The organism is Pyramidobacter piscolens W5455 (assembly GCF_000177335.1).
Classification (GTDB): Bacteria; Synergistota; Synergistia; order Synergistales; family Dethiosulfovibrionaceae; genus Pyramidobacter; species Pyramidobacter piscolens.
Genome location: NZ_ADFP01000047.1, coordinates 1 through 113,237, shown reverse-complemented (window position 1 = coordinate 113,237; position 113,237 = coordinate 1). Strand labels below are relative to the sequence as shown.

At 58.2% G+C, this 113,237-nt stretch carries 106 protein-coding genes and 4 tRNA genes (1 of these 110 running past the window's edge); 93 read left to right on the top strand and 17 right to left on the bottom strand.

Going from position 1 to position 113,237, the window contains the following annotated elements:
• The 23 genes from HMPREF7215_RS03940 to HMPREF7215_RS03830 form a co-directional block, all read left to right on the top strand.
• Positions 1-179: the 3' end of a YlqF/YawG family GTPase gene (locus HMPREF7215_RS03940; protein ID WP_009164361.1), read on the top strand. The gene continues 688 nt to the left of window position 1, outside the view; only the last 179 of its 867 coding nucleotides appear in the window; its start codon lies beyond the left edge, outside the window; it ends in the stop codon at positions 177-179.
• Positions 176-736: a ribonuclease HII gene (locus tag HMPREF7215_RS03935; protein ID WP_009164360.1), complete on the top strand. Its 561-nt coding sequence runs from the start codon at positions 176-178 to the stop codon at positions 734-736. The genes HMPREF7215_RS03940 and HMPREF7215_RS03935 overlap by 4 nt, the downstream gene beginning before the upstream one ends.
• A gap of 40 nt (positions 737-776) precedes the next feature.
• Positions 777-1,271 (top strand): YraN family protein, encoded by a 495-nt coding sequence (locus HMPREF7215_RS03930; protein ID WP_009164359.1) that lies wholly within the window; start codon positions 777-779, stop codon positions 1,269-1,271.
• Positions 1,261-2,766 carry a YifB family Mg chelatase-like AAA ATPase gene (locus HMPREF7215_RS03925; protein WP_009164358.1) on the top strand — a complete coding sequence of 502 codons (1,506 nt, stop codon included), beginning with the start codon at positions 1,261-1,263 and terminating at the stop codon, positions 2,764-2,766. The genes HMPREF7215_RS03930 and HMPREF7215_RS03925 overlap by 11 nt, the downstream gene beginning before the upstream one ends.
• Positions 2,763-3,830 (top strand): DNA-processing protein DprA, encoded by a 1,068-nt coding sequence (gene dprA, locus HMPREF7215_RS03920; protein WP_009164357.1) that lies wholly within the window; start codon positions 2,763-2,765, stop codon positions 3,828-3,830. Before HMPREF7215_RS03925 ends, dprA begins: the two co-directional genes overlap by 4 nt.
• A gap of 18 nt (positions 3,831-3,848) precedes the next feature.
• Positions 3,849-4,730, top strand: coding sequence for a pyruvate, water dikinase regulatory protein (locus HMPREF7215_RS03915; protein ID WP_009164356.1), 882 nt, complete (start codon positions 3,849-3,851; stop codon positions 4,728-4,730).
• Between the two features lie 75 nt (positions 4,731-4,805).
• Complete coding sequence (gene ppsA, locus HMPREF7215_RS03910) at positions 4,806-7,184, top strand: phosphoenolpyruvate synthase (protein WP_009164355.1); 2,379 nt, start codon at positions 4,806-4,808, stop codon at positions 7,182-7,184.
• A 162-nt stretch (positions 7,185-7,346) separates the two neighbouring features.
• Complete coding sequence (locus tag HMPREF7215_RS13525; protein WP_198004547.1) at positions 7,347-7,616, top strand: hypothetical protein; 270 nt, start codon at positions 7,347-7,349, stop codon at positions 7,614-7,616.
• Positions 7,617-7,640: 24 nt separating this feature from the next.
• Entirely contained in the window at positions 7,641-9,944 is a 2,304-nt protein-coding gene (topA, locus tag HMPREF7215_RS03900) for a type I DNA topoisomerase (RefSeq protein ID WP_009164353.1), read from the top strand.
• A complete protein-coding gene (trmFO, locus tag HMPREF7215_RS03895; protein WP_009164352.1) occupies positions 9,945-11,282 on the top strand; it encodes a methylenetetrahydrofolate--tRNA-(uracil(54)-C(5))-methyltransferase (FADH(2)-oxidizing) TrmFO in 1,338 nt (445 codons plus the stop codon).
• 180 nt (positions 11,283-11,462) lie between these two features.
• Positions 11,463-12,350 carry a tyrosine recombinase XerC gene (locus tag HMPREF7215_RS03890; protein WP_040550367.1) on the top strand — a complete coding sequence of 296 codons (888 nt, stop codon included), beginning with the start codon at positions 11,463-11,465 and terminating at the stop codon, positions 12,348-12,350.
• A 2-nt stretch (positions 12,351-12,352) separates the two neighbouring features.
• Positions 12,353-12,895, top strand: coding sequence for an ATP-dependent protease subunit HslV (hslV, locus tag HMPREF7215_RS03885; protein ID WP_009164350.1), 543 nt, complete (start codon positions 12,353-12,355; stop codon positions 12,893-12,895).
• On the top strand, positions 12,895-14,310 hold the full coding sequence (gene hslU, locus HMPREF7215_RS03880; RefSeq protein ID WP_009164349.1) for an ATP-dependent protease ATPase subunit HslU: 1,416 nt from the start codon (positions 12,895-12,897) through the stop codon (positions 14,308-14,310). The genes hslV and hslU overlap by 1 nt, the downstream gene beginning before the upstream one ends.
• Positions 14,311-14,342: 32 nt before the next feature.
• Positions 14,343-15,233, top strand: a complete 891-nt coding sequence (gene codY, locus HMPREF7215_RS03875) for a GTP-sensing pleiotropic transcriptional regulator CodY (protein WP_009164348.1) — start codon at positions 14,343-14,345, stop codon at positions 15,231-15,233.
• A gap of 115 nt (positions 15,234-15,348) precedes the next feature.
• Positions 15,349-15,975, top strand: coding sequence for a transglycosylase SLT domain-containing protein (locus tag HMPREF7215_RS03870; RefSeq protein ID WP_050768866.1), 627 nt, complete (start codon positions 15,349-15,351; stop codon positions 15,973-15,975).
• 63 nt (positions 15,976-16,038) lie between these two features.
• Positions 16,039-16,344 (top strand): hypothetical protein, encoded by a 306-nt coding sequence (locus tag HMPREF7215_RS03865; RefSeq protein WP_009164346.1) that lies wholly within the window; start codon positions 16,039-16,041, stop codon positions 16,342-16,344.
• Between the two features lie 39 nt (positions 16,345-16,383).
• A complete protein-coding gene (locus HMPREF7215_RS03860) occupies positions 16,384-16,815 on the top strand; it encodes a S1 RNA-binding domain-containing protein (protein WP_009164345.1) in 432 nt (143 codons plus the stop codon).
• On the top strand, positions 16,816-17,400 hold the full coding sequence (locus HMPREF7215_RS03855) for a DUF501 domain-containing protein (RefSeq protein ID WP_009164344.1): 585 nt from the start codon (positions 16,816-16,818) through the stop codon (positions 17,398-17,400).
• Between the two features lie 63 nt (positions 17,401-17,463).
• Positions 17,464-17,539: transfer RNA gene (locus tag HMPREF7215_RS03850), tRNA-Lys, on the top strand.
• A gap of 7 nt (positions 17,540-17,546) precedes the next feature.
• Positions 17,547-17,622: transfer RNA gene (locus tag HMPREF7215_RS03845), tRNA-Glu, on the top strand.
• An 8-nt stretch (positions 17,623-17,630) separates the two neighbouring features.
• Positions 17,631-17,706, top strand: a tRNA-Thr gene (locus tag HMPREF7215_RS03840).
• A 337-nt stretch (positions 17,707-18,043) separates the two neighbouring features.
• A complete protein-coding gene (gene relB, locus HMPREF7215_RS03835) occupies positions 18,044-18,265 on the top strand; it encodes a type II toxin-antitoxin system RelB family antitoxin (RefSeq protein ID WP_009164342.1) in 222 nt (73 codons plus the stop codon).
• Entirely contained in the window at positions 18,262-18,531 is a 270-nt protein-coding gene (locus HMPREF7215_RS03830) for a type II toxin-antitoxin system RelE family toxin (protein ID WP_009164341.1), read from the top strand. Before relB ends, HMPREF7215_RS03830 begins: the two co-directional genes overlap by 4 nt.
• 451 nt (positions 18,532-18,982) lie before the next feature.
• Here HMPREF7215_RS03830 and HMPREF7215_RS03820 read toward each other — a convergent pair whose 3' ends face one another.
• The 7 genes from HMPREF7215_RS03820 to HMPREF7215_RS03795 all read right to left on the bottom strand — a co-directional run bounded on the left by HMPREF7215_RS03820 (position 18,983) and on the right by HMPREF7215_RS03795 (position 25,753).
• A complete protein-coding gene (locus HMPREF7215_RS03820; RefSeq protein WP_009164339.1) occupies positions 18,983-20,260 on the bottom strand; it encodes a TRAP transporter large permease in 1,278 nt (425 codons plus the stop codon).
• Positions 20,261-20,274: 14 nt separating this feature from the next.
• Positions 20,275-20,784, bottom strand: coding sequence for a TRAP transporter small permease subunit (locus HMPREF7215_RS03815; RefSeq protein WP_009164338.1), 510 nt, complete (start codon positions 20,782-20,784; stop codon positions 20,275-20,277).
• A gap of 90 nt (positions 20,785-20,874) precedes the next feature.
• Positions 20,875-21,855: a TRAP transporter substrate-binding protein gene (locus HMPREF7215_RS03810; RefSeq protein ID WP_009164337.1), complete on the bottom strand. Its 981-nt coding sequence runs from the start codon at positions 21,853-21,855 to the stop codon at positions 20,875-20,877.
• 94 nt (positions 21,856-21,949) lie between these two features.
• Positions 21,950-22,885, bottom strand: coding sequence for a hydroxymethylglutaryl-CoA lyase (locus HMPREF7215_RS03805; RefSeq protein WP_009164336.1), 936 nt, complete (start codon positions 22,883-22,885; stop codon positions 21,950-21,952).
• Positions 22,886-22,938: 53 nt separating this feature from the next.
• Entirely contained in the window at positions 22,939-24,135 is a 1,197-nt protein-coding gene (locus HMPREF7215_RS03800; RefSeq protein ID WP_009164335.1) for a CaiB/BaiF CoA transferase family protein, read from the bottom strand.
• A gap of 51 nt (positions 24,136-24,186) precedes the next feature.
• Positions 24,187-24,651 carry a transposase gene (locus HMPREF7215_RS12745; protein ID WP_009164334.1) on the bottom strand — a complete coding sequence of 155 codons (465 nt, stop codon included), beginning with the start codon at positions 24,649-24,651 and terminating at the stop codon, positions 24,187-24,189.
• A gap of 229 nt (positions 24,652-24,880) precedes the next feature.
• On the bottom strand, positions 24,881-25,753 hold the full coding sequence (locus tag HMPREF7215_RS03795; protein ID WP_009164333.1) for an isocitrate lyase/PEP mutase family protein: 873 nt from the start codon (positions 25,751-25,753) through the stop codon (positions 24,881-24,883).
• A gap of 298 nt (positions 25,754-26,051) precedes the next feature.
• Between HMPREF7215_RS03795 and HMPREF7215_RS03790 the strand changes: the two genes are divergently transcribed.
• Positions 26,052-27,092: a helix-turn-helix domain-containing protein gene (locus tag HMPREF7215_RS03790; RefSeq protein ID WP_009164331.1), complete on the top strand. Its 1,041-nt coding sequence runs from the start codon at positions 26,052-26,054 to the stop codon at positions 27,090-27,092.
• A gap of 423 nt (positions 27,093-27,515) precedes the next feature.
• Here the strand turns inward: HMPREF7215_RS03790 and HMPREF7215_RS14035 are convergent, their stop codons facing one another.
• Both HMPREF7215_RS14035 and HMPREF7215_RS03785 read right to left on the bottom strand, forming a co-directional pair.
• Positions 27,516-27,881 carry a hypothetical protein gene (locus tag HMPREF7215_RS14035; RefSeq protein ID WP_198004546.1) on the bottom strand — a complete coding sequence of 122 codons (366 nt, stop codon included), beginning with the start codon at positions 27,879-27,881 and terminating at the stop codon, positions 27,516-27,518.
• Complete coding sequence (locus HMPREF7215_RS03785; RefSeq protein WP_009164328.1) at positions 27,878-29,488, bottom strand: IS1634 family transposase; 1,611 nt, start codon at positions 29,486-29,488, stop codon at positions 27,878-27,880. Before HMPREF7215_RS03785 ends, HMPREF7215_RS14035 begins: the two co-directional genes overlap by 4 nt.
• Positions 29,489-29,947: 459 nt before the next feature.
• Here HMPREF7215_RS03785 and nifJ point away from each other — a divergent pair, with 459 nt between their 5' ends.
• Both nifJ and HMPREF7215_RS03775 read left to right on the top strand, forming a co-directional pair.
• Positions 29,948-33,505, top strand: coding sequence for a pyruvate:ferredoxin (flavodoxin) oxidoreductase (nifJ, locus tag HMPREF7215_RS03780; RefSeq protein WP_009164326.1), 3,558 nt, complete (start codon positions 29,948-29,950; stop codon positions 33,503-33,505).
• 796 nt (positions 33,506-34,301) lie between these two features.
• On the top strand, positions 34,302-35,135 hold the full coding sequence (locus HMPREF7215_RS03775; RefSeq protein WP_009164324.1) for a P-loop NTPase family protein: 834 nt from the start codon (positions 34,302-34,304) through the stop codon (positions 35,133-35,135).
• Here the strand turns inward: HMPREF7215_RS03775 and HMPREF7215_RS13520 are convergent.
• On the bottom strand, positions 35,103-35,462 hold the full coding sequence (locus HMPREF7215_RS13520) for a hypothetical protein (RefSeq protein ID WP_009164323.1): 360 nt from the start codon (positions 35,460-35,462) through the stop codon (positions 35,103-35,105). The two genes, HMPREF7215_RS03775 and HMPREF7215_RS13520, sit on opposite strands and share 33 nt — an antisense overlap.
• Between HMPREF7215_RS13520 and HMPREF7215_RS03770 the strand changes: the two genes are divergently transcribed.
• The 38 genes from HMPREF7215_RS03770 (at position 35,374) to pfkA (ending at position 73,856) form a co-directional block, all read left to right on the top strand.
• A complete protein-coding gene (locus HMPREF7215_RS03770; RefSeq protein ID WP_040550366.1) occupies positions 35,374-35,589 on the top strand; it encodes a 4Fe-4S dicluster domain-containing protein in 216 nt (71 codons plus the stop codon). The two genes, HMPREF7215_RS13520 and HMPREF7215_RS03770, sit on opposite strands and share 89 nt — an antisense overlap.
• 16 nt (positions 35,590-35,605) lie before the next feature.
• Entirely contained in the window at positions 35,606-36,658 is a 1,053-nt protein-coding gene (vorB, locus tag HMPREF7215_RS03765) for a 3-methyl-2-oxobutanoate dehydrogenase subunit VorB (RefSeq protein WP_009164322.1), read from the top strand.
• A 12-nt stretch (positions 36,659-36,670) separates the two neighbouring features.
• Positions 36,671-37,414: a thiamine pyrophosphate-dependent enzyme gene (locus HMPREF7215_RS03760; protein WP_009164321.1), complete on the top strand. Its 744-nt coding sequence runs from the start codon at positions 36,671-36,673 to the stop codon at positions 37,412-37,414.
• An 11-nt stretch (positions 37,415-37,425) separates the two neighbouring features.
• Complete coding sequence (locus HMPREF7215_RS03755) at positions 37,426-37,977, top strand: 2-oxoacid:acceptor oxidoreductase family protein (protein ID WP_009164320.1); 552 nt, start codon at positions 37,426-37,428, stop codon at positions 37,975-37,977.
• Positions 37,978-38,348: 371 nt separating this feature from the next.
• Positions 38,349-39,002, top strand: coding sequence for a histidine phosphatase family protein (locus tag HMPREF7215_RS03750; RefSeq protein WP_009164318.1), 654 nt, complete (start codon positions 38,349-38,351; stop codon positions 39,000-39,002).
• A 132-nt stretch (positions 39,003-39,134) separates the two neighbouring features.
• Positions 39,135-39,725 (top strand): sigma-70 family RNA polymerase sigma factor, encoded by a 591-nt coding sequence (locus HMPREF7215_RS03745; protein WP_009164317.1) that lies wholly within the window; start codon positions 39,135-39,137, stop codon positions 39,723-39,725.
• 25 nt (positions 39,726-39,750) lie between these two features.
• Positions 39,751-40,371 (top strand): hypothetical protein, encoded by a 621-nt coding sequence (locus HMPREF7215_RS03740; protein ID WP_040550365.1) that lies wholly within the window; start codon positions 39,751-39,753, stop codon positions 40,369-40,371.
• A 25-nt stretch (positions 40,372-40,396) separates the two neighbouring features.
• Positions 40,397-42,163, top strand: coding sequence for a BamA/OMP85 family outer membrane protein (locus HMPREF7215_RS03735; protein WP_009164315.1), 1,767 nt, complete (start codon positions 40,397-40,399; stop codon positions 42,161-42,163).
• A gap of 223 nt (positions 42,164-42,386) precedes the next feature.
• The gene (locus HMPREF7215_RS03730) at positions 42,387-43,496 is read left to right on the top strand and encodes a hypothetical protein (RefSeq protein ID WP_156797415.1); all 1,110 of its coding nucleotides are present in this window, start codon (positions 42,387-42,389) and stop codon (positions 43,494-43,496) included.
• A 25-nt stretch (positions 43,497-43,521) separates the two neighbouring features.
• Positions 43,522-44,565 (top strand): UDP-3-O-(3-hydroxymyristoyl)glucosamine N-acyltransferase, encoded by a 1,044-nt coding sequence (gene lpxD, locus HMPREF7215_RS03725; protein ID WP_009164313.1) that lies wholly within the window; start codon positions 43,522-43,524, stop codon positions 44,563-44,565.
• Complete coding sequence (lpxC, locus tag HMPREF7215_RS03720; protein ID WP_009164312.1) at positions 44,534-45,364, top strand: UDP-3-O-acyl-N-acetylglucosamine deacetylase; 831 nt, start codon at positions 44,534-44,536, stop codon at positions 45,362-45,364. The genes lpxD and lpxC overlap by 32 nt, the downstream gene beginning before the upstream one ends.
• 96 nt (positions 45,365-45,460) lie before the next feature.
• On the top strand, positions 45,461-45,904 hold the full coding sequence (gene fabZ / locus HMPREF7215_RS03715; RefSeq protein WP_009164311.1) for a 3-hydroxyacyl-ACP dehydratase FabZ: 444 nt from the start codon (positions 45,461-45,463) through the stop codon (positions 45,902-45,904).
• Between the two features lies 1 nt (position 45,905).
• Complete coding sequence (lpxA, locus tag HMPREF7215_RS03710; protein ID WP_009164310.1) at positions 45,906-46,724, top strand: acyl-ACP--UDP-N-acetylglucosamine O-acyltransferase; 819 nt, start codon at positions 45,906-45,908, stop codon at positions 46,722-46,724.
• Entirely contained in the window at positions 46,724-47,197 is a 474-nt protein-coding gene (locus tag HMPREF7215_RS03705; RefSeq protein WP_009164309.1) for a KdsC family phosphatase, read from the top strand. The genes lpxA and HMPREF7215_RS03705 overlap by 1 nt, the downstream gene beginning before the upstream one ends.
• A gap of 3 nt (positions 47,198-47,200) precedes the next feature.
• Entirely contained in the window at positions 47,201-48,307 is a 1,107-nt protein-coding gene (lptG, locus tag HMPREF7215_RS03700; RefSeq protein ID WP_009164308.1) for an LPS export ABC transporter permease LptG, read from the top strand.
• Complete coding sequence (locus tag HMPREF7215_RS03695) at positions 48,304-49,128, top strand: LpxI family protein (RefSeq protein WP_009164307.1); 825 nt, start codon at positions 48,304-48,306, stop codon at positions 49,126-49,128. Before lptG ends, HMPREF7215_RS03695 begins: the two co-directional genes overlap by 4 nt.
• Entirely contained in the window at positions 49,113-50,219 is a 1,107-nt protein-coding gene (locus tag HMPREF7215_RS03690) for a lipid-A-disaccharide synthase (RefSeq protein ID WP_009164306.1), read from the top strand. The genes HMPREF7215_RS03695 and HMPREF7215_RS03690 overlap by 16 nt, the downstream gene beginning before the upstream one ends.
• Positions 50,216-51,325 carry a glycosyltransferase family protein gene (locus HMPREF7215_RS13090; RefSeq protein ID WP_009164305.1) on the top strand — a complete coding sequence of 370 codons (1,110 nt, stop codon included), beginning with the start codon at positions 50,216-50,218 and terminating at the stop codon, positions 51,323-51,325. The genes HMPREF7215_RS03690 and HMPREF7215_RS13090 overlap by 4 nt, the downstream gene beginning before the upstream one ends.
• Positions 51,306-53,051 carry an ABC transporter ATP-binding protein gene (locus HMPREF7215_RS03680; protein ID WP_040550364.1) on the top strand — a complete coding sequence of 582 codons (1,746 nt, stop codon included), beginning with the start codon at positions 51,306-51,308 and terminating at the stop codon, positions 53,049-53,051. Before HMPREF7215_RS13090 ends, HMPREF7215_RS03680 begins: the two co-directional genes overlap by 20 nt.
• On the top strand, positions 53,048-55,285 hold the full coding sequence (gene lpxK, locus HMPREF7215_RS03675; RefSeq protein ID WP_009164303.1) for a tetraacyldisaccharide 4'-kinase: 2,238 nt from the start codon (positions 53,048-53,050) through the stop codon (positions 55,283-55,285). The genes HMPREF7215_RS03680 and lpxK overlap by 4 nt, the downstream gene beginning before the upstream one ends.
• 30 nt (positions 55,286-55,315) lie before the next feature.
• Positions 55,316-56,167, top strand: coding sequence for a 3-deoxy-8-phosphooctulonate synthase (kdsA, locus tag HMPREF7215_RS03670; RefSeq protein ID WP_009164302.1), 852 nt, complete (start codon positions 55,316-55,318; stop codon positions 56,165-56,167).
• Positions 56,164-57,186: a KpsF/GutQ family sugar-phosphate isomerase gene (locus HMPREF7215_RS03665; protein ID WP_009164301.1), complete on the top strand. Its 1,023-nt coding sequence runs from the start codon at positions 56,164-56,166 to the stop codon at positions 57,184-57,186. The genes kdsA and HMPREF7215_RS03665 overlap by 4 nt, the downstream gene beginning before the upstream one ends.
• A gap of 2 nt (positions 57,187-57,188) precedes the next feature.
• Positions 57,189-58,475, top strand: a complete 1,287-nt coding sequence (locus tag HMPREF7215_RS03660) for a 3-deoxy-D-manno-octulosonic acid transferase (RefSeq protein ID WP_009164300.1) — start codon at positions 57,189-57,191, stop codon at positions 58,473-58,475.
• On the top strand, positions 58,466-59,665 hold the full coding sequence (locus tag HMPREF7215_RS03655) for a hypothetical protein (RefSeq protein WP_009164299.1): 1,200 nt from the start codon (positions 58,466-58,468) through the stop codon (positions 59,663-59,665). Before HMPREF7215_RS03660 ends, HMPREF7215_RS03655 begins: the two co-directional genes overlap by 10 nt.
• Before the next feature lies 1 nt (position 59,666).
• A complete protein-coding gene (gene kdsB / locus HMPREF7215_RS03650) occupies positions 59,667-60,395 on the top strand; it encodes a 3-deoxy-manno-octulosonate cytidylyltransferase (protein ID WP_009164298.1) in 729 nt (242 codons plus the stop codon).
• Positions 60,396-60,489: 94 nt separating this feature from the next.
• Positions 60,490-61,650: a nickel pincer cofactor biosynthesis protein LarC2 gene (gene larC2, locus HMPREF7215_RS03645; protein WP_009164297.1), complete on the top strand. Its 1,161-nt coding sequence runs from the start codon at positions 60,490-60,492 to the stop codon at positions 61,648-61,650.
• Positions 61,651-61,652: 2 nt separating this feature from the next.
• Complete coding sequence (locus tag HMPREF7215_RS03640; protein WP_009164296.1) at positions 61,653-62,801, top strand: ELM1/GtrOC1 family putative glycosyltransferase; 1,149 nt, start codon at positions 61,653-61,655, stop codon at positions 62,799-62,801.
• Positions 62,789-63,835 carry a glycosyltransferase family 4 protein gene (locus HMPREF7215_RS03635; RefSeq protein ID WP_009164295.1) on the top strand — a complete coding sequence of 349 codons (1,047 nt, stop codon included), beginning with the start codon at positions 62,789-62,791 and terminating at the stop codon, positions 63,833-63,835. Before HMPREF7215_RS03640 ends, HMPREF7215_RS03635 begins: the two co-directional genes overlap by 13 nt.
• Positions 63,836-63,930: 95 nt before the next feature.
• Entirely contained in the window at positions 63,931-65,028 is a 1,098-nt protein-coding gene (locus HMPREF7215_RS03630; protein ID WP_009164294.1) for a glycosyltransferase, read from the top strand.
• A gap of 1 nt (position 65,029) precedes the next feature.
• Positions 65,030-66,295, top strand: a complete 1,266-nt coding sequence (locus tag HMPREF7215_RS03625; RefSeq protein WP_009164293.1) for an O-antigen ligase family protein — start codon at positions 65,030-65,032, stop codon at positions 66,293-66,295.
• A 46-nt stretch (positions 66,296-66,341) separates the two neighbouring features.
• On the top strand, positions 66,342-67,331 hold the full coding sequence (locus HMPREF7215_RS03620; RefSeq protein WP_009164292.1) for a GSU2086 family protein: 990 nt from the start codon (positions 66,342-66,344) through the stop codon (positions 67,329-67,331).
• Positions 67,321-68,343 carry a glycosyltransferase family 9 protein gene (locus HMPREF7215_RS03615; protein ID WP_009164291.1) on the top strand — a complete coding sequence of 341 codons (1,023 nt, stop codon included), beginning with the start codon at positions 67,321-67,323 and terminating at the stop codon, positions 68,341-68,343. Before HMPREF7215_RS03620 ends, HMPREF7215_RS03615 begins: the two co-directional genes overlap by 11 nt.
• A complete protein-coding gene (locus HMPREF7215_RS03610; protein WP_009164290.1) occupies positions 68,340-69,344 on the top strand; it encodes a glycosyltransferase family 9 protein in 1,005 nt (334 codons plus the stop codon). Before HMPREF7215_RS03615 ends, HMPREF7215_RS03610 begins: the two co-directional genes overlap by 4 nt.
• A gap of 7 nt (positions 69,345-69,351) precedes the next feature.
• Complete coding sequence (rfaE2, locus tag HMPREF7215_RS03605) at positions 69,352-70,842, top strand: D-glycero-beta-D-manno-heptose 1-phosphate adenylyltransferase (protein ID WP_009164289.1); 1,491 nt, start codon at positions 69,352-69,354, stop codon at positions 70,840-70,842.
• Entirely contained in the window at positions 70,835-71,380 is a 546-nt protein-coding gene (locus HMPREF7215_RS03600; RefSeq protein ID WP_040550362.1) for a D-glycero-alpha-D-manno-heptose-1,7-bisphosphate 7-phosphatase, read from the top strand. Before rfaE2 ends, HMPREF7215_RS03600 begins: the two co-directional genes overlap by 8 nt.
• Positions 71,381-71,390: 10 nt before the next feature.
• Positions 71,391-71,978 (top strand): D-sedoheptulose 7-phosphate isomerase, encoded by a 588-nt coding sequence (gene gmhA / locus HMPREF7215_RS03595; RefSeq protein WP_009164287.1) that lies wholly within the window; start codon positions 71,391-71,393, stop codon positions 71,976-71,978.
• A gap of 60 nt (positions 71,979-72,038) precedes the next feature.
• A complete protein-coding gene (locus tag HMPREF7215_RS03590; protein ID WP_009164286.1) occupies positions 72,039-72,773 on the top strand; it encodes a hypothetical protein in 735 nt (244 codons plus the stop codon).
• Between the two features lie 120 nt (positions 72,774-72,893).
• Positions 72,894-73,856 carry a 6-phosphofructokinase gene (pfkA, locus tag HMPREF7215_RS03585; protein WP_009164285.1) on the top strand — a complete coding sequence of 321 codons (963 nt, stop codon included), beginning with the start codon at positions 72,894-72,896 and terminating at the stop codon, positions 73,854-73,856.
• Here the strand turns inward: pfkA and hypF are convergent.
• Positions 73,853-76,114, bottom strand: coding sequence for a carbamoyltransferase HypF (hypF, locus tag HMPREF7215_RS03580; RefSeq protein WP_009164284.1), 2,262 nt, complete (start codon positions 76,112-76,114; stop codon positions 73,853-73,855). The genes pfkA and hypF overlap by 4 nt on opposite strands.
• A gap of 78 nt (positions 76,115-76,192) precedes the next feature.
• Here hypF and mnmA point away from each other — a divergent pair, with 78 nt between their 5' ends.
• The 4 genes from mnmA (at position 76,193) to HMPREF7215_RS03560 (ending at position 81,866) form a co-directional block, all read left to right on the top strand.
• Positions 76,193-77,233: a tRNA 2-thiouridine(34) synthase MnmA gene (mnmA, locus tag HMPREF7215_RS03575; protein WP_009164283.1), complete on the top strand. Its 1,041-nt coding sequence runs from the start codon at positions 76,193-76,195 to the stop codon at positions 77,231-77,233.
• 14 nt (positions 77,234-77,247) lie between these two features.
• Positions 77,248-79,689, top strand: coding sequence for a Lon protease family protein (locus tag HMPREF7215_RS03570; RefSeq protein WP_009164282.1), 2,442 nt, complete (start codon positions 77,248-77,250; stop codon positions 79,687-79,689).
• Positions 79,686-80,390, top strand: a complete 705-nt coding sequence (locus HMPREF7215_RS03565; protein ID WP_009164281.1) for an endonuclease III domain-containing protein — start codon at positions 79,686-79,688, stop codon at positions 80,388-80,390. The genes HMPREF7215_RS03570 and HMPREF7215_RS03565 overlap by 4 nt, the downstream gene beginning before the upstream one ends.
• A 156-nt stretch (positions 80,391-80,546) precedes the next feature.
• Entirely contained in the window at positions 80,547-81,866 is a 1,320-nt protein-coding gene (locus HMPREF7215_RS03560; protein ID WP_009164279.1) for a replication-associated recombination protein A, read from the top strand.
• A 71-nt stretch (positions 81,867-81,937) separates the two neighbouring features.
• Here the strand turns inward: HMPREF7215_RS03560 and HMPREF7215_RS03555 are convergent.
• A tRNA-Leu gene (locus tag HMPREF7215_RS03555) sits at positions 81,938-82,023 on the bottom strand.
• 231 nt (positions 82,024-82,254) lie between these two features.
• On the opposite strand from HMPREF7215_RS03555, the gene HMPREF7215_RS03550 reads away from it, so the two are divergent.
• The 5 genes from HMPREF7215_RS03550 to HMPREF7215_RS03530 all read left to right on the top strand — a co-directional run bounded on the left by HMPREF7215_RS03550 (position 82,255) and on the right by HMPREF7215_RS03530 (position 86,336).
• Complete coding sequence (locus HMPREF7215_RS03550; protein ID WP_009164278.1) at positions 82,255-82,560, top strand: YerC/YecD family TrpR-related protein; 306 nt, start codon at positions 82,255-82,257, stop codon at positions 82,558-82,560.
• A 271-nt stretch (positions 82,561-82,831) separates the two neighbouring features.
• A complete protein-coding gene (locus HMPREF7215_RS03545; protein WP_083798243.1) occupies positions 82,832-83,374 on the top strand; it encodes an FmdE family protein in 543 nt (180 codons plus the stop codon).
• A complete protein-coding gene (locus HMPREF7215_RS03540; RefSeq protein WP_009164276.1) occupies positions 83,371-84,486 on the top strand; it encodes an iron ABC transporter substrate-binding protein in 1,116 nt (371 codons plus the stop codon). Before HMPREF7215_RS03545 ends, HMPREF7215_RS03540 begins: the two co-directional genes overlap by 4 nt.
• A 3-nt stretch (positions 84,487-84,489) precedes the next feature.
• On the top strand, positions 84,490-85,560 hold the full coding sequence (locus tag HMPREF7215_RS03535) for a FecCD family ABC transporter permease (RefSeq protein ID WP_009164275.1): 1,071 nt from the start codon (positions 84,490-84,492) through the stop codon (positions 85,558-85,560).
• Positions 85,557-86,336 (top strand): ABC transporter ATP-binding protein, encoded by a 780-nt coding sequence (locus HMPREF7215_RS03530; protein WP_009164274.1) that lies wholly within the window; start codon positions 85,557-85,559, stop codon positions 86,334-86,336. The genes HMPREF7215_RS03535 and HMPREF7215_RS03530 overlap by 4 nt, the downstream gene beginning before the upstream one ends.
• A gap of 127 nt (positions 86,337-86,463) precedes the next feature.
• On the opposite strand, the gene grdD is transcribed toward HMPREF7215_RS03530, so the two are convergent.
• The 4 genes from grdD to yedE all read right to left on the bottom strand — a co-directional run bounded on the left by grdD (position 86,464) and on the right by yedE (position 90,817).
• Positions 86,464-87,618, bottom strand: a complete 1,155-nt coding sequence (gene grdD, locus HMPREF7215_RS03525; protein ID WP_009164273.1) for a glycine/sarcosine/betaine reductase complex component C subunit alpha — start codon at positions 87,616-87,618, stop codon at positions 86,464-86,466.
• A gap of 12 nt (positions 87,619-87,630) precedes the next feature.
• Positions 87,631-89,160, bottom strand: a complete 1,530-nt coding sequence (gene grdC, locus HMPREF7215_RS03520) for a glycine/sarcosine/betaine reductase complex component C subunit beta (protein ID WP_009164272.1) — start codon at positions 89,158-89,160, stop codon at positions 87,631-87,633.
• A gap of 336 nt (positions 89,161-89,496) precedes the next feature.
• The gene (locus HMPREF7215_RS03515) at positions 89,497-89,706 is read right to left on the bottom strand and encodes a sulfurtransferase TusA family protein (protein ID WP_009164270.1); all 210 of its coding nucleotides are present in this window, start codon (positions 89,704-89,706) and stop codon (positions 89,497-89,499) included.
• Between the two features lie 13 nt (positions 89,707-89,719).
• Positions 89,720-90,817 (bottom strand): YedE family putative selenium transporter, encoded by a 1,098-nt coding sequence (gene yedE, locus HMPREF7215_RS03510; RefSeq protein ID WP_009164269.1) that lies wholly within the window; start codon positions 90,815-90,817, stop codon positions 89,720-89,722.
• Positions 90,818-90,988: 171 nt separating this feature from the next.
• On the opposite strand from yedE, the gene HMPREF7215_RS03505 reads away from it, so the two are divergent.
• From HMPREF7215_RS03505 to HMPREF7215_RS03410, 20 genes are all read left to right on the top strand, one after another.
• On the top strand, positions 90,989-91,210 hold the full coding sequence (locus HMPREF7215_RS03505; protein ID WP_009164268.1) for a DUF3343 domain-containing protein: 222 nt from the start codon (positions 90,989-90,991) through the stop codon (positions 91,208-91,210).
• A gap of 113 nt (positions 91,211-91,323) precedes the next feature.
• Complete coding sequence (locus HMPREF7215_RS03500) at positions 91,324-91,515, top strand: hypothetical protein (protein ID WP_009164267.1); 192 nt, start codon at positions 91,324-91,326, stop codon at positions 91,513-91,515.
• Positions 91,508-91,897: a translation initiation factor gene (locus HMPREF7215_RS12340; RefSeq protein ID WP_009164266.1), complete on the top strand. Its 390-nt coding sequence runs from the start codon at positions 91,508-91,510 to the stop codon at positions 91,895-91,897. The genes HMPREF7215_RS03500 and HMPREF7215_RS12340 overlap by 8 nt, the downstream gene beginning before the upstream one ends.
• Before the next feature lie 76 nt (positions 91,898-91,973).
• The gene (locus tag HMPREF7215_RS03490) at positions 91,974-93,911 is read left to right on the top strand and encodes a transketolase (RefSeq protein WP_009164265.1); all 1,938 of its coding nucleotides are present in this window, start codon (positions 91,974-91,976) and stop codon (positions 93,909-93,911) included.
• Between the two features lie 9 nt (positions 93,912-93,920).
• On the top strand, positions 93,921-94,472 hold the full coding sequence (locus tag HMPREF7215_RS03485; RefSeq protein WP_009164264.1) for an epoxyqueuosine reductase QueH: 552 nt from the start codon (positions 93,921-93,923) through the stop codon (positions 94,470-94,472).
• Positions 94,473-94,487: 15 nt separating this feature from the next.
• Positions 94,488-95,603: a M24 family metallopeptidase gene (locus HMPREF7215_RS03480; RefSeq protein WP_009164263.1), complete on the top strand. Its 1,116-nt coding sequence runs from the start codon at positions 94,488-94,490 to the stop codon at positions 95,601-95,603.
• A 99-nt stretch (positions 95,604-95,702) separates the two neighbouring features.
• Positions 95,703-95,864 carry a rubredoxin gene (gene rd, locus HMPREF7215_RS03475; RefSeq protein WP_009164262.1) on the top strand — a complete coding sequence of 54 codons (162 nt, stop codon included), beginning with the start codon at positions 95,703-95,705 and terminating at the stop codon, positions 95,862-95,864.
• 192 nt (positions 95,865-96,056) lie between these two features.
• Entirely contained in the window at positions 96,057-97,364 is a 1,308-nt protein-coding gene (gene miaB / locus HMPREF7215_RS03470) for a tRNA (N6-isopentenyl adenosine(37)-C2)-methylthiotransferase MiaB (RefSeq protein WP_009164261.1), read from the top strand.
• A gap of 24 nt (positions 97,365-97,388) precedes the next feature.
• Positions 97,389-98,006, top strand: coding sequence for a helix-hairpin-helix domain-containing protein (locus tag HMPREF7215_RS03465; RefSeq protein WP_009164260.1), 618 nt, complete (start codon positions 97,389-97,391; stop codon positions 98,004-98,006).
• A gap of 6 nt (positions 98,007-98,012) precedes the next feature.
• Entirely contained in the window at positions 98,013-99,425 is a 1,413-nt protein-coding gene (locus HMPREF7215_RS03460) for a ComEC/Rec2 family competence protein (protein WP_009164259.1), read from the top strand.
• A 22-nt stretch (positions 99,426-99,447) separates the two neighbouring features.
• Positions 99,448-100,449 carry a tRNA dihydrouridine synthase gene (locus HMPREF7215_RS03455; protein ID WP_009164258.1) on the top strand — a complete coding sequence of 334 codons (1,002 nt, stop codon included), beginning with the start codon at positions 99,448-99,450 and terminating at the stop codon, positions 100,447-100,449.
• A gap of 1 nt (position 100,450) precedes the next feature.
• A complete protein-coding gene (gene lysS / locus HMPREF7215_RS03450; protein WP_009164257.1) occupies positions 100,451-102,007 on the top strand; it encodes a lysine--tRNA ligase in 1,557 nt (518 codons plus the stop codon).
• 312 nt (positions 102,008-102,319) lie between these two features.
• Positions 102,320-104,365 carry an NAD-dependent DNA ligase LigA gene (ligA, locus tag HMPREF7215_RS03445; RefSeq protein WP_009164256.1) on the top strand — a complete coding sequence of 682 codons (2,046 nt, stop codon included), beginning with the start codon at positions 102,320-102,322 and terminating at the stop codon, positions 104,363-104,365.
• Entirely contained in the window at positions 104,358-104,654 is a 297-nt protein-coding gene (gene gatC, locus HMPREF7215_RS03440) for an Asp-tRNA(Asn)/Glu-tRNA(Gln) amidotransferase subunit GatC (RefSeq protein ID WP_009164255.1), read from the top strand. Before ligA ends, gatC begins: the two co-directional genes overlap by 8 nt.
• Entirely contained in the window at positions 104,654-106,114 is a 1,461-nt protein-coding gene (gatA, locus tag HMPREF7215_RS03435) for an Asp-tRNA(Asn)/Glu-tRNA(Gln) amidotransferase subunit GatA (protein ID WP_009164254.1), read from the top strand. Before gatC ends, gatA begins: the two co-directional genes overlap by 1 nt.
• Positions 106,114-107,586, top strand: a complete 1,473-nt coding sequence (gene gatB, locus HMPREF7215_RS03430) for an Asp-tRNA(Asn)/Glu-tRNA(Gln) amidotransferase subunit GatB (RefSeq protein ID WP_009164253.1) — start codon at positions 106,114-106,116, stop codon at positions 107,584-107,586. The genes gatA and gatB overlap by 1 nt, the downstream gene beginning before the upstream one ends.
• Before the next feature lie 99 nt (positions 107,587-107,685).
• The gene (fusA, locus tag HMPREF7215_RS03425; RefSeq protein ID WP_009164252.1) at positions 107,686-109,770 is read left to right on the top strand and encodes an elongation factor G; all 2,085 of its coding nucleotides are present in this window, start codon (positions 107,686-107,688) and stop codon (positions 109,768-109,770) included.
• Positions 109,771-109,871: 101 nt separating this feature from the next.
• The gene (tpiA, locus tag HMPREF7215_RS03420) at positions 109,872-110,615 is read left to right on the top strand and encodes a triose-phosphate isomerase (protein WP_009164251.1); all 744 of its coding nucleotides are present in this window, start codon (positions 109,872-109,874) and stop codon (positions 110,613-110,615) included.
• 109 nt (positions 110,616-110,724) lie between these two features.
• Positions 110,725-111,081, top strand: a complete 357-nt coding sequence (locus HMPREF7215_RS03415; RefSeq protein WP_009164250.1) for a hypothetical protein — start codon at positions 110,725-110,727, stop codon at positions 111,079-111,081.
• Between the two features lie 89 nt (positions 111,082-111,170).
• Positions 111,171-112,154 (top strand): NAD(P)-dependent oxidoreductase, encoded by a 984-nt coding sequence (locus HMPREF7215_RS03410; protein ID WP_009164249.1) that lies wholly within the window; start codon positions 111,171-111,173, stop codon positions 112,152-112,154.
• 68 nt (positions 112,155-112,222) lie between these two features.
• Here the strand turns inward: HMPREF7215_RS03410 and mnmL are convergent, their stop codons facing one another.
• On the bottom strand, positions 112,223-113,119 hold the full coding sequence (mnmL, locus tag HMPREF7215_RS03405) for a tRNA modification radical SAM protein MnmL/YtqA (RefSeq protein ID WP_009164248.1): 897 nt from the start codon (positions 113,117-113,119) through the stop codon (positions 112,223-112,225).
• Between the last annotated feature and the right edge of the window lie 118 nt (positions 113,120-113,237).

The window sequence follows — 113,237 nt, the reverse complement described above, 5'->3', positions numbered from 1 at the left end:
CCGTCGGGCGCCGATTGGGCTGTCTTGTCAGCGGCGGAATGGTCGATTTCACGCTTGCCGGCCGGCGATTTCTCGAATCGTTTTCGGCGGGGAAGCTGGGCAGTTTTTCGCTGGAAAGTCCGACGATGCCGGCGGCCGAAAAACTTCAGGCTCCGGAAGATGGGGATGAAGATGAGTGATTCTAGTGGGAGTTGACGAAGCGGGAAGAGGCCCTCTGGCCGGCCCCGTCGTCGCGGCGGCGGTCGTGCTGACGGAAGCGCAGCGGGAAGACCTGGTCGGTTTGGGGCTTCGCGATTCGAAAAAAATGACGCCGCCGCGGCGTGAAAAAGTATTCGCGCGCATGCTCGAACTGAACGTCGTCTGGCGCGCTGCGTCGGCGCCGGCCGAACGGATCGACCGGCTGAACATCCTGCGGGCGACGTTGTGGGCGATGCGCCGGGCGGTCGAAAAGCTCCCGCTTGACGTCGACGGGGTGATCGTCGACGGCAATCAGGAGATCCCCGGTCTGAGCGTCTATCAGCAGGCGATTATCGGCGGCGACGATATCTATCCGCAGATTTCCGCGGCTTCCGTCGTCGCCAAAGTGCTTCGCGACCGCGTGATGACGGTCTACGACGGTATCTATCCCGATTATGACTTTGCCCGGCACAAAGGTTACGGGACCGAGGCGCATCGCCGCGCGATTGCCGAACTGGGGCCAACGCCGATTCATAGAAGAAGTTTTTCATGGGAGTAACCTTCCTTTGAATCCGGATTTCTTTACGAGAGGCGCTGTTATGAAACAACTCACGTTGTATTTTAAAGAGGGGATCGGTCAGCTGCTGAAGCCCGCGCGGCCTGCGAAAGATACCGAAAACGGTGTCCTGACGCAGGCCGAGCGGGCTTTTTTTCTGGCGAAGGAGCGGGCAGCCATCGGCCGGTGGGCCGAGGAACTGGCCGCCGGCTTCTTGCAGGCGCAAGGACTGAAGATTTTGGAGCGCAACGTGAGAGAGCGATTTTCCGAGCTGGATCTGGTCGCTCTCGAAGGGAAAACGCTCGTCTTTGTGGAAGTTCGCTGTCGGCGCAAAAATCCCGTCATGTCGGCGCAGGATACGATCGGTCCGCTCAAATGGAGACGCTTGCTCCGCGGCGCCGAACTCTATACGCTGCGGCGTCAGTGGCGCGGCGAATGGCGACTGGACCTGGTCAGCGTCGACGTCGGCCATGAACGGTGGCATTTGCGGTGGCTCAGATATCTGGAAATGGAAGGGGCGGAGGACCGTGGCTGCTGAAATACAGGGCATCACGCTGCGCGGCATCGAAGCGCTGCCGGTGGAAGTGGAAGCGGAGATCACCTCGGGAATGTTCTCCTTTTCGGTCGTGGGACTGCCCGATGCGGCGGTGCGCGAATCGCGCGAACGCGTGCGCGCGGCGCTGCGCGAGCTGGATATATCCATTTACGGCCGCATCGCCGTCAACCTCGCACCGGCTGATCTGCCCAAGGAGGGCAGTCTGCTCGATCTGCCGATCGCCGTGGCCTTGGCCTGCGAGAAGAAATATTGTTCCCCGCCCGGCGCCGCAGTCTATATGGGCGAGCTGGCACTGGACGGACGCGTGCGCTCCGTCAGAGGAGCGGTCCCGGCGGCGATGCTGGCGCGTTCGCTTGAGTTGCCGCTTTTTTGCCCCGAGGGCAACGCCGCGGAAGTGGCTCTGGTCGACGGCGTCGAAGCGTACAGCGTGCCGACGCTGAAAGATCTTTTGCTCTACTTGCGCCGCGAGAAAGAGTTGAACCGCGTCGTCAAAAACATGCCGCCTTCGGGATTGAACGCCGTCGAGCCGGATTTTGCGGACGTGAAGGGACAGCTGACGGCGAGAAGAGCGCTCGAAATTGCGGCCGCAGGCCATCACAACATTTTGCTTGTCGGTTCTCCGGGCAGCGGCAAGACGCTGATGGCGCGCGCCTTGCAGGGCATTTTGCCGCCGCTGTCCGACGACGAGTTTCTCGAAACGCTGCTGATACGGAGCTCCGTCGGTTTGCCAGTGCCCGTCGACCGGCGCCGTCCTTTCCGACAGGTTCACCACACGGCGAGCACCGTGTCCATTTGCGGAGGCGGCAGCGACATCCGCCCCGGCGAAGTCAGTCTCGCGCATCGCGGCGTGCTGTTCCTCGACGAATTCACGGAGTTTCGCCGGGATCTGATCGAGGCGCTGCGTCAGCCGCTGGAGGACGGTTTCATCACGGTCAACCGGGCGGCGGGCAGCGTCACGTACCCCAGCCGGGTCTTGCTCGTGCTGGCCGCCAACCCGTGCGCTTGCGGCTGGCGTGGAGATCCGGTCGAGCAGTGCCGCTGCAGCAGCCAGGAACTGGAACGTTATAAGAGAAAGTTTTCCGGCCCGATGCTGGACCGCGTGGATCTCTACGTCTCGGTGCCGCGCTTGACGCCTCAGGAACTGCTGGAATTGGGCGGCGCTGCCAGGGAAAGCAGCGCGGAAATCCGCGCCCGAGTCGTGAAAGCCCGGAAACGGCAATGGGAACGCAAAGAGCGCGTCGGCGCGGAGTGCAACGCCGAGTTGCCCGAGAAGATGCTGCGGCGTGAAATAGGTTTCAGCGCCGAGGCTCGGAAATACCTGACCGCGATGGCCGAACGCCTGCGGCTTTCCGGCCGCGGCCTGAGCCGCGTCCTGCGCGTCGCCCGTACTATCGCCGATCTTGCGGGCGAGCGGAACGTGGATGACCGTGCGGTTGCCGAAGCGCTGGCCTACAGAGATTCGGGAGTGCTGGAATGAACGGACTGGAATTGTGCGTTTGGCTGAACGGGTGCGAAGGACTTTCGGCGAACGTGCTCCAACACGTGGATCTGTCCGACGGACCGGAGAAAATCGTCGAAAAGTTGCGCCGCGACGGAATCGTCTCTCAACGCTGCGCCGATAGATTGGAAAAATTGGCCCGGGAAAACTGGCACGGAAAGGAAATCGAGCGCGCGGAAAACGCTGGTATTTTTTTAATTTCATGGTACAGTAATGAAAGATACCCGTCTCGCTTGCGCGGCATCGCCGAACCGCCGTTGATACTTTATGCGAAAGGGAATGTGCCGGATTTCGAATCGGCATATTCAATCGTGGGGACGCGCCGGTGCACGCCTTACGGGTTCAAAGTCGCCGCTCTGATCGGCAACGCGCTGTCGCGCGCGGGGATGGTCGTCGTCAGCGGCGGCGCGCGCGGCATCGACGGCGCGGCACATGGCGGCGCGCTGGAAAACGACGGGGTCACCGTGGCCGTTTTGGGCACGGGCGTGGATGTCGTTTGGCCGCCCGAACACGACGAGCTTTTCGACAATATCCTGCGCCGCGGCGCGCTGCTCAGCGAGTATCCTTTGGGCACTTGCGGACGAACGTGGCGTTTTCCCCGGCGCAACCGCATTATCGCCGGATTGTCGAAAGCGTTGATCGTTGTGGAATCGCCGCTCAAAGGCGGCGCGATGATCACGGCGCGCCTGGCCATGGAAATGGGGCGCGACGTGTGGGCGGTGCCGGGGCGGATCGACGAACGGATCTGCGAGGGCAGCAATCGCCTGATCCTCGATGGCGCTTCGCCGCTGGTCAACGTGGCGGATTTCATCGATCACGTCAGCCATTTCGGGCAACTCGATCTGTTCGCTCCGCTGGAACTCGGCGACGATGAACGGCGGGTTCTGGACTGTCTTTCCGACCAGGGAGACCTGACGCTGGATCAGATCTCGAAGCGGACCGGCATTTCTGCGGTAGAATTGATGCGTTTGATTTCCGAACTTCAGGTTCAGTCGCTTATTTATACTTCAGGGGGCGGACGCTGGAGAGCGGTTCCACATTAGAAAGCCGAGGGAAGACCGATGAGTACGGACAGCTACGAACTTTTCTCTTCTGAAGCCGAACAAAACGGCGTGAAACTGGAGATCTTCATCGTTTCCGATTTTACGGGAGAAACGGCCGAAAGCGTGACGCGCGCCGCATTGCGCCAGTTCGACGAGGCGCGGCACGTCGTGGCGCTGCACCGTTTTCGGACGGTCGACACGATCGACAAGCTGATCAACATCTGCTGGCAGGCGAAGGAAAACAAGGCGATCATCGTCTGCACTCTGGTGGCGCAGTCGGTGCGCGAGGCCCTGATGCGTTATGCAGGGGAAATGGGCCTGAAGGTCATCGACCTGATCGGCCCGACGCTGGATACGATCTCGGCGCGGCTGGGGATTCCGCCCAAAGGGACGCCGGGGTCGCAGCACAAACTCGACGAGGCCTATTTTCGCCGCGTCAAGGCTCTCGAGTTTTCGAGCACTTGCGACGACGGCGCCAATCCCAACCTCCTTCCGGAAGCTGAATTGGTCATCGTGGGCGTTTCGCGAACCTGCAAGACCCCTCTGTCGATGTACCTGGCCAACAAAGGCATCCGTACCGCCAATGTCCCGCTCGTCCCTGAACTGGCGCCGCCGGATGAGCTTTTCACTCTGCCGCACGGCCGCATCGTCGGTCTGGTCATCCAACCCGATGCCCTGCGCAAGATTCGCCGGGAGCGGCTGCAAATCATCGGCCTCGATCCCGATAAAGCTTTTTACGCCCAAGAAGGACGCGTCAAAACCGAGCTCGATTACGCGCGTCACATTATGGAGCGCCTGCAGATCAAAGCGATCGACGTGACGGGCCGCGCTCTGGAGGAGACGGCTCAGGTCGTTCTGGACTATCTTCGCGAGCAAGGCTGCCCCGCTCTGCTGGATTGATTGGCTTTGACCGAGCGGAATGCGCCCGGTTTCAAGCGATAAACATCTTAAATATATTTTTTGGAGGCTGCGCCGATGGAAAACTACAATGCGATTAAGTGGTTTGAGGAGATACGCAAAGATGATATTCCTGTTGTGGGCGGCAAAGGAGCCAACCTGGGCGAGCTGACCTCGACCGGCGCTCCCGTTCCTCCCGGATTCTGCGTCATTGCCGAAACTTATGCGCGTTTTATCAAAGAGAACGGCCTGAATACGCAGATTTCAGATCTTCTCAAAGGGCTGGATTTTGAAGACACGGCAGCGCTTCAGCAGAAGACGGAAACGATTCGGACCCTGATCCAGAAAGCGCCGATTCCCGCTTACATCGAAAAGCAGATCGTCGAAGCCTACGAAAAACTGGCGGAGAAGGTGGGGCTGAAAGAGCCCGACGTCGCCGTCAGAAGCTCCGCCACCGCGGAGGACCTGCCCGACGCCTCGTTCGCCGGACAGCAGGACACTTACCTGCATGTGATCGGAGCGCCGTCGGTCGTGGATCACGTGAGGCAGTGCTGGGCTTCGCTCTGGACGGCCCGCGCCACCTATTACCGCCAGAAGCAGGATTACGATCACTTCAGCGTTTCGCTGTGCGCCGTCGTGCAGAAAATGGTGGCCAGCGAAAAGTCCGGCGTGATGTTTACCGCCAATCCCGTTACGAGCGAGCGCGCTCAGATTATGATCAACGCCAGCTGGGGACTTGGCGAAGCGGTCGTGTCGGGTTCGGTTTCTCCCGACGAGTTCATTCTCGACAAAGAGACGCTTACCGAACTTGACGTCAGCATCGCGGACAAAAAGATCATGATCGTCGACAAAGAAAAAACAGGTGGCACGGTGACCGTCGACGTCGCCGATTATCTGGGCCCGGCGGCAGTCGGCGCCCGTTGTATGAGCGTCGAAGAAATCCGCCATCTGGCCGAGGCCGGCAAGGCCATCGAGGCGCATTACGGCGTCCCCATGGACATTGAATGGGGACAGGACAGGGACACGAAGAAACTCTACATCCTTCAGGCTCGTCCGATCACGACCCTGAAAGCGGAGCCCGCCAAAAAGGAGAACACGATCATGGATCAGAAAACTTTAACGGTGCTCGTTCGCGGTTTGGCCGCATCCCCGGGCATCGCCCACGGGCGCGTGGTGCGCATCGACTCGCTTCAGGAAATCGCGCGCGTCAAAGACGGCGACGTGCTGGTGACGGGCATGACCAATCCCGACATGGTCCCCGCCATGAAAAAAGCCTGCGCGGTCGTCACCGACGAAGGCGGACGCACCTGCCACGCGGCTATCGTTTCCCGCGAACTGGGGATCCCCTGCATCGTCGGCAGCAAGAACGGCACCGAAGTCCTTGCGGAAGGCATGGAGATCACCGTCGATGCGACTCGCGGCGTCGTCTACCGCGGCAACGTCAACCTCTCTTCGGATCAGGATATTCATTCGCCTGTCGCCGAGGGCGCTGCCGCGAAGCAGTCGGCGGCGGTCGCTGCGGAAGCCGCTCCGATCACCGGCACGAAGATTTACATGAACCTGGGCGACGCTTCGATCATCGGCAAGTACAGCCGCCTGCCGTTCGACGGCATCGGCCTGATGCGCACCGAGTTCATCTTCTCTCATATCGGCGTGCACCCCATGTATCTGCTGCGCACCGGGCGCGGCGAAGTGCTGATCAACGACATGAGCCAGGCCATCACGACCGTCGCCCAGGCCATTTATCCCCGTCCTCTGGTCGTGCGCATGAGCGACTTCCGCACCAACGAGTTCCGCGGTCTCGAGGGCGGCGAAGTGGAGCCGGAAGAGAACAATCCCATGATCGGCTGGCGCGGCGTCTCGCGTTATATTTCGCCGGCCTATGAGGAAGGTTTCCGCCTCGAGTGCAAGGCCATCAAGAAAGTCCGCGACGAGTTCGGCCTGATCAACGTCTGGGTCATGCTTCCTTTTGTGCGCACGACCTGGGAAGTGGCTCGCGTGAAGGAGATCATGGCTTCCGAAGGGCTGGTCCAGAACAAATCCTTCAAGATCTGGATCATGGCCGAGGTGCCGGCCGTCGTTTTCCAGGCGGAAGAATTCGCCGGACTGGTCGACGGTTTCAGCATCGGCAGCAACGATCTGACTCAGCTGGTCATGGGCGTCGATCGCGATTCCGGCATCCTCAACAACATGGGCTACTTCGACGAGCGCGACCCTTCCGTGAAAAATGCGATCAAAACGCTGATCCATGCGGCGCACAAACAGGGAATTACCTGCTCGATCTGCGGGCAAGGCCCGTCGCTCTATCCCGACTTCGCCGAATTTCTGGTGCACGAAGGGATCGACAGCATGAGCGTCAATCCCGATACGGTCGCGTACACGCGGCGGCTGGTCGCGGGCGTGGAGCAACGGATGATTCTCGGCGGCATGAGAAAACTGATGGGACAAGAACTTTAACGTCCCATGACAATCGAAAAGGAGCCGGAGGTTTTTGCCTTCAGCTCCTTTTTTCTATTTAAAGGCACAAATTTGACAATTGGAAATTGGACGCTAAAATGTCCGACAGTCATCGCTCGTTTTTTTCGGATTTTTAAGATCGGGGAGAAAGGATGTGCCTGCATGATGCGAGTTTTGAGTCCCGCAGAACAGTCTTGCCTGACTGTGGACGCGCAGGCTTTGATCTATCGATATCGAACTCAGAAGTGGCTTACGCAGAAGCAGTTCGAGGATCTGATCACCGAAGTCGTGACGATTTCGAGGATGCGTCAGTTTCCCGGCGACGCCGAATTGGTTGCTGCCGTGTTGCACGACCTGGGCGAGACCGACGCGTTGGAGGAAGCTCTGGAATCACTGTTTCAAAAACAGGAATCGGACCATCTGTTCAGTTAAAAACAAAATCGAAAGGAGAGCGTCATGGCTCCTACAGCAAAAAGCACAAAGAAAGCGCCCGGAAAAACGGTTTCGAAGAAAAAGACGGCGGCCGCGGCGGCGAAAAGCGCGGCGGCTCCCGGAAAGAAAACGACGGCTGGCGTTTCCGCAAAATCCGCATCGATAAGAAAAAAAGCGACACAATCCGCCGGAAAAGCGCTGGAAGAAGCGAAGAAAGCCTTGCCTGCCCGGCATGGCAAGACGCTGGTGGTCGTCGAGTCGCCGACGAAAGCGAAGACGCTGACGAAAATTTTGGGCTCCGGCTACGTCGTCAAAGCCAGCGTCGGCCACATCGTCGATCTGCCCAAAAGCCGCCTGGCAATCGACATCGAGAACGATTTCAAACCGGAATACATTTTAGTGAAAGGGAAGGCTCCCGTAAAAAAAGAGCTTCAGGCCGCCGCCGCTACGGCCCAAAAAATACTCCTCGCCGCCGACCCCGACCGCGAAGGAGAGGCGATCGCCTGGCACGTCGCCGAGCTGCTCGGCGTCGATCCAAAGGAGAACTGCCGGGTCCGCTTTCATGAGATCACGGCGGACGCCGTTAGAAACGCCGTCAAGGAACCGGCTCCGATCGATATGGACCGGGTCGACGCGCAGCAGGCGCGGCGCGTGCTTGACCGCCTGGTGGGCTACACGCTGAGCCCGCTCCTCTGGAAGAAGATCCGCCGCGGGCTCTCGGCCGGACGGGTGCAGTCGGTCGCCCTGGCGATCCTCTGCGAGCGCGAGCAGGAAATCGAGAATTTCGTGCCTCAGGATTACTGGAATGTCTTTGTCGACGCAACGGCCGACGACGGGCGCGCCTACAGGCTGCACGTCGAAAGGGAGAACGGGCGCAGCCTGCTTTCCGACGGCAAAACTCTGGCGATCGACACGCTCGCCAAAGTCCGCGATATCGAAAAGACGCTGAAGGAGAAGCCGCTGATCGTCGCAAGTTTCACGGCGAAGAAAAACGCGCGGAAACAGCCGGCCCCGTTCAAAACCAGCACGATGCAGCAGATCGCCGCAAGCCGGCTGGGCTTTTCCCCGCGGCGCACGATGGGGATCGCGCAGAGCCTCTTTGAAGGCGTCGCCATTCCCGGACACGGTACGGTCGGTCTGGTCACCTACATGAGGACCGACAGCCTGCGCATGGCGCCGGAAGCGTTGAGTCAGGCTCGAAAAGTGATCGAAGGACGCTGGGGCAAAAAATATCTTCCGGCAAAAGCCGTCGTTTACCAGGCCGGCGCCAACGCCCAGGACGCCCACGAGGCCATCCGCCCCACGGACTTTGCGCTGACGCCCGAATCGATCAGAGAATCTTTGACGGCGGAGCAGTACCGGCTCTACGATATGATTTGGCGGCGCAGCGTCGCTTCGCAGATGGCCCCCGCCGTCGTCGATTCCGCGACGCTCGACTGCGAATGCGGAAAATACGGGCTGCGCGCCCAGGGCGCGTCGGTCGGTTTTGACGGCTGGGGTGCCGTCTGGGATCTTGACGTCAAGGATGCCATGATACAGAAGGCGCGGGAAGGCGAGCTGCTGAATATCCGGAACGTCCAGTCCGAAAAGGAACAGACCAAGCCGCCGGCGCGGTTTACCGAGTCGACGCTGATCAAGACTCTTGAAGACGACGGGATCGGACGCCCCTCCACCTACGCGACCATCGTCGAGACGCTTTACGACCGTTCCTACGTCGCGCGCGAGGAAGGGCGCAAGCTGAAGCCGAGCGAGCTGGGGCGGTCGGTGAATAAATTTCTGCTCGAACATTTCGACGGGAAATCGACGTCGCCGATCGTCGACGTCGGTTTTACCTCTTCCATGGAAAGTTCCCTCGATCAGGTCGAGTCGGGGAAGAAAAACTGGGTGGAGCTGATCGGGCAGTTTTGGAAGCCTTTCACCGACGCCATCGCCGAAGCCGAAAAAGCGCCCGTGGTCCCGCCTCCGCCGCCTGAGCTGACGGGCGAGACGTGCCCGCAATGCGGCAGACCGCTTGTGAAAAAACAGGGCCGTTTCGGCGATTTCATCGGCTGTTCGGGATTCCCCGAATGCCATTACATAAAACCGGTTCAAAAGGAAATCGGCGTTCCCTGTCCGAAATGCGGGAACGAGCACGGCGGGCAAGTGGTGCAGCGCAAAAGCAAAAAAGGGCGCACGTTCTATGGCTGCTCCCGCTATCCCGACTGCGATTATGTTTCCTGGAACAAGCCGGCGCCTGAAAAATGCCCGCTCTGCGGCGGCCTGATGGAATATGTCGGCCGGTCGCGGACGCCCGTCTGTACGAAGTGCGCCCATAAGGGAAAGAGCTAAATGCAGCCCGTCGTCATCGCCGGCGGCGGTCTGGCCGGTTCCGAAGCGGCATGGCAGCTTGTGCGGCGGGGAATCCCCGTGCATATGTTCGAGATGCGTCCGGTCGTCTCGAGCCCGGCTCACCGTACCGACAAGCTGGGCGAACTGGTCTGCAGCAATTCGCTGGGCTCCGACAGCGGCGACTCCGCGGCGGGGCTTCTCAAAGAGGAGCTCCGCGCCCTCGACAGCCTGATCATGAAATCCGCCGACGCGCATTCAGTGCCTGCGGGAAAAGCGCTTGCCGTGGACCGCGAACGGTTCTCGCAGTTTATCACCGATACGCTGATGAAAGATCCCCTTTTTACGCTGACCCGCCGGGAAGTTGCCGAAATTCCCGACGGCCCCTGCATCATCGCCAGCGGTCCCTTGACGTCCCCGGCGCTGGCGGCAAAGCTCCAGACGCTGTTCGGGCAGGATTATCTCTATTTTTACGACGCCGTCGCCCCGGTGATCGAGCTGGAGTCAGTCGACATGTCCGTCGCGTACCGCAAAGACCGCTATGCCGACGGCGAAGGCGGCGATTACATCAACTGCCCGATGGACGAACGGCAGTATCAAACGTTTTATGAGGCTCTGATCGCGGCCGAAAGAGCTCCGCTGCACGATTTCGAAGGAAAGGCGGAATACTTCGAAGGCTGCATGCCGGTCGAAGCCATCGCTTCGCGCGGGCGCGACACGCTTCGTTTCGGCCCGCTGCGTCCCGTCGGGCTGAACGATCCCCGCACGGGGAAGCGCCCTTACGCTGTCGTGCAGATCCGTCAGGACAACGCCGAAGGCACGCTCTACAACCTTGTCGGTTTTCAGACCAACCTGCGCTGGGGAGAGCAGCAAAGAGTTTTTCGCCTGATCCCCGGGCTCGAACGTGCCGAGTTCGTGCGAATGGGCGTCATGCATCGCAATATTTACGTCGACGCGCCGCGCTGCCTCGACGGCTGCCTGCGGCCCCGGGGGATGGAATCCCTTTTTCTGGCGGGGCAGATGACGGGTGTGGAAGGCTACGTGGAAAGCACGGCGATGGGGGCCGTCGCCGCGCTGGGCGTTTTTTCCTTCCTGAACGGGCTGCCTCAGCCGCAATGGCCTGTGGAAAGCGCCATCGGCGCGCTGCTTTTCAGGCTGAAGGACGCCACCAATCCCCGCTTCGCCCCGACGAACGCGAATATGGGGATTTTCCCGCCTCTGGATGAAAAAATCAAAAGCCGTAAAGAACGCCATGAGAAAATTTTAAGCCGCGGGCGCCTTAAATTCTTGCAGTTTAAGGCAAACAGCGCCTTGTTTTTTTCTGGACCGGGCGAAGAATGACTTCTTGAGTGAAAAAAGAATTTCGAATGGTTTTATTCGTATGAAACGTACCGTTATCCAAGATGTTTGGATAAAATGAAGATTTCCCAAAATTGGTGATTTTTACGTGAACTCATGTTATGATTTGAATCGGCGGCGCTATGAAACAGTTCGTATAATTAAAGAGGGGAGGGAACCCCAATGTCTGAGGTCTCAATGAACGGCCAGCTGGATTCTTTCCTTGAATATTTGCGGAACAATAAGGCCAGTTCCGAAAACACCGTGACGAATTATGCGGTCGATCTCGCGCAGTTTGCCGACTTTGTCGAGAATCAAGAGACGGGCCCTCTTGAGATTACGACGCCGCTGATCCGCGCGTTCCTGCGCTCGCTCGCCGGTTTTGGATATGCCAACTCTTCCATTGCGCGAAAACTTTCCGCCGTAAAGGCGTTTGAGCTTTATCTTCTTGAAAAGGGGCTCATCGCGGCCGATCCCGCGGCGTCGATTCGCAGCCCCCGGCTTCCCGAACGGCTGCCGAGAGCCCTGTCGCGAGACGGGATCGAGCGCCTGATCCAGGAAGCGTGGAAAATAAAACCCTGTCTGCGCAACGGCACGATCCTCGAAGTGATGTACGGCTGCGGCGTCCGCGTGGCGGAGCTGGTCTCTCTGCGCTGGGACGACGTCGACGTAGACGAACGCTGGCTCAAGGTCAGGGGCAAAGGCGACAAGGAGCGTCTCGTCCCGTTTGGGCGTTATGCCAAGGAAGCGTTGACCCGATGGAAAGCCGAATGTCTCCCGGAACCGGGATTCCTTTTCCCGGGGAAAGGCGGCGCCGCCATCACGGTGCGGACGGTGCACCGGCTTGTGGTCCAGGCCGCGCGCAACGCCGGGCTTGAAAACGTCACGCCGCACTCCGTGCGCCACAGCTTTGCCACGCATATGCTGGAAGGCGGGGCTTCGCTGAACGTCCTCCAAGAACTGCTGGGGCACGAAAGCCTGCTGACGACGCAGCGCTATTTGAAGGTCACTCCCGGTCACCTGAGAGACAGCTATATGGCGGCTCATCCAAGATCGGGAGAGGAGGAATGAAAATGTCTCAGAATGTGACGATTCACGGCACGACGATCGTCTGCGTGCGCAAGAACGGGCAAGTCGCCATGGGCGGCGACGGACAGATGACTCTGGGCAACCAGATCATCAAGGCGGGGACGAAAAAGGTCCGCAAACTTTACGACGGCAATGTCCTCGTCGGGTTTGCCGGCGCGACTGCCGACGCGATGACGCTGATGGAACTTTTTGAGAAAAAATTGCAGGAATACAGCGGAAACCTGATGAGGGCATCCGTTGAGCTGGCCAAAATGTGGCGGACCGACCGCATGCTGCAGAAGCTGGAGGCTATGTTGCTCGTTGCCGATCGGGAACATACGATCCTGCTCTCTGGCGCCGGGGACGTGATCGAGCCGGAAAACGACGCGGCTTCCGTCGGTTCCGGTTCGGGATACGCCCTGGCGGCGGCCCGGGCGTATCTGGACGTTTCGTCCCTCGACGCGGCGGAAATAGCGAAGCGTTCTCTGCTGATCGCTTCCGAGATTTGTATTTATACCGACAATATCCTCACGGTGGAGGTCCTGTGATGCTTCTGACGGAAGAGATGAAAAATCTGGTGCCCTCGGCCATCGTGCAGTACCTCGACCGCTATATCATCGGGCAGGAGAAGGCGAAACGCGCCGTGGCCGTCGCTCTGAGGAATCGCCTCAGACGCCGCAAGCTGCCCGAAGATCTTGCGCAGGAGATCGCGCCGAAAAACATTTTGATGGTCGGCCCCACCGGCGTGGGCAAAACGGAGATCGCCCGGCGCCTTGCCGATCTTGTCAACGCGCCGTTTGTGAAAGTGGAAGCGACGAAATTCACCGAAGTCGGCTATGTGGGACGCGACGTTGAATCGATGGTCCGCGACCTCGTGGAAAACGCCATGCAGATGGTCAAGAAACGGATGATCGCCGGCGTCCAGTCCGTGGCGTTTGAACACGCGCAGGAGCGGCTGGTGGATTATCTGCTTCCGGTGAGAAAAAGCTCGTCTGCGGCGGGGATCCCGACATTCCTGAATTATCTCAAGAAAGAACAGGCGGAACAGCCGGAAGATGCGGCGCCGGAAGAGAGCCCGGCGGTGCGCCAGAGTACGCGCGAACGCATGCTGAACATGCTGAAAGGCGGCAAACTGGACGAACGCGAAGTGGAAATCGACGTGCAGGAAAGTTCCAGTCCCATCGCTTCTTTTGGCAACGGCGAAATGGGCGGCATCGGCATCAACATTTCCGAGATGTTGGGCGGCATGATGCCGAAAAAGAGCAAAAAACGCCGCATGAAGGTGAAAGACGCGCTTCGCGTCCTCCAGGCCGAGGAAGCGGAGAAACTCATCGACATCGAAGCCGCCACGCAGGAAGCTTTGGACAAAGCGCAGCAGGAAGGGATCATTTTCATCGACGAGATCGACAAGATCGTCTCGCGAGGGCGCGGCGGCGGTCCGGACGTCAGCCGCGAAGGTGTGCAGCGGGATCTGCTTCCGATCGTCGAAGGCTGTTCCGTCACTACGAAATACGGTCAGGTGAAAACGGATCATATTTTCTTTATCGCCGCCGGCGCCTTTCACGATGCCAAGCCCTCCGACCTCGTTCCCGAACTTCAGGGACGGCTGCCCATCCGCGTCGAACTGACGGCGCTTGGAAAAGAAGAATTGCGCCGTATCCTGATCGAACCGCGGCACAGCCTGATCCATCAGTCGGTCGCCCTGATCGAAACCGAAGGGCTTGAACTGCGTTTTACCGACGAAGCGGTGGAAGAGATCGCGGCGATGGCCGAAAGAATGAATCTGGAGATGGAGAATATCGGGGCGCGCCGGCTACACACCATTCTGGAGCAGCTTTTGGAAGAAATCAGCTTTTCCGCCCCCGAACGGACAGGTGAAGCGATTGAAATCGACAAGTCTTTCGTTGTAAAGAAACTTGAACCACTTGTTGGCGATAAGGATCTGCGGCGGTATCTGCTTTAAGATTTTCATGGCTGAAAGGAGACAGGATTCTCATGAGACGCTCATATGCAAAAGAAAAGTTGCCCGAAGGTTTAAACGGCGCAGTCGACAGTGTCGAGATGCATGAACTGCTTGAGAAAACGCGTCAGGTCGGGAGAGCGATGCAGGGCCGTCGCGAAGGGACGCGCCCCGATTACAACAAGCTGGCACGCTTGTTATGCGAATTTTCGACCGCGAACGTTTACGTTTTGAGCAGAGAAGGACAGATCCTGGGATACGCATGGGTGAACGAATACCACAGCGAAGCCATTGCCTCCTTTATCGAGCAAGGCTATATGCCCGAAAGCTTTGTGGAAAAGCTGTCGCAGCAGAGGGAGACCGTACTGAGCAAAGCCGATGGGGCGCTTTTTGATGACCAGGCAGAGAGCGTGGCTGATAAGACGGCTCTCTATGTGCCGATCTATGGAGCTTCGGAGCGGCTTGGGACGCTTGTACTGGCGCGTTTCGCGAGCAACTTCTCAACCCAGGACCTCGTTCTGGCCGAATATCTGGCGACACTGGTCGGCATTGAAATCCTGCATGACCGTTCCCGGCAGATCGAAGAGCTTGCCCGCGAACGTCTTGTTGTAAATATGGCCATGAAGGCCCTTTCGTATTCTGAAATTGACGCGATCAACCACATCATCACGCGGCTCAAGGAGCTCTCGGCCGAAAAGAACGCCGGTTTCAGAAAAGAGAACAACGAATGCGAAGGGGTCGTCATCGCCAGCAAGATCGCCGATCACGTCGGGGTGACCCGCAGCGTGATCGTCAACGCGCTGCGTAAGCTCGAGAGCGCCGGAATTATTGAAAGCCGCAGTTTGGGCATGAAAGGCACTTTCATCAAAGTGCTGAGTCCCTTGTTCGTGGATGAGCTCGCTTCCAAATTCAAGCGCACGGAATAGCCGTCGGCACCCGGAACGTGCTGTTAAGTCTGAAGTTCTAAAAATTTGACACTGGCACGCTCCCTTAACTTGAGATAAAATGGGCGTGATTCCACAACACTTCTGGAGGTATTTCATGAGGATGAGACGCCCTTTGTTTTGGAGAGGCTTGTTGCTGTTCCTGCTCGCCTCTCAAGCATGCTGGCAAGCAAGGGCGGCTGTCGAACCTGCAGGTCAGGCGAGACAGTCTCTGGCCCCCGTGCCTTCCGCGAAACGCGTGCAGAAGGCGAAAACTGATGCGGCTTCCTATATTTTCCGTTACTACAACAGCTCTTTGAGCATGGATAAAGCGAATGAGTACGCCCGTTATGTCATGGAAGCGTCGGGCCGTTTCTCGGTGGATCCTGCGTTGATCACTGCTATAATTGTCAAAGAATCGCGCGTTAAGGCCAACGCGCATTCCAAGTACGCGGTCGGTCTGATGCAGGTCTATTGGAAACTGCACCGCAGTACGATCATGGCTCAATTTCCCCATATCCGTACAGAAAAGATATTGATGGAGCCTCGCAATAACATAATGGTTGGTACATGGATCTTTTCCAGGTACATGGCACACTGCAAGGGGAACGTTACAAAGGCGCTGAGGCGGTATCTGGGATCTCAGGCTAATCGTTATGTGGCATTAGTCACGAAATATCGAGGGCATTACACTGAGAGAGTCCTGTTGAATCTGCAACACGCTTCGAAACGGGCTGTTTCTTAGTGGATAACTATTGCGATGAAAAATGAATATCAATAAAATTTTTATGGAGGCGGAGAAATCATCATGAGCAAATTGGTTAATGACGTATACCTTTCCGGCGTGGTCCACTTTCTGAAGGGCGAAAGCTACGGCGAGAGCCGTTTGGGAAAATACTTCGAGTTTTCCCTCAAGCGTCAGTACAGTGATACGGATGGGTGCGACCGCGTCGATTACCTTCGGATGAGAGTCTTTGATCCGGCGATTCAGGAGTGGATTGTCAAGCAGGAAGAGGGCGCGCCCGTGTGGATTGCCGGCGAGCTTCGTTCGTCCCTGGGCAGCGGCCGGATCTACGTAATGGTTTCCAAGATTCAGGCCTTGAATCAGCTTTAAAATTTAACACAATAAATTTGAGAAAGGGAAGTTCACACTATGCCCGATTTGGCACCAGGTGATGTGGTAACGGGAGTCGTCGAACAGATCATGCCCTATGGGGCTTTTGTCCGTCTTCAAAGCGGCCAGAAGGCGATGATTCACATCTCGCAGCTTTCGCATAAATTTATCAAAAGCGTCGATGCCGTTCTGCAGCCGCAGCAGGAGATTAAGGCGAAAGTTATCAAAATAGACGAAAAAGGCCGCATCGATCTGTCTTTGAAGGCGCTTGAAGAGCCTCCGACTGTCCCGGTTCAACGAATGCCCCGGCATGCGACGGCCGCAGTTTCCGAGGAAGCGCTCGGCTCGGACGATTTCGAAAAAAAGTTGTCCACTTTCCTGAAAAGCAGCGAAGAAAAAATTTCTTCGCTGATGAACGCCAAAAGCGGCAAAGGGGGACGCCCGCCGCGCCGAAAAGGCGCTCGTCCCTAAATGTGGATGAAGAATTTGCGGCGAGAGGTTCACGGGAACCTCTCGTTTTTTTCGGCGCGCGACGAGATTGTTGCGGCCGGTCAGATGGATGGGCGCAATTTTCACAAGGGGCTTGTCATGTCCGTCGCGGCGCGCTGCAAATGGGGAATGCCTCAGGTCCTGAAATGTCACCCCTTTTACAGAGGGCGCCCTTTTCCGACGCTCTTCTGGCTGACATGCCCTCATTTGGCGTACCAATGCGGGCGTCTTGAGTCCGGCGGAGGGGTCAAGGCGCTGGAAGACTTTCTCAGCGAGAATGAAAAGGCGTATCGCCTCTACAATTTTCGCTATGCATGGTTGCGGATTTCTTCCTTGAGCGGTTGCGAACGGTTCTTCCTGCGCCGGTATTCTCCGAAGATCTGGAAAGCCATGCTTAAAACCGGCATCGGCGGTATCCATTTGACTGAAAAACTGACCGTGAAATGCCTGCACCTCCAGGCGGCAACGATGCTCGCTTTGCCGGGGCATCCTGCCGAAGCGTGGTTTGCGGAAAAATTTAAAGAGTTCTGTTGTAAAAAGGCTCACTGTAAAAAATATTTAGACTGAAAAATATCTGATAGAATAAGCTTGACGAATCTTTGCCCAAGCGATAGAATATTCCTCGTTCGCGGGTCGTTAGCTCAGTTGGCAGAGCAACGGACTTTTAATCCGTGGGTCGAGGGTTCGACCCCCTCACGACCCACCATGGATGCGGTCCCATAGTCTAGTGGCCTAGGACATCGCCCTTTCAAGGCGAGCACCTGAGTTCGAATCTCAGTGGGACCGCCATTTTTTACGCCGGTGTAGCTCAGTTGGTAGAGCAGCGCACTCGTAATGCGCAGGTCTCCAGTCCGAATCTGGACACCGGCTCCATCCGATAACTTCCGCGTGTTTCCGAATGCGTTTTTCAGCCCGCCGTGAAGCGGGCTTTTTTGCGTCTTCGTTCCGGTTTGTTCTGACGCTTATTTTTTGAAAGTTGAGCGTCGGAGCGCCGCGCCGCTCATTGTTGCCGCCGGATTGAATCGCGCGATGTATGCTTCGGAATGGCAGCTCGTGATGCAATGGTATGCCGACGCCCTGGACGCTGTCAAAGCGGGGCGGGACATAACGCCCGTTCCTGAAAACATCAAGAATATGCACCGATAAATCGCGCTCTTTACACCTATGTCTTTCTGTAGTACAATGAACTATAGAAAGGAGAGGTGAGGACATGGCATTTTCCATCAGATTGACCGAAGAAGAGCGGAACCTTGCCGACAGCTACGCGAAATTGCATTCTATGTCCATGGGCGAGGCTTTTAAAAGGGCCCTGTTCGAGCGCATCGAGGACGAATACGATGTTGCCGTCGCCAATGAGGCATACGATGAATACCTCAAAAGCGGCAAAAAGAGCCGCCCGATCGGCGAACTCTGGAAAGACATCGATCTATGAGTTACGACGTCCAGACGACCCAGCGATTCGACCGGGAATTTAAAAAGCTCGACAGATACACGCAGCTGATGATCAGATCGTGGATCAACAAAAATCTTGTCGAGTGCGCAGACCCGCGAATCCATGGAAAGCCGCTTGTTGCCAACCGCAAGGGGCAGTGGCGTTACAGAATCGGAGATTACCGCCTGATTTGCCTCATCGACGACCATGAGTTGATCATTTTGGCCTTGAGCGTTGGACATCGGCGGGAAGCGTACAGGAATTAGATACGACAAAACAGCCCCGGCTGCTGCGGATCGATCATCCGGCACCGGGGCTGTTTTCATGAAAATTGATGGAACAAGCACGATGCGCTGCACGAACAATCTAGCGCCGGGAGGCGGGAAGCGGCTGCTGCTCGGCGGCTGATTCCGATCGGGGGACAGGTATCGTTTCATCCTGCAGTCTGGCGCCGCACATGATAAACAAGATCCCTGAAATCAGGAACATCAACGCTCTTCCGGTTCTAAGGCCTCCGCTCCGGAAATGACGGAACACGAGCGCGCCAAGGGCAAAAACGATATTGGCCGTACCCAAGCAAAAGCAGAAAACGGGCAAATATCTCTCCATGAAGTTCACTCCTTAAATTCATCGAGCCGTCATGCGGCTGGAAGTGCGCAGAAGGAAAAGAGAGGCCGCCCCAAAAGTCGACCGGGGCGGCCTCTCTCTCTGATTCCATCACATCAGGGAGGGCAACCAGAGGCTCAGCTGAGGAACCATGCCGGCAATGATCAGAAGGACGATGATAATTGCGGCAAACGGAATGACTCCTTTGATGACCTCCTGCATTTTTACGTTGGGGAATAATCCGTTGATAACGTACAGGTTCATGCCGACCGGAGGCGAGATCAGCGCCATGGTCATGTTGATGGTGACCAGCACGCCGTACCAAATGGTGTTGACGCCGAGCGCGTGGAGAATCGGCGTTACCAGCGGCATGGTCAGCAGCACGACGGAAACCGTTTCAAGCAGCGCGCCGAGGACGAACATCAGCAGGTTCATGATGATGATGAACGTTGCGGCGGAGAGCTTGTTGTCGACCACGAAAGCGGTAAGAGCCTGAGGAATCCTCAAATAGGTCATAACGCGCCCGAACAGAAGGGCGCCGCAGATGATGATGGCGATCATGCAGCTTGAAGGAACCGCCTTCATACAGATCTTGGGGATGTCGGCGAATTTAACGGTGCGATAGACGAACAGCGTGATGAAAAGGCTGTACACCAGACCGACGGCGGCAGCTTCCGTGGGCGTGAAGATGCCGGTATAAATGCCGCCGATGATCAGCAGGGGCAGAAAAATGCCGGGCAGGTTCTTGATGGTAATGGACATGCGTTCTTTCCAGGGCGCTTTGGGTTCCGAGGTGTAGCCGCCATGCTTGCTTTTATACACGACATAAACGATGAACAGCGTAGCGAGAAGCAGCCCGGGAACGACTCCCGCCATGAACAGTTTGCCCGTGGAATCCTCGGTGACGGTAGCGTAAATGATCATGGGGATGCTCGGGGGGATCAGGATGCCTAACGTTCCGCCGGCGGCCAGCAGCCCCAGCGTAAGCGTTTTGTCATAGCCGTGCTTGATCAGGGCAGGATAGGCGACCATGCCGATCGTGGCGGCCGTCGCCGCTCCGGAGCCGGTGATGGCGGCGAAGAAGGCGCAGGCGAGGATCGTGCCGATGCCCAGGCCTCCCGGCAGATGACGGACCCAGGTGTTCATGACTTCGAACAGGTCGTCTCCCACCTTGCCGTCTAACAGTATCTGACTCATCAGGATGAAGATCGGGATAGACAGCGTGTTGAAACTCTCCAGCGACGACCACATGGTGGTGCCGATGATCTTGATGGGCAAATGGAAAACCTGGATCAGGATCAACGACGTCATGCCCAGGGAGAAGGCCACCGGCAGCCCCAACGCGAGGATAAAAAGCAGGATGGCGACGACGAGAAGAAAGTTGGTCATATGAGCATCCTCCCTTACTCGCTGAGGCCTTCGCCCGCGCGAAGAGCCACGATACGGTCAAGCAGGTTGATGAAGAACTGCAGAGCAAGAAGTCCAAAACCCAGCAGCAGGGGAAGCTGGATCCACCACACCGGAATGTGCAGGAGATTGTCGGTCAGTTTGTTCAGCCTGATGCTGGAAGCGATCATGAGCCAGGCTTGCCAGGAGACAACGACGCAAAAGACGATGCCCATAATGCTGGTGACGACATCAAGATAAAGCTGGATTCTTTTCGGGAACTTATCGAAGATCAAATCGATGCGGACATGTTTTCCCAGCATCAGCGTATAAGCCGCGCCAACCAGCATGGTCCACATGAACAGGTAAATGGCGGTGTTCATGACCCAGATCGTCGGGGCCTTGAAGATGCCGCGCATCACGACTTCGTACGCGAGGATCAGGCTCATCGCGAGAATCCCGAGCCCGCTGAGATAGCCGCAGAAGGTGTTGCCGGCCTTGACAAGAGCGCGAAGTTTGTTGAGCATATGGGAGAGACCTCCTCTTGTGAGCTGAACGGAGCCCCGGCGACGCCGTCGGGGCTCCGTATCGCATGGTCTGTTATCGGAAAGATTCTTTTAGTCGAAGACTTTGTGAGCCAGATCAACGAGTTTTTGTCCCGTCTCTCCGGCGCGCGCAACGTAGGCGTCCCAAACGCTCTTGGTGGCCGCAACCATTTGGGCGCGTTCTTCGGCGGTCAGCGCGTTGACTTCAAGTCCCGCATCGCGGACGGTTTTTTCGGCGGCGCCTTCGGATTCCGCCACCGCGCCGCGGAGCCATTTCTCGGCGGCTTTGCCGGCTTCGAGGATGGCTTTCTGGCTGTCGGCGTCAAGGCCGTTCCACCAGTCGAGATTGGCCTGAACGGAGAACTGGGCCGTGCTGTAATTGGCGATGGTCAGATATTTGCAGACCTCGTAAATCTTGCGGGACACCGCGGCAGGCATGCCGGTGGTCGCGCCTTTCACGGTGCCGTTCTGAATGGCCATATACATTTCCGCCGAGCTGATCAGAGTGGGGGCCGCGCCGAGAGCCTTCAAGGTGATGGAGTCGCCGGCGCTGTAGGAGCGCATCGTCAACCCTTCAAAGTCCTTGGGGCTGTGCAGAGGATGCTCGTTGTTCCACATCTGAATGAAGCCGTAGTCGACCCAGAAAAGGTTTTTCACGCCCTTCTTGTTGAACTCGGCGTCAAGAATATCCGCCGCGCCGGCATTCAAAAACTTTTCCGGCGAGGACAAGTCGACGAACAGGAAAGGCAGGTCGAACACGTCGGCAGCGGGCACCATGCCGCCCCATTTGTAGGTGCCGACGAGGCCGACTTCGACAAGGCCGTCCTGGACCGCTTCGAGAATCTGGTTGTCATTGTACAGGGAACCGGAGTCCGCGACATTGACCTTCAGTTGGCCGCCGCTCAGCTCGACGACTTTGTCGGCGAAAACATGAATGGCCTTGGAAATATGGTGAGAAGGAGGAAATTGATTGGAAACAGTGAACTCCGCGCCAAAAGCGACGGAGCAGGACAGAACCGCAACCGCAGCAAAAGCCATTACTTTCTTGAACATCTACGACACCCCTCTGGAGAAATTTTTTAGAACTGGTCCCTGAAAATTTCAGGAGAAATGCGGAAATGGGATTCCGCCTGAAACCGTGAAAAAGTCACTGATTCTGCACGGGCATCTCCGGTTTGGGCTTGCCAAAGGAGCTCGCGCACAGACTTCCCATCGTCCTCAAACCGTACGCTTTCAGAGCGCGGGCAACCGTCACAACCCTGAGAGGGTCAAGCCCGGTGTCGACGCCCATGCTTTGCATCAGGTAGACCAAATCTTCCGTTGCCGCGTTGCCGGCCGCGCCGGGGGCAAAAGGACAGCCGCCGAGGCCGCCGACGGCCGAATCGAACCTGTTGAATCCCTCGTCAAGGGCGCATTTCACGTTCATGTCGGCAAAACCGTACGTGTTGTGGATGTGCAGATAGGTGGGGATCCCCTCGAGCGCCGGTTTGACGACCTGAAGCGTTTCGGTGAAGTCTTTGGGCGTACAGGTGCCGATCGTTTCGGCAAGTGTGATGCAGTCGACTCCCTTGGCGCGCACTTTGCCGATCAACTCGGCCACCCGGCGGGGATCGATGCGTCCCTCGAAGGGACACATGAAGGACGTGGCCATGGAAACGCAGATCTTCGCTTTGCCCCTGACAAGCGCGATAATGTCGTCCATGCCGGAGAGCGACTGCTCTACGGTGCGGCGGATGTTGGCCATATTATGGCTTTCGCTGACGGAAAACACCACGTTGACGACGTCAGCCCCGGCGGCTAACGCGTTCTCCGCTCCCTTGACGTTGGGGACCAAGGCGGTGAACTCGACGTCGGGGTACTCTTTCTTGACGGCCGGCAGTACCTGGGCGGCGTCAGACAGTTGAGGAATCGCTTTCGGACTGACGAAAGACGTGATTTCCATTTCCTTGATGCCAGTCGAAAGCATTTGGCCGATGAACTCGACCTTCTTTTCCGTGGGAATGAAATCGCAGATCCCCTGAAATCCGTCACGTGGGCAGACCTCGCGAATAACAGCGTTCTTGGGCAGACCGTCAAAATGCATTCGTTAACCTCCTCCTAAAAGTCAATACGGATCGAAAGAGCTGATCGGACGTTTTAAATGACGCCTTTTTCGGAAAGCTCCCGAAGCCGCTCGCCGGACAGGCCGAAAATGCCCCCGTAAACTTCTGCGTTGTCGGCGCCGGGAACAACCGGCGCATGACGCGTGATCTCCACCGGCGTCCCCATAAGTTTGACAGGGTTGCCGTTGACCTGCATGGGACCGATGACGGGGTGGGGCAGATCTACAAGCATCTCGCGGGCTTTGACCAGATGTTCGTCGGTCGTGACGTCGTGAAGGTCGAAGATCGGAGCAGCCGGAACGCCGACCCCCAGGATCTTGTCGACAAGTTCGTCAGCGTTGTAATTCTTGGTCCAGTCATTGATGATCTCGCCGAGCGCGATCCGGTTTTCGGGCTTATTGCGCTCAAGCAGGGTGGCGAAGCGGCTGTCCTCGAGAAGATCCTTTCTGCCCATCAGATCGAGCAGTTTCTCGAACAGCCCCTGGTTGCCGCAGCCGATAATGAATTCCTTGTCCTTGGCTTTGAAGGAGTCGTAAGGATAAGTCGCCGCATATTCATTGCCCATTCTCTCGGGGATCTCGTGGTTGACGAGATATCTTTGGATCCCCGTCTCCAGGCTGGAGACGACCGAGTCGACGAGCGCCACGTCGACTCGCTGTCCCTTGCCGGTGATACTGCGGGCATTCAGAGCGGCCAGAAGGCCGATGGTAAGGTTCATGCCGCCCAACACGTCTCCCATCGCGCTGCCGGAGCGGCAGGGTTTGCCGCCGCGTGGACCGGTGATGCTCATCAGACCGCCCATCGCTTGGGCAATGATGTCGTACCCTGGGCGTTCGCTGTAAGGACCGTAGCAGCCAAAACCGGAAACGGCGCCGTAAATGATTCTGGGGTTCACTTCTTTCAAGACGTCGTAACCGAGGCCGAGCTTGTCCATGACGCCGGGACGGTAATTCTCGACGACCATGTCAGCCGTCTTGACCATTTCAAGAAAAAGCTGTTTTCCCTCTGGAGCCTTCATGTTAAGAGAAACGCCCTTTTTGTTGCGGTTCACGTTGGCGTAGTACATGCTGCTTTTATTCTTGTAAGGACCGAAATTGCGGGTGTCGTCGCCTTTGCCGGGGATCTCGATCTTGATGACTTCGGCCCCCATGTCCGCGAGCATCATCGTGCAATATGGCCCCGCCAAAACCCGAGTGAGATCGAGAACGCGAATGTTGCTTAGAGCTCCCATGTGAATATGCCCCTTTCGAATGAGTCGGAAACGCCGGACTTTCAGTTTATACTATTTCACTAAAATGACAATGACAACAACAAGAATAAAAGCAAAGAACGAGGCGTCAAGTTTGTCGTAGCGGCTCAAAATTCTGTGGACCATTTGATTTTCTGTCTGAAAGGAGCATCCAACCAGGTATCGCACCTTGTAAACATGATAATCTCTGTACCATGGTTCGGGATTGTTGCGTTTCGGCGGGATGGTGTAACCAGCTTCCTGAGAAGTAATGCACTCTCTAAAGGCTTGTGAACCGTAAGCTTTATCGCTGATGATATTGCTCTCTTTGGTCTTTGTTTGACTGAGCAAGGGCACAGCATGTCGGGAATCATGGTTACTGCCGGAACTGAACAGGAATGTCATCGGATTACCTAAACCGACTACAGTGTTTCCACTTGAAACGTGCATAGACTGCTTGCCATTTGCCGTAACGCTCCGGAAACTCTCTCCATGGCTCTCCACTTCTATAAGCCACAAAATCCCATTGGTGATCCTGCGATTATCATATTTTGCCGAACGCCCATATTCTCCTGCTTTCGGATGTTCTGGCCGCAGAATATCCTTGATTAAATTCCATTTGCTGCGGGTCAGTTCATATCTTCTCGTTTCTATAGTCAGAGTTTAAGTGATTGAATCGATTTGGGCAATATGAAATTTTTCAGACTAGCCCTAATTGTAATAGCAAAAGGATCGCCGATGATACCAATTACTTCCCGCAGGTGAACGACTTCTCTAACGAGCGGGCCTCGTCAAGACCGATTAACTTGTTGAATGAAGGAAAATCAACCATATCGTCCAGACACGCCTCACTAGTCCCTGCCTCTTTCAGCTTCGCGAGCGCAGCAGAAAGCGCTCTCGTAACGACGTAGATGGGCATGACCGGATAGATTGCGATCTTAAAACCCAGAGCAGCTAGCTCTTTCTGCGATAAGTTAGGCGTCTTGCCGTGCTCAACCATGTTGGCCGGTAGCGGACGGTTGGGAAACTCTGCAACGATACGCTTCATCTCGTCAATCGACTGCGGTGCTTCGATGAAAATCACGTCAGCCCCCGCCTCTTCAAAGGCATGACCTCGGGCGATGGCATCGTCCAAGCCATTGACGGCACGAGCGTCTGTGCGGGCGATAATCACCGTGTCAGGATCGCGCCGCGCATAGACAGCCGCACGAACTTTAGCAACCATTTCCTCACAAGGGATAAGTTGTTTGCCTTCCATGTGTCCGCATCGTTTGGGCATCACCTGATCTTCGAGCTGAATGCCACATGCTCCGGCTTGCTCGTACGCGCGTACTGTACGCACTACGTTAAGCGAACCTCCGTAGCCGTTGTCAGCATCGGCAATCACAGGAACGTTTGTGGCTTCAGCGATATTGTGCACTGACTCAACCATCTCGTGAAAGCTCATCAGCCCGATATCAGGGCGTCCGAGGACGCTGGCTGACACGCCGTAGCCGGTCATGTACACAGCGGAAAATTCGGCGTGCTCAATCAGTCGCGCTGACCACGCATCATATGCACCGGGGGCAGTGATAATACCATCGGATGTCAGAAGTTCTCTTAGTTTTTTTGCTTTTGTCATTATCTTGTGCCTCCTATGGATTTATTGCAATTCATATTGGGTGATACCATCCATTCAAATTTGATCAAATTTCTGCTCCGTTGACAAGGGGAAAGTTCTGAACAATCAGACACAAAGCTAAAAGAGCACCCGTTCCTGAGTAAATATAAATTCTCAGAAACATCTTTTAGTCCCCCGTTTCAAAATGGGACAGGAATTTTGATTGATTTTCCTTCTGACTGTTTTATAATTAAAAGACACACAAACAATCTCCCTATGGGAAATATTCATAAATCGCTTTTCAAACTCAGGAGGCATCATGAAATACATCTATACAAGCAACGCTCATCTATGGTCCTTCCCGCTGGAGCTGTATGTCCGCGATGTTAACTTCTTCTGTTTTAACTGGCATCCCGAATATGAACTGACAATTCTTCTCAAGGGAAAGGCTACCCTATGTGTGGACGGCAACGTTCACAAGATACGCGAAAATGACGTGTATCTTGTCAACTCCAATCGAGGGCATGCCGTAGTCTCTGAAGAAAAGGAATCTACCGCGCTTGTGATCCACTTTTCACCAGAATACTTTACGCAGATGGAATCGGCACACACCAAGCTGGAGTTTGCCTGCATCTCGAACCAGACAAACCGCGACGAACAGCGTTTTGCTGCTCTTCGACAGTATGCAGCGCAGATGATGCTTGCTGCACTCTTTAACGCGCCATCTTCTCGCTTCATCCTCCGTGGCGCTTTCAACATGTTGATGGGCACTTTGCTTTCAGGATTCCCCGTTAAACAGAGCCCTATGATTGAATCTCCCCGTGACCGCAAGAATCTGAAAACAATCCAGACCGTCACCAACTGGCTTGAAAAAAATTTCGACAAAAAGGTTACGCTTGACGCTGCTGCCAAAGTGGCACGTTACAACCGCACGTATTTTTCGTCGTTTTTCCGGCGTAACGTCGGTATTTCGTTCTACGATTACCTCACGCGCATCCGCTTTCGTCACGCGATGTATCAGCTCAACAACACCAATCATAGTCTCACTGATATCGCTGCCGACAGCGGCTTTCCAGATCTCAAGACGTTCAGCTCCTATTACAAGAAAACGTTTCACGAACCACCAAGTGTACATCAACGCGCTATCGATATGAGTTCTTTCACGCCTGCTCGTGAGAACGAACGCATCTACCTCGACACTAGCGCCTCGGACATCGGAGAAAAGCTGCGTGACTTTGCTCGCCTTGATTCATATGTTTCGCCTTCACAGCCCAAGCTGGCTCCGACTGCCCCTGATAAATTCGACCAGATCGTGGCCCTGTGCGAGCAGCTCATGACGATCGCTAAGCAGTCATATTGACTCTCATTAAAAGGCTTGCCCTAAATAATAGCAAAAGTAGCACTACATTATTAGAGTCCCTGACTGATGGAATATATTTAGGATCCGCTGAAATAAACTAATTATCGAAAAAAAGCAATCCAAGCGCCGCTGAAGCAAGAGATTAAAAGTCAAAAAATTCCTTTTCAGTTTCTTGTGATCCCATTCAGTTGAGAATAGCTTATGACATTCCTTTTTTAGGGACACTTACGCTCCGCATGTGAAAAACTCTTCCATGCGCTCTACACGAGTGCACATGACAAGATTAGCACAGCCAAACGGAACTAAAGAAGCGGTTCATGTTTTTCGTTATGTCACGGTATACTGTTTTGTGGCAGCCAAAGTATCTCTTGACGATCTGAAAAACATGTTCTGCTTTACAGCGTGTCAATGATTTTCCCGTTTTCAGGAATTTGTCCAAGGCTCTGGGCTGCCTATGCTCTTGATGCGGCTCGGGCGACGGCTAATCCGAAACTCGGCTTGTGACAGATGTTCATCTTCTCTGATTCCTTCGCCCTTCTCAACACCAAAGTGTCCCGAATCTCCGTATCCCATGTCGCCATCACACATCAGCGCATGTGTTCGAATCACGCCATGGACGTTGGCGTTGGCTGCGGTTCCTGTGACCGTATGCGCATAGCCGCTTCCGGCATCAACATCGGCATGGACTTTCATTCCGAAATACCACTGGTTGCCTTTTCTCGTCCCGACTTTTCCAAGGGGAATCGAAGAAACCTCATGGAGCATCAAGAGTAAGCGCGATTTTTTCAACCGCGAGATCTACGGATAATCCCTCCTGTCGCCTCCCGCGCAGCAAAAGGCAGTCGACAAGCGAGTTTGTTCTTGAGATCGGGATAGGCTTCCATCATATTGACGGGGGCGATTCCAAATATCTGCATCACGGCGTCGGCCGACGCGATGTCCGCGTTCTTTCTCTCCGGCGTGCTGCCGTCGTGTCCCAGTCGAAGGCTGATGGGCATGCTCCTGGCTCTGCCGCTCAGGACGGTGACGTTCTGCTGGCGCATGAGTTCAACGAGCTTGTGAGGCGAGATGTCTCTGATGCCCTTCATGCGGATGAGGTGACAGGAAAGACGTTCCAGAACCAGCGCAAGGTAACAAACGAGGAAGTGCCCGCGGATGTGTTCCGGCGTCCAGACGAAAACCGGCCTGGCATCGAGGTTGCTCTTGAACACTCGAAAACATTCCTCGACGCGCCAAAGCTGGCGCAGGTTCGCGAAGATCTCCTGCGGGGAGGCATCCTTGTTGGAGGTGGCGATGACGTAGAAACCCGCCTGCTTTTTACGCTTTTCGTAGAGAGAGGTGTTCACCTCGTATTCGCCTTTCTTCCCTTTCTTGCTCTTCAGAAACTGTCTTGAGCCGTGTTTCATGGATGTCTCGACGGCTGAGGCTCCCTTCGCGATCAGTTCTTTCCCCTTCGTCCACAATTCCTCCAGAACGTCCAGGTCATGGTGGTGCCGTTTCAGCGACCAAGTGACGATGATGCCTGCGTCACGTTCGGGATCCGCTCTGGCGTCCAGACGCTTCATCTTGAACACGTCCTCGTGGAACCGTTCGCTGTGCTCCCAGTTCTCCTCGGAAAGAACCCGCTCCTTCACGTCCTTTTTCAGCCGACTGATGCTCTGGGGCACGATGTAATCAAAACCCTCTTCCGCAAGGTGCTGCAAGTTGAGCTTGCAGTTGAGCCCGCGATCCGCGACGACCGTGACTTTCCCCAGTCCGGAATTTACCTTGTGCTTCCGGACGACCTGCAGCAGGGTCTTGATCTCCGACGTGTTACCGCGGAACAGCTCATAGTCAAGAGGGATGCCGTCGGCGTCAATGAGCAGTCCCATCACCACCTGCACCTCATTCGCGCGGTTCTCCTTGGACATCCCGCGCGCGCGAAGTTCGTCGGAATCAAAACTCTCGAAGTAAAACGTGGTGCAGTCGTAAAGCGCGACAGTCATCGTTCGCTCGTAGATATCCGCGATCCCCTTGTTGACGTTACGTATCAGGACATCCTTGCTCCCGCTCAGGAGCCCGAGGGTTTCGTAAAGGTCCGCCTGGGTGAGGGAAGAGAAATCGAAGACAAAGTTCCCGCGGTATTCGTGCGTCCGTTTTTTCGAACAAGGCGCCAGAATGCGCAGTGCGGCGAGGAAGAATGCGGCAAGGTCGAAGTCGAACTTGAGTCGGTGATTGCGTCGATACTGTTTGAACCAGACGTCCAGCCCAAGGCGTTCCCATAATCTGCGGTAAAGGGCGATGCCGTAGTTATAAATGCCCGCACAGTCCGGTTTATTGTTGGGTGCACATGTTGCGACCTGATCCTTAAGCGTCTGCGCTTTGAGGCGTTCTGCAAGATCTGCGTTTGCCCTCAACTCAGCAAGATCCGCCTGAATTCTTTCGTCGATGTCCGGCTCTGTGAGGCGGCGTTTGTTAAGGTCGCCAAATGATTAGGTTCATCTGTTCAAGAAATAATTCCCTGTTTCGTCTTTCCCTTGTGATCTGTGGATTCTATATTACCGAAGCTGAGTTGGGACATTGGGCGTTCTCCTTCGCTCAAACGAGAATTAAAACATCTCAACCATATTATATAATGAGCGACTTCTTTCAGTGACTCCTTAAATTCCTTTATGGTGAGCTGTTGATTTGCAAAATCATGAACTGGCGGGGAACGATATTTTTTGATCAATTATAAATATTTAGTTTTTCATTTTATGCATTGGTTTCAGAAAAAAAGTGTATAATTTGAGTATATGGGATCCTTGGAAATAAAACCAAAAACAGATGCGGCAAAGGGCAGATCAGGGAACCGTACCAAAAAGGGGGAGACTGAAATGGCAAAACAGATCATGACGATTGACGGCAACGAAGCGGCAGCGCACGTGTCTTACGCCTTCACCGAGGTGGCGACGATCTATCCGATCACGCCTTCTTCACCGATGGCGGAGCATGTGGACGAATGGTCGGCGCGCGGTCGGCAGAACTTGTTCGGTCAGCGTGTCCATTTGATGGAGATGCAGGCCGAGTTCGGCGCGGCGGCCGCCATGCACGGAGCATTGGAGTCGGGCGCGCTTGCCACGTCCTATACGGCGTCGCAGGGATTGATGCTGATGATTCCGCCAATGTACCGCATTGCCGGCCAGTTGATGCCGGGCGTGCTGCATGTCAGCGCGAGGACGGTCGGAACTCACGCATTTTCGATTTTCGGCGATCATTCCGACGTCATGGCCGTACGGCAGACAGGTTTTGCCATGCTGTCTTCGGGCAGCGTGCAGGAAGTGGCCGACCTGGCGGCTGTGCCGCATCTCGCGGCGATTGCCGGCAGCGTGCCTTTCGTGCATTTTTTCGACGGCTTCCGCACTTCTCATGAAATCCAGAAAATCGAGATGCTGTCATACGACGATTTTGGCGAGATGCTGGATAAAGAAGCGCTGCTGGCGTTCCGCAAGAGATCTCTCAACAGCGACCGGCCGGTACAGCGCAGCACCGTGCAGAATCCCGACGTGCTTTTCCAGGCGCGGGAAGCCTGCAATCGTTACTATCTGCGCATGCCTTACATTGTGCAGTCTTATATGGACCGCATCCACGCTCTGACCGGCCGCAGTTACCACCTTTTCGACTATTATGGCGACCCCAACGCGGAGCGGGTCGTTATCGCGATGGGCTCAGTGTCGGGATGTCTTCAGGAAGTTGTCGACGAGCTGCGCTCACGTGGCCAGAAAGTGGGTTTTCTGCAAGTCCATCTTTATCGACCGTTTTCTGCGGAACATTTCCTTACCGCTCTGCCGGAAAGCGTGCGCTGCGTGACCGTGCTCGATCGTACCAAAGAGGCCGGCGCGCCGGGCGAGCCTCTGTACGAAGACGTCTGCTCGACGTTCTCCAATGTTTCCACGGCGCCGATGGTCATCGCCGGGCGCTATGGCCTGTCTTCCAAAGATGTCACTCCGGCGCAGATGATCGCCGCGTTTGACAATATGGATTCGATCCAGCCCAAGAACCATTTCACGATCGGCATCAAGGACGACGTGACCTATCATTCGCTGGAGCTCGGGCCCAATATCGTCACCGAGAGCGAAGGCACCGTGGCCTGCAAGTTTTGGGGACTTGGTTCCGATGGTACCGTGGGAGCCAACAAGAACTCCATCAAGATTATTGGAGACAACACCGACCAATACGTTCAGGCTTATTTTGAATACGACACGAAGAAATCCGGCAGCGTGACGAGATCGCATCTTCGCTTCGGACGGCTGCCGATCCGTTCCACCTATCTGGTCACGCAGGCCGATTTCGTTGCCTGTCACGTGCAAGCCTACATCGGCAAGTACAACGTCTCAGGCGAGCTGAAAGACGGCGGCACCTTCTTGCTGAACTGCGCCTGGAAACCGGAAGATCTGGAGCGGCATCTTCCCGCTTCCGTCAAACGGGATCTGGCTCGTAAACATATCAATTTTTACATCATCGACGCTACCCGCATCGCCATGGAAATCGGCATGGGGAACCGCACAAACTCCGTGCTGCAGTCGGCGTTTTTCAAGCTGTCGGGCATTCTGCCTTTCGAAGACGCCGTGAAGTACATGAAGGAAGCGATCAAAAGCACTTACGGTGCGAAGGGCGACAAGGTTCTTCGCATGAACTACGAGGCAGTCGACCGTGGCGGCGCCAGCGTGATCCGCATCGAAGTGCCTGCGGAATGGGCAAATGCCGAGGATAAGGCGGCGGAAGAACGCGTTGATCCTTTGCTTCCCGACTATATCCGCAAGGTGCTGATCCCTGTCAACAGTCTGAAGGGCGACGACATTCCCGTCAGCGTTTTTGTTGACGCGGCCGACGGTACGGTGCCGCTGGGGACCTCCAAGTATGAAAAGCGCGGTACGGCAGTGATGGTGCCGGAGTGGAATCCGGAAAAGTGCATTCAATGCAACATGTGTTCCTTTGTTTGTCCGCATGCGGCCATCAGACCTTTCCTGCTGAACGAATCAGAGGCGATGAACGCGCCGGAAAGCTTTGAAACGGTGAATGCCCGCGGTCTGAAAAACGCTCAAGGCCTGAAGTTCCGCATCCAGCTCAGCGCTCTTGACTGCGTCGCTTGCGGCAGCTGCGCCGAAGTCTGTCCGGCCAAGGAGAAAGCGCTCGTGATGAAGTTGCTTGAGACCCAGTTGCCTCAGCAGAAAAACTGGGATTATGCGCTGACCCTCTCGCCGAAAGCGAATCCGATGGATAAATTTACCGTCAAAGGCAGCCAGTTCGAGCAGCCGCTGCTCGAGTTCTCCGGAGCCTGTGCGGGGTGCGGCGAGACTCCCTACATGAAAGCCATGACGCAGCTTTTCGGCGACCGCATGTACATCGCCAACGCCACGGGCTGCACCCAGGCCTGGGGCGCCGCCTGTCCCTGCGTGCCGTATACGAAGAACAACCGCGGCCATGGGCCGGCGTTCTCCAACTCACTGTTCGAAAATAACGCCGAATTCAGCCTTGGCATGTGCCTGGCCGTCCAGCAGCAGCGCGAACGCCTGCTGATGACTGCCGAGAAGCTGCTCGGCGGCAAGACTCGCGACCCCGAACTGATTCGGGCGCTGCAGGAATGGAAAGATCATTACCATGAGGGCGAAGGCAGCCGGACGTACAGCGACGCGGTGGAGACGGCCGCCAAAATGGCGTACGCCCGCGGCGAGGACAGTCTGGAACTGCGCGACCTGCTGAACAACACCGAGCACCTTGTCAAAAAGTCCATGTGGATGTACGGAGGCGACGGCTGGGCCTATGATATTGGCTTTGGCGGACTCGACCACGTGCTCGCGAATGGCCCCGACGTAAACGTTCTGGTTGTGGATACGGAAGTCTACTCCAACACGGGGGGCCAGTCTTCAAAAGCCACCCCGGTGGCGGCTGTCGCGCAGTTTGCCAGCTCCGGCAAGAAGACCGGCAAAAAGGATCTGGGGCTGATGGCCATGAGTTATGGCAACGTCTACGTCGCCCAAGTCGCCATGGGCGCCGATCCAGCTCATTTCATCAAAGTTCTGAAAGAGGCGGAGTCGTATGACGGACCGTCGCTGATCATCGCCTATGCGCCCTGCATTAATCACGGCATCGTCAAGGGGATGAGCTATGCGATGCCCGAGAGCAAGTTGGCCGTGCAATCCGGCTATTGGCACCTGTACCGCTACGATCCGCGCCGTGTCGCGAAGGGAGAGAATCCTTTCGTCCTGGACTCCAAGAAGCCCACGATTCCGCTGCGCGATTTCCTCATGGGCGAAGTCCGCTACGCGGCGCTCGGCCGAACCTTCCCCGAAGAAGCCGCTCGCCTTCTGGCAATGGCGGAAGTTCAGGCGGACGCGAAGTACCGGCGTTATGCGGCGATGGCCGAGTCAGGGAAGATTTCCGTTACCGCCTGAGCTGAAGAGATTTTTGAATACTGATTCTTGACAGAAGACGACAGATGAATTTCCCCGCCTTCCGAGAAAGTCCAGCCGCTCAGGGGGTATCCCCGCCGCTACGCGGTCTGCGCAACGCGCTTTGTGGATCTTCCCCTCCTCGAGAAGTGCTCGAGTAACCATGAAACGTCCTCCGCAGGGCGGCGAAAATCAGCAGAAAGTATGTCGTGATGGATTGATGGACCTTCCTTGCCAAGCGGGGAAGGTCCGTTTTTTTGTCGATGGGGTGGAGCCTTTAAGCGTAATATTGGCTTTTCATCCCGAGTTTCAATTAAAAGCATCTTGGGGAATCAGTATCGATGAGAAACCTCATTGATTCTTTTGTCTTTTTGCGCGAACTGTGCCGTTCATTGGGGACGAAAAATAAATTCTACTATTGAGAATTGTTAAAAAATAAATTGTCGACACACTGTAAGATCCGATGATAACGGAAAGTTCACTTGGTAAAATCTTAAAATAAATTATTGTCGGCGGATTTGCAGGGGCTGGAATTATTAAAATAATAAGGTAGAATGAAGATAGAAAAGATATATAGGGATCGGCTGAATGGAAGATTGTGTTCTGCGTCGCGATTCGCAAAAACTGGCCGACAGACGGGACAAAAGTCTGCAACGCTTCTTTCGCGTGCTTTATGCCGCTGACTTTACGATAGTTTTTATCGCCTTTCACCGCTCCTCGTTGGAGATGACGACTGCGCACGTTGCATGAAACACGAAAGAGGGAACTTTTCTTTGCAAAAACGCGGGGGAGGATAAAAATGCCTGTTGATATGCAGCTTTTCAAGGATCTGATCCAGCGTTATGAGTGGCCGAAAGCGGTAGCGGTCACGGGCGCTCTGGGATCCGGGAAAACTGAATGGGTCCTCAATCTTGCTCTGGGCTTGAAGATGGTTGAGGAAAAAGTGACGATTGCCGACGCTGACATCATCAATCCATATTTCTGCATCCGACAGGTCGTCACTGCGCTGGAGAACAAGGGATTTACGGTTTTGACCGCACCGGGGCAGGCGAAATGGGCGGATATGCCGGTCGTCAGTGCGGAGGTTGACTGGGCTTTGTCGTCCCCCGGCAAGCTGATGCTCGACATCGGCGGGGATGCCGAGGGCGCGCTGGCGCTGAAGCAGTTTCAGAAGCGCATCATTCAGGCGGGGTATCTGCTTGTGCTTGTTGTGAACGCTTTTCGTCCTCAGACGTGCACCGTGGAGAAGATTGAGTTGATGTGCCGCCGCATGGAGGAAATCTGCGGACTGAAGGTCGGCGCCTTGATCAGCAATTCGCATTTGATGAACGAAACGACGGTGGAAACGGTAACGGAAGGATATCAGCTTGTTAAAAACGCCTCGCGGCACATGGGATTGCCTTTGCTCTATGCGGGAACGTCGCCGGAGCTCTACGACGACACTCTGAGAGCGTTGGCCGGAGAGAGTGTCCCCGTCTGGCCTGTCTCCAGATATATGCTTCTTCCTTGGGAACCCGGCGCGATCTGGGCGACCGGCATTCCTGCACGACATCATGCGGGCCGTATCTTTCGGGAAAAAGGACAATCTCCCTTCCAGAATTTAGGGAGAGGAATTCCGCCGGAAAATTTCTGACACCGAATTTCGATTAAAAGTCATCGTCGAAAATACCGCGTCTTCGCGCGCCCGTGCCGCAGGAAACATGCGCCGCGCGATTTTGCGCAGTTTTCGACGCGCTTCGACGCGAAGCGGGGTCTTAAGGGCGGCGCCATAAAAAGGCGAAAGACGCTCGCCTTTGTGACGAAAACTAAGTATGACACGGTTCGCGAACGATTTTTTCAGGGCAGCAATGATTTTAAAGGGGGTTGTATAAATGGCAAAGGGGAGAATTACGGTAGCAGAGGAGTACTGCAAGAGCTGCGGGCTGTGCGTTGACGCATGCCCGAAGAAAGTACTCCGCATCTCGGACCACCTGAACGTCAAGGGGTACCGTCCTGTGGAGCAGTACAAAGAAGGTTGCATCGGTTGCGCGTTGTGCGCTATGACATGTCCTGACGCGGTCATTGAAGTTTTCCGCGAGAACGCATAACTAAGGGGGTTTTATCATGGCGAAAGTTCTTATGAAGGGTGCCGAAGCCCTTGCACAGGCCGCAATCAGCGGGGGATGCCGGTACTTCTTTGGTTATCCGATTACGCCTCAGAACGAGGTCCCCGAATATATGGCGGCACACCTTCCCGAAGTGGGCGGCGTTTATGTTCAGGGAGAGAGCGAAGTCGCTTCGATTAACATGGTGCTTGGGGCGGCAGCCACGGGAGCGCAGATCATGACCTCGTCATCCAGTCCCGGGATTTCGCTGATGTCCGAGGGACTGAGCTACATTGCCGCAAACGAATATCCCTGCGTCATCATGAACGTGGTGCGCGGCGGTCCGGGGTTGGGCGGCATTCTGCCTTCGCAGTGCGACTACGATCAGGCTACCCGCGGCGGCGGCAACGGCGATTATCATCTGTTTGTGCTGGCGCCGAGCAACCTTCAAGAGGCAGTCGACCTAATCCAGCGTTCCTGGGATTATGCGTTCAAATATATGAATCCTGTCATGATCCTGGCGGACGGTTTCATGGGACAGATGATGGAACCGGTAGAGATCAAAGAACGCACCGCAGAACGCGGCGACTGGCAGAAATGGGCCGTCGGCTGTTTCAGAGAGCGCGGAAACAAGCGCACCTTGTTCCACAGCCTGTATCTCGCGGCGGGCCCTCTTGAAGAGCACAACAAAGATCTGCAAAAGAAATACGAGTTGATGAAGCAGGATGCGATGGCCGAGGATTACATGATCGAGGATGCCGAGGTGATCATCACTGCTTTCGGGACCACGGCACGCATCGCCAAAACGGCGATCATGCACCTCCGTGCCGAAGGCAAAAAAGTGGGGCTGATCCGTCCGATCACGGTCTATCCCTTCCCGGCGGATCACTTCAAAAATTTGCCGGCCACGGTGAGGCATATTCTCGATGTGGAAATGAACTGTGGACAGATGATTGATGACGTAAAACTTGCCACGGAATGCCGTTATCCGGTGACGTTTTACGGCCGGTGCGGCGGTTTCGCTCCTTCCGTTGAAGAAGTGGAAGACGCGTGCAGAAAGCTTTTTGCCTAGGGGGGAAACAGAATGTCTGAAGTCAAAGTCTACTCGAGACCTGAAACATGGATGAAAGGCGTTCACACTCACTATTGTCCCGGCTGCGGCCATGGCATCGCTCACCGCATGATCTGCGAAGCCATTGACGAGCTTGGCATCCAGGGCGATGCGATCAGCATGTCGCCCGTCGGCTGCGCCGCGATGATGTACGACTACATAAACATCGACTTCATCGAAGCGGCTCATGGCCGGGCGCCGGCGACGGCGACCGGCATCAAGCGGGTTCTGCCCGATAAGGTCGTTTTTACCTACCAGGGCGACGGAGACCTTGCCTCCATCGGTATGGCAGAAATCATCCACGCCGCCAATCGCGGCGAGAAGATCTGCGTCTTCTTTATCAACAACGCCATTTACGGTATGACGGGCGGCCAGATGGCTCCCACGACTTTGATCGGGCAGAAGGCCACCACGTGTCCCCAGGGGCGCGACGCCGAGCTGACCGGATATCCCATCCGCATGTGCGAATTGTTGACGTCTCTGGAGACGCCTGCGTATATCGAGCGGGTTTCTTTGGCGAAACCCTACATCGCCAAAGCCAAGAAAGCGATTAAAAAAGCCTTCCAGAACCAGATCGACAGGAAAGGCTTCAGCTTCGTGGAGATTCTCTCGACGTGTCCTACGAACTGGGGGCTTTCGCCTCTTGACGCCTTCGACTGGCAGATGAAGAACATGATCCCCTATTATCCCCTTGGCGTGTTCAAGGACTTTGAATAGGAGGAAGGAAAATGGCTGGATTTTACAAAGAATTGATCGCGGCCGGTTTTGGCGGGCAGGGAGTCATGATGCTGGGGCAGCTTGTCGCCTATGCCGGTATGGACGAGGGGCGCAACGTATCCTGGATCCCTTCCTACGGTCCCGAGATGCGCGGCGGCACCGCCAATTGCAGCACCGTTGTCAGCGAAGAGCCTGTGGGTTCGCCGATCATCAACAAGTGCGATGTCTGCGTGGTGTTCAATCAGCCGTCGCTGGCCAAATTCGAGAGCTCGCCCCGAGCGGGAGGCGTTCTGGTTTATAACAGCGATCTCGTGAAATACGAAAATCCGCGTCAGGATATCACGGTGATTCCCGTTCCCGCCGAGAAGCTCGCGGCCGAGTGCGGCAGCCCCAAGACGGCGAATATCGTCCTGCTGGGCGCGGCCGTCGCCGCCTCCGGGATCATCAGCCGCGAGTCTGCGAAACATGTCGTGGAAGAAAAGCTTGGCAAGAAAAAACCGCAGTTTCTGCCGATGAATCTCAAGGCTCTGCAGTGCGGTTTCGAGCAGGCGGACAAAGCCTGACAAGATGAGGTAGGTCATCGCAGCTCCATCTCGGAGTAAAAAAGCGCCTCCAGCCTGTAAAATTCGCTGGAGGCGCTTTTTTTGTCCATTGGCAGGAAACGATCCGAACGAAAGCCGGCGTCGCCCCAAGTCCAAAAAAACGTCTTGAAACGACGCGTTCAGATGAGGTATCATTTTATGGTCCTGCCGTTTTCTGCAACGTTGTGCGGGGCGCTGCGCTTCTGCGGGGGAAAGACTATGTGCGGCGGCGCCGAAAAAGGCCGCCCGGTTTCCTGCCGAAGACTGGCGTAAGGATAACGGAAAAGCACCGATCGAAATGAAAATTCCGGCGGAAGGTCATCGGATGAGTTGATCGTTCAGGAGAGCGTTGGATGACGATGAGAAAAATTCTACTGCTGCGCCACGGCCAGACTGACTGGAACGCGCAGATGCGCTTTCAGGGGCGCATGGACATTCCCTTGAATGAGCTGGGCATGCAACAGGCGGCAATGGCTGCGGAGCGGATCGCCGAATGGGCTCCCGAGGAAATTTATGTCAGCCCTTTAAAGAGAGCCGTGACGACGGCTGCGATTGCCGCAGGCTGTAGGCGGAGCGACCTTCATGTCATGGAGGATCTGCGCGAAATCGGCTTTGGCGATTGGGAAGGACAAAGCATCTCGTCGCTGCGAAAGAGCGGCGAAGATTATTCGCATTGGGCGGCGCATCCGTTCTCCGTGAAAATCCCGAATGCGGAATCGCCTGACGAGATCAGGAGCCGTGTCCGAAGAGTTCTTGCCGCCTTGCGGAAAGCGCGGGGACAGCGTATTTTGGTCGTTTCTCACGGCGGAACTTTGCGGGCTTTTTTGGCCGAAGCTTTGAACCTCTCGCTGGAAGCGGTCTGGAAAAACTTTCGTATGAATAATTGCGCTTTGACCGGACTTGAGGACACAGGGGAGAAATTTGTCCTCTGCTTTTACAATGACACGCTCCACAGCTCTGTTTCATCGCAAGGGATTTCGCGGAAATCGTTGCCGGTTCCGTTTTAATGTTTTTTCAATGAAAAGGCCTCCTTGGCGCCGAAAAGGGCCGTCTGCTCTTCTTAACTGAAACTGGCGTCAGCGAGCAAAAAGCCCCAAGAACTGGTAGAATAGATAAAAATCCAATTGTGGGAGGACGAAATGGCCGAAGCAAGTGAACTTCAATGGGAAAAAGAAAAAAAACTCTGGCTTGCGATGTCCTCCGGAGACGAGGAGGCGCGAGAGCAGCTCATCCTTGCCTATCGTCCGCTGGTTTATTGGGTCGCCAAAAAGTTCAGGGTCAACGGGCAGCGCTTTTCCGACCTCGTGCAGGAGGGGACCCTGGCGTTAATACGCGCCGTCGATAAATTCGATGTGAGCCTGGGGCACCGTTTTACCACTTATGCCTGTTACCGAATCAGAGGGCAGATGCTCAATTTTCTTCAGAGAGTGGAGGGCAAAGCCCCGATCCCCGTCGACGTGGAGTGCGAAGACGGCGATGAAACGGCGGAATTTCGGGAAGTCGAGGAGATCATCATGCTGCGGGAGGGCCTTCTTCAGCTTCCCGAACGCGAAGCGCACATTTTGCGCGAGCTGGTGGTCGAATGCAGAAACGCCCGCGAACTGGCGGAAGAAATGAGCCTTGACGTCAGCCACGTTTATCGTCTGAAGAAGAAGGCGCTGGCACAATTGAAAGAATGGTTTTCTCAGGAATATGCAACTTCCGGAACGGCAGCGGGGATAATAAGATAATTCCATTGTCTCACAAGGAGGAAAAATGCTCGATAAGCAATACAGCCGGGTGATTCGTTGGATCCGGCGCGCTCAGAGCATGAGCGCCGACGGAAATTTTTCCGATGCCATACTTGATGTTGAATGCGCTCGTGCTGAGCTTGATGACGCCCGGCAGGAGCTTTTGTTATGCCATCAGGGCGGAAATGCGCGCCGCTCCGTCCGTACCTCTGTGATGATTTTACCGGCGGCCCTCGCGGCCGTATTGTTCCTGGCAAGCCCTCTGCGCGTGTCCGAGTCCGAAACGCCGATTGTTTTGTCGCAAATGCAGAGGGCGGAGGCGAGCGGCCGGCGGGGAGATTTTTCAGCGCCGCAGTTGATGAGAACGGAGACGGACCGTTATAATGAGTGGCCGACGTCAGAGGGAAAAAGGACTGCGGAGCCCATGCGAAGCAGCGCGCCGCCGGCGCAAACCGGCAACTCTCTCCAAGCCGCGGGGAACAGGTCGCTGACAGACACCGGGATGTCCGGCGCCGAAGCGAGGACGGCTGCCCGTCCCCGGCCGGCCGCGTCAAAGCTTTCCGACGCCGATATGTACCGTCTTGTGGAGGTTGGCCGGAAAGCGCTGTATAAAAGCAATAACTCAGTTGTGCTCGAGTTCCATTAATTTGAGGGTCATGGAGGGAATACAGTTGGTTCGTTCTTTGAAAAAATTATTCGCAATGTGCTTCGTTTTGCTCGCCGTCGGCAGCGCCGCTTGTGCCCAAACGGTTTCTGCCCTGAGGGTCGAAGGAAACAACGAAGTTGTCGCTTCTCATATCTTGCGGGCGGTGAAGACCAAGGTCGGCGATGAGCTGAATCAGCAACAGGTCATGGACGATATCCAGGCGATTTACGACCAGGGCTTTTTCTCCTATGTCGACGCGAAAGTCGCCGCGGACGCGAACGGGGAGCTTGTTCTCACCTTTGTAGTCACCGAGAACCCGACCATCAAAGAGATTCGTTTCCGAGGCAACACGATCTACAAAGAAGACAAATTGAAGAAAATGCTCTTCACGCAGCCCGGCATGATCTTCAACCGCGTTTTTTTCAGGAACGACATCCAGCGCCTCAGAGAACGCTTTCAGGCCGACGGCTACGTCATGACCCGCGTGCAGGACGTGCAAGTGGAAGACGGCGTGGTCACCGTGCTGATCGTCGAGCCGCGCATCAACGACATCGTCATCCAGGGCAACCGGCGCACCAAAACCTACGTCATCCGCCGCAATATCCCCTTGAAAAACGGGGATCTCTTCAACTCGACGCTCCTGCGCCATTCCATCACGAAGCTGCGCAACCTCGGCTTCTTCGAGGATGTCAACGTCGGTTTTGAACCGGTCGAAGACAGCGACAACGTCGACGTGATTGTCACCGTCAAGGAGAAGCGAAGCGCCAGCTTGATCTTCTCGGTCAGCTACGGGTCGAGCAGCGGACTGGGCGGCGGCGCTTCCTACCGCGAAAGCAATCTCGGCGGCCGGGCCAGGATTTTCGAAATCGGCTTCGATCAGGGCGACTACAAGAATTACTGGCTGTCGCTGTCCGATCCTTACATGGACAAGAAGACGTTTTCTTGGAAGATCGGCGCCTACAAGCGCGAAGACGACGATCTGACCTATCGTTACAACGACGGAAAAGGCGACCGAAGAAATGTTTTTGAATACGAGGAGGATCGTACCGGCATGTACGCCGGTTTCGGACGCAAGTTCGGCGGTAGCGAGATGTTCAGCTGGTATCTGACCGCTGACTGGCACAAGAGCAAGGTTATTAAGGGCAAAGAATTTTATCCTGGTCATCCCAAATATTCGTTCGACGCGATTGTTGACAAGGATTCTTTGAACAGCAAGGTCTTTTCAACGACACTTGAACTGACTCGCAACAACGTCGACAAATATCTGAGTTACCCCAAGGGCGACCGCGAGACGATCGGCGTCGAACACGCCTGGGAAGCTCTCGGCGGCGAATGGGATTACACCAAGTACTGGGCCGAAGCCGTCGCCTACGTGCCTATCAAGGGGTTGGAGGACTACATCGACCTCGGACAGACCGAGGACCGGCCGATCATCCTCGCCCTGCGCGTGCGCGCCGGTTTCTCCGACGGAGCCATCCCGCTTTCCGAGCGCTACTCGCTGGGCGGCGCCAACAGCCTGCGCGGTTATGAAAGCGGCGACTTCAAGGGACACGAGATGTTCCTTGGCAACGTCGAGCTGCGCATCCCCATCGACGAGAACTTCTCGATCGTCGCCTTCTACGACATCGGAAACGCGTGGGATAAGACTCGGGGGGCCGGTTTCAGCTTTGACAATCTGGAAGATGCTCCCGGCGTCGGCGTCAGAGTGAAGACGCCGCTCGGCAATATCCGCGTCGACGTGGCCAAAGGAGATGAGACGCAGTTCCATTTCGGCTTCGGCGAGATGTTCTAAGACGTGATCCCGGCATAACATGAAAATGAGCTGCTGCGGAGGGAGGCCGAAAGGAATGTTCCGGAGGAGACACGTTCCCGCGATCGTTTCCGAATGTTTGCGATGCGTTCTTCTGGCAGCGGCTCTTTTTCTCGGCGTTATCCCTGCAAAAGGTTGGGCGATGCCCGCGCTTCCGTTGCGTTGCAATGCTCCGGCTTGGCTCAAAAATTCGATCCAGGGAAGCATGAGCGCCGTCTGGCGCGAACTGCAAGGCAGCCGGCTCTCGCGTCAGGCGGCGGTGGAGGCGTTGGCCCTCGTGGGGAGCCGCCTCTTTCCGGGTTTTAAGGTTTCGCTTGTCAATCAGAAGTTCGTCTCGATGGAGCCGCCGCGCAGATGGAACTGGCGCCTTTCCCTGCAAATGTCGGAAGGGAGCGCCCGTCTGCCGGAGCCCTGTTCCGCCTGGATGAAGAACGATATCGAGCGCGCCGTGCCTCCGCTTCGGGAAATCGTGGAGAACGTGCCGCCGGAGGCCCTGCGCTGGAGCGCGGAGAGCTTTCAGAGCCAGATCGATAAAATCATCGACGAATATATTCCGGGATGGCGCTGCTCGGTGCGCGTTCACGCCGAGGATCTGGAGGCGCTGCTCGATCTGAAGCTTTACCTTCGGCCGCCCTTGTTGCTCGCCTTTTCTCCGGAGACGCTGTCGGCTTCGCTTCCGCAGTTGCTGACGGACCGGATGAGCGACAAGACGCTCGAGTATCTTTCGCCGCTGACGGGGCTGCCGCTCAGCTGGATCAGTTTCCACCTCGCGGAGATGGAGCGGTGGCTCGGGGAGAAACAGCTGCAGAACAAATGGCTGAGAATGCTGCGGGCTTCGTCGGTGAACGACATTGCCGTCAAACCCATCACGAAAGTGACGACTCACATCGAAAGCACGACCTATTCGTTTCGCGGCTGGTTTTCCGTGCATGCCGGAGGTCCCGCGAGGCTGGAAGCCGGGCTTCATTTGGGCAGATATTTCCCGTTGGGCCCGAAAATTCCGGCGGAAGCTTACGCCGAGATCGTCATGGGACTCGAACACTGGCATGTCGACGGCAGAGCGGGGCTGCGTTTCTCGCCGTGGGAATTCATGTGGCTGGGGCTGGAAGGCAGTACGGAAGATTCGTCTCCGCTCTGGTATCGCGTGTGGCTCGGGCGGAACCGCCCTGGCCTTTACGGCTGGCTGAGATACAGCGACGATGACGATTTGGAAGCGGCCATCGGTTACCGTCTGAATCGTTATGTCGCGTTCGAACTGTATTACGATAACCGGCAGGACGATCGCATCAGCCTTCGCGCGTTCAGCAACCTTTGAGGGATAATTTAAGGAGAGAGCTGCCATGGGAAATTCGTACACTCTGCGCGAGTTGTCCGAGCGGATTGGCGCAGCTGTTTGCGGAAATGGAGAACGGATCGTCGCGGGCCTTTCCGAATTGAACGACTGCGCTTTTGAGCGTTTGAGCTTTATCGAATCCGCGAAGCTGGCTTCCGCTTTGCCGGAAAACATCGCCGTCGTCGCGGATGAAAAGAATTTTCCCGACGGGCGCGACGGCTTGAAAGTAAAATCGTTCCGCGCGGCAATGGCGGCGCTTCTGGCGATCTTCGAGCCCCGCTATGCGCTGCCTGTCGGGATCTCCCGCGGCGCGTTCGTCGATCCGGAAGCGGTCGTAGCGCCATCTGCGTACATTGGACCGAACTGTACGGTCTGCGCCGGCGCACGTATCGGCGCCGGCGTCAGGCTGATTGCCAACGTATACGTCGGGCCGGACGCGGAAGTCGGCGACGACAGCGTGCTTGAGCCGATGGCCGTTCTCCAGCGCCGCACGAAAGTCGGCGCGAGGTGCCTTATCCATAGCTGTGCGGTTTTGGGGACAGACGGCTTCGGCATTATCCCCGGCGGCCCTGACGGCGAGAACGTAAAAGTTCCGCAGATCGGCCGGGTCGTCGTCGGCGACGACGTGGAGATCGGCGCCGGAACCTGCATCGATCGGGCGACGATCGCCGACACCGTTGTGCAGCGCGGCACGAAAATGGACAATCAAGTCCAGATCGGCCATAACTGCCGTGTCGGGAAAAACTGCATCATCGCCAGCCAGTCGGGCGTCGCCGGCAGCACGACCATCGAGGACGGCGTTATCATGGGCGCGCGCAGCGGTTTGAACGGCCATATAAAAGTCGCCCGCGGCACCCAGATCGCCGGAATGGGGATCGTCATGAAGAATACCAAGCCGGGGCAAATCCTCTCGGGACATCCTGCCACCGACCACATGGAAGATTTCCGTTTCAAGGCCTCGCTGCGCCGCGTTCCCGATATGATGAAGCGTTTGAAGAAATTGGAAGAGGTTCTCGCTCATGAGTCGATACACGCTGAAAAGGGAAATTAGTTTTCGGGGCGTCGGGCTCCACTCGGGCACGCCCGTTTCCATGAGGCTGTTGCCGGCCGGCAGCGGCGAAGGGTATGTGTTTCTTTTCGGCGGCAAGCGTTTCCCGATCCAGGCCGCGAAACATTCCGGCGACGGGCGCGGAACCATTCTCGCCTTTGATTCCAACCGCGTGATGACGGTAGAGCATGTGCTCGGCGCGCTGCGCGGTCTTGGCGTTGACGACGTTATCCTTTGTCCCGAAGGAATCGAGACGCCGTTGCTCGATGGCAGCGCCGCTCCTTTCTGCGAGGAGATCCTGAAGGCGGGGCTTGAAGAGCTTCCCGGAGAGCCGTCGTACCTGCGCGTCTCCTCGCCGGTGTACGTGACTTCCGAGGATGAGAAAAAAATATGCGCCGTCCTGCCGTCCGACCGGCTGAGCTTCACCTATGTGATCGAATACGGCGACAACGCTATCGGCACTCAGGCCGCGACCGTCGTGCCGACAAAGGACAACTTTGTTGCCGAGCTCGGACAGTGCCGAACGTTTTGTCTGTACGAAGAAGTGGCGCACATGCGTTCTCTGGGGTTGGGGCTGGGCGGAACGGTGGAGACGGCGTTGATCGTGGACGGGCAAAAAATTTTGACGCCCGGCGGTTTGAGACGGCCGGACGAGTTCGTCAGGCATAAAATCCTGGATATGATGGGCGATCTGACGCTTATCGGCCGGCCGGTTGTCGGCCATTTTATCGGGATACGGGCGGGGCATGCCATGCATCAGAAACTGATTGACCGTATCGCGCGCGAGTGGGGCTCGGCTTGAAAATCCGGATCATCAAGTTTTGCCTGTTCACGGCGACGCGTCGGGGAACCATATGCGCAGCATGGTACAGGTGAGTGACTGTAAGGAGATGGCGTTATGTTGGATATTAGAGAAATCATGTCGTGTGTGCCTCATCGGTACCCTTTTCTTCTCGTCGATCGCATTCAGGAGCTTGTGCCCGGAAAGAGCGTCGTGGCCATTAAAAATGTCACGATCAACGAACCGTTTTTTCAGGGGCATTTTCCCGGCGAGCCGGTGATGCCCGGCGTTCTGATCCTTGAAGCGATGGCCCAGGCCGGGGCCATGATGGTGCTGAATATTCCCGAACTGCGCGGCACGATCGCTTTTCTGACCACGGTCAACAGAGCGAAGTTCCGGCGTCCGGTCGTGCCGGGAGATCAGCTTGTGATCTATACCGAGATGGGACGTATCTTCGGCAAAATGGGCAAGGTCAAAGCCCACGCGGAAGTTGAGGGAAAAACGGTCGCCGAAGCCGAATTGGGTTTTATGCTGACCAAAAAACCTGAAGGGGAAAAATAAAATGGGGATTCAAATACATCCGACTGCGATTGTCTCGCCTCACGCCGAACTGGCCGACGGCGTCGTGATTGGCCCCTTTTCCATTGTGGACGAGAATGTGACTGTGGGGCGCAATACGGTTCTGCGGCCGTTTGTCCACCTCTGCCCTTACACTCGAATCGGCGAGGACGCGGTGATCTTCGAGGACGCCGTGATCGGCCCCGAACCGCAGGACCATGCCTTCAAGGGTGAAACCAGCTGGGTCTTTGTGGGCAACCGGTCGGTCATCAGGGAAAACGTGACGATCCATCGCGCTTCCGGCGAGGGGAACGTGACCTCGGTCGGCGATGACTGCCTGATCATGGAGGGCGTACATTTAGGGCACAACGTGCAGATTTCCGATTCCGTGACGATTTCGAGCAAATCCGGGCTCGCCGGCTATGTGAAAATCGGGCGGGGAACGGTGATCGGCGGCATGTCCGGCTTCCATCAATTCGTTCGTGTGGGCTCGTTCTGCATGATCGGCGGCGCCTCGCGCGTGGCGCAGGACGTGGCGCCGTTCCTGCTGGTCAACGGGGCGGAAGCGTGCCGCGTGTACAGCCTGAACGTTATCGGCTTGCGTCGCAATAACTTCTCGTCCGAGCGCCGTCTTGAAATAAAACGTGCCTACAGAAAAATTTACCATTCGGGGTTGCCCATGCGCGAAGCTCTTGCCGAACTCGAAAAGCAGGACGCAAAATCCGCCGATATAGAAGAAATCATCCGTTTCTTCAAGGAAGGCGACAAGAAAAGAGGCTTCTGCCCCTGGCCTGCAAGCAGCGCAGGCAAATCCGAGGACTGATGTTCCGTCTTCTGGCCATGGACGTCGACGGAACGTTGACGGACGGCAGCGTTTTCATCGACGCGACGGGGAACGAGTTCAAGCGCTTCGACATTCAGGATGGAATGGGCATCGCGCTGTTTCGCAAAGCGGGCGGCAAAGTGGCCTGGATCAGCGGACGTTTTTCCGCCGTGACGGAGCTGAGGGCTCGGGAACTGCACGTCGATTTTCTGGCCAACGGCGTCGCAGAAAAGCTGCCCGTTTTAGAAAGAATCGCCGCCGAGGCGGGGATAAGCGCCGCAGAAGTCATTTTCGTCGGAGACGATGTCAACGACCGCGAATGCATGCGCTGGGCGGGGCTGGGAGTCGCCGTGGCGAACGCCGTCCCCGAAGTGAAAGCGTCCGCCTCGTATGTGACGCAGCGCAGCGGCGGCAGCGGCGCCATCCGCGAGGTTGCCGATATGGTTCTTGCGGCACAAGCGAAGGAGGTCTAGTTTATGAAACCTTTTCGCACGTTGGATCGCTTTATTATGAGAGAGTTGATGGGGCCATTTCTCTTCGGAGTGATGGCCTTTACGTTGATTATGGTCGCCGGCGGGTTATTGTTCAAGCTGGCCGACCTCATCATCGAACAAGGCGTTTCTCTGGGCGTCGCCGGCCGTCTTTTTATCTACGAGCTTCCTTCCGTCGTCGTTCTGACGCTGCCGATGTCCTGTCTTTTGGCTTCGCTTCTGGGCTTCAGCAAAATGTCCGCCAACAGCGAAATCGTCGCCTTGAAAGCGGCCGGAATTTCGTTTTCGCGCATCGGCCGTCCCGTTCTGGTCGCGGCGCTCGGCGTCACGATGCTCTCTCTTGCCTTGAACGAGACGGTCGTGCCGCTTGGCAAGATCGCCGCGCAGAACGTGATGCGCTACGAGGTCGCTCGCGAAAAGCCCGCGCTTCTGAAGGAGCAGGTGTTTTTGCGGAGCAGCGATCCTTCGTCCGAGGGGCTGAGAAGAATTGTTTACATCAACAAACTCTATGCCCGTTCGGGAACGATGGACGACGTGGTCGTTCAGGAGTTCAAGGGCGCCGATCTGGTTCGGCTGACGACGGCCCGGAAGGGCACGTGGGTCGACGGCGTCTGGTATCTTGACGATGGCGACGTGTTCGAAGTGAAAGGCAGGGACACCGTTGAGCTGACGCTGCATTTCAAGCGCCAGGCGCTTCCGATCCGTCTGACGCCCCAGCAGATCTCCCGCTCCACCGCCAAACCCGACGACATGAGCTGTCTGGAACTGATCAAATATATCGAAATCCTCAGAGCCCAAGGAAAGAGTCTGGAGCCGTTGTGGGTCGCGTTTCATTTGCGTCTGGCCGTGCCCTGGGCATGCGTGATCCTGGCGCTTATCGGCGCGGCGCTCGGCGTGCGGCCGATGCGAAAGGGCGGCGCCAGCGTCGGCTTCGGACAAAGCATTTTGATCGTCTTCGTCTATTATGTCGTCATGTCGATGGGGCGTTCTTTGGGGCAGGCGGGACACATCCCGCCGGTCCTCGGGGCCTGGCTGCCCAATATCCTGTTTTTTGCCGGAGCGCTTCTTCTCGCCCGGAGGGCTGACCGATGAACGCCGGACATCTGGCTCTCGTCGCCGGAGAAGGCGCGTTGCCCCTCGAGATCCTGAAGGCGATGATCAAAAAAAAGGCGCCGCCGCCGAAAGTGTATCTGCTGGCGGAGAACGACGCCCCCTATCTGGAAGAAGGCATCGCCGTGCAGAAAATCGCCAATCCCATGGCGATCGCGATGATCCTCGCAAAGATGCGCCTGATGGGAATCCGTCGTTTGATGATGGCCGGCGGCGTGCCCAAGAAGAACATTTACTCCGCGGAAAAGCTCGACCGAGGCGCCAAGTCCATCCTTTCTTCCGTACAGGACCGCAACGATCACAGCTTGCTGGCCGGGATCGTGAAGTATATCGAAAAATTCGGAATCCAGGTCATGAGCTACGAGGAAGTCATTCCGGAGCTCTTGGCGCCCGAGGGGCATATCGCCGGTCCCGTCCCCGACGCGGAGCAGCTGCAGGACTGCGAGTATGGGCTGAGCATCCTGCGGGTTCTGCTGCCGCTTTCATTCGGACAGTCCGTTGTCGTTTCGAATCGCGCCGTCGTCGCCGTAGAAGCGATGGAAGGCACGGATGAGGCCGTCCGGCGCGCGGCGTCGTTAAGCGCTCATGGGATTCTGCTGAAAGGGATGCGCGCAGATCAGGACCGCCGCTATGATTTGCCGGTCGTCGGCGTGCAGACGCTGCGAAACATGGCCGATTCCGGTCTGACGGGGCTTTTTATCGAAGCGGGCAGCGTGCTGCTGTTGGAAAAGGACGCTTTCCTGCAAGAGGCGGAGCGTTTGGAAATCAGCGTGACGGGAGTTGCCACATGTCGATTTTTATAAGCACCGGAGAGCTTTCCGGCGATATCTATGCGGCCAAATTGAGCGCGGCGCTCCACAAAATTCTTCCCCACGAACAGCTGTGGGGAATGGGCGGCGCTCTTGCAGAAGGGATCTGCAAGGAATGGGACAACGCGCTCCTGCACATCATCGGCCTGGGGCGGATCATCAAATCGCTGCCGTCGTTGTTTCAGTTGAGGAAAGAGCTGGCGGAGGCCGTCGTAAAACGGGCGCCGCGCGCGGTTATCGTCGTCGACAGCCCGGATTTCCATATTCCGCTGCTGAGCAAAATCCGCGCCCTCGGCTATAAAGGCCCCGTCGTCTATGTGTGCCCGCCGACGATCTGGGCCTGGCGCAGCGGCCGGGCGAAATATCTGAAACGTTACTGCGATCTCTGTCTGCCGCTGTTTCATTTTGAAGAAAAAGCCCTGCAAGCATGGAACGTGCGGAGCTATTGGTGCGGAAATCCGTTGATCGACGATCTCGACAAATTCATCCCGGTCGGCGCTTCTTTGCCGGACGATGCGATGCGCGTCGCCCTGCTGCCGGGAAGCCGCCGTTCCGAAATAAAAACGCTGCTTCCCGTCCTTCAGGAGACGGCGCTGAAATTGAAAGAAACGGGGCTTCATCCCGTGTTCTCCATCGCCCCGGGGCTCGACGAGGCCAGCAAGACGATGGTCAGGAACAACAAGGCCGGAATCGAAGCGACGGAGATCAGCGGACGCAATTTGATGCACGCCTCGAAATTCGTCATCGGCGCCAGCGGCACGACGGCCGTCGAAGCGATGTTGCTGAATCGCTACATGATCGTGCTTTACAAGGGAACCGCGTTGGAATGGCGGATCTATAAAATGCTGACGCATACGCCCTTCGTTTCCATCCCCAACGTGCTGGCGGAGAAAATGATGTTTCCCGAGCTTCTGCAGGACGACTCGCGCGCCGATAGGATTCTGCATTATGTCGATTTATACCTTCACGACAAGAATTACTGTGACGACATTCATAAACAGATTGTGTCGAACAGGCGACTGATGGGGGAGCCGGGGGCAATCCAACGCTGGGCAGAAGCCATTTCCGAGCTGGTGAATTCATGAGAGTCGCTTTTTTGGCCAACGGGCCGGGAGAGGTCTGGGGCTGGTGCCGGCCGCTCATCAAAGAAGCCTCCGGCAGAAATTGGACGGTGGACGTGCATCTCCTGCCCTGTCCTTTCGCTTCAGGCCGGGAGATCAACGCGCTTTCGCGGCTTCCCGCGACGATATTGAGGCACCGGACGACCGCCGGCGCCCTGCGATGTTTTTTTTCGGCGGAAAAGTACGACGCCGTTCTGCAACTGGGGGGCGACTTGTTTTTCGGGCGCCTTCTGGCGTGGAGACAGCGTATCCCGCTGGCCTGCTATTCTTACGGGCGCAAAAAAGGCATGAAACGCTGTGAAAAGGTGCTGACGTCCCGCCCGGGGCTATTCAGTTCCGAGAGATTGGAAATTGTCGGGGATCTGGTGCTGGACAGTCTCGATCCGGGAACTCCCGAGAGCTGGCGCGCGCCTCAGGGCAAGCGGCTGGCGATTTTTCCCGGCAGCCGGCCGAACATCCGTCGCAAAGCCTTTTTTTTTCTGAAAGATTTCCGTTCGCATTTGCTGAAAATCGATCCCGAGATCGAATTGAGGGTTCTCCTGTCGCCATTTTCGGAGGAGAGCGAGTCTCGACTCTGGAGCGAAAGCGGTTTTTCAGTCTGGACGGGAACGACCCCCGCGGGGATTCGAGATGCCGATCTTGCTCTGACGCAGCCCGGGACGAATACCTTGGAGCTGATGTACTGCAAGCAGCCATTTGTGGTGGCAGTCCCCTTTTCTTTTCTGCGGCAAATGCCCATCGCCGGGCTGGTCGGCATGCTCGACCGCATCCCCTGGTTCGGCGGCGCGCTGAGGGAACAGATCATTCGAAAAGCGATTCCCAGGCATATCGGGAAGATGTCGTGGCCCAACAGGCTCGTGAACGAGAGTTTTGTTCCCGAATTCATCGGCGAATACAGCGCTTCGCGGCTTGCCGATGAGATTGCCGAGGTTTTGCGGGCTCCGGAAGCGCTCAAGACGCAGAGGGAACGTCTGCACGAGCTTGCCGCCGCGGTCGTTCCCGGCGCTCCGGCGAAGATTTGCAACATTCTCGAAAGGATGGCAGCCGATCATGAAAGAGAAAGGAAGTAAGCCTCTCTATCGTCGACTGTTGGCACTCCTTTTGCCTTACAGGGCAAAATTGGGATGTGCTTTTGTCTGTATGGTCGGCGCCGGGCTCTGCGCGGCGATCCCCGCCTGGCTGATGAAGAACGTCGTCGACGGCGTGCTGATCCGCAAGGATTACGCGATGCTGAACGTGCTGGTCGTCTCGCTCGTCATACTCTTTGTTTTCAAGGCGGCGTTTACTTACGGCCAAAAGTATTTGATGGGCTGGGTCGGGCAAAAGGTCGTCATGGATATGCGGGTCGCCGCTTACGCTCATCTGCAGACTTTGTCGCTGAAGTTCATCAACGACAAGCGCGTGGGCGAGCTTTTGTCGCGAGTCACCAACGACGCCAACATGCTGCAGATGACCGTCACGAACGTGGCTGTGGATCTTGTCGTTCAAGGCGTCTCGTGCGCGGCGATGCTTTCCTATTGCCTCTATCTGAACTGGAAGCTGATGCTCTATACGCTTTTGATCCTGCCGGTCGTCGTTCTCGTGCTGAAGAGCGCTTCGGAAATCCTCCGCAGGGTTGGGCGCCATATGCAGCAGTGTGTCGCCGAACTTTCTGCGGTAGCCGAGGAAGCGCTTTCGGCGATTCGCATCGTGCGGGCTTTTGCGACGGAGGAGCTGGAACTTTCCCGTTTCGAAGAAAGCAACCGGCAGAATTTTGACGTCATCATTCAGGGCGTCAAGGTCAACGCGGCTCTGAACGGCGCCGTCGAGGTCCTCCTCATTGTGGCGCTCGCTCTGATCCTCTGGCTGGGAGGCCGCCAGGTGCTGGGCGACGTCATGTCGCCCGGCGAACTGATCGCCTTTCTCGGGTCGCTGGGATTTTTGGCCTCGCCGATCAACAATTTCACGCGCGCCGTCAGCCAGCTCCAATTCGGTTTCGCGGCGGCGGAACGGATCTTCAGCCTTCTCGACAACGACGACCGGGTCGTGACGCCGCCCGGCGCGGTCGTTTTGAAGCGCCTGCGAGGCGAAGTGCGTTTTGAAAGCGTATGGTTCAGCTACGAGCCGGAACAGTGGATCTTGAAAGATCTGAATCTGACGGTTCGCCCCGGCGAGAAAATCGCCGTCGTCGGAGCGACGGGCGCCGGCAAGTCGACGCTCGTCGATCTGGTGCAGCGCTTTTACGATCCGCAGAGGGGAACGGTTTTCATCGACGGATACGACGTCAGGACCGTCGATCTCAAAAGCCTTCGCACTCAGATCGGCGTGGTGCCGCAGGATCCGGTTCTGATGAAAGGCTCCATCGCCTTCAACATCGCCTATGGATACGCGGCGAAAAAAGGCGAGATCGAAGAAGCGGCCGCTATCGCCGGCATCTCCGAATTTATCGATTCTCTCCCCGAGAAATACGAGACGGAAGTGGGGATCCGCGGCGTCACCGTCAGCGGCGGCCAGCGCCAGAGGATCGCCATCGCGCGGGCGATCGTCCGCAATCCCCGCATCATCATCCTCGACGAGGCCACTTCGTCGCTCGACGCCGCCGTGGAACGGCAGATCCAGGAAGCGATGGACCGCGCCATGGAGGGGCGCACGTCGTTTGTCATCGCTCACCGTCTTTCGACGATCATCAACGCAGATCGCATCCTTTACCTCGAGAACGGGCATATCGTCGAAGAGGGGACTCACGAAGAGCTCCTTAGGAAAAACGGGGCCTATCAAAAACTCTTTTCGCTTCAATACGGAGCCGGCCGTCCATGAACTTTCTCACGAAGTCCTATCTTGCCTATTCCCACGGAGAAAAAAACGTATCGCCGTGGGTGATTTTGAAACCGCTGGGATGGCTGGGCTCCGTCATCGTCAGAACACGGCGGGCGTTTTACGATCATGGCATCTACGCTTCGGAAGAACCGCCGCTGCCTGTCATCAGCGTCGGGAATCTCACGACCGGCGGGACCAACAAAACGCCTTTCGTCGAATTCATCGCCGAGCAGCTGTCCCGCTGGGGCCTGAAGCCGGGGATCGTCAGCCGAGGCTACGGCGGCACAACGTCCACGCCGGTCGTCGTTTTGAACGGCCACGGCGACAGAAGCGTCGTCGGAGACGAACCGCTTCTGCTCTCGTCGCGGCTGACGGACATACCGGTGGCGGTTTCGAGCGACCGCATGGCGGACGTGGCGGCGCTTTTGAATCACAACATCGATATCGTCGTCGCCGACGACGCGTTTCAGCATCGCAGGATGGTCCGTGACGTCGATATCGTTCTTGTCGACGCCACCTGTCCGTTCGGCAATGGAACGTCCCTGCCTAACGGCATTTTGCGCGAACTCCCCAGTTCTTTGTCGCGGGCCCACGCCGTCGTCATTTCCAAATCGGATCAGACGTCGCCGGAGGCTTTGCGGCGTCTGAAAGAGAGGATCTCCCACTGGGTTCCGGAAGAGCGCATATTTTATTCGCGACTGGCTGATCCCGCCTGGGAGCGATGGGATGGAAGGCGGTTCATTCCCGTCGGGGAAAACATGGCGGCCTTCTCTCTGGTAGTTTTTTCCGCGATCGGCAATCCGCACAGCTTTCGAAATACGATCGTCACAAGCGGCGCGACCATACTCCGCGAATTCGAATTTAAGGATCATCATCACTACGATGCGAACGATTTGCAGAAGATTGAAGATACGGCTCAAAAATCCGGCGGCAAAGCCATATGCTGCACGGAAAAAGACATATTCAATCTGCCGCAGGGATACGTTCCCCGCGTCCCGCTTTACGTGCCGAGAATAAGCGCGGTTGTCGAAGAGTCCTCCAGATTCTGGGACGTCGTCGTTCAGGCGCTCCGTCCCCGGATTGTCGTCGCGTCGAACGGGTACGGCGAAGACGCCATCGGGGCCAAGCTCGCGCGCAAAGCGGCGCGGAAATTTCCGCAGGCGGAGGTCTGCGCTTTTCCGCTTGTGGGATCGGGGATTCCTTACAAGAAGATCGGCGTCAGGATCCTGCCGCCTCTTTCGGAATCGCCGACCGGCGGAATTATAAAATATCACCTGCATGACCTTTATCAAGAGATCAAGGCCGGGCTTTTTCGGCAAATTTCCCGTCAGCTGTCTGCGTGGGATCAGTTGCGCAGCAGCTGTCGCACGGTTCTTTGCGTCGGCGATGCGTACCTCCTCTGCCATACTTTATGGGGGCAGGGGAAAAAGGCCCTCATGGTGGCAACGGCGAAAACGAAATTTATCAGCGGCCATTGGAAGCTGGAAAGTTTTTTGTACCGAAAAGGCTGCAAGAAGGTCTGGCCCCGCGACGAAGAAACGGCGGTCGAATTACGTCAAAGCGGCGTTGCCGCCGTCTTCGAAGGAAATCCAATCATGGACCTTTCTTGTGATAATACTAAAGGGACCGTCCCGTGGGGCGAAGGGCGCCGGCTTCTCGTGCTGCCCGGCAGCCGGGAACGGGCATACAAAGATCTGAGCCTGTTGCTGCGCGCCCTCAGCAAAATTTCCGAACGCTGCTCGATCGCGGCCGTGATGGTCCCCGCGCCCAGCATTGATATCGATACGCTGGCGAAAACGGCGGTCGGCTGGGAGTTCGACGGCCTCCATCTTCGCCGCGGCCGGCTGGATATTGTTATTTACCGCGGCGAGGTCGCGGACGCGGCGCAAGGAGCCGAACTTCTGCTGGGGCTGGCCGGAACGGCCAATCAGGTCTGCGCCGGTTTGGGCGTTCCCGTTCTGTCGGTCATTGAAAAAGGGAAGTTGGTGCAGAAAAAACTCCTCGGGAACTCCGAACTTTTGGTGGAACCCGATGCGGATGCCCTCGCGGAAGCGGCGGTCGATCTCTTGGCCGACGCCGAGCGACTGGCTTATATGAGTTCGGAAGGGCGCCGGCGCTTAGGCCAATCGGGAGCGCTCGACGCCGTTTTGAATTATGCCGCGGAGCAATTGGGCTGGAAGAAAAGGGCTTTTGTTTACGATGAATTGAGCAAGCGAGTGAAATTCGATCGATGACAGCGTTTTGCGCCAAGGGAGGGAAGGGCGATGAAGAAGATAGAAATTGGAGATTTTGTGGTCGGGGGCGACCGGCTCACCTTGATTGCAGGCCCCTGCGCCCTGGAAAGTCTGGAGCTCGGGCTGGAAGTCGGCAGGAAAACTCAGGTCCTGTGCGAAAAGCTGGGGCTCAATTACATTTTCAAGGCCTCGTACGACAAGGCGAACCGCACTTCGATCTCCAGCCCCCGCGGTCCCGGCATCGAGAAGGGGCTGCAATGGCTGGCGCAGATAAAAGCCGAACTGGGCGCGCCCATCCTGACGGACATTCACGAGCCGTGGCAAGCCGCTCCCGTCGCGGAAGTCGCCGACGTGCTGCAGATCCCCGCGTTCTTGTGCCGCCAGACCGATCTTTTGGTGGCCGCCGCCAAAACCGGACGGGCGGTCAACGTCAAAAAGGCGCAGTTCCTTTCCGCTTGGGACATGAAGTCCGTGCTGGGCAAGCTGACGGAAGCCGGCAACGATCGCGTGATGCTGTGCGAGCGGGGCACGATGATGGGCTACAACCAGCTGGTCGTCGACATGCGCTCCCTTGTGATCATGCGTTCTCTGGGCGCGCCGGTCGTTTTCGACGCCACTCACAGCGTGCAGATGCCCGGCGGCATGGGCGGCAGTTCCGGAGGCGACCGGCGCTTTGCTTTGCCTCTGGCCCGCGCGGCCGTCGGCATCGGCGTGGACGCGCTGTTCCTTGAAGTCCACCCGCAGCCGGAAAAAGCGATGAGCGACGGGCCGAACATGGTGCCGCTGGATCTTCTGGAAGGTTTTCTCGAACAGGTCCGCGCCATCGACCGCCTTGTCAGAAACGGCATCGGCCCTGTGTCCTTGGACTGGTGCGAACGATGAACGACGTTTCGATGACGCTGCCGTCGGACCGGCAGCCGGAAAAACTTTCGGACGAAAAACTCCTCGAAGCGGGCTGTCAGGTGCTGCGGCACGAGGCGGAAGAACTTGTCCGCGCGGCCGATCGCTTCGGCTTGGAACTCGTACGGGCCGCCCGTCTGCTGGAAGCCTGCAAGGGGAGGATCGTCGTCTCCGGCATCGGCAAGGCGGGCCATATCGGCCGCAAGATCGCGGCGACGCTCTCGTCGCTGGGAACTCCTTCTTTCTTCCTTCAGGCCAGCGAGGCGGCGCACGGCGATCTCGGCATGGTCCGACACGAAGACGTGGCGCTGCTGATCAGCAACAGCGGCAAGACGGCGGAAGTCGTCGCCCTGCTGCCGTTTTTCCGCCGCATCGGCGCGCCGGTCATCGCCGTTTCGGGCGACGCCGCTTCACCGTTGGCGCTGGGGGCGGATATTTTCCTGAACTCTGCGATCGAACGCGAGGCGGATCCGCTCAATCTGGCGCCGACCAGCAGCACGACCCTGCAGCTGGCCATCGGCGACGCGCTGGGAGCGATGGTGACGCTGCTGCGCGGTTTGAAAAAAGAGGATTTCGCCCTGTTCCACCCGGCCGGCTCGCTGGGGAAGAAGCTCTTGCTGCGCGTGTGCGACGTGATGAACACGAGCGGTTCCCTGCCGGTCGTCTCGCACGAAACCCTGGTCAAGGATGCCTTGTTCGAGATCACCAGCAAAAATTACGGCGCCACCAGCGTCGTCGACGACAAGGGCTTTCTCGTCGGCATTTTCACCGACGGCGATCTGAGGCGGCTGATCGCTAAAGAGGGGATCCGTTGTCTGGACCGCAGAGTCGAAGACGTGATGATCGGCTCGCCGCGGACCATCGTTCCCGAAGCGCTCGCCGCGGAAGCAGTGCACATCATGGAAAAACTCGAGATTTCCGTCCTGATCGTCGTCGACAAGGACCGTCGCCCCGTGGGAATGGTGCACATTCACGAGCTGCTTCAAAGCGGCGTCGCCTGACCATGTCGTTTTACGGCTGTGTTTCCGAGCTCCTGTTTTTTGTCGCGCGCCCGTTTCTGAATCGCAAATACGACGAGGGCAACGGACAGAGGTACGGCCGCTATCCCGAAGATCTGCCCAAGGGCGCTCTGTGGATCCACGCGGTTTCAGTCGGCGAGGTGCAGTCGGCCTATCCCTTTGTCATGGAAATCAAACGGCGAAACCCGGATATGCCCATTCTCCTTTCGACGATCACGAAGACCGGCCGGGCCATGGCGGCGCGGCTGGCAGGCGATCTCGTCCGGCATATTTATTATCCGTGGGATTCGCCGAGCGTTCTCAAAAGAGCGCTGGCGACTCTGCGTCCGGCCGCCTACATCACGATCGAGACGGAGATCTGGCCGGAAATGCTCTTCCAGCTTCGGAAACGCCGGATCCCGGCCTTTCTCGTCAACGGCCGACTGTCGGAATCGAGCTTTCGAAAATACCGGCGTCTGCGCTTTTTCTGGAAGCGGGTCATTCGCCGTTATTCTCTGATCATGACTCGTTCCGCGCCGGATCGGGACCGTTTTATCGCCCTGGGCGCGGAACCGGACCGGGTGAAGGTGACCGGAGACTGCAAAGTGGACGCGCTGATCGCCCGCAAAAATGCGGCCGACGGCGCCGGCCTGAGGGAGATTTTTGCCGGCAAAGAACCGCTGATCCTTGCCGGAAGCACCCACGAAGGGGAAGAAGAGATCGTCTTCGACGCCTACGCGGAGCTGTTGAAGGTCCATCCCAGCCTGAAACTCGTCGTCGTGCCGCGGCATCCCGAACGCAGACGCGCGCTGCTGGACAAAGCGTCCGCGAGAAAGCTCGGCAGAGTTGAGCTGATGTCGAAGGCGCGCAGCGGCTGGAATGTTCTCATTGTCGACCGTATCGGCGTGCTTTTCCCGATTTACGGATACGTGAAAGCGGCGTTTCTCGGCGGCTCGCTTGTTCCCAAGGGCGGCCAGAACATCATGGAGCCGGCGATCTGGGGCGTTCCGTTCTGTCAGGGGCCTGACTACCGCGATTTTGCGGAAGCGACGGAAGCGCTCAAAAAAACGGGGCTCTGCGCCATTGTGCGCGACGCGCGGGAAATGAGGGATTTTTTCGACGGCGTCCTGTCACACGACAATTCCGACTTCGACCGGGAGAGCCGGGAATTTTTCGCCGCCCTGAGCGGCGCGTCCCGGCGAAGCTGGGATTTGATAACGGAGTTCCGGCGCGGGAATTGTCCGGAAAAAACGTCTGTAAGCGTTAAGGAAGAAGGGGCAATATGGCACTGATTCACAGAGAACTTCTGAAAACTTTTTTTGAGCGTCAGGACGAGCGCACGCAGGCCGGCATCAAAAAGGCCACGGAAAAGATGGCCGAGGTCAAGAAGAACGGCGGCAAGATCGTCGTCGCCTGCGGCAGCGGCCCAAACATCCACGAAGGCGTGACGACGCTGATCGCGGAACTGATGGACAAGGGTATTATCGACGGCGTCACCACAAGTTCGGCGGTCGTCGGGCACGAAATGGCGGGGGCCCTCGACCGGGTGAAAATGGTCAGTTCCGACGAGCTGGGCTTCGATCCCGAGGACATGCCGCGCGGCAACGTCTTCGAGTTCACCTGCATGGAACCCGAGGAGCTGGCGGCGTTGAAAAAACAGATCGTCCTGGACGACGCGCTTCTCGCCAAAAAAGACCGGATCGCCGGACACGAAGTCGTCAAAGCGGCCGGCAATATGGCCTATCCGATGGGCTACTGGAACGAGCACGTCGCTTCCGAAATCTGCGACATCGCCCGCACCTACGCGCTTCCGTTCGAAGTCGTCGCGGGCTGGGGCTGCGACCGCCGCACGATGCTGGGCGTCGGCGCGGCGAAAAATCTTCCCGTGCTGGTCAGCCTGCCGCAGATGGTCGGCGGCGGCAACATCGGTTCGTGCATCGGCGACAGCATCCCGATCCGCCAGCGCTGCATGCGCGTCGCCCGCATGCTCGAAGACGCGGACGTCATCATCGAGTCGGCCATCGCCCTTTCGCAGGAACTTCACGACGGGCCGTTCGAAAAGTACACGGGGCACGGCATCTGGGCCTGGTGGAACGGCATGCACACTTACAACCTGCGCGGCAAGACGCTGATCCGTCTCGACCTCGACGAAAATCTGCGCCGGGCCTGCGATTCTCAGGCGCAAATGCAGGAGGCCATTGCCAAGGGGTTGCCGAAAACGAAAATTTCCGGCATCCCTTTCCGCATGGAGATGTCGGCTTTCGCGCGCCACGAGGGGAGCATCCCGCTGATCGGCGACATCGGCGAAGTCTGGCCGGTTCTGGCCGTCGGCGTCGCCGACGCGCTCGGCGTTGAACTCGATTTCATGAGTTACAAACAAGAAACCGCCGAGGGCAAAGCCATGCGCGAGTGGATCGTCAGCAACGTCAAACCGCTGAACATCGAGGCGATCAGAGCCAAGGCCCTGACGTTCAGGCTGTAAAATGAAAACGATCGGAATCATTCCGGCCCGCTGGGCCTCCAGCCGCCTGCCCGGCAAACCGCTCGCCGATCTTTGCGGCAAACCCGTGATCCAGCACGTCTATGAGCGATGCCTGAAAGCCCGTTCTTTGGCTCAGGTGATCGTCGCCACCGACGACGAGAGGATTATGAGCGCCGTGGCCGCTTTCGGCGGCCGAGCCGTGATGACGTCTTCCCACCATTCCAACGGCACCAGCCGCGTCGCCGAAGTCGCCGCGCGCGTGGAATGCGATTATGTCGTCAACATCCAGGGCGACGAGCCGCTGATCGACCCGCGCGTGATCGATCAGCTCGCCGGCGTTCTGCTCCATGCCGACGCGCCGATGGCGACGCTTTCCGCTCCTTTTTCGTCCGCGGAAGAAGCGGCCGATCCGAACAACGTCAAGGTCGTCGTCGATCGAAAAGGCCGAGCCCTGTATTTCAGCCGCAGCGTCATCCCCTTCGCGCGCTGCGGAACGCCCGTCGTTTATAAGCATATCGGCATTTACGGCTATCGCAAGGATTTTCTGCCCGTTTATTCGCGCCTTGCGGAAACGCCGCTTGCCGAAGCGGAGAGTCTCGAGCAGCTTCGCGCGCTGGAACATGGCTACGACATCGCCGTCGCCGTTTCCGCGTATCCCGACCGCGGCGTGGGAATCAACACGCCTCATGATTTGGAGCTGGCGAGAAAGTTGATGAGCGAAAAAATCTGAACAAAATCCGCAATAATCGGATATAATAAAAGCCAGTCTGCGTTATTCGGACTGGCTTTTTTTTCGTATCGATATCCCCGTTCGAGGAGAAAAAATGAAAACTCTGTATATCGATTGCACGGCAGGCATCTCCGGAAGCAGATTGATCGGGGCCCTGCTTGATTTGAAAAAAGAAGACGCCGACGAATTCAAGCGGCGGATGTCGTGGCTTCGTCGCCACGGCTGCGCGTGGACTGTCGGGCCGGCGCGCCGGAACGGCTGGACCGGCATCGAGGCGGAACCGGTTTCGTCCGGCCGCAAGGATCTCGGATTCGCGGAAATAGAGACGCTCCTCGACGAGTCGAAACTTTTGCCGGAGATGAAGGAGCGCGCGTTCTCGGCCTTCAACGATTTAAAAACCGTGGGCTGCGTTTTCCGCGGCGACGAAGGCGGAGCGCCTCTCCTTGACGCCCGCCTCGTGTTCGAAATTGTCGGGGCGCTCGCGCTCTTGGAGACGCTCCAGGTCGATTCCGTCTATTCCTCGCCGATCAACGTCGGCGGCCGCGTGAGCGGGTCAGGACGGAGCGCCGTGTCCGCGCCGGTTTCGCTTTTTTTGAAGGGAATGACCGTTTTCGCCCGCGAAGGGGAACATGAACGGACAACGTTAAGCGGCGCCCTGCTGCTCAAAGCCCTCTCCGCATCCACCGCGCCCCTTCCGGCAGGCAGGCTGATCGCCGGCGGCTGCGGGGGAGACTCTTCGCCGGGAAGCGATGAAGCGCTGCACGTCATGGTGCTCGAGCAGAACGACGAAGCGGCTCTTCCGTATTTGACGGGGAAAATCGTCGTCATGGAAACGAATATCGACGACATGAACCCGCAGGATTATCAGAATCTGGAAGAGCGCCTCTTCGCGTGCGGCGCGCTGGACGTCTTTTTTACGCCCATACTGATGAAAAAAATGCGTCCGGCGGTGAGGCTGACGTGCGTTTCCAGTCCTGCCGACAGGGAAAAGCTCGGCGAAATCATTTTGCGTTACAGCACGACGATCGGCCTGCGCTGGAGCGAAGTCAACCGCATGACCCTGAAGCGCCGCATCCAGAGATTCGAAAGTTCCGTCGGCCCGGTGTCGATGAAATTGTCGCGCTGGGGCGATGAAATCGTCCGCGTCACGGCCGAGTACGAAGATTTGAAGCGCATTTCCCGGGAGACGGGGCGTCCTTTGGAACAGCTTCGCCCCTTGGTCGTCAGCGAATTCCGTCAAAAGGAAGATTTATAAAAATGGATCTGAAACCGCTTTTGATACTTCTTAACGAGAATACCCGCGGACATATCGTCCAGAGCCGGGGAATACGCGACCGCATGCAGAGGCTCGCCGATTTCGAAGCGGTGGAATTCGACATTCCCCATTTAAACGGAGCGGCGCGGATCAAAGCTCTCAAACTGCGGGCCCGGCGCCTTCCCAAAGCGTCTCCGCAGGGCGCGGAACGTTGGCTTTTGAGAGCCGGCGGCAAGGAACTTCTTGACCGTGTCGCCATGCTGAATCCGGAGCGGCGTTCGCTCCTTTTCCTTTCCGCGGGAAGCACGGCCGCGCCGTATTGTTTGGCTCTCGCCAAAAGATTCAACGGGAAAAGCTGCGTGGTGATGACGCCCTCCGTCCTGGGCACGAAGCCTTTCGATATGGCGGTCGTGCCCAAACATGACGGGCGCCGCGGCGGCAACGTTCTGGCCACGCTGGGCGCCCCCAATTCCATTTCTCCGGAACTTTTGGAGAGCCAAAGCCGGGAACTGCTGAGCGATTATCCCCCGCATCAGAAAGACGCGTGGGGGATCCTCATCGGCGGCGACGATTTGAACTATTCGATCGCCCCCCTCTGGGTGAACAAAGTCCTGCCGACGCTGCTCGACGCCGCCGCCGACGCCAACGTCGACCTGTATATCACGACCTCGCGCCGCACGCAGGCGGCGACGGAGATGGCGATCTCCAAGCTCTGCGGGGACACCAGCGTGGTGCGGATGCTGCTGCTGGCCTCGCAGGATTCCAGAAATCCCGTCCCCGGCATTCTCGGCCACTGCTCGCGCGTCTTCTGCACCGAAGACTCCGTTTCGATGATCTCCGAAGCGGTCACCGCCGGCGTGCAAACGGCGGTCATCACCGTCGGCCATCACCACGGTGTCAAACGGCTTCTGCAGGAAGTGACGGAATGGCTCGTGGACGCCCGGCTGCTCTCCACCCGGTGCCTCTGGGGCGTCCCCCGTTTCGACAGAATGATCGAGGATTTCGAAAACCAGAATTATCTGTGCCTGGTCACCCCCCGCAATCTGGACGACGATCTTCGTCATTTCCTCGGCCGGCCGCTTGACGGGATGAGCGGCTTCAACGAAGCCGAAAAAGCCGCGAGGTGGATTCTGAACAGATGGCTGCCATGAAAATCGTCCACATCCTCCCCGAGCTTCAGATCGGCGGCGTCGAACGGCACGTGATCGACCTCTCGAACGAACTTGTCAAAAAGGGGCACGAGGTCATGGTGATCTCGGCCGGCGGGCAGATGGAACGCCAGCTCGACCCGAAAGTGCTGGTGCGCCATCTTCCCGTGCACAAAAAAAATCCGCTGACGGGACTGTACAGCGCGGTAAAAGTTGCCCAATGGGTCAGACAGGAGCATTGGCAGATCATTCACGCGCACTCCCGCGTGCCGGCGTGGATCGCCAACTGGGCCAGCTCTTTGGCCCATGTCCCGTGGCTGTATACCGCTCACGCGGTATACAGCCATAATTTAGGACTGTATCCGCTGAAAAGGGCCGATAAGGTCATTTGCGTCAGCCGAGCGGTAAAGGACGATCTCAGCGAATACATTCCTGCAAACAGCGAGGTTATTTACAATGGTTTGCCCGAAAGCGTGCCGCAGTGGCGCCCTCGCGACGGAGACACGCCGGTGATCCTTGCCGTTGGGCGTCTGACTCGTTTGAAGGGAATCGACACCGTTTTGCAGGCTCTGGCGCTGTTAAAACAAGAAGGAATACGCCGTTGGAAATTCGTGATCGTCGGAGACGGGCCGCAGAAAAGAGAGCTTGAAGAACGCGCCGTCAGTTTGGACGTCGCTCCTCAGGTTGAATTTACGGGATATAAAGAGGATATTATCGAAAGGCTCCTGAAATGCAGCTGTTATGTTTTGCCGTCTCTTTCCGAAGGGATGGGGCTGACGCTGATGCTTGCCGTGAAGATGGGCGTGCCTGTGCTTGCCTCGGATCTGCCTGCGATTTGCGAGCTGGCCCTCGAAGGGGAAAAGCTTTTACCGCCTTCGGAGATATCGGCATGGACGTGTAGTTTACGGCGCGTCCTGAGCGGTTGTCTCGAGGCTGCGCCAAAGTTTGATGAAAGCGTCCTTTTGACGGAAGCGCAGATGGCCGGGAAATTGCTTGCGATATATCAAAATTTAAACGCTCCATGTGCCGAGAAATGAAGAAGCAGTCGTCATGAACCCGTTTTCTCCCGCAAACCGATTCGTAGTTTTCTTACGGCCGGTCCAAACGCATGACTGAGAGGGTATAACATGCTATGAGAGTCCTGCATTACGTTGACGAGAACCGCTTGGCCTGGATGGTGCCATGGATTCAACTGCTGAAGGAACTGGAGAAGTGCGGCGTCGAGAACCACGTGATCTGCCGGGGCGGCGGCACTTTGGCGGCCGGATTGGCACGGGAGAACATCGAACATTCCACGTACGTTCCCGTTGCGCAGTGGCTGCCCGCCGTCGCCTATGGCGTGGGGCGTCTTATCGATCGCGTGAAGCCGGAGCTGATCCATACGAGGCTCTCTGCGGCCGCGGCGATCGGCGGCTATTGGGGACTGAGGAAGGACGTTCCCGTCGTGTCGACGTTCGACAAATATCCGAAAGCGAAATACTATCGCCACTCCGACGTCGTGATCGGCTGCTCGTCAGCCGTTACGGAGCATATCAGGAGCTTGAAATTAAAGCGCGCGTTTCTTACGGAGACGATTCTCAATCCCGTTTTATCCGAAAAATACGTTCGCGATGCCGAGGTGCGCCGACAGTTTCGCCGGCAGCTTTCCGTTCGCGGCGATGAAACCGTGATTTTGGGAATGGGGCGTTTTGTCGGTTGGAAAGCGTGGGACGATTATCTGCGCGCCGTGGCGCTGTTGCCAAAGGATGTGAAGGCGCATTTTTGGCTTGTCGGCAGCGGCCCTGAGGAAGCGAGCCTGAAAGAACTGGCCCGCCTTTTGGAATTGGAACACCGTGTGCGTTTTTTCCCTTTTGCGGCCGATGTCAGGCCGTGGCTGTGGGCGGCTGACCTTTTCGTGCAGACCTCGAAAAAGCCGGAAGGGTTCAGCCTGATGCTCATCGAGGCGATGGCGGCCGGGGTCGTGCCGATCGCTACGGATATCGGGGGCACGTTGGACATTGTCGAAGACGGAGAGAACGGCCTGTTGTTCCGCCCGTCCGACGTGAAGTTTTTGAGCGTTCTGATGATGCGGGGGATGGATCCCTCTTTGCGCCGCAAGCTCTCGGAAAACGCGTCGAAGAGCGCGGCGGAAGTGAGCGTGAGCAGGATCGCCGTTCAGACCGTGGCGCTCTACAAAAGGACGTTGCAGATTTCAAATGAGCGAACCCTTCGCACCGGAAAGAAGAGTTGAAATGACGAAAGAGAGCTCCAAAGCAGACACCATCGAGAATGTCCTCGTAAATTTGTATCTGGCCTCCGTGTGCCTGTCTCCTTTAGGACCCGTCGTCCACTATGTTTTATGGGCACTGTGTCTGATCCTGATGACTGTCGGCAGAATAAAATATCATGTGCCTTTCCGCTTGAAGAATCTGGACCGAACCGGGAAAATCGTCCTTGGATGTTGGCTGGCGTTATGCCTCTGGAGTGCTGCCGTGGGGCTTTTGACGTTCCATGATGTGGACGGCTACGGCAGAAATGTCACCATCTTTTGGGAAGTTTTCCTCGGCATGTATTTTGCGGCGCGTTTCCTGACTCGCGAGACGAGCCGCCGAAAAATGATGCGTCTTTTTGTCTGGGCGAGCGTATTGATTCTCTTTGGAAACCTGCTGCGGGAATTGGGCTTTATCGGCTATTTCCCCAATCGTTCTTTGGAGAACGGGAATAATCTGGGGCTGCTCGGCCTGCTGCTGCTGCCGCCCCTTGTTTGCTATGCGTTCTGGTGCGCCGAAGGACTTGTCCGGCGCGTGCTTATCGTTGTTCCCGCGTGTCTTGTCGTTTTTTTGTCTTTTTCTTCAGGGGCGTGGATGGCCGCGGCGATCGGCGGATGTTTTCTGCTCTACTGGGCTTCCAGATTCAAGAAGATCGGGATCTCGTTTCTCGCGAGCGGGGCCGTCGTGCTCGTGCTGGCCTGTGTCGCGATCAACGCTCGTTCCGGAGGCAGCCTGTGGAGAAAAATCGCGACGGAATATCGGCAGGTTACGTCGATGCGGGACATGGGAGCGTTTACGACGTATCGCAACGAGATCTGGAACGCCTCGGCCTATCTGATCCGGAAGCGTCCCATTACAGGATGGGGCGGAGAGAAATTTCTGCGCCTGTATCATGAACTTTTCCGAACGAAAGCCGACGAGTTGGGGCTGAAGTATCAGGCGAACGGCATGCACCCGCATTCGACGTTTCTGAACGTCGCCTATCTTGCCGGGATCCCCGGCCTCGTGCTTTTTCTGGCGGCGTATGCCGTCTCTTTGAAGAAAGCTTTCCGGCTGGCGCGAACGGAGAACGGACGGTCCTTCCCGTGGGGCGTCGCCCTTTTCATCCTGCTGTTGACCGTGCTGGCCTACGCGCTGACCGCCGACGTTCTCATGGGACGCCGCGATACGTCGGTGATGTTCTGGTGTTTTTGGGGAATTCTGCTGATTTTGCCGGATGGGCGCGGTTCGCCTTGTGAGAAATCATAACCGCGCTCGACGTGATTTTTACCGATATGATGAAAGAGGCGTGGCAATGAGCCGTTTTATGGAGTTGGATCCGACCAAGGCAAAAACGTATCAGGCAAGAGAACGTCCTTCTCTTGTCACTGCGGCGAGCGAAGGGAAAGCCTACCGCCACGGCATGAGCGTGGGGGAATTCTTTCTCGGCCTTCCGAACGTCCTGAAGGCCAAAGACCTTCTCGAAGTCGCCGCGGCGATCGTGCAGGCGAAAAAAAATGGCCGCGCCGTGATCGCCATGTTCGGCGGTCACGTCGTCAAGTGCGGGTGTATTCCTTTTCTGCTGGATCTGGCGAAAGACGGCTTTATCACGCATTTCGCGTCGAACGGCGCCGCCGCCATCCACGATACCGAGTTGGCGTTGTGCGGTCGCACTTCGGAAGACGTGGCCGCGCAGATTGAAGACGGCTCTTTCGGCATGGCGGCGGATACGGCGGACGTGTTGAATCACGCCGCCTCCCGCGCCCGTCTCGGCAAAGAAGGTTTGGGCGAGGCTCTTGGCGCTCTGCTGGCGGAAAAACGGGCTCCTTACGACCGCCTCTGCCTTTCGGTCCAGGCGGCCCGGCTGAATATTCCTTATACGGTTCACGTCGCTTTGGGGACGGATATCGTACATCAGCATCCCAGCGCCGTCGGGGCGGACATCGGCGATGCGTCGCTGAGGGATTTCCGCATCTTTGCCGCATCCGTTTCCCGGCTTGAAGGCGGGGTGATTTTGAACTTGGGAAGCGCCGTGATCATGCCCGAAGTTTTTCTCAAGGCGCTTTCTCTCGCCAGAAATTTAGGCTTCAAGATCAAAAACTTTACCACGGTCAATATGGACATGATCCAGCATTATCGGCCCCGCATGAACGTCGTCACCCGTCCGGTGCAAAATTCCGGGAGAGGGTACGCCATCACCGGACATCATGAGATCATGATTCCGCTGCTTGGCGCCGCCGTCAGGGAGTTCGAGGCGGGAAGTTTGCATTTGCCGAGAGATGAGGCGCGCCGCGATGAAGATTGAGCCGTCCGAAATCGAACGAGTCCTCGTCGTCGGGCTCTCGTGCATCGGCGACATGCTGCTGAGCAGCGCGGCCCTGTATAATTTGAGGATGTATCTGCCTCACGCGCACTTCACGATTTGCGCGAACGCTCAAGTTTCTGCAATGCTTGCCGATGACCCCATGTGGGATGAAATAAAATTTTACGACCGCGGCAAGCCGGATTCCCCGTATAATGGATGGCGGGGACGCGTTCGGGCGATCCGCGAGTTTCGCGCGGGAAAGTACGATCTGATCGTCGATCTGCGCAGCACGTTGATCCCATTGTTCATGAACTGCCGGTACCGGCCGCTCTGGGGGTGGCGGGAAGTTTTTTTGCCGCGAAAGGTGCATGAAGCGGAAAGAAATCTCTATTGTATGCAAACTCTGGGCGTGCCGCTGAGAAGTCGAAGCATGAGGCTTTACGTCCCCAGGGATATCCACCGCGGCGTCCAGCGTGAGCTGGCTCCCTATCGGAACAAGCTGGTGATTTTGAATCCCGGAGGGCGCGCTTTCAAACGCTGGCCCGCCGAAAACTTTGCGGCGCTGGGACGTCGTTTGGGCGATCAAGGGTATAAAGTTGCCGTGATGGGCTATTCTGCCGAGGAGCAGGCCGCGGCCGCGCCGGTTCTGGCTTCGGTGCCGAAGGCGCTCGATTTTTCGGGACCGGTCCCCATGCCGATCAGCGCTTCGCGCCTGGCCGCGGCGTGCCTGTATGTCACGAATGACTGCGGCGGCCTTCATATGGCCAGCGCCATGGGAACGCCGACGGTCGGCATTTTCGGCACGACGGATCCGTGGCGGTATGGCCCGTGGGGAAACAGGCATGAAATCGTTTTTCCCAAGACGTGCCCGAAATCTTTTTGCCGCGACGAGGGCGCGAATTGTCCGATCGGGCGCGATAATTGCTTGAAGCAGATCCCGGTGGACGACGTGTGGGCGGCGGCGAGAAAAATCCTTGCGGCGTCGATTGACTGTGACGAGGGGCGAAAATGAATTTTCCGCGGGTGGCTCTGGATAACAATATCAAAGCGAAAGTTTTGTTTGTTCGTCTTTCATCTCTCGGTGATATCGTTCTTACGGCTCATATCGGCAGGAGACTGAAAGAGCTTTTCCCTTTTTTTGAACTGTCATGGCTCACGGAAAAAAATTACGGTCCCTTTGCAGAATACATGCCATGGATCGACAAGGTAATACCGTGGGACCGAAAAGAGGGGTGGCGGGGTTTTCTTAAACTGATTTCGCGCGTTCGCAACGAGAAGTTTGATATCCTGTTTAACTTGCAGGACAACGATCGCACGGCCTTGTTGACCCTGCTTACGCACATTCCGTTGAAGATCGGCTTCCATCGGCATTTTCAGTTTGTTTATAACCAAGATGTCTATGCCGTCTTGGGGCAATTAGGCATTCCTCCCTGTCTAGAAAAACAAATTCGCAGTTCCTTGGTGCGTCCGGAGGGGGACTCGCGTGTTGCCCCATGTATCGAAAGAGAAAACACGCGGTGTTGCGCCGCCCTGGCCATCGGAGCCAGCAAGGCGCGCAAGCGCTGGCCCGTTCCCTATTGGGCGCAGCTGATTCATTTTCTTTCGGAGAAAAACTGTCTGGCGGTGCTTCTGGGCTCTGGCGCCGAAGAAAAAAAGATGGCTCGAGAGATTATGGCACAGTGCTCTGGACAGAGAGTTCTCGATTGGGTAGACAAACTTTCGACGTCGGAATTGCTCTGCGTGTTGGCTGACGCTTCTTTTGTCGTCGCCGCCGACACCGGGCCGCTTCACATGGCGCGGGCGCTGGGGACTCCGGTGATCGCGATGTTCGGCCCGACGTCGCTCTCGATCTCTTATACGCAAAGCTTTGACAAGGTTGTTTATACATCCTGCGAAAAGATGGGGTGTTTGGATTGGAAATGCGATTTGCCCTGCATGGAACGTATTGCTCCGCAGAAGGTCATCAAAGCCGCAGAGGAAATTCTGGAATCTATTTTCCCGCAAAAGGGGTGAATCCGCTTTGTCCGAAGGCACTCTTGCAAAGATCATAGAACGGGTCGAGCGGCTTTCTCCATGTACAGTCGCCGTCGTCGGCGACCTCATGCTCGACCGGTATCTTTACGGCAGCGTGGAGCGGATCTCCCCCGAAGCGCCGATCCCGGTCGTGAAGTTTCAGAGTGAAAGGAGCGTCCTCGGCGGAGCGGGCAACGTCGTCGCCAATCTCTGCGGGCTGGGGGCGGACGTCAAGTGCTTCGCTCAGCTCGGCGGGGATCCGGCGGCGCGGGAAGTCCTGAAGCTTGTGGACGCCGTGAACGGTTCGTCCCGGGGAAGCGTCGAACTGTTCCCGTTCCATAAGGAGACGACGACCGTGAAAACGCGCGTCATCGGCAACGGGCGTCAGCAGATGATGAGGCTTGATCATGAGGATATCCTCCCGCTGGACCCGGAATCGGAGGGCGAACTTCTCGTCCGCCTGTCGGAACTCGCCGCGCGTCGTCTGAGCGCGGTCATTCTCTCCGATTACGGCAAGGGGATGTGTTCGTTTTCGTTGTGCCGCAAGGTCGTCGAGCTGTGCCGGGCGCATCGGATCCCGGTTTTCGTCGATCCCAAAGGTCGGGATTGGCAGCGCTATGCCGGGGCCGAACTGGTCACTCCCAACGTGAAAGAGCTTTCGGACGCGGCCGGACTTCCGATCTCGAATGACGACGACGAAGCGCTCGCGGCTCAGGCGCGGAAGGTTCGTTCTTCCTTTGGGCTGAACAATCTGCTGGTCACCCGTTCCGAAAAGGGCAGCACGTTCGTCGGCGAGCGGGAGTGTTTTGACGAACCGTCTCAGGCGGTCGACGTTTACGACGTTTCCGGCGCCGGCGACACCGTTATTGCCGCGGTCGCTTTTTTCCGCGCCTGCGGCGTCGACTGGCGGAACTGCTGCCGGCTGTCGAATGCGGCGGCCAAAGTGGTGATCGGCAAGGCCGGTACGTATCCGATCTCCTATCGGGAGTTGAAAGAGCTGTGTCTTTCTCAGGCGAAAGCGCATCCGCTCTCCGGCGGCCACAAGGTTCTCGACGCGGCCGCGGCGGTACGGCGGGTGAAGGAATGGAAGGCGCAAGGGAAGAAAGTGGTCTTCACGAACGGCTGCTTCGACGTCTTTCACGCCGGCCATGTCGATTCGCTGACACGCGCCAGAGCTTTGGGCAACCGTCTGATCGTCGGCCTCAACTCCGACCGCTCGGTAAAAAAGCTGAAAGGCGAGGCGCGTCCGATCAACGGCGAGCTGGACCGAGCTGCCGTTCTGGCGGCCCTTGAATGCGTCGACGTCGTGGTGATTTTCGACGAGGACACGCCGGAGCGGCTTCTTTCTCTGATCAGGCCGGATGTCCTGGCCAAGGGCGGCGACTACCGGCCGGAGCGGATCGCCGGCGCCGCATACGCCGGCAGAGTGGAGATCCTGCCGCTGCTCCCGGGGTTTTCCAGCACGTCGATCATTGACAGACTGCGCGAGAATGAATAAGAAAAAGTGGGTGATTCTCGACCGCGACGGGACGATCATCGAGGAAAAAAACTATCTTCGTCGTCCCGAGCAGGTGGCCCTTCTGCCCGGCGCGGCCGAAGGACTGAGACTTTTGTGCGAACGCGGGTACGTGTTGACGGTCGTGACCAATCAGTCGGGCGTCGGCCGCGGTTACTTTACGATGGACGACGTTGACCGCGTGCACTGTCGGCTGACGGAGCTGCTGGCGGAACGGGGAATCACGCTGCAGGGGATCTACGTCTGCCCGCATCGGGCAGATCAGCGCTGTGCGTGCCGCAAACCCGCCGTCGGGCTCATTTCACGGGCAAGCGCCGATTGCGGGCTGGACGGCGACGATATCGCCGCCGTGATCGGCGACAAAGAATCCGACATGCAGTTTGGCAAAAATCTCGCCAGTCCTGTGATACTATTAATGTCGGGTTACGGTCGTGAAGAGCGGGCGCGAGGCGTGAGCGCCGATTTTTACGCCGAGGACTTGCTGCAGGCGGCCCGTTGGCTTTTGGAACGTCAAAAATAAGGTGGAATCCATGGACAGGCACACGATAGAAGCGATCATTGCGGGAAATCTGGAACGCCACCGTCAGGTCTGCGAACGTCTGGCCGGTATGATGCCGCTGGTCGAGCGCGCTGCGGCGCTGATGATTCAGTCGCTGAAAAACGACGGGCGCGTTCTTTTCTGCGGCAACGGCGGCTCGGCTGCCGACGCTCAGCATCTCGCCGCGGAACTTTCCGGACGGTACCTTCTCAACCGGCCGGCGCTTGACGCGGAAGCGCTGCATGTCAACACTTCGGCGCTCACCGCAATCGCCAATGATTTCGGTTACGAAACGGTTTTCTCGCGGCAAGTCGAGGCGCATGGCCGTCCCGGAGACACGCTGGTGGCGATTTCGACCAGCGGCGGCAGCGCCAACGTCGTGAAGGCGGCTGAAGCCGCGCGCCGCAAAAATATGCGCGTCATTGCCATGACGGGAGAAAGAAACTCGCTTCTGGCCGGTATGGCGGACGTCGTGCTGGCGGTGCCGACGGCCGAGACGCCTCGAATTCAGGAGATGCACATTCTGATCGGACACACGCTGTGTGAAATCATCGAAAAAAGCCTTTTTGAAGAGAAGTGATCTTTTCGTGGGCTTCTTTCCGATTGGGGAACGTGTTTTTATCATCAAGGAGGGACTCGAATGAGTGTCAAAAGAAAAGGATTTTATTTTGCGCTGATGATGGGGATGCTGAGCGTTTCGACCGCCTCTGCCGCGGAGTGGCGCCAAAAGAAGGAATACCGCGACGATTTCGGCGCCAGCGTCGAAATCCAGGCGACGTACTATGCGGCGGAATATGTGGAACGCTCGACTCAGGATCAGGCGCAGAAAAATCTGTGGACGGCCGACGAGGCGGAGGATTACCGTTACAATTTGCTGCAGCAGCTGAAACTTGATGATACGATCCCCGTGTTTATCAAATTCACGAACCGCGGACCGGCGATCCGCATGGCTCCTTTCGAGAGCCAGGTCACCCTGACCGTGGGCAAACATCGCCTTTCCCCCGTCGACTACGACAAACGCTTCAACTTCAAAATCACCGACGAGCGCGAGGGGTTCGTCTACTTCCCCCGTTACGATTCCAAGGGGAAACCCTATCTGACGCCGAAAGTCAAAACGGTCAAATTTACCATCGACGGCGCCATTACGCCCGTGACGCTTGGCAAGACCATCGATTTCTTCTGGGACGTCAAAGACGACGACCCCGACAAGCTGCTGAAAGGCAAATCGGGCGCCCGCATGGAAATGGACCGCCTGAACAAACGCGTCGGCAACCTGACGAAGGAAGGCAAGGAGCTTCAGGATCGTTTGAACGAGATCCAGGAAGAACTGACCAAGATCAACAAACGCATGATGGAACTGCAAAAAGAAATTTAATCGGCGGAAAACGAAAAGGGACTCAGCTCTCCACGAGTTGAGTCCCTTTCGTCTGGCCCGGTGATTCCGGTTGAAGAGAAAAGTGTATAATTGGACAAACAGCGCGCAAGGAGGACAAAAATGAAACGTATTGCAGTGTTGACCAGCGGCGGCGACGCGCCCGGGATGAACGCAGCCATCAGAGCCGCAGTCAGGTGCGCGGCCTATCACGGCATAAAATGTCTGGGAGTGGAACAGGGCTACGAGGGCCTCATCGACGGCATGTTCCGCAAGATCGAAGTGCGGGACGTGGGGTCGATCATCCAGCGCGGCGGGACGATGCTGCGAACTTCGCGCAGCGAGCGTTTCCTGACGGAGGAAGGCAGGAAAAAAGCGCGCCAGCAGTGCGACGATCGCAACATCGACGGCCTGATCGTGATCGGCGGCGACGGTTCGTTCCGCGGCGCCTGGGAACTGCAGAAAATGGGGCTGCCCGTCGTGGGGATCCCCGCGACGATCGACAACGACGTCAACGGCACCGACATGACGATCGGCTTCGATACGGCGCTCAATACGGCTCTGGACGCCGTGCGGCGGCTGCGCGACACGGCCCACAGTCACGACAAACTTTTCATCGTCGAGGTGATGGGACGTCGCTGCGGTTTTATCGCGCTTCAGACCGCCGTGGCCGGCGGCGCGGAATTTGCGGTGCTGCCCGAGATTCCTTTCGACATCGGCGCTCTGTGCAAAAAGCTCAAAGCGTCGCGCCTCAGCGGGAAAAATTATTCCCTCATCATTCTTGCGGAAGGCGTCATGTCCGGCTACGAACTGCAGGAAAAGCTTGCCGAACAGGCGCCCGGTTACAAAGCGACCGTGACGGTGCTCGGCCATATTCAGCGCGGCGGCGCGCCGTCCAGCTACGACGCGACGATCGCCACCCGCATGGGCGCCTACGCGGTCACCTGCCTGCTGGAAGGGAGACACGGCGTCATGGCCGGACTGGTCAATGGGCGCATGGTGCCGGTACCTCTGCCGAACACGTGGGAAACAAGAAAGCGGCTGAACCCCGAACTGCTTGAGTTGGTAGAAGAGCTCAGCATTTAACCGCCGTTCCGCCGCAGGCCGCCGATATAGGCCTGGCCGACGGAGAGGCATTCGTCATTCGGAGAAAGCAGTTTATGAGTGAGCGGCGTCAGCCCCCGAGCGCGCAGCAGGGGCAACGTCTCTTTCAAGAGCAGGGCGTTCTGCCAGCAGCCGCCGGAAAGGGCGGCCAGACGAATGCCCGTTTGACCGGCAACGTCCGCGGCGCACCGGGCCAGCGCCTGCGCCAGCCGCGTGTGAAAAGCCCCGGCCGCAAAAAGGGCGTCGTGCGGGGCCTGCGCCAGAGCGGCGACGAAAGGGCGCCAGTCGATGACGTTGTTTTCAACGTCAAAGGGCGGACCGGCGACGGACGTGGGATGCGTTTCCGCAAAAGCCTGCAGTTCCATGGCCGCTTCGCCGTCATAGCTGACGGTTTCTTTTTTCAGCACGATCGCGGCCAGACCGTCGAAAAGGCGCCCGCAGGAACTTGTAAGCGGAAACGCCTGCCAGGCGTTCAGAAGCTGCCGGGCGGCGGCAATCCGTCCGGGCCAGAGAATTCGGCACAGTCCGAGGGCCTGAGAGACGCCGCAGCTTTCCACCAGCAGACTCAAGCCGCAGCGCCAGGGTTCCGTGACGGCGCGGTCGCCCCCGGGCAGGCGGAATTCTCGGAGATGCCCGCAGCGTTCGAAGCGTTCCGCGTCGCCGCAGAGGAGCTCGCCGCCCCAGATCGAACCGTCGCTGCCGTATCCCGTGCCATCCATGATGATGCCGAGGGCGGGGGAATCGACGCGGTTTTCCGCGAGACAGGCCATCATGTGGGCATAGTGGTGCTGCACGGCGAGCGCCGGCAGCCGGGGAAAAATTCTTTTCGCCGCGGCGGTGGAGAGATAAAGCGGATGCAGATCGGTGACGAGCCGCTCGGGGGCGAAACTGTAGAGACCGAGAAAGTGCCGCAGGGCTTTTTCATAGAACTGCGCGGTCCCCATGTCTTTCATGTCGCCGAGATATTGGCTGGGAAAAATCATGGCGTCCTGGCTGAACGAAAAAGTGCCTTTCATCTCCGCGCCGGCGGCGAGCACCGGCGCCAGCTCGCGCGCGGCGATAATGGGATTGGGCACGTAACCGCGCGCCCGTCGGATCAGGACGGGGCCGTCGTCGTGATGGAGCAGGACGGAGTCGTCGATCTTCATGTGGATCGGGCGGTTGTGGACGAGAAATCCGTCGCAGATCCCGGCGAGGCGTCGGTACGCCTCCTCGTTTTCGGAGACAAGCGGCTCGCCGCTCAGATTGGCGCTTGTCATCACGAGAGCGTCGAATCCTTCCATGATCATGTGATGGAGCGGCGTATAGGGGAGCATCACGCCCAGACGATTCAAACCGGGCGCGACCGACGGGGCAAGAAGGTTGGAATCGTTCCGTTCCAGCAGTATAATGGGAGCTCGTGCGCCCGTCAGCAATTTTTTATCGTCGGCGCTCAGCTTCACGAGTTTTTCGGCGACGGCGACGTTTTTGACCATGACCGCGAAGGGACGGCGCGGACGGCGCTTGCGGCGGCGCAGCAGCGAAACGGCCTCTTCCCGCGTCGCGTCGCAGGCCAGATGGAAGCCGCCCAACCCCTTGACGGCGATGATTTGGCCGTTCGCAAGCGCGGCGATCGCCAGTCCGAAAGCTTTTTCGTCCTGCGCGATCTCTTGTCCCCGAGCGTCGCAATACGCCAGGCGAGGCCCGCACACGGGGCAGGCGTTCGGCTGGGCGTGAAAACGGCGGTTTGTTTCGTCGGCGTATTCCTGCTGGCACGCTGGACACATCGGGAAGGCCGACATGGTCGTCTTGGGACGATCGTAGGGGAGTTCCCTGACGATCGAAAAGCGCGGGCCGCAGTTCGTGCAGTTCGTGAAGGCGTAACGGTAACGTTTGTTGGCGGGGTCCCTGACGTCGGCCAGGCAGTCCCGGCACGTCGCCATGTCGGGCGGAAGCAAAACTCTCTGCCGGAGCGAACGCACGCTTTTGAGTATGGTAAAATCATCGTCGGCCTGTTCGATGTTCTTCCGTTCGAGCAGCATGATATCCACGATCAGCGCCACGTCGGGACAGTCGCGTTTCAGCTCCGCCACGTACCGCGCGATCGCGTCCTCCGTCCCCTGCAAACGGAGCAGAACGCCGTCGGAAGTGTTCGCCACGGAGCCGCGGATTCCGGCGCGATGCGCGATTCTTACGCACAGCGGACGGAAGCCGACGCCCTGAACGATGCCGCTGACGCTGTATGTTTTTTCAATCAGCATGAGTTTCACCTCGAATATGAAAACGCTCCGATTATTTTAATCGGTCGAAGACCTGCCCACAAGCGGCGCGGAGAGAGCATGAGCGAAAAAATTCTTGTCGGTGTCAGCGGCGGCGTTGACAGCGCCTTGTCCGCCCTGCGGCTCAGAGACCTGGGCTACGACGTGACGGCGGCGCATTTGATTTTGAAAGACGGCGAGGATCCGACCGACCGCCTGCGTTTGGAGCGCCTGGCGCGGCATGTGCCGGTGCACGAATTGGACTGTCGGGCGCGGTTTTGCGAGCGAGTCGTCCGCCCTTTCCTCGACGCTTACAGAAAAGGCCTTACGCCCAATCCCTGCGTGATCTGCAACGCCGCCCTGAAATTCAGGGCGCTGTTCGAGCTGGCCGACCGGCTGGGCATCGACAAGGTCGCCACGGGGCACTACGCGCGCGTTTTAAAGCGCGGGCGCCGCTGGGCCATCGCCCGCACGGACTCGCCGAAAGATCAGACGTACATGCTGTGCCGGCTGCCGCATGAGTGGCTCTCGCGGCTCTGCTTCCCGCTTTCGGAAGAGCGAAGTAAAACTGGCGTGAAAAACGAACTCGCTTCCAGGCTGGGAGCCGAAAGGCTGGCGCAGGGCGACAGCCAGGGCATTTGTTTTCTCGAAGGCGGTTCGCTGGAACGTTTTCTCGAAGATCACCTCGCCGCGGAAGAGCGCCACATCGGACGCATGGTCGGCCATGACGGCGAAGATTTGGGACCGCATAAAGGCTTGATCTTTTATACCGAAGGGCAGCGCCGCGGGCTGGGACTGTCGCGCGGCCCGTGGTTCGTGGCGCGGCGGGATTTCGCGAGCAACCGTCTGCTGCTGTCCCATGGAACGGAAGCCACGGTCGGGACGATTTATTTTGAAAACGCTCGCTGGCAGCAGGAAGTCCGCGCCGGGCAGGACTGTCTCGTTCAGTACTGCTACCGCGCCCGGCCGGTTCCCGGCCGGCTGGCGGACTGTCATGACGGCGGCGGAACGGTCGAACTGCAGGAGCCTGCCGGGAGCGTTTCGATCGGACAGGCGCTTGTCCTTTACGACGTCGCGGAACGCGTTCTCCTCGGCGGCGGATTTATAAAATACATGGAATGACTGGGGGAAAGGCCATGAAAATACGGGCCCGGAAATTGACGGCGGCGCAGGTGCGAAGAAAGACGGATCCCAAGGTGCTGCGCTGTTCTTCTTCTGCGGAGCTGGAAGGCTTGACTCATTTTATCGGACAGGAGCGGGCTGTCAAATCGATCGATTTCGGCCTTGCCGTCAAGAGCACCGGCTACAACGTCTTTATCGTCGGGCCGCAGGGCAGCGGACGCACGAGTTACGCGCTGAAAAGCGTGCGCGAAAAAGCGGCCCGCCTGCCGGCGCCCAACGACTGGATCTACGTCAACAATTTCGACGAGCCGGCGACGCCTTTGGCCATCGACCTGCCGGCCGGGCAGGCGAAAAAAGCCGAGGAAGACTTCGACAAGCTGATCGAAGAACTGAAGTCCGTGATCAGCGGCGCCTTCGAGAAAAGCAGCTACGAAGACGCCAAAGCGCAGGAAATCAGCTCGTTTCAGGACCAGATCTCGAAGATGATGAATCACGTTCGCGAAGAGGCCGAAAAGGACGGTTTCCTCGTCAAGCGCACGCCGCAGGGGTTTGTGAACATTCCTCTCAAAATCGTCAAGAACGGCAAAGGCAAAAAAGAGTTCAAGGAACTTCAGACCGACGAATTCGAAGCGCTGCCGCGGAAAGAGCAGAAGCGCCTCAAGAGCGTGTCCGACGCCCTGACCTCGAAAACTCTGGAAGTGCTGCGGCAGATCCGGGAGAAGGAGCGCGCGCTCAAGGCCAAGCTTTCGGATATGGAAGCCGAGATCTGCCGCACGGCGATCGGCCCTTACCTGGACGAGATCCGGGAAAAATACGGACAGACGAAGAAGTTCGCCCAATGGATCGATTCGCTGGAGCGCCAGATCGTCGCCAATTACGCGCTGTTCATTGCCGCCGCCCGCGACGAGAGCGGCGAAGTGGATTTCACGCCGTACAGGATCAACGTCTTCGTCGGCAACGATCCCAAGGGCGGCGCGCCGGCCGTGTGGGAGACCAACCCGACTTTTTACAACATCGCCGGCAAGATGGAGTACGAGAGCCGCCAGGGATACTATTATACCGACTTCACGCGGATCGTGAGCGGCGCGCTGCATCGGGCCAACGGCGGCTATCTGATCCTCGACGCGGAAGAGCTGCTGCGCAATTTCATGTCCTACGACCTGTTGAAGCGCGTGCTGCGCTCCGGCCTGCTCACGGTCGAGAACCTCAGCGACCAGTACAGCGTCATGCCGATCACGACGCCGCGCCCGGAAGCGATCCCCATCAAGACGAAAGTGATCCTCGTCGGCAGTTATTACATTTATTATCTGCTGCGCGAATACGACCCCGACTTCCCCAAATTCTTCAAGACCGTCGCGGAGTTCGACTGCGAAATGCCGCGCACGCCGGAAAACGAGTGGGATATGGCGCGCTTCGTCAAGACGACGGCCGAACAGGACGGCTGTCTGCCGTTCAACAAAAAAGCGCTGGCCGAACTGATCGAATGGGCTTCGCGTCTCGCCGACGATCAGAACAAACTCTCGACCCAGTTCAACAGGCTGAAAGAATACGTCGTCGAATCGTCCGCCTGGGCCCTGTCCGAAGGCGCCAAGTCGGTTGACCGCAAGCACGTGCTGCGGGCGATCCAGGAAAAACGCTACCGCTCCAGCCAGACGGAAGAAAAGATCCGCGCCGCCTTCGCCGAAGACATCATCCGCATCGACACGGACGGCGCTGTCGTCGGGCAGATCAACGGGCTGGCCGTCGTCAGCTTTGCCGAAGTTTCCTTCGGGCACCCTGCGCGCATCACGGCCAACACGTTCATGGGGCAGGAGGGCGTCATCAACATCGAACGCGAGATTTTAATGGCGGGGCCGATCCACAACAAAGGCCTGCTGACTCTGAGCAGCTATCTCGGGCGCGTTTACGCGCAGGACATGCCGCTGACGCTTTCCGCCCGGCTGTCGTTCGAGCAGAATTACGGCGGCATCGACGGCGACAGCGCTTCGTCCACCGAGCTGTACTGCCTGCTTTCCTCGCTGGCCGACGTGCCGATCGCGCAGAACATCGCCGTGACCGGCTCGGTCGATCAGTTCGGCAACATCCAGCCGATCGGCGGCGTCAACGAGAAGATCGAGGGCTTCTTCAGCTACTGCCTCGCGCGCGGCCTGACCGGCTCGCAGGGCGTGCTGATCCCATGGCAGAACGAGCGGCATTTGATGCTCAATCACGACGTGGTCGAAGCGATCCGCCGCAAGCAGTTCCATATCTGGTCCGTGAAGACGATCGACGAAGGCATCGAGCTCCTGACCGGCCGCCCGGCCGGAAAGCGCCGGGCCGACGGGACGTATCCGGAGGATTCGATCCACGGGCGGGCGATGGCGAAGCTGAAACGCTGGATCGAAAAGAGCGCCGCCCTGAGCAGAGGCCAGAAGGGGAACGCGCCTTCCGCCCTCTCCCGGGAGCGAAAACAATGAGCCGGGTCGACGTGGGCAAAAAAGTTGCGCCCGGACGGATCGAAGCGCCGTCGATCACGGCCGTGCTGGAGATTCTGGAGCAGCTCTGGAAACAGGGGACGGACTCGGCCAAAATCGTCTATGAAGAGCCGCTCGACGGGCTGATCGAGACGGTGCTGTCGCAGAACACCAACGACCGCAACCGCGACATGGCCTTCGAGCGCCTGAAATCCCGGTACGGCAGCTGGGATCGCGTCGCCGCGCTGCCGCAGGACCGGATCGCCGAGGCGATCAAGCCGGCGGGAATCTGCAACAACAAAGCGGCGACGATCCTGCGCGTGCTGAAAACCGTGAAAGAGCGCTTCGGCGAATATTCGCTCAAACGCCTGAAAAGCGGTACGCCCGCCGCGGCCTGGGATTTTATGACGCACATCCAGGGCGTCGGCCCGAAAACGGCCGCCTGCGTGCTCGCTTTCGATCTCGGTTTTCCGGCCTTTCCCGTGGACACGCATGTGGCGCGCATCTCGAAGCGGCTCGGCTGGGCCGACGCCAAAGAGACGCCTGCGGAGATCCAGGCCCGCCTCGAACGGCTTGTGCCCGACGGGATGAAGTGCGCCGGGCACCTGGACGTGATCCAGCACGGAAAAAACATCTGCAAGGCCCGAGCGCCGAAGTGCGGCGAATGTCCCCTCAGGGGCATCTGTCCTTCCAGCGAAGCCTGACGAAAAAAAAGGAGTTCCCCGGTATTTTTCGGGGAACTCCTTTTTTCTGTCTGTGCGTAAGCTTTGAGGCGTGATAGAATATTTTCAGTCAGTCGCCGATATTTCCCGCCTTGACACTGAACGGCGGGGAATCGTTCACGCAAAGGGGGAACGACCATGGAAGAACTCAACTTGTTTGAAAGCGAGCAGACGCAGCCTCTTGCCGCCCGCCTCAGGCCGCGGAGCCTGGACGAGTTCGTCGGGCAGACGCACCTGCTGGGGCCGGATAAAATCCTGCGCCGCCTGATCGTCAACGATACCATTTCCTCGATGATCTTCTGGGGACCGCCGGGCGTCGGCAAAACCACGCTGGCCCGCATCATCGCCAACCAGACCAAGGCGGAGTTCATCAACTTTTCGGCGGTGACCAGCGGCATCAAGGAAATACGCACCGTGATGCAGCAGGCCGAGAGCAACCGCGCTTTCGGCGGCAAGACCATCGTCTTCGTCGACGAGATCCACCGTTTCAACAAGGCGCAGCAGGACGCCTTCCTGCCGTTCGTCGAGAAAGGGAGCATCATCCTCATCGGCGCGACGACGGAAAATCCCTCCTTTGAGGTCAACGGCGCTCTTCTGTCCCGCTGCAAGGTCTTCGTGCTGCAGGCGCTCACAACGGATGAGCTGGTCTCTTTGCTGCAGCGGGCGCTTGCCGACCCGCGCGGCTTCGGCCGCCAAAACGTGCGCATCGCTCCCGAACTGCTGGAAATGATCGCCAACTTCGCCAACGGCGACGCCCGTTCGGCCCTGTCAACGCTGGAAATGGTCGTGTTGAACGGCAATCGTGCCGACGGCGAAACCGAGGTCACGCCGGAGGTGCTGGAGCAGTGCCTCTCCAAGAAATCGCTGCTGTACGACAAAAAGGGCGAAGAACATTACAACCTCATCTCGGCGCTCCACAAGTCGATGCGCAATTCCGACCCCGACGCCGCGGTTTACTGGCTGGCGCGAATGCTCGAGGCGGGAGAAGACCCGCTCTACGTGGCGCGCCGGATCGTGCGCTTCGCCAGCGAAGACGTCGGGCTGGCCGATCCGAGAGCGCTGGAACTGGCGGTGGCGGCCTATCAGGCCTGCCATTTCCTCGGCATGCCCGAGTGTTCCGTCCATCTCACCCAAGCGGCCGTCTACCTCTCGCTGGCGCCCAAGTCGAACGCCCTCTACCGCGCCTATGAGTCGGCCCGGCACGACGCGATCTCCCAATTGGCCGAGCCCGTCCCGCTCGTGATCCGCAACGCTCCGACCAAGCTGATGAAGGAGCTCGATTACGGCAAAGGCTACCAGTACGCCCACGACGCCGCGGAAAAATTGACCGGCATGCAGTGCCTGCCGGATTCGCTGCTGGGAAAAACTTATTACGAACCGACGGAGCAGGGGCTTGAAGCGAAGTACAAAGCGCGCCTCGAGTTCATCAAAGATTGGAAAGCCAAGCACGGCAGTTGACGCGGTTTAAAAGAAAACCCCGTCGTGCGGCGCGTCCAGCGCATCACACGACGGGATCGGCATCTCGGCGGTGGTGCTCAGAGCGGGACTCGAACCCGCACGGCGCAATGCCAGGGGATTTTAAGTCCCCAGTGTCTACCGATTCCACCATCTGAGCCCTTTCAATTACTCAAGAATCATACCATAGGTTGAATGACGTCTCAAGATATTTTTGCTTCCGCGACGCGTATTTCCGCTCGCGAAATCCGCCGGGATGGGGATACGAAATCGATGCAAATTGCGCGAAGGTCTGGGGCTGATTGTGTTTTGCGCTTCCGTGTGCTAAAGTGAAAATGAAATGGAGTCTTAAAAGTTATTTCCTATAATATCAGTCGGGAGGCACGATCACATGGAAAAATGGAAGGACGAACTGACAGAGCAGCTTGCTTCTGCGTTTCTTTCCCTGAACACGGTGGAAGAAGTGTATGATTTTCTCGAAGATGTGGCGACCATCGGCGAAATCAAGGCTCTTTCACAACGCTTGGAAGTGGCGCGATTGTTGCGCCAGAATCACACGTATCCGCAAATAGCGCAAAGGACCGGCGCCAGTACGGCGACGATCAGCCGCGTGCGTAAATTTCTCGACTACGGCGCCGACGGGTATGGAATCGTGCTGAATAGACTCGAAGAGAACGGGAAAAAGCGTCGCGAATAAAAAATGACCTTCAATACGCCAGGGCTGTCGGCACTATGGACGGCCCTGGCGTATATTTAAGAGGCGGCGCTCATTTAAAAACATTATAGGACTTTTAGCCTGAAAAATTTATCCCTCCAGAGCATGCCGGGGGACCCAGTTGGAAAACGCCGTGGGCAGCGGGCATAAAAGATTGTAATCCAGGCGAACTGTGTTAGAATAGGCGTGCTACATAAAAAATAAAAGGTAGCGCTATTTTTTACTCTTTGAATTGGAGGATGAGGATATGGATATGGCTTCGTTGAAAATTCCACCGGAACTGACGCCTGTCATCGCTTTTCACGGACATCTCTGTCCCGGCCTGCTGATCGGCTGGCGCGCTTCTCGAATGGCAATGAAGCTGCTGAATCTGTCCCGCGACGTGGATGAGGAAATTGCAGCGATCGTCGAAAACGACGCCTGCGGCGTGGATGCGGTACAAGCCGTCCTCGGCTGCACTTTTGGAAAGGGAAATTTCATTTTTCGCGACTACGGCAAGCATGCGTACACGGTCTTTCGTCATTCCGACGGCAGCGGCGTGAGGCTCGTTTACCGTTCTCCCGAAAGCGAACTTTCACGTGACGAGCATACGCGCCGTCTTTTAACCGAATCGGACGAAGTCCTGTTCGACGTGAAGAAGCCCGAAGAGGCGATCCCGCAGAGAGCGCGCATTCATGACTCGGAAAACTGTTCCGTCTGCGGCGAGAAAGTCATGGTCACCCGCCTCGAGACGCGCGCGGACGGGCGAAAAGTCTGCGTGCCGTGCGCGGCGAAGCTTCGGAGGATGGCGCAATGAAAATTCGAACGAAATATCTTGCGTTCCTTGCGGCGCTCATACTGTGCGCGTCTGCGGCCTGCGGCGCGGAAATGACGGTGACCGACTGCCTCGGACGTTCCGTAACCGTCCCCGCCGCGCCGGAACGGATCATTGGCTCCGGCTCCGGCGCCTTGAGGCTGCTGACCTACCTTCAGGCGAACGATCGCGTGATCGCGGTGGATTCCATCGAGAAACGCAACGATCCGCCGCCGGGCAAAGCCTCGCGCCCTTATGCTCTGGCTCATCCTGAGTTTGCCGGTCTGCCTCTTTTCGGCGAGTTTCGCGGCAAGGACAATCCCGAACTGATTGCCGGACTTTCCCCGCAACCGCAGGTGATTTTCAAAGTGTCGCCTCTTTCCGGTCCTCATCCCGACCAGCTGACGGCCAAAACGGGGATCCCCGTGATCGGCCTGGAATACGGAAATCTGAGCGACAAAAAGGTACAGTTCTACGCGACGCTGCGGCTGATGGGGAAAGTTCTTGACAAGGAACAGCGGGCGGAAGAAGTGGTGGCCTTCTTCGAAGGTCACTTGGCGGAACTGCGCCGGAGGACTGCCGGCATTCCCGAAGAAGAACGCAGAAGCTGCTATATCGGCGGCGTATCCATGCGCGGCACTCATGGGTTCACCTCGACGGAGATCGGCTATCCGCCGTTCCTCTACACCGGCGCGAAAAACGTGGCCGCCGACGGTTCCGGCAAATCGGAGACGGTCAGCGTCGCCAAGGAAAAAATCCTGCAATGGGATCCCCAAGTCGTTTTCATGGACATCAACACGCTGCGGGCGAAAGGGGAGGCCGGCGGACTCCGGCAGCTCAGTTTCGATCCCGTCTACGTCGAACTGTCGGCCGTCAAAAGCGGCGAAATCTGGAGCGTGCTTCCCTACAACTCGTACACGATCAATTACGGTTCCGTGCTGGTCAACAGCTATTTCGTGGGAAAAACTCTCTATCCCGAGCGTTTCGCCGACGTCGAGATCGCGTCCGTCGCCGACGAGATCTATTCTTTCCTTGTCGGAAAACCGCTCTACGCTCAGATCAGCGAAGCCCTTTCCGGCAAAATTTTCTCCCGTCTGAACCTTGAAGGGAAATAAGCCGTGCTTCGGCGGGAACGTCTCCCTTCGTTGGCGTACGAAGCCTACGTCGGCCGTAAAAAACTTTTCCTTCTCGGATTGGGCGGGCTTTGTTTGCTTCTCGGCCTGCTGTCCGTCGCCTGGGGAGCCGTCAGGATCCCCGTCTCCGAGGTGATCGAGGTCCTTCTCGGCGGCGGGGGAGGGCGGGGCAAGGTGATCGTCGTGAATATCCGCCTGCCCCAGACTCTGGCCGCCATGCTGGCGGGAGGCGGGCTGTCGCTCGCGGGAGTGGCCATGCAGGCGGTGCTGCGCAATCCATTGGGCTCTCCGTTCACGTTGGGGATCTCCAACGCGGCCGCTTTCGGCGCGGCCTTTTCGATCATCGTTCTCGGGTCGGGGACGATGCAGAGTTCCGCGGCGGACGCCGTGACGATCATGAATCACTGGCTCACGACGGGGGCGGCGTTCGCCGCCGCGCTCGTTTGCATGGGCGTCGTGCTTTTTATCGTCTCCGCGACGGGCGGCGCCGGCGAAGTCATGGTGCTGGCGGGCGTGGCTTTGAGTTCGCTGTTTATCGCCGGGACCATGTTTCTTCAGTATTTCGCCGACGACGCCCAGCTGGCGGCTACCGTCTTCTGGACTTTCGGCGACGTCTCGCGCGCGTCGTGGCGCGAGATCCCCATGATGTCGGCTCTGTTGGCTCTTTCTTCGGCGTTGTTCTTTTACAGGCGCTTCGATCTGAACGCTTTGTGCTGCGGCGATGAGACCGCCCTGTCGCTGGGCGTCTCGGCTTTCCGGGTCCGTCTCGAAGCCATGGTCGTGGCATCGCTGCTTGCGGCCGTCATGGTCGCGTTTCTCGGCGTGATCGGTTTCGTCGGGCTTGTCTGTCCTCATATGCTGCGTCGTTTTCTCGGGGGCGATCATCGTTTCCTGATTCCCGGCTCGGTCCTGCTGGGAGCGGCCCTTTTGACGGGCGCCGACATGGGAGCGCGGCTTCTGCTCGCGCCGCGTCTTCTTCCCGTCTCCGTCTTTACGGCGTTCATGGGCGCGCCGGTATTTCTGGCCCTGCTGATGAAAAGGAGAGCGAAAAGATGACGCTGTCGGTAATGAAGCTTTCTTTTGCCTATGGACGCGACGAAGTTTTGAAGGACGTGAGTTTTTCTCTGGAACAGGGAGAGATCGTCGCGCTGCTCGGTCCAAACGGCACGGGGAAAACTACGCTGCTGCGGGCCGTCAACGGAATCCTTCGTTCCTCGAAAGGAACGGTCCTGCTCGACGGCCGTTCGATGGGGTCGTGCCCGCGGCGCGAGCGGGCGAAACTCTTCGGTTACGTTCCTCAGCGGGACGAACCGCAGCATCTGACCGTTTTCGACGCGGTCCTGCTCGGCCGTCGTCCTCACATCGCGTGGACCGTGAAGAAAGAAGACGTCGAAAAAGTGGGAACGGTCCTGCGCGCCCTGTCTCTCGAAAATTTTTCCCTGCGTTTCCTCGACGAGCTGAGCGGCGGCGAGTTTCAAAAAGTTTCCCTTGCCCGTGCGCTTGTTCAGGAACCGGAAGTTTTGCTGCTTGACGAGCCGACGAGCAGTCTGGACCTGAAAAACCAGATCGATATGCTGCGGACGCTGCGGCGGATCGTCCAAAAACAGAACGTGGCGATCCTGATGTCGATCCACGATCTGAACACGTCTCTGCGCGCCGCCGACCGCCTGCTTTTTCTGCGCGACGGCGCCGTCTGCGGCAGCTGCCGGCCGTCGGAAGTATCGGCCGGCCTGATCGGCGACGTTTACGGGATTCCCGTAGACGTGATCGTACACGACGGCGCGCCCTTGGTGGTCCCGCGCCTGCGGGGAGGTTCCGGTCTCCGCGCATGACGCCGCCCTTTGCTTTGTGAAAAAAACAATGACGCGGAACAAAAAAACGGCGTGGAAGGATTAACTTCCAACGCCGTTTTTTTTGTCCGCACACGCTTTTCCCTTGCGCGCGCCGTGCTTCGAGGTTCTAAATGTAGCTGGCCGCGGCGAGGATCTTGCGGGCTTCTTCTTCTTTCGTTTTGTTGAGCTTGACGACGGGGCCGGTGCAGCCCATCGAGCTTTCGGCGTAAATGCCGTGCTTCCACAGCTCGCGCACGGCGTCTTCGATCGCGAGCACGTCGACGCCGTGGATTTCTTCGTCGGTCGGCTCGGCCGCCGGGGCCTTGATTTCTTCCTCGGCCGCGGCCGGTTTTGGCATGAAGCTGGCGATGATTTCCTCGAGGCCGCAGCCTTTGGCCGCTTCGACTTCCCTGGCGACGAGTTCGGGAAGTTTGCCCGCCGCCGCGGCGCCGCAGTAGGCGACGGCGTTGGCGATCACGGGCGCGCCCGAAGCGCGCGAGATGATGTTGACGACGTGTTTCCATCCTTCGCCGGCGGAAGGGCCGTAGCCCCAGCCCAGCGCCTCGTACGAACCGCCGGTGCTGAACGAGGAAAACATCTTCATCAGCACGTTGCCGGTGAGCGTATCGCAGACGCACACGTCGACGACGCCCTGAAGGATGTCGTTGCCGCGCAGGACGGAACCGCCGTCGGCGCGTTTACTCTCGCCGAAGGTGATGTCGTAGCCGTTTTCCTTGAGCTTGCGCAGCGCCTTGAAGACGACCTGGGCGCCTTCGACGTTGAGAATCCCCACGGTGGGGTTCGTCTTGCCGATAGACTTGGCGACGGCGATGCCGTACACGGTGTTGCGGATCATGGCTTCGACGCGGTTGATGGCGCTGGTGCCGGTGGTGGAGGCAACGATCATGTCGCGGCCGCACGCGGGCGTGAAAACGCGGCCGATCGTGGTCACGCCCATGGGGAACGGATGGTGCATGGCGACGATGCCGGCAACCTTGCCGCTGTCCATGGCGTCGTCCATGCCTTTTTCCAAGTCGATCTCGCAGTCGTTGGTTTCGATCCATTCGAGGTCGTCGAAACCTTCGACTTTTTTAGGGCCGATCATCACGACCTGGATGTTGGGATTCTGGCGCTGGGCGAGGCGTGCGGCGTTGGCGATTTCTTCGGAGCCGTGCTCGCTGCCATTCGCCTGCAGGCCGACGCGGACGCGGGGGCCGCCGTGAGCGGCGGAATCGATGATCTCGGAAAGAGCTTCACCGATGAGCTTGCGAACGTCAGACATACAAAGGCCTCCTTACTTCTTGAGATCTGCTGCGATTTCGGAAAGAGACTCCAACAGCAGGCTCTTGATGTCGTCCTTGCTCACTGCCGCCGCCACGGGCGCGGGTTTTTCAAGCAGGAACGAAGCGCCGTCGGCGAGGTTGGTCAGGCGGGCAAGGAACAGGCTGCCCTTGCCGATGATCATGGCGCGGCTGATCTTGCCTTCCTTGATCCAATCGGCGGCGGGGCCGATAAAAGGCGCTCCGGCGGGGATGTGCCCCTGAGTGTGGGCGAAGCCGTGCAGTCCCTTCTCCTTGACGAAGGTCATCATGTCCTTCTTCTCGATGCTCTTCTTCATGACGGCCAGAGCGGCGATCATTTTGATGTTGGCGAGCGGCACGTTGCCGGCGCCGGCAGGTTCGGTGATTTCGGGGATATGAAGTTCGGCGCCGAACTTGTCGACGTCCGCGAACGTCAGGCCGGCCCTCTGAAGCGGCTCCCAGGTGAGAGCCTGCGTGACGGCCTGAGGCGAAGCGCCCGCGCCGACGGAGTGTTTGCCGAGGACGTCGAGGCGCATTTCGGCGCTGACGCCGTCGCAGGGCGTGATCAGGATCGCGAACGAGCCGAGGCAGTCCTCGAGAGCGGGCATGTCCTTCTTGACGTGATCGCGGCTGTTCATGTAAAGCTTGGGGATGGCGCCGCCGGCCAGGACGACGACGTTCTTGCGGGCGCCGGCGGCGACCTGAGACGCGCCGTTGATCATGGCGTTGACGGGACCGGCGCAGAAACCACGCACGTCGCAGCCGCTGGCGTTCACGCAGCCGGCGATCTCGGCGATGGCCTTGGCGAAGTTGCCGCCGGCGCGCTGGCAGGCGTCGCCCGCGCCTTCCTCGGAGCACTCGATCACGAAATCGACTTCTTCCGGTTTCAGCCCGGTGTTGTGCAGCAGATGGAGGAGGGCGAGGACGGAACCGGCTTTGCTGGCAAGGTTTTCGAGCAGAACGTGGGCGAACAGATTGTCGTCCACGGTGTGGGCCGCACGCGCCATGCCGACGACCTTGCCGTCGAAATACAGCGGCAGGACCTGAGTGTGGTCGCCGCTCTTGAGGTGCTCTTCGATCTCGGCACGATCGTGCCCGGCCTCGAGGCGGGCGAGGATGGACTCGGTGATCAGTTCGTGCTTGGAGAGTTTTTCGCGGACGGAGGCGGCAAAGTCCTTTTCGAGCCAGATCAGGTCGAAGACGTCGCAGATGTCGAGCAGGCCGAGGAACTCGTCTTCGGGCATGATCTCGCCGTATTTGCCGAAACGGGGCGCTTCGAGATTGTAGTTCTCGTACATGGGCGTGGGCTGCGCATCAAGATCCTCGAGAGGCAGCGCTCCGATGTACGTCATATTGGGAGCATATCCCTTCGCCTGTTCGTAGGTCTGAAGATGCTTGGGAAGAGCCTGGAGATACTCTTTTTCGCCTTCACCGGCCGTATAGGGCGTGTTGCCGTAGTGGAGCCCCAGCTGGGGAACATGCTCAAGGCAGTACGCGGAACCTTTGATTGCAACTCTGGACATTACTGAAAATACCTCCTCAAGGATTTTGTGGAGCGAAAGTTTATGGCAAGAACTTTGCCTTGTAACCGACGCTATTATAATACAAGATGTCGCAATAAAAACCAAGAGCCTCGATTTTTCAAACGACGATGAAAGCTTTTATGTTTTTTGCTGAAATTGCCTTTTGTCCTTTTACGGCAAGCGTTTACAGTTTTTATAATTGCAGTGATATTTTGATGAGAAGAGATTTCTTTTACCATGAAATGAGGCCTGTAAAAACACGATGGACGACAAAATCGAGCAAATATGAAAAGAGGCGGTGTCGAGCCGCCTCTCCCTATAATCATCGTCTCTGAATTATTTGACGAAGACAAGTTTGTTCGATTGATCGGGTTGAATGTCGTTTGTTTTGAGCTGATAGCCCTGGCTTGTCATGAAACGGGTAACGTTCGTAATCGACGTCGGGTTATCGAGAAAAACTTCGATTTCTTTTTCTCCCGTCGCCGCCGCTTTTTTGGCCTCGACCACAGGCTGGGGACAGGAAAGTCCGCGCGCATCAACAACCATTTTTTTCTCCTCCTTAAGCCTTTCTGCGCATCACAAAACCGACGCACAGACAGAAAACCATGCCGATGACGAAAGCCGCGGGGGCGTGCGCGCCGATCCCGGCGCCGCTGCTGGCGAGCCCAAAGTTATGGGCCACCGCCGCGCCCGCGATCATGCCAAAGACGAAGACAGCGGCGTCGCCGTCGCCTTCGCCGGCCATGACCAGCTGGCGCCCGGGGCACCCTCCGGCCAGAGTGAAGCACAGACCGGAAAGGACCATGCCGAGGAAGTTCCAGAGAGAATCGGTGTGAGCCACTGGCTGACCGGCAAATCCGGATTTGAAGCTCCCCAGCACGAAGTTCATGCCGAACGCGGCAACCAGCAGGGCGACAATGCCCCAGAACAGGTAGCCGTCGCGGGCGAGGACAAGATCCCTGAGCGCTCCGATCGTGCAGAAGCGGCTGCGCTGCGCGAGCCAGCCGACCAAAAGCATCACGGCCAGACTGACATACCATGGCGCGTGCATCGAGCCGGGCCCCTTTTCGGAGAAGAAAATCGGTCCCGTTCCCTCGGCCCCCAGCTTGGGAGCGATCAGCAGCAGCGCCAGCAGCCCCAACGCGAACAGCGGCATCATCAAACCGGATAATTTCGCTTCGGCCGGCGCGGGATAGGCTCTACCCAAATTGTAGTTGGAACTGATAAAATAAATGCCGATCAAAATCCCCACGAAAAGTCCGGCAATGCCGTAAAGGGCGTTGAAATCGCCTCCCGCCAAGCGGAGGTACGCTCTCCAGGGGCAGCCTAAAAAGATCAGCGCCCCGATGGAAGCGAAAATGCCGAGCAGAAAGCGCACGGCGGGGGCCGATCCCGCGCGCGGCTTGAACTCCTTGAACGCCAGCGCGGAACCGAAAGCGCCGAGGATCAGGCCGATGATCTCCGGACGGATATACTGGACCACCGCCGCCCTGTGAAAGCCCAGCGCCCCGGCGATATCGCGCTCGAAACAGGCAACGCAGATCCCCATATTGCCCGGGTTCCCCAGAAGCACGAGAACCGGCGCAAGTATGCCCACGGCAAGACCTGCGATAACGGGGCCCAACCGCGACACCATGAGAGAATCAAAATTTTTCAATGACAACCGCCTCCTGCGATGAAATGAAGTTTGAACAAGGCATAGTATAAATAACTATCATTGACCTTATTCTTGTTCTTTAGTATATTCGAAAAAAGCCGGAAGTCAAATTATCAAAACGCATGAATAAAACCCTTGCATAAATTCATAATCTATAAGGAGTTCTGTATAATGAAATGTCTTGCGACCTTTGACGTCACCAGTATGGCCCTGATGTTCGAGAAACAATGCCGCCGCGCCGGTTTCGACGTGAGGATCGTCCCCGTGCCCCGGCAGATCTCGGCGAGCTGCGGGCTGGCTTGTTCCTATCCCTGCGACCGTGAAAGCGAGATCATGCAGCTCTGCGAAAAGGGCAGGATCGAAATTTCCGGGACGCATCGCATGGCAGACTGACGTTTAACGGAAATCCCGCCTTGACTTGAGAGAAAATGTGCGATGCATTATACTGCAACCGTGCGAAGCGCGTTCCCGCGTTTTCATGCGGATAAAATTTTGGAGAAGAGAGAATGCTTGACAGAAAGTTGATCGAGATGATGTACGATACGGCGGTGAAGAGCGGGCGGCAGGGCGCTCGTTCGGCGGCGGCGGTTTACCGGCGGATGCTTGAAATGCCGCTGGGCGCGCAGATGTCGGTCCGGTTCCTGGAAGGCGAAGATTTTATCGTCACATGCCGCAAAGAAGGTTACGAGCTTGCGTAATCCCCAAAAGAAAATCGATGTGGAGCGGCTGAATTCCGGATCCTTTACGATTGCCGACGCCATGGGGCTGTCGCGCGGACCGGCTCGTCCAGCCGTGAAAGAGACGCCTCGCGCCGACACCGAACCGGCGCCGGTCAGCGCGCTTGAGACGGCGCCGTTGAGGCTTTTCCTGGAACGCAAGGGCAGAAGCGGGAAAACCGTCACCCGGCTCGCCGGCCTGCCGCTGGGAGAACGGAGCGGCCGCCTTGTCAAGGAACTGAAATGGGATTTGGGCTGCGGCGCCGCGTTTGAAGAGGACGCTGTTTTCTTTCAGGGCGATCAGCGGGCGCGCTTGCTGAATCTTCTGAAGGATCTCGGCGCGCGGAATGTGAAGATCGTTTGATGCGGAGAGGATTTTTGTCTTATAATGGTTTTATAGAACGATGATCGGAAAATTCCATGCGGAGGGATAAAAGACGATGTTGTTTGACGAAGCTGTAAAAATAAATTCTTTTCAATGGGAAAAACTGCCGCAGGCGGAAGAGCGGCAGCTGAACAAAGCCGCGCAAGTCTGCAAGGGCCTCGCGGTGGCGATGGTCGCCCGCGCCAACAGCGGGCACCCCGCGGGGGCGCTCTCCAGCATGAAAATGTACATGGCCGCCTACGGCGCTGCGAACGTGTCGCCACAAAACTGCGACTCGCTCGACCGCGATTTCGTCGTGGTCAGCCACGGGCACACCTCGGCCGCGGCGTATGCGACCCTGGCGTATTACGGATTTGTGGACGCGTTCGACGCCGTGAACGAGTTTCGCCGAACGGGCAGCCGCTTTCAGGGACACGTCGAGCGCATGGTCCCCGGCATCGACTGGGGTTCCGGCTGTCTCGGCCAGGGGCTGTCTGCGGGAGCGGGGTTCGCCCTGGCGCAGAAGGCGCGCGGCTACGACGGCCGCGTCTACGTTCTGATGGGGGACGGCGAGCAGCCGAAAGGGCAGATCGCCGAAGCGCGCCGCTTGATCGCGGCTCGAAAACTGACCAGCGTGACGGCGCTGATCGACGTCAACGACATCCAGATCTCCGGGCGCTGCGGCGACGTCATGCCCGCGCATATCAAGGAGCTCTGGGAAGCCGACGGCTGGCAGACGCTCCTGTGCGACGGCGATTCGTTCGCGGAGCTGTACGTCGCTTTGAAGGCGGCGCGCGCCGCCGGGCGCCCGACGGCGATCCTCTGCCGGACGACTATGGGCAAGGGCGTTTCCTTTATGGAAGACACGCCCGACTATCACGGCAAGGCCGCTTCGGGCGACCTCTACCGGCAAGCGATGAAAGAGCTGGGACAGCCGGATCTCGTCGCGTTGGCCGCGGAGCACAAAAAAGCGAAGTTCAGCGCCGCGCGCGCCGTCGAACCGCTTGAAGCGGTCCTCGATCTGGGCGCAGCGAAGGTCTACGGCCCCGCCGACACGACGGACAACCGCTCCGCCTTCGGCTCGGCGTTGGCGGAAGTGGGGCAGCTCAACTACAAAAAGACCGGGCGCGCCCCCGTGCTCGTTTTCGACTGCGACCTCGCCGGTTCGGTCAAGACCGGCGAATTTGCGAAAAAATGCCCGGACAACTTCATCCAGTGCGGCATTCAGGAGAACACCACGGCCACGGCCGCCGGAGCGGCGTCTGCCGGCGGCGTCGTGTCAGTCTGGGCGGACTTCGGCGTTTTCGGCCTGGCGGAAGCCTACAACCAGCAGCGCATGAACGACGTCAACCGCGCCGGCGAGAAACTCGTCCTCACCCACGTGGGCCTCGACGTGGGCGAAGACGGCATGACGCATCAGTGCATCGACTACGTTTCGCTGATGTCGAACTTCTTCAACTGGAAGCTGGTCGTTCCCGCCGATCCCAATCAGACCGACCGCGCGACGCGCTGGGCGCTGAAAACGGCGGGCAACGTCTGCCTGGCGATGGGGCGCAGCAAACTGCCGGCGCTCTGCGCGAACGGCAAGCCGCTGTTGGCGCGCGATTTCACGTACGGCGAAGCCGTCAAAGTCCGCGAGGGCAAGGACGCCGCCATCCTGGCGCTGGGGGCGATGGCGGGGCGCGCCGTGCAGGCGGCGGAGCTGCTTGCCGAAAAAGGCGTCGAAACGGCGGTCTACGCCGTCTCGTGCCCGCTGGAGATCGACGAGAGAGCGTTGACGGAAGCGTTTCAGACCGGTACGGTGTTGACCGTCGAAGATCACAATGTCGTCAGCGGCATGGGCAGCCTCTGGCTGGCCCGCGCCGAAGAACTGGGACTGCATTCCGTCGCGCGCCGTTTAGGCGTGCATCGTTACGGCGATTCCGGCCCGAGCGAAGAAGTGTACGCCGCCATGGGGCTTTCCGCGGACAAAATCGCAGAATCTCTCGAGGAACTGAAAAAAGTCGCGCGCTAAGAGCTGTCGATGGAAGAAAAATTACTGTTCCACGCCTGCTGCGGTCCCTGCGCGACCACCGGCGTCCACGCCCTGACGGAGGAGGGATGGAACATCGCGCTTTATTTTTACGGCGGCAATATCCAGCCCCGCGACGAATGGCAGAGAAGGCTGGAAGCACTGCGCAAGCTGGCGGATTCGTATCGTATCCCCCTGATCGTCCGCCCCTACGACACGTCGGAATGGGACCGCCGCACGGCGGGATTGGAAAACGAGCGGGAAGGCGGCCGCCGCTGCGAGCGGTGCATCCGTCTGCAGCTGGAAAGCGCCGCCCAAAAAGCGGCCGAGCTTTCCCTGACGACGCTTTGCACCAGCCTGACGCTCAGCCCGCAGAAACATCCCCGACTGATCAACGCATGGGGCGCCGAGCTCGCCGGCCGTTACGCGCTGGACTGGGAAGGGCGAATCTGGAGAAAGAAGGACGGGCAGCTCTTTTCCGTTCGGGAATGCAAGCGGCTGGGCCTTTACCGGCAAAATTACTGCGGCTGCCGTTACAGCATGGAGCGCCTCAATCATTTTTAGGAGCGTGAAGATCGTATGCCTCTTGAAAGTTACATGGAGAAACGTCTTGCCTGTCTGAGAAAGAAACTGCTGGAAGAAAAACTCGACGCGTTGCTTTTGATCGATTCCGAGTCGAACGGCTGGGAGAATCTGTTTTATTACAGCGGCTTTCGCGGCTCGTCCGCCGTCGTCGTGGTGACGCAGGAGCGGTCGTTCCTCGCCACGGATTCGCGCTATCTGACGCAGGCCGCGCAGCAGTCGCCTTTCGAGATCCGCGCGGTGAAGACGGGAGAGAGCCAGGTCGCGACGGCCGGACGGCTTCTTGACGAACTGAAAATCCGCCGCTGCGGCTACGACGGCGCCATGCTCTGTGCGCAGACCTATCTGGCGCTCAGTTCGTTTGCCGTCGAATGGCGCGATTTTTCGGCGGCGATGGCCGAGCAGCGGCGGCATAAGGACGCCCGCGAAATCGAGCTGATCGCCAAAGCGGCCGATATCGCTTCCGCCGCGTATCTGGAAACGTTGCCGCTGGTCAGGCCCGGCATGAAGGAAAAGGAGTTCGCGAAGCTTCTTGAATTGAACATCGCCCGCCACGACGGCGAAGGCGTGTGGCACAAAAGCGAGATGATCGTCGCTTCCGGCGTTCGCAGCGCCATGCCGCACGGCGTGGCCGGCTCGAAAAAAATGGAGCTCGGCGAGCAGGTCACCGTCGATTACGGCGCGATCTTCGGCGCTTACATGTCCGACATCACCCGCAACTTTTCACTCGGCGCGGTGAAAGACGCCGAGTTTCTGGAGATCCACGAAGTTCTCCTGAAAGCCCACCGGGATTCCGCGGCGCTGCTGAAGCCGGGCGCGCGCGGCTGCGACGTTCACGCGGCGGCCGTCGCGGTCATCGCCGACGCCGGCTACGGCGCGTATTTCGGGCATGGTCTCGGGCACAGCTTCGGCCTGGAAATCCACGAAGCGCCGCGCCTTTCGCCGCTGTACCAGGGAACGCTTCGATGCGGCGACGTGATCACGATCGAGCCGGGCATTTACATTCCCGATCGCGGCGGCCTGCGCGTCGAAGACGATTACCTGATCACGGAGAACGGCGCGCGCCGCCTTTCCGCCAACTTGCCGCAGGAGTTCGTTCATCTGCCGCTGTGATCGATAAACTTGAATCATCGTCATAACGGTGGCGGCCGGAAAATTTATATGATAGAATTTCAGTAGTGTTTCACAGATACGATATGGGGGGAGAAAAAAATGAAAAAATACGTGTGTTCTGTGTGTGGGTGGGAATACGATCCGGCAGTGGGCGATCCCGATAACGGCATCGCGCCCGGCACGGCCTTCGAAGATCTTCCCGAGGATTTTGTCTGCCCCGTCTGCGGCGTGGGCAAGGATCAGTTCGAAGCGGCCGAATAAATTCAGGCGCGCAAAAAGAGACTCTCGAGATTATCCAATCCCGAGAGTCTCTTTTTGCGTTGCCCCGTTCGCCGAGCGGGCAGGAGACGAGCGGAAAGACGCGGCTCTTTTCGGAGAACGCTTTATTTCGTCGCCCGTTCGAGTATAATTGACAAGAAGCGATTCTGAAATGTGCTCGTGGAGGTTTTTTCAGTGTACGGTTTTGCCATGAAAGTTTACGGGTGTCAAATGAATCAGTACGACGCCGACAAAATCAGAACGGCGCTCGTCGCGCGCGGAGCTTACGAAACCGCGGAAGAAGGCGCCGACGCGATCATTTTTATCGGCTGCAGCATCCGCGACAAAGCGGAGCATAAAGTTTGGAGCGAATTGGGCCATTACGAAGAACGCTGGCGCAAAGAGAGACGTCCCGTCGTCGCCATGACGGGCTGTATCGCCCAAAACGTGGGCGTCGATATGTCCAGACGTTACCCGTGGATCCGCGTCGTTTCCGGCCCTCGGCACATCGGCCTGGTCCCTGACGCGCTGGAAACGGCGATGTCGGGCGACGAGAAAATCGTCCTGCTCGACGACGATCCCCGCGAACTGCACGAACTCCGTTTCGCCCCGCTGGAACGCCAGTTCCCCTGGAAAGCTTCGGTGATGATCTCGCACGGCTGCGACAATTTCTGCACCTACTGCATCGTCCCTTACGTGCGCGGACGATTCGCTTCCCGCAGCCCCCGGGAAATCATGAGCGAGGCGGAACAGCTTGTCGAGGGGGGCGTCAAAGAGATCTGCCTGCTCGGGCAAAACGTCGACACTTACGGTAAAGATCTCGACCGTTACAGCTTCGCCGATTTGCTGAACGACGTCGCCCATATCAAAGGGCTGGAGCGTCTGCGCTTCATGACGTCGTATCCGACGGATTTCACGAAAGACGTCGTCGACGCGATCGCCGGGAACGCCAACATCTGTCCTGCGATCAACCTGCCGATCCAGGCGGGCAGCGACCGGATCCTGAAAGCGATGAACCGGCGCTACACAGTGGAAGAATATGCGAAAGTCGTTGATTGCATTCGGTGCGGCCTGCCCGAAGTCGGCCTGACCTCCGACCTCATTGTCGGTTTCCCGAGCGAGACGGAAGACGATTTCGCCTGTTCCATGGAAGCGCTGGAACGCTTTCGTTTCGATCAGGTCCATACCGCGGCCTATTCGCGCCGGCAGGGGACGCCCGCCGCCGCGATGAAGGACCAGGTCCCCGAAAGCGTAAAAAATCGGCGTCTGAACGACGTTAACCGACTGCAGACAGAAATCGCCAAAGACATCAACAAAAAATTGGTCGGGCGGCGCTATCGCGTGCTGGTCGACGGCAGGGCGCTGAAAGGGAATCTGCTACAGGGGAGGAATCCGGCCGACAAAGTGATCCTTTTCGAAGGCGGCGAAAGCGTGATCGGAACGTTCGTCGACGTGGAAGTGACCGCCGCCGACAGCTGGTCGCTGAAGGGGAAGATTTTTTAAAAAAAGACGAAAGGGGAGCCGCCTGTGGAGAATCGGACGAAAATTTCTTTGTGCGTCGCCGGAGCCATATTCTGCATAGGCTGCGCCGGCGCCGCGGTGCAAATTTTCAGGGGAAGCTGGCAGGACGAAGCGCCGACGACAGCCGCGGGGCCCGCCCTGTGGCTTCAGGCGCCGTCCTATAAGCAGCCAGCTTCGTCTCCGCCTGGACATTACGCCTATATCACCGGCGCCGTTTCCCATCCGGGCGTTTACCCTATCTCGGCGGACGCGCGGGTCTTTCAGCTCGTGGAAGCGGCCGGTGGTTTCCGCTTCGACGCCGATCAGTCGCAGGTCAACCTCGCCGCGCCGATACGCGACGGCGCGCATGTCCACGTCAAGGCCGCCGCGCTCGCGCCTCGGGCTTCAGCCAAGAGCGCTTCTTCTCAAGACGGGAAACGGGAGAGCGGAACCCAGTACGTCTATGTCAACACGGCGACGGAAGAAGAGCTGTGCGCTCTTCCCGGCGTCGGCCCGGCCACGGCCCGAAAGATCATAGAATATCGCCAGACCCACGGACCTTTTCATTCCGCCGAGGCGCTGCTGGAAGTTTCCGGCATCGGCAAAGGCAAGCTGGGCCATATGCAGACGCTGCTCCGGTTTTGACGCCTCATGAATTCTCTGTTGAACGAGATTCCCGCGCTTTTGCTGCTGCAAAGCTGCGCGCTCTCGCTGGCGGCGGTGGAACGCGGGCTCCCTTTATGGCTGGCGCTCCTCCTTTCCGTCTGCGCGCTCGGCGCGGAAATGTTGCTTTCGGAAGAGCGCTGGTACGCGCGCAAGTCCTGTTTTGCGCTGGCGCTCGTGGTGCTGTCGGTCGTTTTTTCCGTATTCCTGCAGTCGCGGCTGAAAGAGGAAACGACGTTCGTGAAGGCCGTCTCCGGCCGGTTTCTTGTGGCGGAACGGCGACGCTGGGGAGAGCGCGAGGTCCTTCAACTGACCGACGACCGCGGCGTCGGCTGGCTTCTCGCCGTCGGTAAGGAACTGCAGGACGTCGAGGAAGGCGACGAGCTCTCGTTGGAAGCTTCCGTCGTTCCGCTCCGGGACAGATCTCTGAGAAGTTCCTTTTCCCCGCGGCGGTACTGGCTGGCGCGCGGCGTGCAGGGCGAACTGCGCCGCGTCGCGCGCCTCGAAAAACGCGGAAAAACTTTTTCGCGGCACAGCTTCCGCCAATACTTAAGGACGCAGCTCGGAACGCTGCCGCGCAATACGCGCGCTCTGGCGGCCGCCATCCTTCTCGGCGACCGGGACGCCGATCTTCGCGAGGATTACAGACGATGGGGGATCAGCCACATCTTGGCCGTCTCGGGGTGGCACGTCGGTCTGGCGCTGATGCTCGGCTGTCTGCTCTTCGGCTGCGGGCGGCGCGGGCTTGTCTGGTGCTCCGTGCTCCTGTGGGGATACTGTCTCACCAGCGGGGCGTCGATGAGCGCCGTGCGCGCCTCGCTGATGGTCCAGATCGGCATGCTCGGGCTTTACCGGGGGCATCCGGGGCGCGCCTTGAACGCGGTCGGCGTCGCCGGTACCGCCATGCTCCTGTGGAATCCGTGGTGCTTCTTCGATCTTGGCTGGCAGCTGTCGGTCGTTGCCGCGATCGCTGTGACGGCTTTGGAAAAATCCAGATCGTCGCTGCTCGTCTTTTTTTCTCCGCTTGTCATGTGGATCTTGACTTCGCCGCTGATCGCGCCGCTGGCCGGAGGCATTTATCTGTCGTCGTTGCCGATCAACGCCATGGCTTCCGCGCTGTTTGCCGTGATCCTTTTCGCCGTGCTCGTCGCGGCGATCCCTTGCATTTTTGGAATCCATCTTTTCTGGCTGGCTTGGCCGGCGGAAAAGCTGATGCAGATCTGGGCGCTGGCGGCCGATCGATGGGTCGAATGGCTGCCGCAGGCGCTTCCGGTCCATTTCTTCTCCGCCTGGCTGTGCGCGGGCGCTTTGTTCTTTCTCGTCGCCATGGCGGGAAAATCGCCCTTCTGGCGGGCCGTCCTGCTGGGAGGCTGCGGAGCGTTTATCGTCGTCATTCTTTAGGAAAGTTGCCTGAGAGGATTCTATGAAAACGAAACTCATGATCGGCGGGGTGGAAGTCGAGAACCCCGTGTTTTTTGCGCCTTTGGCCGGCGTCAGCGTTGCGGCGGTGCGGCGGCTTTTCCGTCGGCTGGGAGCGGCCTTGACCCATACGGAGATGGTCAGCAGCGCGGGGCTCCTTTACGCCGGGACGAAGACCTGGCAGATGACGGAATGTACCGACGAGGAAAGACCGCTCGTCCTCCAGCTTTTTACGGGCGACGCGGACAGCCTGTGCCGCTCGGCGGAGCGGTGCCTGCAAAGCCGTTCGTACGCAGCTTTCGGCGTCAACATGGCCTGTCCGATGCCCAAAGTCCACAAAAAAGGCGCCGGCAGCCGTCTGTTGCAGAATCCCGACGTCGCCTTCGCGATGGTGCGCGAGTTGAAAAAATTCGGCCTGCCCGTCTGGCCCAAGATCCGCAAGATCGTTCCGGACGGCCGCGAATATCGCCTGGATACGCTTCAGTTCGCCGAAGGACTGCTCGAAGCCGGGGCCGACAATGTGACGATCCATGGGCGCACGCCCCAGCAGCGGTACGAGGGGAAAGCCGATAAAAGCGAAGTCGTCCGCGCGGCGCGGCGTTTCGAAGGCAAGATCACCGCTTCGGGAGACGTTTACGCCGCCGCCGACGTCGCGTTCTATCTCGACAACGGCTGCGCGGCGGTGCTCTGCGCCCGCGGCGCGATCGCCGATCCGTTTATGGTCGTGCACTCTTTGCGGGTTTTGGGTTATAATAACCGAATATTACACGGCGATCCCTCGCTGCAAGAACGCGCGGAAATTCTTACCGGCCTGGCGGACGATCTTTATCGGCTTCATGGCGGGCGCGCGGCTCTCGTGCTCTTGAGGCGTTTTCTTTCCGGATTTTTCAGGGGGCAAGCGGGGACTGCGGAATTCAAACGCACGCTGGCCAGCGCGAAAGACTGGGATTCTGCGTACAGGATCCTCCGCGACTGGCGCTCATATTTTGAAAGGGGATTCATGTAAAATGACGGAAATTGCAGCCGGCACTCAGGAAACGGAAATTCTCAGACAGCGTATCGACAAACTGAGACGACTTCGCGAAGAGGAAGGCTATAATCCTTTCGAAAACGAAAAGTGGAACGTCGACCACACGGTCGCGCAGGTGCGGAAGGATTTCGATTATCTCAAGGCGGAAGAAGCCGTTCCCGAAGCGAAATTTTCCATGGCCGGCCGCCTTATGACGCTGCGCCGTCAGGGCAAGGCGGCGTTTGTCAACATGCAGGACGAGACGGGAACGATCCAGCTTTATTTCCGTTACGACACCCTGGGCGAGAAAGATTACACCTTCTTCAAGAAGTGGCTCGACTCCGGCGACATCATCGGTATCGTCGGACATCCGTTCCGCACGCAGCGCGGCGAGCTGACGGTCGCCGTCGAGCGGTTCCGCCTGCTGACCAAGGCGCTCCGCCCCCTGCCCGAGAAGTGGCATGGCCTGACGGACCTTGAAATCCGTTACCGCAAGCGGTATCTCGATCTGATCGTCAATCCGGAAGCGCGCGAAGTCTTCAGGAAAAGGGCCAAGATCATCTCCACCTTCCGCGCCGTCCTCGAGAAACACGGCACGCTGGAAGTCGAGACGCCGGTGCTTTCCTATCTCGCCGGCGGCGCCAACGCGCGTCCTTTCATCACCTATCACAACGCGCTGGGCGCCAACATGTACCTGCGTATCGCCACGGAGCTCTATCTGAAGCGGCTCGTCGTCGGCATGATGGGGCGCGTGTACGAGATCAGCAAGGATTTCCGCAACGAAGGCATGGACCTGACGCACAACCCGGAATTTACGATGATGGAAGTTTACTGGCCTTACGCGGATTACGTCGACATGATGAATCTGACCGAAGAGCTGATCCGCGAGTCCTGCATCGCCGCCAACGGCACGCCGGTCATCGAACGCAACGGCGTCATGCTGGATTTTGCCAAGCCGTTCCGCCGCGCCACGATGGTGGAGCTGGTGAAAGAAAACTGCGGCGTCGATTTCGCCGACATCACCGACGAAGAAGCGCGCGACGCCGCCCGTAAAAACAAGATCGAGATCACGGGGCACGAGTCGCGTTTCAAGATCCTCACCATGTTCATGGAAGCGTTCGTCGAAGAGAAGCTCGTGCAGCCGACGTTCGTGATGGGGCATCCGGTCGAGATCTCGCCTTTGTCGAAAAAGGACCCCGAGCACCCCGACTACACCCACCGCTTCGAACTTTTCTGCTGCGGCAAGGAGCTCAGCAACGGCTACAGCGAGCTGAACGACCCCATCGACCAGAAGAACCGCTTTCTCGATCAGACGCAGAAAAAGACCGAGGGCGAGGACGAAACGCATCCTTTCGACGAAGACTTTGTCGAAGCGCTGGAACAGGGGCTGCCTCCGACCGGCGGACTGGGGATCGGCATGGACCGCGTCGTCATGTTCCTCACCAACTGCCGCTCGATCCGCGACGTCATCTTCTTCCCGACGATGAAGCCCGTCGACAAGCAGGGCTCGGCGAACGCCGCCGAGCAAGCCGGTCCGCGGGAAAGCGACGCGTAAAATCCCGGGGACTGAACCGTTTTCAGATTTTCAATATTGAAGAAGCTCGTTTTTTTAAAGCGAACCGTCGGAGCCCGTGCAGCTCCGGCGGTTCTTTTTATATCCATCTGCCGGCGAATGGCGCCGCAGTCAGCGTGATTTAACGCGCTCCGTATTCGAGCGGCGGGAATCCCTTGCTGGAAAAGCATTTTGGGGTTAGAATTTATCAATGTTCTGCATACATAATGAGAGCCTGTCCCGCTTCGCTTCATAAAATCGGGAAGATCGCTCGGGCAGCGGCCCTTTCCCGCCGCTGGCACTGTTATAGAGGTGGTGTTCTGCGTGGAACGGGAAAAACTGGACCGCTATTATTGGCTCGTCGACGAGCTGAATCGTCATGGGCGTCTCTATTACGTTCTGGACGCTCCGGAAATCGAGGACGACGAATACGACGCGCTGATGCGCGAGATGCTTCAGTTCGAAAGGGAACATCCCGACCTGATCCGCGACGATTCTCCGTCGAAGCGCGTCGGCGGCGCGGTGCTGGACGCTTTCGAAAAGGTCACGCACGCCAAGCCGATGCTCAGCCTCGAAGACGTTTTCTCGAAAAACGAGCTTCATGACTGGCTGCAACGGGCGGCGGAAGGCGTCGGGCAGCCGTGGATCCCCTGGTGCTGCGAACTGAAAATCGACGGCCTGGCGGTGTCGCTGATCTTCGAAGACGGCAAGTTCGTTCAGGCTTCCACCCGCGGCGACGGCGTCGTCGGCGAGGACGTCACGGAAAATTTGAAAACGGTGAAGGACCTGCCGCTTCGCCTCCTCGGCGACGTCCCCGGGCATCTGGAACTGCGCGGCGAAGTGTACATGGGCAAAGACGGCTTCGCCCAATTGAACGCCGCGAGGGAAGAAGCGGGGCTGCCGCTTTTCGCCAATCCCCGCAACGCGGCAGCGGGCAGCCTGCGACAGCTCGACACGTCGGTCGCCGCCAAACGGAATCTGCGCCTTTTCACCTATTACGTGCAGGACGCGGAATCCTACGGCCTGCACAGCCAATCGGAAATCCTCGAATGGCTGAAAGCCCGCGGGCTTCCCGTGCAGAAGGCATGGCGCCGGGCCGAGACGGAAACCGAGGCCCTCGATTTCCTGGAGCGATGGAGCGGCGAACGTTTCAGCCTGCCCTACGCGACGGACGGCGCCGTGTTCAAGGCCGATGCGACGGAATACTGGACGGTTCTGGGAAACAACGTCAAAACGCCGCGCTGGGCCGTGGCCTACAAATATCCGCCGGAAGAACGGAAAACGAAACTCGAGAGCATAGAGATTTCCCTCGGCCGCACGGGCGTGCTCACGCCGGTGGCGAATCTGGAACCGGTGCTGCTCTCGGGAACGGTGGTGAAGCGCGCCAGCCTTCATAACGACGAGGAGATCCAGCGCAAGGACATTCGCGTGGGCGATCGCGTCTGGGTCCGCAAAGCCGGCGAGATCATCCCCGAGATCGTCCGCGTCGACGTCGCCAGCCGCACGGGCACAGAAGAACCGTTTGCCATGCCCGCAACGTGTCCCGTATGCGGGGCGGCCGTCGCCAAGCTGCCCGGCGAAGTGGCGCTGCGTTGCCTCAACAGATCCTGTCCGGCGCAGCTGACCCAGGGGCTGATTCATTTCGCTTCTCGACAGGGCATGAACATCCAGGGGCTCGGCGACCGTCTGGCGGAACAGCTCGTTCGGAGCGGGCTGGTCAAGAATTTCAGCGATTTGTACGCCTTGCGCGTCGAGCCGCTTGTCCGTCTGGACCGCATGGGAGAAAAATCCGCGGGGAAATTGCTCCAGGCCATCGCAAAGTCCAAAGAGCGGCCGCTGAAATTTTTGATCACGGCGCTGGGGATCCGGGAAGTCGGCGCGGGAGTCGCGGCGGAGCTGGCGAAACGCTTTTCGTCGCTCGACGAGATCGCCGCCGCCGACGAAGAGCGGCTGGCCGCCGTCGAAGGCGTGGGGCCGGTGATCGCCGGTTCGATCAAAACTTTTTTCGGCGAAGAGCATAACCGGCGGCTTATCGACGGACTGCGCGAAGCCGGCGTATCCATGCGGAGCGAAACGGCGCCGGAAGCTCCGATAGGGCCGCTGGCCGGCAAGACGTTCGTCTTTACGGGGGAGCTTTCGCGCATGTCTAGGGCGCAGGCGCAGGAACTCGTGACGCAGCGGGGCGGGAAAAGCGTCAACTCCGTGAGCAAAAAGACGTCCTACGTCGTCGTCGGCGAAGCGCCGGGCGGCAAGGCCGAAAAAGCGCTCCGCCTGAACGTGCCGACGCTGAACGAAGAGGAATTTTTCGCCATGATCGATAATTTACCGCAGCATATGTCTGGAGGGACGAACGATGCCTAGATTGTCCAAGGAAGAAGTTTTGAAGATCGGCAAACTTGCCCGTCTGGAGATCGCCCCGGAAGAACTCGATTCTTTATCGGAGCACTTCAACGGCATTCTCGATTACTTTTCCAAACTCGGGGAACTCGATCTCAGCGCCGTCGATCCGTTTACAATGGAGGATGCCCGGCCGGTCCGCCTTCGCGACGACGAAGTGGAAGAGAACGACCGGAGAGAGGCGATCCTGAACCAGTCGCCTTCACGCGAAGGCGATTTCATCAGAGTTCCCCGCATCGGAGGCGACAAGTGATGGAACTGTACAGACTGAGCGCCGCGGAAATCGTCGCGGGACTGAAAGCGCGCCGTTTCAAGTGCGCCGACGTCGTGCGGTCGTGCCTTGGGCGCATGCGGGAAATGGAACCCCACCTTCACGCCATGCTTCATATCGCGGCGGATTCCGCGCGTAAAACCGCCGCCGCCGTCGATGCCGCCATCGAGGAAGGGCGCGCCGGGGGGCGTCTGATGGGCGTGCCCGTCGTTCTCAAAGACAACATCTGCACCAGCGACATGCCGACCACCTGCGCCAGCAAAATCCTCGCCGGCTGGACGCCCCCTTACGACGCCGCCGTCGTGGAGATGCTCAAGGCCGAAGGCGCGATCATCCTCGGCAAAGCCAACTGCGACGAGTTCGCCATGGGCGGCTCCACGGAGAACTCCGCCTTCGGCCCGACGCTGAACCCATGGGACGTCGGCCGCGTGCCGGGCGGCAGTTCCGGCGGCAGCGCCGCCGCCGTCGCCGCCGGTTATGCGCCGCTTTCCCTCGGCAGCGACACGGGCGGTTCGATCCGTCAGCCCGCTTCGTTCTGCGGGCTCTACGGCATGAAACCGACCTACGGACAGGTGAGCCGTTACGGGCTGGTCGCCTTCGCCTCATCGCTCGACCAGATCGGCCCCTTTGCGCGGACTGCCGAAGACCTCAAGCTGATCCTCTCGGCGATCTGCGCGTTCGATTCCCGCGACTCGACCAGCGAAGACCGTCCCGCGCCCTGTTTCGATCTCAGCGACGCGCCGTTGAGCGGCAGGAAGATCGGCGTGCTGACGAAGCTTGTCGACGGCACGCTGACGGCCGACCTGCAGGCGGCGTTGGACGGACAAATCGAAGAATGCCGCCGCCTGGGGGCGGAAATCGTCGAAGTCGCTTTGCCGAAAGCGCTCGAGTACGGACTGGCCTGCTATTATATCCTTGCGCCCGCGGAGGCGAGCTCCAATCTCGCCCGTTACGACGGCGTGCGCTACGGCGCCGCTCACAAAGAGGCCAAGTCGCTGCTCGAACTTTACGTCAAAACGCGCGGCGAAGGTTTCGGCCCGGAAGTGAAACGCCGCATCCTGACCGGCACCTACGTGCTCAGCTCGGGATTTTACGACGCCTATTATCTGACGGCGCAAAAGGTCCGCAAAGTTATCAAGCAGGAATTCGCCGCAGCTTTCGAACAAGTGGACGCCATCCTGCTGCCGACTTCGCCGACGCCCGCCTTTAAGCTGGGCGAGATGAGCACGCCGCTGTCAATGTACATGGCGGATATTTTTACGATCCCCGTCAATCTGGCCGGTCTCCCCGGCATTTCTCTCAACGCCGGCTTTTCGTCCACAGGCCTGCCGCTGGGGATGCAGCTGATCGGCCCGCGCTGGTCCGACGCGATGATTCTCGACATGGCCGCCGCTCTTGGCAAAAAAACGGAAGGCCGCATCGCCGAAGGAGGTGTCCGTTAATGGCTCTTGAATTCACGACTGTCATCGGGCTGGAAATCCATATCCAGCTCAACACAAAAACGAAGATCTTCTGCAATTGCTCGACCGATTACATCGGCGCGACGCCGAACTCCCACATCTGCCCGGTCTGCACCGGACAGCCGGGCGCCCTGCCGGTCCTGAACGGGAAAGTCGTCGAATTCGGCGTGCGCGGCGGCTTGGCCCTGCACTGCAAGATCAACAAATCGACGCGCTTCGACCGCAAAAACTATTTTTACGCCGACCTTCCCAAGGCGTATCAGATCACCGAATACTACGTGCCGCTCGCCGAAAACGGCTACCTGACCATCGCCGGCGACGACGGCCGGCCCCGCCGCATCGGCATCACGCGGCTTCATCTCGAAGAAGACGCCGGCAAACTCGTTCACGTCGCCGCCGACGGACGGATCGTCGGCTCCAGTCAGTCTTTCGTCGATTACAACCGCGGCGGCGTGCCGCTCGCCGAAGTGGTGTCCGAACCCGACATCGCTTCGCCGCGCGAAGCCCGCGAGTACGTGTCGGCCATGCGCCAGCTGGTGCGCTATCTGGGCATTTCCGACGGCGACATGGAAAAAGGATCCATGCGCGTCGACGCGAACATCTCGCAGAAAGTTTCCGACGGGCGCTGGGGCAACCGCGTCGAAGTCAAAAACATGAACTCCCTCAAGGCGCTGGAACGCGCGCTCGAGTATGAGACGCTGCGTCAGCGCGACCTGCTCGCCCGTGGCGAACGGATCGCTCAGGAGACCCGTAACTGGGACGACGCCGACGGCATCACGACGCCGTCGCGCAGCAAGGAAGAGTCCAACGATTATCGTTATTTCCCCGAGCCCGATCTGCCGCCGCTGCTGCTCGACGACGAGTACATCGAAGGCATCAAAGCCGCCATGCCGGAGCTTCCCGACGCGAAGCGCGAACGTTTCCTCGCGCAGTACAAGCTTCCTGTGGAAGACGTGCTGGTGCTGACGGAGACGCCCGAAGTCGCCGCGTATTACGAGGACGTCGTGAAGGCCGGCGGCGAACCGGTCAGATCTTCGAACTGGGTGCGGACGGATCTGATGAGAGTACTGAAAGAGCGCGGCCGGGAGATCGCCGACGCGCCGGTGAGCGCCGAAACCCTGGCCGGGCTGATCGAGCTCGTCGACGGCAAAAAAATCTCCACGACGGCCGCGAAAGACGTTTTCGAGAAGCTCGCCGACAGCGAGATGACGCTCGAACAGGCCATTCAGGCGTGCGGCGTCCAGATCGGCGCGGTCGCGGGCGATAAGCTGCTGGAAATCGTCGCCGCGGTCGCCGGCGCCAACGCCGACGTCGTCGAGGTGATCCGTTCCGGCCAGGACAAGAAAGACAAGAAGCTCAAGTTCCTCATGGGGCTGGTCATGAAGGAGAGCCGCGGACAGGCGAAACCGGACGAAGTTTTGAAAGCTTTGAACGAGTTTCTTGCGAAGGAGTAGTGTTATGTTTGAATAAATCTGTTAAAATACGGGAGTATAGAAAAACTTAAACAAGGAACTGTGTCATCGCCGAAATCATCGAGGAGGTTGGCAAGAGATATGGGAATGAAAACGGAAGACATCAGAAGTATCGCGATTGTTGCTCACGGAAGCGCAGGCAAAACTTCGCTTGCGGAAGCGTTGCTCTTTGACGCCGGCGTCACGACCCGCCGGGGCAGCGTGGAAAACGGGAACACCGTTTCCGACTACACTGCCGAAGAACAAAAACGCCAGATCTCTATCAGCACCTCCCTCCTGAATTACGACTACAAGGGCAAAAAAGTCTTTGTCCTTGACGTTCCCGGCTATGCCGACTTCATTGGCGACCTGCGCAGCTCGCTGCGCGTCGCCGGTTCCGCCGTTATGGTCGTGAGCGCGGTCGACGGTATTGAAGTGCAGACGGAAAAAGCCTGGGAGTTTGCGCAGGAGTTCGAAACGTCGACCATTTTCTTCATCAATAAAATGGATCGCGAAAACGCCGACTATAACGGGGTTTATGAACAGATCCGCGCCAATCTGACCAAGGGCGCTTACCGCTTCATGCTCCCGATCGGCAGCGAAGATTCCTTTAAAGGCGTCGTCGACGTCCTCAAGGACATCGCTTACGTTTACAGCGACGACTCGGGAAAATTCGAGGAGCAGGGGATCCCCGAAGACATGATCAGCGACGCGCACCGCGCCCGCGGCTATCTTGTCGAAGCCATTGTCGAAGAAGACGAAGAGATGATGATGCGTTATCTCGACGGCGAGGACATCCCCATCGACGAACTGCTCCCCGTCCTGCAGCGCTGCATTTACAAGTGCAAGATCTTCCCCGTCATGCCCGGTTCCGCGCTGAAAAACATCGGCGTCCGCCAGCTCATGGATCTGATCGTCGATTATCTTCCCAGCCCTCTCGAAATGCGCGAGCGTCCGGCGGTCAAGGGAGAGGAGAAGGAGATCACGATCAAACCGGACGATAACGCCACGTTCAGCGGTCTGTGCTTCAAAGTCCTGGTCGATCCCTACGTGGGCAAACTTTCCTATGTCCGCGTCAATTCCGGCAAACTGACCACCGACGAACCGATCTTCAACGTCAGCACCGGCCAGGAGGAGCGCGTCAGCACCTTCAAGATCATGCAGGGCAAGGACAGCGTCGACGTCAAAGAAGTCACGACCGGCATGATCGTCGCCATTCCCAAGCTGCAGAGCACCAGAGCCGGCGATACGTTGGGCAAGGCCGGCAGCACCGTGCTCTATCCGGCCATCAAATTCCCGCGCCCGGTGTATTCGGTCGCCGTCGATCCCGAGAGCCGGGCCGACGAGGACAAGCTGGGAACGGCGGTCCGCCGTATCACCGAAGAAGATCCCACGGTCAGCTTCGAGAAGAACGCGGAAACGAACGACAACATCCTTTCCGGCATGGGCAATCTTCATCTCGACATCGTTCTCGCCAAACTGAAAGACCGATTCGGCGTCAATCTGAAGACCCGCGTGCTGCAGGTTGCGTATCGCGAAACGATCCGCAAGTCGGCCAAGGCGCAGGGCAAGCACAAAAAGCAGACCGGCGGCCACGGCCAATACGGCGACGTTTATATCGAGTTCAGCCCCCTCGAGCGGGGAGAGGGCTTCGTCTTCGAAGACAAGATCACCGGCGGCACCGTGCCGAGACAATATATCCCCGCCGTCGAGAAGGGCCTGCGCGAGTGCCTGAACAAAGGCGTGCTGGCGGCGTTCCCGACCGTGGACTTCAAAGCGTCGCTTTATTTCGGTTCGTATCACGACGTCGATTCTTCGGAAATGGCCTTCAAGACGGCGGCGCATCTGGCCTTCAAGAAGGGGATGGCCGAAGCTTCGCCGATCCTGCTCGAGCCGGTCATGGACGTGAAAGTCATCGTCCCCGATCAGTATCTCGGCGAGATCATGGGCGATTTCAACACGCGCCGCGGTCGCATCATGGGCGTCGACACGCTGGGGCACCTTCAGGTCGTCAACGCGCAGGTGCCTCAGGCGGAGATGTTCCAGTACGCCATCAATCTGCGTTCGATGACTTCCGGACGCGGGACCTACGAAATGAACTTTTCGCACTATGATCCCGTTCCCGATGAGATCACGAAGAAGATCGTCTCCGAGCGCCAGGGACTGCTGACCGAGGAAGAAGAATAAGTCTTGTTTCAACATGAGCCTGCCTTTCGAAGATCGGCGATCCCGAAAGGCAGGCTTTGAAAAAAGTCGTCGGACGGACGCGGCGGGGAGGTGAACGAGACATGAAAAAAATTTTCTTGTTCGGCAATTGGAAAATGAATCAGAGTCTTCACGCCACAAAGAATTTCGCCGCTGAGAGCGCCGCTGTTCTTTCGGAACAGCCGGGCTTGAAAGCCGAAACGGAGATTTGCATTTTTCCTCCGTTTGTCCTGATCCCCGAAGCGGTGAAAGATTTCACGAATTGCGGCGTCGAAGTGGGCGCGCAAAACGCCAGCGACCACGGCGAAGGCGCTTACACCGGCGAGGTCGCGCCTTCGATGTTGAAAGAAGCCGGCTGCCGGTATGTGCTCGTCGGGCACAGCGAACGCCGTCATATCTACGGCGAGTCCTCGGAGCTGGTCAACAAAAAGGCGCTGAATTGCCTGGCGTCCGCTTTGATCCCGGTGCTGTGCGTCGGCGAAACGCTCGAACAGCGCGACGCCGGGCGAACGGCCGCCGTCATTTCCGATCAGCTTCAAAAAGGCGTGAAAGATTTTCCCGCCGGCGCGGCGTATATCGTCGCTTACGAACCGGTCTGGGCCATCGGCGCCGGCCGCGCGGCGGGCGCTGAAGACGCGGAAAAAGTCTGCCGCCTCATCAAAGATTCAGTTCGCGTTCCGGTTCTGTACGGCGGCTCGGTCAAACCGTCGAACGCGGCGGAACTCTTCAGCCAGCCGTCGATCGACGGCGGCCTGATCGGCGGCGCTTCCTTGAAAGCGCGCGATTTTTTCGCGATCCTGAAGAATTTCCGCGCCGCGGAGCGGTAGGCCGTACTTCAGTCGAAAATCGGCACAAGATTTTCATTAGGCAACATAAGATACATTATAGGACACGATGAAAAATGATTGGAACAAAATCTCAAGGAGGCATAGAAACATGTTGCAAGAAAAAACGAAGATCGCTGAATACGTCAAAAGTTTGGGTGTAAAGAAGATTGTTCTGATCGTTCTCGGTATCGTTTTGGTCCTGAATATTTTGGCTACGGTGACGAACAGCCGTTTCGACTCTCTGAAGGCCGAGCTGGATCAGATCAAGACCTCCGCCGCCGGACAACTGCCGAACGACGAGATCGCCCAGGTCAAAAAAGACCTCGCTTCGATGCAGAAATCCGTCGACGAACTGAAAGCCTTCACTCAAAATCTCGCCCGCGCCGAATACGACGCCTTCAAAGCCCAGCTCGAACAGATGAACAGGCATCTCGACGAAATGGGCGCAATGATCGGCAAAAAATAAGTTATTTGGCTCGAAGACGAATCCCCGGAAAAGAGACGTTTCTCTTCTGGGGATTCACTTTATTGCGCAAGCGAAAGGAGTTTTCGGCAATGAAGCCGCTTGTTACCGTCATCGAACCGGAAGGACCGCAAGAATGGTTCGCCGCTTTGAACGAGATTGCCGAGGTCAAGTTTTTCAGCCCCCGCGGCCCCGTACGAGCCGCGGAAATCGACGGTATCCTCGCCGGTTCCGCGGCGGTCGTGATTACCTCCGCGACGGCGGTATCCAACGATCAGCTGCTTGCGGCGACCGGACTCAAACTCATCGCCAAGTGCGGCGGGCCGCCTTCCAATATCGACGTCGAGTATGCCGCCCGCTGCGGCGTCGCCGTCTCATGCGTCCCCGGAGCCAACACGACGACGATCGCCGAATATACCGTCATGCTGATCATCGCCGCGCTGCGGCGTTTCGACTTGCAGCTGCCGGTCGTCCGCCGGGGCGGCTGGCGCAGTTCCGATTCTCTGCTGGGACATGACCTGCGCGATGCGACGGTCGGGATCGTCGGACTGGGAGCCATCGGCCGTGAAGTCCTCGATCGGCTCGTCCCCTTCGGCTGCCGTCTGCTCGTCTACTCCCCTCATGCCCGGGGCCGCCGCCCGGACGACGGCCGGTTCTCTTTCGTCGAGACTTTGGAAGAGATGCTGCCCCAGTGCGACGCCGTGACGCTTCACTGCCGGGTGAACGAAACGACGCGGGGATTTTTCGACGAGCGTCTCTTCAAAATGATGAAGGCCGGTTCCGTCTTCGTCAACACGGCCCGCGGCGCGCTTGTCGACGAACGGGCGCTTGCGCGGGCGCTCGAAAACGGCCCTCTGTCCGCGGCGGCCGTCGACGTCTTCCAGATCGAACCGCCGCAGTCCCAAAATCCGCTTCTTCGCTGCGGCAGCGCCCTGCTCACGCCCCACTCCGCCGGCTGGACTGTCGAAGCTCTGCGGCGCGAGTGCGGCGGGGCCGTCGATTCCGTCTTGGCGTTCTTCGCCGACAAAACGATTCCCGGGCTGCTGAACGAAGACTATATTCGACACCTCCGCTAAAAACTCATCGACGCATCGGCTTTCAGGAAGTCTGATGCGTCGATTTTTTGTATTGTCCTATAATGATTTTATAGACGGGCGGCGAAACGCGCGGCGATTTGCCGCTCCAACGATTCTTTGTCCAAAATCCATTTCGGCGCGACCAGCCGCGCCGGCCTCACGCCCGCCGTCAACCTTTGCAGGACGATCCCGTCGGGCAATTCCCGAAGGGCTTTGACGAGACGCTCGACGTATTTTTCCCGGCTCAACGGCGCGAAGCGCCCCGCCGCATACAGCGTTTCAAGCGGCGTCCCGCGCAGCACGTACAGCGGATGGAATTTGAGCGCGTGCGCTCCCCTTTCCGCAAGCCACAGAGCCGAGCGCGCCAGTTGGTCTTCCCGTTCCCCGGGGATGCCCGCGATCAGGTGCGCGCAGACGCGCAGGCGCGTTTTGCTCAGCCGGGCCAGAGCTTGCTCCACGGAGTCCAGTCCATGTCCGCGGCGCAGCCACCGCAATCCCTGCGGGTCCGTGGTCTGCACGCCGAGTTCCAGCCAGATCTGACATCTCTCCGCCAGCTCCTCCAGATAATTGAGGACCGGCTCGGGGAGCAGGTCGGGGCGCGTGCTCACGGAAATGGCGCGCACGTTCGCTCCCCAGGCGGACGCGGCGTCGCGCGCTTCTTGGAGCGCCGATGCGAACCGTTCCAGCGGCAGATTGGTCGCCGAATAGCTCTGAAAGTACAGGATGATGGAACGAGTCCCGTAATGTTTCCAGGCTCCGGCGATCCCCTTCCTGACCTGTTCCCGCAGCGACACGCCCTGAATGAAGGCGCCGCTGCCGCCTCCCCTTTCGTCGCAGAAAATGCATCCGCCGTCGCGGAGTCCCCGGCGGTGCGGACAACCGGCGCCGATATCCAGAGAAACTTTCTGGACGCGTTCGCCGAATTGACGCCGCAGGACGGCGGACCATCGTAACAGCTGTTTCATGAATTTTGCGCTCCCCTGTGGCTGGGCGGAAATTTCGACTTGCGGATCTCTCCGCCGCGATCGCATGGATTTATTTTCGAATTTTCCTGAAGTTAACGCTTCGATTGTCATAATCTAC

Excerpts from the sequence above, each read along its gene's own strand:
- HMPREF7215_RS03740 (WP_040550365.1), top strand. The coding sequence starts at position 39,751 with ATGCTCGATAAGCAATACAGCCGGGTGATTCGTTGGATCCGGCGCGCT.
- HMPREF7215_RS03540 (WP_009164276.1), top strand. The coding sequence starts at position 83,371 with ATGAAAATTCGAACGAAATATCTTGCGTTCCTTGCGGCGCTCATACTG.
- mnmA (WP_009164283.1), top strand. The coding sequence starts at position 76,193 with ATGAGCGAAAAAATTCTTGTCGGTGTCAGCGGCGGCGTTGACAGCGCC.
- gatC (WP_009164255.1), top strand. The coding sequence starts at position 104,358 with ATGCCTAGATTGTCCAAGGAAGAAGTTTTGAAGATCGGCAAACTTGCC.
- hypF (WP_009164284.1), bottom strand. The coding sequence starts at position 76,114 with ATGCTGATTGAAAAAACATACAGCGTCAGCGGCATCGTTCAGGGCGTC.
- HMPREF7215_RS03485 (WP_009164264.1), top strand. The coding sequence starts at position 93,921 with ATGGAAGAAAAATTACTGTTCCACGCCTGCTGCGGTCCCTGCGCGACC.
- HMPREF7215_RS03415 (WP_009164250.1), top strand. The coding sequence starts at position 110,725 with ATGTTGCAAGAAAAAACGAAGATCGCTGAATACGTCAAAAGTTTGGGT.
- HMPREF7215_RS03760 (WP_009164321.1), top strand. The coding sequence starts at position 36,671 with ATGTCTGAAGTCAAAGTCTACTCGAGACCTGAAACATGGATGAAAGGC.
- HMPREF7215_RS03550 (WP_009164278.1), top strand. The coding sequence starts at position 82,255 with ATGGAAAAATGGAAGGACGAACTGACAGAGCAGCTTGCTTCTGCGTTT.
- hslU (WP_009164349.1), top strand. The coding sequence starts at position 12,895 with ATGCTTCTGACGGAAGAGATGAAAAATCTGGTGCCCTCGGCCATCGTG.
- HMPREF7215_RS03770 (WP_040550366.1), top strand. The coding sequence starts at position 35,374 with ATGGCAAAGGGGAGAATTACGGTAGCAGAGGAGTACTGCAAGAGCTGC.
- HMPREF7215_RS03680 (WP_040550364.1), top strand. The coding sequence starts at position 51,306 with ATGAAAGAGAAAGGAAGTAAGCCTCTCTATCGTCGACTGTTGGCACTC.
- lptG (WP_009164308.1), top strand. The coding sequence starts at position 47,201 with ATGAAACCTTTTCGCACGTTGGATCGCTTTATTATGAGAGAGTTGATG.
- hslV (WP_009164350.1), top strand. The coding sequence starts at position 12,353 with ATGTCTCAGAATGTGACGATTCACGGCACGACGATCGTCTGCGTGCGC.
- HMPREF7215_RS03515 (WP_009164270.1), bottom strand. The coding sequence starts at position 89,706 with ATGGTTGTTGATGCGCGCGGACTTTCCTGTCCCCAGCCTGTGGTCGAG.
- HMPREF7215_RS03870 (WP_050768866.1), top strand. The coding sequence starts at position 15,349 with ATGAGGATGAGACGCCCTTTGTTTTGGAGAGGCTTGTTGCTGTTCCTG.
- HMPREF7215_RS03820 (WP_009164339.1), bottom strand. The coding sequence starts at position 20,260 with ATGACCAACTTTCTTCTCGTCGTCGCCATCCTGCTTTTTATCCTCGCG.
- lpxD (WP_009164313.1), top strand. The coding sequence starts at position 43,522 with ATGGGAAATTCGTACACTCTGCGCGAGTTGTCCGAGCGGATTGGCGCA.
- HMPREF7215_RS03610 (WP_009164290.1), top strand. The coding sequence starts at position 68,340 with ATGAATTTTCCGCGGGTGGCTCTGGATAACAATATCAAAGCGAAAGTT.
- gatB (WP_009164253.1), top strand. The coding sequence starts at position 106,114 with ATGGCTCTTGAATTCACGACTGTCATCGGGCTGGAAATCCATATCCAG.
- rd (WP_009164262.1), top strand. The coding sequence starts at position 95,703 with ATGAAAAAATACGTGTGTTCTGTGTGTGGGTGGGAATACGATCCGGCA.
- HMPREF7215_RS03620 (WP_009164292.1), top strand. The coding sequence starts at position 66,342 with ATGAGCCGTTTTATGGAGTTGGATCCGACCAAGGCAAAAACGTATCAG.
- grdD (WP_009164273.1), bottom strand. The coding sequence starts at position 87,618 with ATGTCTGACGTTCGCAAGCTCATCGGTGAAGCTCTTTCCGAGATCATC.
- HMPREF7215_RS03810 (WP_009164337.1), bottom strand. The coding sequence starts at position 21,855 with ATGTTCAAGAAAGTAATGGCTTTTGCTGCGGTTGCGGTTCTGTCCTGC.
- fabZ (WP_009164311.1), top strand. The coding sequence starts at position 45,461 with ATGTTGGATATTAGAGAAATCATGTCGTGTGTGCCTCATCGGTACCCT.
- HMPREF7215_RS03635 (WP_009164295.1), top strand. The coding sequence starts at position 62,789 with ATGGCTGCCATGAAAATCGTCCACATCCTCCCCGAGCTTCAGATCGGC.
- HMPREF7215_RS13520 (WP_009164323.1), bottom strand. The coding sequence starts at position 35,462 with ATGCGGAGTACTTTCTTCGGGCATGCGTCAACGCACAGCCCGCAGCTC.
- lysS (WP_009164257.1), top strand. The coding sequence starts at position 100,451 with ATGACGGAAATTGCAGCCGGCACTCAGGAAACGGAAATTCTCAGACAG.
- gmhA (WP_009164287.1), top strand. The coding sequence starts at position 71,391 with ATGGACAGGCACACGATAGAAGCGATCATTGCGGGAAATCTGGAACGC.
- HMPREF7215_RS03530 (WP_009164274.1), top strand. The coding sequence starts at position 85,557 with ATGACGCTGTCGGTAATGAAGCTTTCTTTTGCCTATGGACGCGACGAA.
- topA (WP_009164353.1), top strand. The coding sequence starts at position 7,641 with ATGGCTCCTACAGCAAAAAGCACAAAGAAAGCGCCCGGAAAAACGGTT.
- HMPREF7215_RS03665 (WP_009164301.1), top strand. The coding sequence starts at position 56,164 with ATGAACGACGTTTCGATGACGCTGCCGTCGGACCGGCAGCCGGAAAAA.
- HMPREF7215_RS03830 (WP_009164341.1), top strand. The coding sequence starts at position 18,262 with ATGAGTTACGACGTCCAGACGACCCAGCGATTCGACCGGGAATTTAAA.
- HMPREF7215_RS03755 (WP_009164320.1), top strand. The coding sequence starts at position 37,426 with ATGGCTGGATTTTACAAAGAATTGATCGCGGCCGGTTTTGGCGGGCAG.
- HMPREF7215_RS03460 (WP_009164259.1), top strand. The coding sequence starts at position 98,013 with ATGAATTCTCTGTTGAACGAGATTCCCGCGCTTTTGCTGCTGCAAAGC.
- HMPREF7215_RS03640 (WP_009164296.1), top strand. The coding sequence starts at position 61,653 with ATGGATCTGAAACCGCTTTTGATACTTCTTAACGAGAATACCCGCGGA.
- larC2 (WP_009164297.1), top strand. The coding sequence starts at position 60,490 with ATGAAAACTCTGTATATCGATTGCACGGCAGGCATCTCCGGAAGCAGA.
- lpxC (WP_009164312.1), top strand. The coding sequence starts at position 44,534 with ATGAGTCGATACACGCTGAAAAGGGAAATTAGTTTTCGGGGCGTCGGG.
- trmFO (WP_009164352.1), top strand. The coding sequence starts at position 9,945 with ATGCAGCCCGTCGTCATCGCCGGCGGCGGTCTGGCCGGTTCCGAAGCG.
- HMPREF7215_RS03815 (WP_009164338.1), bottom strand. The coding sequence starts at position 20,784 with ATGCTCAACAAACTTCGCGCTCTTGTCAAGGCCGGCAACACCTTCTGC.
- gatA (WP_009164254.1), top strand. The coding sequence starts at position 104,654 with ATGGAACTGTACAGACTGAGCGCCGCGGAAATCGTCGCGGGACTGAAA.
- HMPREF7215_RS13525 (WP_198004547.1), top strand. The coding sequence starts at position 7,347 with ATGATGCGAGTTTTGAGTCCCGCAGAACAGTCTTGCCTGACTGTGGAC.
- HMPREF7215_RS03410 (WP_009164249.1), top strand. The coding sequence starts at position 111,171 with ATGAAGCCGCTTGTTACCGTCATCGAACCGGAAGGACCGCAAGAATGG.
- relB (WP_009164342.1), top strand. The coding sequence starts at position 18,044 with ATGGCATTTTCCATCAGATTGACCGAAGAAGAGCGGAACCTTGCCGAC.
- HMPREF7215_RS03455 (WP_009164258.1), top strand. The coding sequence starts at position 99,448 with ATGAAAACGAAACTCATGATCGGCGGGGTGGAAGTCGAGAACCCCGTG.
- HMPREF7215_RS03570 (WP_009164282.1), top strand. The coding sequence starts at position 77,248 with ATGAAAATACGGGCCCGGAAATTGACGGCGGCGCAGGTGCGAAGAAAG.
- lpxA (WP_009164310.1), top strand. The coding sequence starts at position 45,906 with ATGGGGATTCAAATACATCCGACTGCGATTGTCTCGCCTCACGCCGAA.
- HMPREF7215_RS03745 (WP_009164317.1), top strand. The coding sequence starts at position 39,135 with ATGGCCGAAGCAAGTGAACTTCAATGGGAAAAAGAAAAAAAACTCTGG.
- HMPREF7215_RS03480 (WP_009164263.1), top strand. The coding sequence starts at position 94,488 with ATGCCTCTTGAAAGTTACATGGAGAAACGTCTTGCCTGTCTGAGAAAG.
- HMPREF7215_RS03660 (WP_009164300.1), top strand. The coding sequence starts at position 57,189 with ATGTCGTTTTACGGCTGTGTTTCCGAGCTCCTGTTTTTTGTCGCGCGC.
- codY (WP_009164348.1), top strand. The coding sequence starts at position 14,343 with ATGAGACGCTCATATGCAAAAGAAAAGTTGCCCGAAGGTTTAAACGGC.
- HMPREF7215_RS03630 (WP_009164294.1), top strand. The coding sequence starts at position 63,931 with ATGAGAGTCCTGCATTACGTTGACGAGAACCGCTTGGCCTGGATGGTG.
- HMPREF7215_RS03860 (WP_009164345.1), top strand. The coding sequence starts at position 16,384 with ATGCCCGATTTGGCACCAGGTGATGTGGTAACGGGAGTCGTCGAACAG.
- mnmL (WP_009164248.1), bottom strand. The coding sequence starts at position 113,119 with ATGAAACAGCTGTTACGATGGTCCGCCGTCCTGCGGCGTCAATTCGGC.
- HMPREF7215_RS03590 (WP_009164286.1), top strand. The coding sequence starts at position 72,039 with ATGAGTGTCAAAAGAAAAGGATTTTATTTTGCGCTGATGATGGGGATG.
- HMPREF7215_RS03600 (WP_040550362.1), top strand. The coding sequence starts at position 70,835 with ATGAATAAGAAAAAGTGGGTGATTCTCGACCGCGACGGGACGATCATC.
- HMPREF7215_RS03705 (WP_009164309.1), top strand. The coding sequence starts at position 46,724 with ATGTTCCGTCTTCTGGCCATGGACGTCGACGGAACGTTGACGGACGGC.
- HMPREF7215_RS03890 (WP_040550367.1), top strand. The coding sequence starts at position 11,463 with ATGTCTGAGGTCTCAATGAACGGCCAGCTGGATTCTTTCCTTGAATAT.
- HMPREF7215_RS13090 (WP_009164305.1), top strand. The coding sequence starts at position 50,216 with ATGAGAGTCGCTTTTTTGGCCAACGGGCCGGGAGAGGTCTGGGGCTGG.
- HMPREF7215_RS03915 (WP_009164356.1), top strand. The coding sequence starts at position 3,849 with ATGAGTACGGACAGCTACGAACTTTTCTCTTCTGAAGCCGAACAAAAC.
- pfkA (WP_009164285.1), top strand. The coding sequence starts at position 72,894 with ATGAAACGTATTGCAGTGTTGACCAGCGGCGGCGACGCGCCCGGGATG.
- kdsB (WP_009164298.1), top strand. The coding sequence starts at position 59,667 with ATGAAAACGATCGGAATCATTCCGGCCCGCTGGGCCTCCAGCCGCCTG.
- HMPREF7215_RS03865 (WP_009164346.1), top strand. The coding sequence starts at position 16,039 with ATGAGCAAATTGGTTAATGACGTATACCTTTCCGGCGTGGTCCACTTT.
- HMPREF7215_RS03730 (WP_156797415.1), top strand. The coding sequence starts at position 42,387 with ATGAGCGCCGTCTGGCGCGAACTGCAAGGCAGCCGGCTCTCGCGTCAG.
- HMPREF7215_RS03490 (WP_009164265.1), top strand. The coding sequence starts at position 91,974 with ATGTTGTTTGACGAAGCTGTAAAAATAAATTCTTTTCAATGGGAAAAA.
- HMPREF7215_RS03930 (WP_009164359.1), top strand. The coding sequence starts at position 777 with ATGAAACAACTCACGTTGTATTTTAAAGAGGGGATCGGTCAGCTGCTG.
- grdC (WP_009164272.1), bottom strand. The coding sequence starts at position 89,160 with ATGTCCAGAGTTGCAATCAAAGGTTCCGCGTACTGCCTTGAGCATGTT.
- HMPREF7215_RS03695 (WP_009164307.1), top strand. The coding sequence starts at position 48,304 with ATGAACGCCGGACATCTGGCTCTCGTCGCCGGAGAAGGCGCGTTGCCC.
- HMPREF7215_RS03795 (WP_009164333.1), bottom strand. The coding sequence starts at position 25,753 with ATGACAAAAGCAAAAAAACTAAGAGAACTTCTGACATCCGATGGTATT.
- dprA (WP_009164357.1), top strand. The coding sequence starts at position 2,763 with ATGAACGGACTGGAATTGTGCGTTTGGCTGAACGGGTGCGAAGGACTT.
- HMPREF7215_RS03750 (WP_009164318.1), top strand. The coding sequence starts at position 38,349 with ATGACGATGAGAAAAATTCTACTGCTGCGCCACGGCCAGACTGACTGG.
- HMPREF7215_RS03855 (WP_009164344.1), top strand. The coding sequence starts at position 16,816 with ATGTGGATGAAGAATTTGCGGCGAGAGGTTCACGGGAACCTCTCGTTT.
- HMPREF7215_RS03545 (WP_083798243.1), top strand. The coding sequence starts at position 82,832 with ATGGCTTCGTTGAAAATTCCACCGGAACTGACGCCTGTCATCGCTTTT.
- HMPREF7215_RS03775 (WP_009164324.1), top strand. The coding sequence starts at position 34,302 with ATGCCTGTTGATATGCAGCTTTTCAAGGATCTGATCCAGCGTTATGAG.
- kdsA (WP_009164302.1), top strand. The coding sequence starts at position 55,316 with ATGAAGAAGATAGAAATTGGAGATTTTGTGGTCGGGGGCGACCGGCTC.
- ppsA (WP_009164355.1), top strand. The coding sequence starts at position 4,806 with ATGGAAAACTACAATGCGATTAAGTGGTTTGAGGAGATACGCAAAGAT.
- HMPREF7215_RS03560 (WP_009164279.1), top strand. The coding sequence starts at position 80,547 with ATGGAAGAACTCAACTTGTTTGAAAGCGAGCAGACGCAGCCTCTTGCC.
- HMPREF7215_RS03655 (WP_009164299.1), top strand. The coding sequence starts at position 58,466 with ATGGCACTGATTCACAGAGAACTTCTGAAAACTTTTTTTGAGCGTCAG.
- nifJ (WP_009164326.1), top strand. The coding sequence starts at position 29,948 with ATGGCAAAACAGATCATGACGATTGACGGCAACGAAGCGGCAGCGCAC.
- HMPREF7215_RS03505 (WP_009164268.1), top strand. The coding sequence starts at position 90,989 with ATGAAATGTCTTGCGACCTTTGACGTCACCAGTATGGCCCTGATGTTC.
- HMPREF7215_RS03805 (WP_009164336.1), bottom strand. The coding sequence starts at position 22,885 with ATGCATTTTGACGGTCTGCCCAAGAACGCTGTTATTCGCGAGGTCTGC.
- HMPREF7215_RS03690 (WP_009164306.1), top strand. The coding sequence starts at position 49,113 with ATGTCGATTTTTATAAGCACCGGAGAGCTTTCCGGCGATATCTATGCG.
- HMPREF7215_RS03615 (WP_009164291.1), top strand. The coding sequence starts at position 67,321 with ATGAAGATTGAGCCGTCCGAAATCGAACGAGTCCTCGTCGTCGGGCTC.
- HMPREF7215_RS03790 (WP_009164331.1), top strand. The coding sequence starts at position 26,052 with ATGAAATACATCTATACAAGCAACGCTCATCTATGGTCCTTCCCGCTG.
- fusA (WP_009164252.1), top strand. The coding sequence starts at position 107,686 with ATGGGAATGAAAACGGAAGACATCAGAAGTATCGCGATTGTTGCTCAC.
- vorB (WP_009164322.1), top strand. The coding sequence starts at position 35,606 with ATGGCGAAAGTTCTTATGAAGGGTGCCGAAGCCCTTGCACAGGCCGCA.
- lpxK (WP_009164303.1), top strand. The coding sequence starts at position 53,048 with ATGAACTTTCTCACGAAGTCCTATCTTGCCTATTCCCACGGAGAAAAA.
- HMPREF7215_RS03565 (WP_009164281.1), top strand. The coding sequence starts at position 79,686 with ATGAGCCGGGTCGACGTGGGCAAAAAAGTTGCGCCCGGACGGATCGAA.
- HMPREF7215_RS03500 (WP_009164267.1), top strand. The coding sequence starts at position 91,324 with ATGCTTGACAGAAAGTTGATCGAGATGATGTACGATACGGCGGTGAAG.
- tpiA (WP_009164251.1), top strand. The coding sequence starts at position 109,872 with ATGAAAAAAATTTTCTTGTTCGGCAATTGGAAAATGAATCAGAGTCTT.
- HMPREF7215_RS03800 (WP_009164335.1), bottom strand. The coding sequence starts at position 24,135 with ATGGGAGCTCTAAGCAACATTCGCGTTCTCGATCTCACTCGGGTTTTG.
- HMPREF7215_RS03625 (WP_009164293.1), top strand. The coding sequence starts at position 65,030 with ATGACGAAAGAGAGCTCCAAAGCAGACACCATCGAGAATGTCCTCGTA.